The following is a 111,924-nucleotide window of genomic DNA, read 5'->3' on the forward strand; positions in this document are numbered from 1 at the left end:
ACAGGCTTGGGGTAGAGGTAGACTTTTTCGACTTTGCTGTCGGGGCGCATCATGCAGGGCTGGCTCCAGAAGGAAATCGGGAGCACAGCATCGGGCATCAGGTAAGCGCTTTGAATGTGGGGTTCATGGAGCACTTACTTAAAGATGATGACGAGGCTTTGCGCTTTTGGGATGAATTGGTTGCAACATTGGTGCGTATATGAATTGCACTCCCCCGCAGCCCTGGAACGCTACGAGTACCAGGGCCAGTACACCTGGCAGAAGCAAGAGCGCGGCGACTGGCTGAGCCGCGTGCAGATCGAACAGCGCGAATCCCAGGCCCCCCGCGTGCACGGTCAGGCCGGTGTGCGCCAGTTGCAGGCCGGGCGCTGGTTCGAGTTGACCCAGCACCCGCCGTACTAGTGCAAGCCCGCCGAAGGCCGGGAGCTTGGCAATCCTATTCAAATGGGTACGCCCCGCGCCAGACGATTCGCTGCTCGGCTCGAAACTGAGCGAACCCTCACGCAGCAATCACCCGTCCAAAAGTAGCAGCCCGATCATGAACAGCAGTTGGCCCCCCAACGTCCAACTGAGCCATCTTGGGCTGCGTCCAAAAAGCCATACTAGGGCGTTCAGTACCAAGGTGATCACGTTGGTGAGCCAAAGGAACGTCAAAGCCCACATGAGGGAGGAGCTGCCAATGAGCATGGGTGCGTGGCCACCTGAGTCGAGTGCCACATACAGGGAGAACAGCGCGCCGACAACGGCGATACTGATGGAAGCGAAACCGATACGACCAGCCAAGCGAGATTGCATAAGCGTCATGTGCAGCACTGCCATTGAAAGTGGGTACAGTCTACGTAGAAGCGCCCTTTCCACAAACAAGAGCACGTATGCCCTTGGCAATGGAAATCCTGTTAACTTGAGCTTTTGACGTCGCCAAGGACCACCCCATGCCACCCCGCCCCCCGACCCCGCCAGGCTTCATCCGCGTACGTGGCGCCCGTGAGCATAACCTCAAGAACATCGACGTCGACATCCCCCGGGACGCCTTGGTGGTTTTCACCGGCGTCTCTGGCTCCGGCAAGTCCTCGCTGGCCTTCTCCACCCTGTACGCCGAAGCCCAGCGCCGCTACTTCGAATCGGTCGCGCCCTATGCCCGGCGCCTGATCGACCAGGTCGGCGTGCCGGATGTCGACGCCATCGAGGGCCTGCCGCCAGCGGTGGCCCTGCAGCAGCAACGTGGCACCCCTAGCGCACGCTCGTCGGTGGGCAGCGTCACTACCCTTTCCAGCTCGATCCGCATGCTTTACTCGCGCGCTGGCAGCTACCCGGTGGGGCAGCCGATGCTGTATACAGAGGACTTTTCGCCCAATACGCCCCAGGGCGCCTGCCCCGAATGCCATGGCCTGGGCCGGGTCTATGAGGTGACCGAGGCGACCATGGTCCCCGACCCGTCGCTAACCATCCGTGAGCGGGCGGTGGCAGCCTGGCCGATGGCCTGGCAGGGGCAGAACCTACGCGACATCCTCGTGACCCTGGGCTACGACGTCGACATCCCCTGGCGTGAATTGCCCCAAGCGCAACGCGACTGGATCCTCTACACCGAAGAGACACCCACCGTCCCGGTGTATGCCGGCCTCACCCCGGCGCAGACCCGCGCCGCGCTCAAGCGCAAGCTCGAACCCAGCTACCAGGGCACCTTCAGCGGCGCCAGGCGCTACGTGATGCACACGTTCATGCATTCGCAGAGTGCGCAGATGCGCAAACGGGTCTCCCAGTTCATGCGCCCCAGCCCATGCCCGCTGTGCCAGGGCAAGCGCCTGAAGCGTGAGGCGCTGGCTGTAACCTTCGCCGGCCGTGACATCGGCGAGCTGTCGCGCCTGCCGCTGCAGGCACTGGCCGAGGTGTTGCGCGCAGTGGCAGCGCCCGGTTACCTGGAGCAGCATGACGACACCCTGACCCTGGAAAAACGCTTGGCGGCCCAACGCATCGCCCACGAGTTGCTGGAGCGCATCGCGCCGCTGATCGACCTGGGGCTCGGCTACCTGGCCCTGGAGCGCAGCACACCGACGCTGTCTTCTGGCGAATTGCAGCGCCTGCGCCTGGCCACCCAGCTCAACTCGCAGCTGTTTGGCGTCATCTATGTGCTCGACGAGCCGTCGGCCGGGCTGCATCCGGCCGACAGCGAGGCGCTGTTCGAGGCGCTGCAGCAGCTGAAGCAGGCGGGTAACTCGGTGTACGTGGTGGAGCACGACCTGGACACCATGCGCCGGGCCGACTGGCTGATAGATGTCGGGCCGGCGGCGGGTGAACACGGCGGCCAAGTGCTTTACAGCGGCCCGCCACCAGGCCTCGCACAGGTCGCGGCGTCGCGCACCGGAGCCTACCTGTTCGCCGGCCAACAGCCGACCCGCCGCACGCCGCGCCCGGCGCAGGCCTGGTTGCGGCTTGAAGGCATCACCCGCAACAACCTGCGTGAGCTCAGTGCGCAATTTCCCTTGGGCTGTTTCACGGCAGTCACTGGCGTCTCTGGGTCGGGCAAGTCGAGCCTGGTCAGCCAGGCCTTGCTGGAGCTGGTGAGTACACACCTGGGCCATGCCGAACAGCTGTCCGAACCCGAGGAGCAGAGCCTGGAGGACGAGCCTGAACTGCCCAGCAGCGGGCGCGTGAGTGCGGGGCTGGAGCGCATCAAGCGTCTGGTGCAGGTCGACCAGAAGCCCATCGGCCGCACGCCACGCTCCAACCTGGCCACCTACACCGGGCTGTTCGATCATGTGCGCAAGCTGTTCGCCGCAACCGAGCAGGCCAAGGCCCTTGGCTTCGATGCCGGGCGCTTCTCGTTCAACGTCGCCAAGGGCCGCTGCGCAACCTGCGAAGGCGAAGGCTTCGTCAGTGTCGAACTGCTGTTCATGCCCAGCGTCTATGCGCCCTGCCCGACCTGCCACGGCGCACGCTACAACCCGCAGACCCTGGCCGTGACATGGCAAGGCATGACCACCGCCCAGGTACTGCAATTGACGGTCGACCAGGCGCTTGAAGCCTTTGCCGAACAGCCCCCGGCCCGGCGCTGCCTGCAGGTGCTGCAGGACATCGGCCTGGGCTACCTGCGGCTGGGCCAGCCGGCCACCGAGCTGTCCGGCGGCGAGGCACAGCGGATCAAGCTGGCCACCGAACTGCAACGCACCGCCCGCGGCGCTACGCTGTATGTGCTGGATGAGCCCACCAACGGGCTGCACCCGCAGGACATCGATCGCCTGCTGGTGCAGCTGAACCGGCTGGTAGACGGCGGGCACAGTGTGGTGGTGGTCGAGCATGACATGCGCGTGGTCGCGCAGAGCGACTGGGTGATCGACATCGGGCCAGGGGCTGGGGATGCGGGCGGGACGGTGGTGGTGAGTGGTACGCCCGGGGATGTGGCGAGGTGTTCTGCAAGCCGCACAGCCGAGTTTCTGGCCAGAGCTCTTTAGTTCTTTAGACCTTTGGCTTTTTTGGCGCCTGCGCTGGCCCTATCGCCGGCAAGCCGGCTCCTACAGGGGTCGCGCCAGCTTTTAGAAGTTGAGCAAGACAGTTGCGCCCAAAGGTATAGGGGTTGCTCCTCAAAAATGGACAGGTTCAAGCTGCAGTATGAGCTCTGTGCTGCTCAGGGCTGAGCCAGCAGTGGCGCTGCCGGCGGCTTGCCGGACATAGGGCCTGTGGGTACAGTCTGCGCCATGGATAAATACACCCCTCACCAGTGGCTGCCGCACGAAAAGCCCAGCCTGCCCGGTTCCCCTTCCACGCCCCTGCATACACCGGCCAAACGCCTGGCCTTCGGCATGGTCGGGCTGCTGGTGGCGATCACCGGCGGCCTGGGCAGCGCGCTGGTCACCGCCAACCTGGTGTTTCTGCAAGGGGCCCTGGGCGCAACCACTGCGGAAATGGCCTGGTTACCCGCCGCCTATGTCATGACCAACGTGTCGATGAACCTGCTGCTGGTCAAGTTTCGCCAACAGTTCGGCCTGCGCGCCTTCACCGAAGTATTTCTGGTGCTTTACGCACTGGTCACTTTCGCCCACCTGTTCGTCAACGACCTCAACTCGGCCATCGCCGTGCGGGCCGCTCACGGCATGGTAGGGGCCGCGCTGAGTTCGCTGGGCCTGTACTACATGATTCAGGCGTTCCCCGCGCAGTGGCGGCTCAAGGCCATGGTGCTGGGCCTGGGCGCCTCGCAACTGGCCCTGCCGCTGGCGCGGATTTTCTCCGAAGACCTGCTGCAGATCGCTGAATGGCGCGGCCTGTACCTGTTCGAACTGGGCCTGGCACTGGCCGCGCTCGGTTGCGTACTGCTGCTCAAGCTGCCCCCCGGCGACCGCTTCAAAACCTTCGAGCCGCTGGACTTTCTGACCTTTACCCTGATGGCCAGCGGCACCGCCCTGCTCTGCGCCGCCCTGTCGCTGGGGCGCATCGACTGGTGGCTGGAAGCGCCGTGGATAGGGGTCGCCCTGGCCGCGTCGATCGCCTTGGTGTTCAGCGGCCTGGCCATCGAGCACAACCGCCAGAACCCGCTACTGATGACGCGCTGGCTGGGCAGCGGCGCGATCATCCGCCTGGGCCTGTGCGTGATCCTGATTCGCATGGTCACCTCCGAGCAGTCCACCGGCGCCGTGGGGTTTCTGCAGGTGCTGAACATGGGCAGCGAACAGATGCGCACGCTGTACTGGGTGATGCTGTTCGGCGCGGTGGCAGGCCTGGCCACCAGCGCCCTGACCATCAGCCCCAACCACCTGGTGATCCCGCTGTTCATCTCATTGCTGGCCATGGCCACCGGGGCGTTCATGGACAGCAGCTCGAGCAACCTCACCCGGCCGGCGCAGATGTACCTCAGCCAGTTCCTGCTGGCCTTTGGCAGTACCTTCTTCCTCGGCCCGTCCATGGCCCTGGGCATCAGCCACGTGCGCGCCAACCCGCGCAACCTGGTGAGTTTCTCGGTGCTGTTCGGCATCTGCAACAACCTCGGAGGCCTGATCGGCGCCGCGCTGCTGGGGACCTTCCAGACCTGGCGCGAAAAATTCCACTCCAGCCACTTGGTCGACCGCCTGAGCTACCTCGAACCGCTGGTCAACGCCCGCGTGCAAAGCGGTGGCAGTGGTTATGCCGGTATCCTCGCCGACCCGGCGCTGCGCAGCGAGGCCGGCCTGCGCGTATTGGCCAACGCGGCCACGCGTGAGGCCAACGTCATGGCCTACAACGATGTGTTCATGCTGATCGGCAGCATCGCCATCCTCACCATGATCTGGATTTGCATCCGCGGTTCCTGGCTGTGGTACACAGCCCGCCAGGCCGCTTCACCCGATTCCTCCAGCGGTACTACCAACCGATGACCGACCAAAGCCGCACTACCACCACCACTGCGCTTGCCGAGACCCCGGAAGGCGCCACACCGCCCAGCGAACCCACCAGCCCGGTGCGCACGCGACGGGTGCGTATCCTGTCTTCGATCATGTTTGCCTGCGTGGCCCTGGCCGGCATCCTGCTGGTGCTCTATGCCTGGCGCCTGCCGCCGTTCGGCAGTGCCATCGAAAGTACCGAAAACGCCATGGTACGCGGCCAGGTCACCATCATCGGGCCGCAACTGAGCGGTTATGTGGTCGCTGTGCCTGTACACGACTTCCAGTTCGTCAAGGCCGGTGATTTGCTGGTGCAACTGGACGACCGCATCTACAAACAACGCCTGGCCCAGGCCATCGCCCAATTGCAACAGGAGCAAGCGGCGCTGGCCAACAACCTGCAGCAACGCAACAGCGCCGAAGCCACCATCGCCCAACGTCAGGCCGCCATCGGCGATGCCAAGGCTCAGGCGGACAAGGCCCGCGCCGACCTCAGCCGCAACCAGGCGCTGGTCAGCGATGGCTCGGTGTCGCGCCGCGACCTGGACGTCACCCGCGCCAGCCAGGCCGCTGCCGTCGCCACCCTGGCCCAGGCCAAAGCCGCGCTGGCCATCGCCCGTCAGGACCGCGAGACGGTCATCGTCAACCGCGCCGCGCTGGAGGCCTCGGTGGAAAACGCCAAGGCAGCCGTGGAGCTGGAGCGCATCGATCTGGACAATACCCGGGTCACAGCCCCGCGCGATGGCCAACTGGGGCAGATCGGCACGCGCCTGGGTGCCTACGTCAACTCCGGCGCTCAACTGATGGCGCTGGTGCCCGATACCGTGTGGGTGATTGCCAACATGAAGGAAACCCAGATGGCCAATGTGCGTATCGGCCAGCCGGTGACCTTCACCGTCGACGCCCTCAACCACCTGAAGCTGCGGGGCCATGTGCAGCAGATTTCACCGGCCACAGGCTCCGAGTTCGCTTTACTGCAAGCCGACAATGCCACCGGCAACTTCGTCAAGATCGCCCAGCGAATACCCGTGCGCATTACCGTCGATGCCGACCAGCCAGCGGCCAGGCGTCTGAGCCCTGGAATGTCGGTGGTGGTCAGTATCGATACCCAGGATGAGAGATGACTGGACCGGCCCGCGGTGAATCTGAGAACCACGTCGAGATGCCGTCTTGCCACGATTGCGCCGCTCTAGCCCGTGGGTTCTAATTCTGACCCACCGGTTTTATCTTCGCCATCCAAGGACGCTTGATCATGTACAGGAAGCTCGTACCGCTGGCGCTGCTGGCCACTATGGCTGGCTGCTCGGACACCACGGACACCAGCGAAACCCATTTCCAGAACGCCGCGCAAGCCTACCTCGACACCCAGTACCCCCACTGCTTCGTTGTCACTTCTTTCCCCGCCAAGACCCAGGATTTCGACACCAGTGGCACCAACAAGGCGCTGCACGCGCTGGCGCAAGTCGGCGTGGTCAGCGAAAAGGAAATTTCCCGCACTGAAGTGCCAGAACGCCTGTGGCAGCCGGCACGCACCGACATCTATTACGCCTATGACCTTACCGATGAAGGCCGCAAGTACTACAAGGCTGACGCGCAGAAAACGCTCAACGGCAAAACCCGCGGCGGGTTGTGTTTCGGCAAGGCGCAGGTCACTGCGATCGAGCGCTTCACCGAACCGGGTGAGGTGATGGGCCAGACGATTTCCAATGTCACCTACGCCTACAAGATCACCGGCCTGCCGGCCTGGGCGGCGGACGACGAAGTGCAAGCGAACATTCCCACGCTGCATGAGGCCGTGGCCACCAACCAGGCGCCGGTCAAGGAAACAACAGCGATGGTGCTGACCGTCAAGGGCTGGGTGCACGAGCGCTTGTTCGATAAGTGAGGGTGCCTACCGGCCCCTTCGCGGGGCCGGTCCAGTCAAAGCCACCAGGCCAGCACCAGCGGCAACCAGGCAAACGACAACACGGTCGAGCACATCACCAGGTTGGCCACCTGCTCCGGCTCACGGTTGGCGCGCACTGCCATCAAGTAGTTGAACACCGCCACCGGCATGGCCGACTGCAGCATCAGCACCGCCCGCTCCATCTGCTCCAGCCCCAGCGCCATGCCCACTGCCCAACCCACACCCGCCCCCAGCACGATGCGCACGCCGCCCAGCACCAGGCCGCTGGCGATGTGCTGCGCGCGGATGCTCGCCAGCGACACGCCCAGGGTCAGCAGCATCAGCGGAATCGACATGCCACCGAGCAGGTCTGCCGTATTGGCCAGCCAGCGCGGCAGTTCGAAGTCCAGGAAGATGATCGGCATGGCCCCAGCCAGGCTGATGACGATGGGGTTGCGCAGCAGCGCCTTGAACGAGGCTGCCGTACCGGAGATAGCCATGCCAAGCGTGAACTGCACGATCGACAGGGTAAGGAAGAACGCTACCGCCAACGCCAGCCCATGCTCACCGAAGGCATACAGGCTGATGGGCAGGCCCATGTTGCCGGTGTTGGGGAACATGAACGCCGGCACCAGCACGCGCCAGTGATGGCCCGAGGCGCGGCACACCAGCCAGCCGCACACCGCCATCGCCAGGGTGCACAGCAGGCAGGCCATTGCCATGCTGGTGAAAGCTGCCGGGTCCAGTTCGGTACGGCTGAGGGTCGACAACACCAGAGAAGGCGTGCCCACGGTCATGACCATGCGCGCGACGAATGCGGTGGGGTAATCCAGGCCTTTGCGGGCCCAGGCGTAGCCGATGCCGGCGACGATGAAGACCGGGGCCAGAACGGCGAACAGTGAAGCGAGCATGGGGTAAGCCTTCCTTGGAAAGGGTGCAGGGCGACATTATGCAGCAGGCGTCAAGGCCCTGCGGCTGATTTGCTGCTCTCTTGAATACCGGGGAAGGGTCAAAACGGCCCCATTCCGACCTGCGGCGTCGCGTCGCAGCCCTTGGCCCCTTGGGTAAATCGTGCGCAGGCCGTAGAATCGCGCCTCCTTTTCGCCCGTCGCCTTGAACGGTGGCAACCGGCAGCAACGACAGAGTCCGTGCCTGACCACATGCCCGTCATGTGAAATAGGCTCAACCGACCCCGCCCGGCCCAGCGCTTCATGCTGCCAGCGGTTGAGTCTTGCCCAGGTCGCATCCAGCCCAGGCACACCCGTGCAACCTCGCGGCCCTCATTGGGCCTGTTTGGCGTGCGCGTTCGAAAAGGCGCTCTCTCACCGCCACTCCAACTTGAGGTTTGTATGTCTGCGCGTTTGCTGGCCATGGCGCTGGCGCCCCTGCTCGGGCTGTTCATCATTGCCCTGGGCAACGGTTTCATGTCTTCCCTGACTACCCTGCGCCTTGGCGCTGCCGGTGAATCGGCAACGATGATCGGTATCGTTTCGTCGAGCTACTTCCTGGGCTTGACCCTGGGCGCAATCTTCAACGACCGGCTGATCCTGCGCATCGGCCATATCCGCGCCTACTCCAGCTTCGCCGCGCTGATCGCCGCGACCATCCTGCTGCAGGGCCTTTTCTACGACACCACCTGGTGGTCGATCCTGCGCCTGATCAACGGCTGGGCTGCGGTGGGCGTTTTCCTGGTGATCGAGAGCTGGCTGCTGCTGGCGGGCGACGCGAAAATCCGCGGCCGGTTGCTGGCGCTGTACATGATTGCCTTCTACGGCGCCGGGGTGATTGCCCAGGCCGGTTTGGGCGAAATCACGCACCTGGGTGACAGCGCGCCGTTCATGCTGGCCGGCATGCTGGCCGCGTTGTCGGTGCTGCCGATCGTGATCCTGCCGCGGGTATCGCCGCTGCTGGACCAGGTCGAACCGTTGAAGCCACGCCAGTTGCTGGGTGTGGCGCCGTCCGGGCTGGTCGGTTGCTTCGGTTCGGGCGTGGCCATCGCCGGGATCTACGCCTTGCTGCCGCTGTACCTGCAGCGCATCGGCCTGGACGTGGGCGAAGTCGGCAACATGATGGCCTGGGTGATCCTGGGCGCCATGCTGTTGCAGTATCCGGTGGGGCGCTGGTCCGACCGCAAGGACCGCCAGGACGTGCTGATCGCCCTGGCAGCGCTGTGCGTGGTGCTGTCGTTGATCACCGTGTTCCTGCCCTCGCAGTCACCGCTACTGCCGGTGATGCTGTTCCTGCTCGGTGGTGGGGTGTTCGCGCTGTACCCGGTTGCGGTCAGCCATGCGGCCGACCGGGCCCCGTCCGATGCGCTGGTGCCGATGATCCAGGGCCTGCTGCTGATCAACTCGCTGGGGTCGGCCATGGCCCCGCTGGCGATTTCGCCAGCCATGACCGAGTTTGGCGAGGCGGGGCTGTTCTGGGCCTTTGCCGTGGTCAACCTGGGCATGGTGTGCTTTTTCCTCTGGCGCCGCGGCAAACGGCCAGCGGCGGAGCACCCGGCACCGTTCACCGCCTCGACCACGTTCTCGCCGACTGGCGCAGAGTTGCGCGTGACCGAAGACCTGAAGCAGGCGGCGCAGGAGCACCCGCCGCTGGAGCCAGCAGAGGCTCCGGCCCCAGGCGTCAACGCCCACTGAAGCCAGGGGGCTGCCGGGGCGGCCCCCAGGGTGACCGCCCGTCGCCCCAAGGGCACCCGGCCATCATTGGCCAGCCAAACGAATGACAGATCATCCGCACAGGAGATTCGCCATGATCCGCATTCGCCCCCTCCCCCTGCTTTTCACGCTCGCCCTGGGCCTTGGCTCGGCTACCAGTTTTGCTGCTTCCGATACCTCCAATACCAACACCGACGCCTATCCGAAAACCGACCAGCAAGGCGGCAAGACTGCCGGTGAAGGCAGCAGCGTCAACAGCCCCGGCAGCAGCCGGGACAACGACAGCGCCAACACTGGCGGCGATGCGGCCGATGGCGCCGCAGGCGGCTCCAACAGCACTGGCGAAGCGACGGGGTCTGGCGCTGGGCATACCGGCGGCACTGCCGAGGACCAGGACAGCCGCTGACGGCAGCCTGGGCTACACTGCGGCGAGTCGCCTTGCCAAGGAATCGCCATGAACCTCAAACCCTGGCTGCTCGCCGCGCTGCTGCCCTGCACCGCCCTGGCTGCGGGCAGCGACTCCGGTGCGCTGTCGATCAGCTCATCGTCGTTCACCGATGGGGGCGTCATCGCCCTGCAGCAGGTCGGGCCCGACCCGGCCTGCGGCGCGGGCGAGGAGCTTACGCCGCAGTTGAGTTGGACGAATTTGCCTGCCGGCACGCGCTCGCTGGCTTTGGTGATGTTCGACCCGGACGGCGGCAAAGGTATCGGGGTGGTGCATTGGGTCGCTTATAACATCGACCCTGAACTGGGTAGCCTCAAAGAAGGCAAGTACGCCTTGACCACCAAGGGTGTGACCGTGGGCCGTAATTCGCGCGGCACCCTCACCTACCGCGGGCCGTGCCCCCCAGCCGGGGACAACCCGCACCACTATGCCTTGACCCTGATAGCCACGGACATACCCATCGGCATCTTGCCCGAGGGGCTGGATCGCAATGGCCTGATGGAGTTGCTGCAAGGGCATGCATTAGGTGCGCAGAGCCTGGTTGGCAAGTATGGACATTGAGGTTGGACGTACCGGCGTTGTCGCAGGCAACCCCGGAGGCCACCATGCCCTCACCTGAAGCAGCCCTGCGCCTTAGCTGGCAGCAAAACGCCCAGCGCTGGATCGAAGCCGTGCGCAGCGGGGCTATCGAAAGCCGGCGGCAAGTCACCGATCAAGCCATGCTGTTCGCGATACTGGGCCGCCAGCCTGAGCGCGCTCTGGACCTGGGGTGTGGTGAGGGGTGGCTGCTGCGCGCCTTGGCCGACCGCGGCATCGATGCCACCGGGGTGGATGGCGATGCCGCGCTGGTTGAGGCAGCACGCAAAGCAGGCTCGCCGAAGGTGCACCTGGCCAGCTACCAGCAACTGTGCGATGGCGCGGTCCAGATCGGTACGGGTTACGACCTGATCTGCAGCAACTTCGCCTTGTTGCATCAGGACATCATCCCGCTGCTGGTGGCGATCAACGCGCTGTTGGCCCCTGGTGGCGCACTGGTGATCCAGACGCTACACCCCTGGAGTGAGGCGCAAGGGGATTACCAGGATGGCTGGCGTGAGGAGTCGTTTGCCGGGGTAGCCGGGAAGTGGCAACCCATGCCGTGGTATTTCCGCACCTTGGCCAGTTGGTTGAACGCGTTGGACATGGCAGGTTTCAAGGTGGTGAGCTTACAAGAGCCGCAACACCCACAAAGCACAGCGCCGCAGTCATTGTTACTGGTGGCTGATCGGGCGGGTTGACTCTGGACCAGGCAGGCACAGCGAAGCAGCCTGCCATTCAGCAATCAAATACTGCGCATTCCAACATTTAATTTGTGGATGTGCAGCGCTGGCCCCTATGCTGTCCATGCATCCCCTGCACGCACCGGCCGGTGTGGTCCAAGGCATGGGGAGAGAACAACAAGTCGAGATCGTTCATGTCGAATCACTCCTACTTCGCCCCCCACGGTGGGCACCCGGCTCAAACCGAGCTGTTGACTGACCGTGCCATGTTCACCGAAGCCTACGCCGTTATCCCTAAAGGTGTGATGCGTGACATCGTCACCAGCCACCTGCCGTTCTGGGACAAGATGCGCATGTGGGTCATCGCACGCCCACTCACCGGCTTCGCCGAAACCTTCGCCCAGTACATCGTCGAAGTGGCCCCCGAAGGCGGCAGCGAGCGCCCAGAGCTGGACCCTAACGCCGAAGCCGTGGTATTCGTCGTCGAAGGCGAAATCGACATCACCGTCGAAGGCAAGCATCACACTCTGGGCCAGGGCGGCTACGCGTTCCTTGCCCCGGGCGCCGAGTGGAGCCTGCGCAACAACAGCAAATCCAATGTCACCTTCCACTGGCTGCGCAAGCACTACCAGAAGGTCGAGGGCCTGGACATCCCTGAGTCGTTCGTCACCCACCGCGACAACGCCACTGTCATCGAAATGCCGGGTACCGAAGGCCGCTGGGTCACTACCCGCTTCGTCGACATGGCCGACATGCGCCACGACATGCACGTCAACATCGTCACCTTCCAGCCCGGCGGCGTGATTCCGTTCGCTGAAACCCACGTCATGGAACATGGCCTGTACGTGCTGGAAGGCAAGGCGGTGTACCGCTTGAACCAAGACTGGGTCGAAGTGGAAGCGGGCGACTTCATGTGGCTGCGTGCATTCTGCCCGCAAGCCTGCTACGCCGGCGGCCCAGGCAAGTTCAGCTACCTGCTGTACAAAGACGTCAACCGTCACGTGCACCTGACCCTGAACCCACAGCGTTAAGCCCTCGATGCTGTCGCAAAGCCCGCCACCTGGCGGGCTTTGTGTTTGCGGCACAATGGGTCAAGGCCTGCCGACGTCGCCCTGCACGCTTCAGGCAGCCTACTGAACCACCCCGCAAGCCACCCGCGCACCACCGCCACCGAGCTTCTCGGGGTGGTCACTGTGGTTGTCGCCCCCGGCATGTACCATCAGCGCGTGCCCTTTGAAGTCCGACGCCTTCAGGCGTGGGGCCAGTACCGGGTAGGTGGCCTTGCCATCTGCGCCCACATACAGCGCCGGCAGGTCACCGCGGTGGCCGCTGTCGTCGTAAGGACCCTTGTGTGCATTGGTCGAGTCCGGATCCCAGTGGCCGCCCGCTGCACCCGCAGGCACAGGCTTGCCATTTTCCTCGGCAGGTGCGCATGAAGGCTTCTGGTGCAGGTGGAAGCCGTGGATACCCGGTGGCAAGTCTTTGAGGTCTGGGGTGAGCACGGCGCCGTACTTGCTCTGTTCGATGCTGACGGTGCCAATCGTTTTGCCTGGGCCATCCGGGGTGGCCAGTTGCAGTTCCACGGTCTGCGCAGCCTGGGCCAGGCCGGCCGTGGCCAGCAAGGTACTGAATACCACTGCTTTCATGATGTATCTCCATGGTTTGAGGTGAACGGTTACCCACATAACAGGTGGGACTGCACAGGTTGGCAGGCATTCAATCCGGCCACAGAATGAAATACTTCCACCCAAACCCAACAGCGCATCCTTCAGAGCCGAAACAAGCGTTTCATCCAAACCGCCAGCCACGCTAACCTGTGGCCGTTACCCGGCCACGGATCCCGCCCATGCTCCACCTCCTGCTGACCACGCTGGTTCCCATCATCCTGCTGATCGCCCTGGGCACATTCCTGCGCGTACGCGGTTTTCTTGCCGAAACCTTCTGGCCTGGTGCCGAACGCCTGAGCTACTACGTGCTACTGCCATCGCTCTTCCTTCATGGCCTGGCGACCGCCAACCTTGAGGGTGTGCCGGTGCTGGGCATGGTCGGTGTACTGATGCTCTCCACCGTGCTCGGCGCCGCGCTGCTGGTGCTGTATCAAGGTGCGGTGAACCACGATGGCGCAGACTTCACCTCGGTGTTTCAGGGTGGTGTACGGTTCAACAACTATATTGGCGCTACCCTGGCCGCCGGGCTCTACGGCAGTGCGGGCATTGCCCTGGCAGCGGTGGCCAATGCCGCCATCGTGCCGTTGGTGAACCTGCTCTGCGTGCTGGTGTTCGCCCGCTTCAGCGCACGCCACAGCTCCCCGGCCACCGTGCTGCGGGCGATCTTCGCCAACCCGCTGATCGTTGGCTGTGCCGGCGGGCTGCTGCTGCGCGTCACGGGGTTGGGGCTACCCGCGGGCATCGAGCCAACGATCAAGGCGCTGGGCCAGGCCGCCCTGCCCCTGGGCCTTTTGTGTGTCGGCGCGGCACTGGGCGGCGCCAGCGTCGGCCAACAGGTGCGCCCGCTGCTGGCGGCGTCGACCTTCAAGTTCCTGGTCATGCCGCTGACCACCTGGGGCCTGTGCCGCCTGCTCGGCCTGAGTGGCCAGGCGGCGGTGGTGGCGGTGTTGTTCCAGGCATTGCCTACAGCATCGTCGTCCTATGTCATGGCGCGGCAAATGGGCGGCAACGCGCCGTTGATGGCGACCATCATCGCCTTGCAGACCGTAGCCGCCGCGGTAACCCTGCCTTTGGTGTTAATGCTTTCGCTCAATTGAATACGCTTGGCTAGACTGAGCATCAGCACACACCTCGGAACCTGCACCATGCGCCTATCGTGGATGGTAATCGGCTTCACCTCAGCCCTGCTCGCAGGCCCATTGAATGCTGCTGACACTGCCAAGGCCACCGTTGCCGAGGACAAAGCCGAGGTGCTTGAAGAGAAGGTGGTCGACGATGCGCCTGCACCGAAAAAAGCCGAAACCCTGACGCCCAGTGAAGTCAAGGCAGTCGACCCCGCAGGCCAGGCACCGCTGGACGACAGCATCACCTGCCTGGCACGCACGATCTACTGGGAAGCCAAAGGTGCCGATGAACAGGACATGAGCGCTGTGGCCAGCGTGGTGCTCAACCGCCTGGGCAAGGACGGTTTCCCCGACACCATCTGCGGTGTGGTCAAGCAAGGGGTGGAGAGCAAGTCCTGCCAGTTTTCCTGGTGGTGTGACGGGCGCGCCGACCAGGTCGAGGAGCCGCAACGCTACGACATCGCCAAAGAGATCGCGCGCAAGGCGCTCAACCAGCAGCTCAAGGACACCACCGGCGGCGCGCTGTACTTCCACGACCGCACCGTGCACCCCGACTGGGCCAAGGCCTACCGCAGGACCGCCCAGACAGGGCGCTTCTTGTTCTACAAACCCAACCAGGCGTTGGCCCGCTGAGCCGGGTGATCGTCGCGCCCTGACGCCAACGAACGTTTACCCACGCCGTGCAGTCAAACTCAAGCCCCGACAATGCGTGGCAACTCATCGCACTTTTACGGCGGCCCGCGGTCTACCACCTCTTTTGCCGCCTGCAAGCCATTGCTGGTGTTTTCATTGCTTTGCACGACACCGGGCCAAAAGCCTTGGGCTTGTGTAGGATGAGCAGCGCATACCAAGACGCTGCCAGCCACAGGGAGATCCACATGCGCGTCCTGTCATCCGTTGCCGCCTTGTCGTTAAGCCTGGCCGTTTCGACTTCGAGCCTGGCTGCCAACGGCGAAGAAGCGCAACTGATCGATTCGATCAATGCCTACCGCAGCCAGGCCCAACCCTGCGGCGATGAAGCATCGCTTGAGCTGCCGCCGTTGAACAGCGACACCCGCCTGGCGCTGTCGCCCGAAGGTACGCGCGACCTCCAGCAGGCCATGACCCGCGCGGCCTACCCCATGGTCAACGTTCAGGCCATCAGCCTGTCCGGCCCGCGCGATGCGCGCGCCGCCATGCATGCCATCCAGGAAAGCTTCTGCCAGGTGGTGCTCGACCCCCAGTTCGTCGACATCGGCGTCAGCCAGGAAGGCCGTGACTGGCGCATCGTACTGGCGCGCCCATTGCTCAGCGGGCGCCTGGGCGACTGGCAGGCTGAGGGGCAAAAAGTCCTGCAGGCGATCAACACTGCGCGCAAGGCACCACGGCAATGCGGCGGCCAACCTTTTGCCCCGGCACCCGCGCTTGGCTGGAGCAATGTGCTGGCGGGGGTGGCGGCCAACCATACCAGGGCCATGGCCAACCAGAATTTCTTCGACCACATCGACCGCGACGGCCGCACCCCAGGTGATCGCGCTGAACTGGCCGGCTACCTGTACCAGCAGATAGGTGAGAACATCGCAGCCGGGCGCGACTCGGCGCAGAAGGTGGTGGATGGCTGGTTGGCCAGCCCCGGGCATTGCGCAACATTGATGAACCCGGACTTCCGCGAAATGGGGGCCGCCTATGCCGTGGACCCAAAAAGCGATGCGGGCATCTATTGGACGGGGTTGTTCGGCACACCACAGTGAGCCCCGTTACGCAGCACCTACGCGTTGCGGCTGACGAACGGTCGCTGGACTGAACAGCTGAACACACTGATAAGAAAAAGGCGCACGACATGGCTCTTGATACCTGGCTCATTTACCTGCTAGCAAGCATCGGCCTGTCGCTGACCCCAGGGCCGAACAGCTTGCTGGCTCTGACCCATGGCGCGCTGTATGGCGCTCACCGCACCTTGTTCACCATCATTGGCGGCGTGTTCGGCTTCAGTGCGCTGATCGCCCTGGCCATGTTCGGGCTGACGGCCCTGCTGCAAACGTCGGCGGCGCTGCTGACGGTGTTGAAGTGGGTCGGTGGCGCCTACCTGGTGTGGTTGGGGATCGCGCTCTGGCGCAGCCCGGCCTTGCACCTTGAGATGGACGCGCGAGCCGCGCAGTTGAGCAATGCCGGCCTGTTCCGCCAAGGCCTGCTGTCGGCCATGGCCAACCCCAAGGTACTGCTGTTCTACGGCGCGTTCCTGCCGCAGTTCATCGACCCCCAGCGCGGCTTGCTCATGCAGTTCCTGATCATGGCCGCCACCTTCGCCAGCGTGGAATTCATGGTCGAATACCTGCTGGCGCGGTTGGCGTTTCGTATCAGGCCCTGGCTGGCCAGAGGTGGCAAGGGTTTCAATCGCTGCTGTGGGGGTATGTTCGCGTTGATCGGGGTGGCACTGCCGCTGGGCCGCTAGGGCTCAACGGGCAGGTTCGCGGCGTTCCACCAGAAGGAACACCAGCAACGCCAGGCCCGGTAACGCAGCTCCCAGCACTGCCACACCCTGCCAGCCATAATCGGCAAACACCGCGCTGGCCGCTGCCGAACCCAATGCACCGCCGAGGAAAATGCTCGTCATGTACAGCGCATTGAGCCGCCCACGGCTGGCCGGGTCCAGCGCGTAGACCTCGCGCTGGCCGATGACCATGTTCATCTGCACGGCAAAATCCAGCAGTACCCCGGTCGTTGCCAGGCCGATGACGCTATAGCCCGGTGCGGTCAACCCCAGCAGCAACGCCACAGGCGCCAACACCAAGGCCAGCAGTGAAGCGGCTCGGGCATGGCCGGCATCAGCCAGGCGCCCGGCCAGTGGCGCGGCAATGGCCCCGACTGCACCCACCAGCGCAAACAGCGCGATCTGGCTTTGCGAAAGGCCATGCTCTGCCACCAGGAACAGCGGAACCGCCGTCCAGTACAGGCTGAACGACGCGAACATCAACGCTTGGTACAGCGAGCGCTGGCGCAACACCGGGTACTGTCGCAGCAGTGGGCTCAACGAGCGCATCAGTGCCGCGTAGCTGGCCTTGTGGTCGGGTACCCGGCGCGGCAGGGTCAGCACCAATAGCAAGATGATCGCCAGCATCAGGCCCGCAGCACCGATGAACACCATGCGCCAGCCGAAATGGTCAGCCACCAGGCTCGACAGCGGCCGCGCCAGCAGGATGCCCAGCAACAGGCCGCCCATGATGTTGCCGACCACACGCCCGCGCTGCTGCTCCGGTGCCAGGTGCGCTGCCAACGGAATGAGCATCTGCACAGCGACCGAACTGAAACCGATCAGCAGCGCGTACCCCAGGAACAGCAGCCCCTGGCCAGCGCTGCTGGTCCCTGCCAACACCAGGCTTGCGCAAGCGAGCGCGGCGGTGAAGATCATCAGCCGGCGGTTTTCGACCAGATCGGCCAGCGGTACCAGCAACAGCAGGCCCAGCGCATAACCCAACTGGGTCAATGAGACGATCAGGCTGGCGCGCTCTGCCGACAGCCCAAGGTCCGGGGCAATCAAGCCGACAATCGGCTGGGCGTAATAGATATTGGCGACGATGGCACCGCAGCAGAACGCCAGCAGAGTGATCAGGGAACGACTCAGTACTGGAGTTGTAGCCTGCGCAGCGGCTAGGGAGGGATTCATGCGAGGTTCCTCGGCATCAGTTGGAATATGCAGGGCACCTTAGCGGTAGATCCCCGGCAGGAGAATCCGGCCTGGGCGCAACGGGGCTTTGCACCCTGCGCAACGCCAGTGCCTCAGGGCACCAGAAGCTCCTCGCAGAACCTGACGAAGGCCTGCACGCGGCGCGAACCGCGATGGTTGGGCAGGTACAAGGCATTGATGCTGGCGTTGGCGGTGCCTGGGCTGACCTGCCAGGTATCGAACAGGCGTTGCAAGCGCCCGGCCGCGACATCTTCGCGCACCAGCCAGTCAGCCAGCAGCGCGATGCCGCTGCCGGCCAGCGCAGCTTCACGCAGCAGATCCGCGTTGGCGCTGCGCAGGGGGCCCCTGACATCCAGCTCCAGCACCTCATCGCCCAGCCGCAAGCGCCAAGGCCGCACCACCTGCCCATAGCTGAAGCGCAGGCAGGCGTGGTCGAGCAACTCACCGGGGTGCTGCAAGGGCTGGCGACCGGCCAGATAGTCAGGGCTTGCCACCAGCCAGCGCTCGAAGCGGCCCAGTTGCCGGCACACCAGTTCATCGCTGGGCGCCGGGTCGCCAAGCCTGATGGACACGTCGTAACGGCCGCCCAGCAGGTCATCGACCCGGTCACTCATGTCGATGTCCAGCTCCAGCGCGCGATGGCGCCCCAGAAACTGCCCCAGGTGTGGGGCAATCACCCGGCGGCCGAACTCAACCGGCAGGCACAAGCGCAGCACGCCCACCGGTTCCTCGCCCCGGTCGGCGACACTGGCATCGGCTTCATCCAGCGCGTCGAAGATTTCACGTGCACGGGCGTAGTAACGGGCACCTGCTTCAGTCAGGGTGACCTGGCGCGTGGAGCGGTTGAGCAAGGTGGCCCCCAGCGCCGACTCCAGCGCATCGACCAGCCGGGTGACCGACGAAGTGGCAACGCCAAGCTGGCGCGCTGCCGCGGAAAAGCCCTGGGCGTCGACAGTGGCAGCGAACATCTTCATTGCCAGAAGCTTGTCCATATGAGTCCTTTGGCGTTTTGTCTCAGAAAAGTCTTACATTCGAGATAGGTGGTCAAGAAGCGCGCCGCATTTCGATCCAGTCCATAGTGCAACACCTCCCCTACAGCGAGATCTGCCATGTCACCTGCCAACGTCCTGACCCACCTCCCGCCGTGTGACCCTGGCGCACCGGAATGGGTCGATGATCTGCTGAAACGCCCGGGCCTGCGCATCGAACGTATCGTTTCCAGCGGCCAGTGCAGCCCACCCGGGTTCTGGTACGACCAGCCCGAAGGCGAATGGATCGTGCTATTGAGCGGCAGCGCCGGCCTGCGCCTCGAGCACGAAGCCTACACACGGTTACTGGCGCCGGGAGATTGCCTGGACATCCCGGCCCATTGCCGCCATCGGGTGGAATGGACCGCCCAAGGCACGCATACCGTGTGGCTGGCCGTGTTCCATAGCAGTGAAAAACCCTGGCCGGCCTGCTGAGCGCGTTAGAATGGCCACACACATCCCTCGACGTCACGACCATGATCCAGTCCGATCTCGACCTGTTCGGCCCCCAGCCACAACGCTTGGCCAGCCACACCGTGCTGCTGCCCGGCTTTGCCCTTGCGCACGTCGAGCAGTTGCTCGACGCCCTGCGCCCGGTGCTTCGCGCAGCCCCCTTCCGGCACATGCGTACGCCCGGCGGGCTGCACATGGCGGTGGCCTTGACCAACTGCGGCTCGCTGGGTTGGGTCAGCGACGCCCAGGGCTACCGATACAGCCCGACCGACCCCGTCAGCGGCGAGCCTTGGCCAGCCCTGCCTGAAGCGCTGCTTCAACTGGCCGGGCGCGCTGCGGCCGCGGCAGGCTTCGACGGGTTCGTGCCTGATGCCTGCCTGGTCAACCACTACCTGCCCGGCACCCGCCTGAGCCTGCACCAGGATCGCGATGAAGCGGACTTCGGCCAGCCAATCGTGTCGGTATCGCTGGGCTTGCCGGCAGTGTTCCTGCTGGGTGGTTTCCAGCGTTCGGACAAGACCAGCCGCATAGCGTTGAGCCATGGCGATGTGCTGGTCTGGGGCGGTGAGGATCGCTTGCGCTTCCATGGGGTATTGCCGATCAAGCCGGGCGTGCATCCGCGGATGGGCGAGCGGCGGATCAACCTGACGTTGCGCAAGGCGGGGTGATGCAGTCAAAAAGCCACCCGACATTTCTGCCAGTAGACGCGTGCCGTCCTGCTCCCGGTTAATTGTGCTGACGCCGCCACTCCCCGGGCGGCCTGGTTCAAGGGAGCGAACCCATGCGTGTGATGACAACCACCCTGCTACTGCTGACCCTCGTCGGGGCAACCCGCGTCATGGCGCTGGATCGCAATGAAGAGGCCTATGTCGATGCACCGCCCTCCACGTACCTGGTCTACTCCGTCACCTGGCAACCCACGTTCTGCATCATGCGGCCCTCGACAGCAGGGTGTGAACGGGCACCGCAACGCTTTCTCACCCACGGTATATGGCCCTACAGCGAAAGCATCGGCAAACTCACCAACCGTCACCCCCAATACTGCACCCAGTCCCCTGACTGCACCGACGGCGAGGCCTGTGCAATGAGCGCCGATGACATGAATGCAGTGCTTGCCAACAAAGCCCTGCGGGACATCGTTACCCGCGAGCCGATGGGCATGTTCGCGCATGAGTGGCGAAAACACGGTACCTGCTCAGGCAAGGGTATGCAGGCGTACTTTCAGGACTTCGTCGACTTGAGAAAAGTCGTGCGTTTTGACAATGAAGCCTTCAATGCGATGGTGGGGAACGCTACCGCGTTCTCGAAGATTCGCGACGCCTTCCCTGAGAACACGGCGTTCAGATGCTACCAGGATCCGCAGGGCAAACAGTACCTGCACGAGGTGTTCTACCTGGTCGACGACAACGGCACCCCATACACGGAAGAAAAAAACCTGCAGATCGGCGTTCAATGTAAAGCGAAGCAAACCTGGATCCCGGCGGGTGCCAAGCCTGCGTCCTGAAGCCAGGGGTCAGGTGGGCAAAGAAGCCAATCCCAAGGTACAGCGCGCTCGTGGCGCTGTACCTGTGAAGGTCGGGCCGGTGTGCATGGTCATTTCGCCTGCGACTGGCTCAGGTACTTGTCCACCTCAGCCTTGCCCTCCCCTGCATCCCCTGCCACCTGCCACAAGCGCCGCTCGATGCCTTGTGCCAGCAAATGCCCTACCGCCGACTCGATAGCTGACAGCACGCACAGCTGCGCCGGTTCGTTGGTGGTGTAGCCCACTTCTGCCTCGAGCAGTTTCTTGAACTCGATGAACTTGAACACCCCAGCGCTACGCCCCACCGAGTAGATGGTCTTGCTGGTCATCACGTTGGCCAGTACCTGCCCGGTGCGCACGTCCACCGCCCGCAGGTTGACCGTGACCTGATCGACCCGGTACTCGCGAGAGATATCGATGCCCAGGTAGCGCGCCCCTTCACCGCCGCTGCGCACATTGGTGTCATAAGCGATGATGCCGCCTTCGAGCATCAGATTGGCCGCTTGCAGCGGCGGCAGCTCAGTCTGGATGTTCTCCGGTACGTCGGCCTTTTTCTGCGAGGCGCGGATGATCTTGCGTTCGGTCAGCAGGTTCTGCAGGCCTTCACGCTCCAGCACCACGAACCAGCCACTGGCATTGAGGGCATCCATCAGCATGCTCGCCGCCCCTTGGGTGACGCTGGTGGAGAACGAGCTGGCCGGGGTCGGCTTGTATTGCCCCGTCTGGTCACGGAAGCCGTACACCACCGCCATCAGCCGGCCCTTGGGGCGTGGCATGTTGAGCAGGTCATAGTAGGTCGAAGCGCGCGGGGTCAGGGTCGGGCTCTCCGAGTCCTGTTCAGCCGACATCGGCTCGCGCAGGCTACAACCTTGGAGGCCTTGCAGGGCGGCGAGGATCAGCAAAATGCTCAGCAGACGTTTCATGGTGTTCTCTCCCCAGATAACAACCCTTCCCTCTCAGGGGTTCAGGCCGCTGACCTCAATGATCGAAATTTCTCCTGTGACGCGGTCAGTGACCTTGATGCTCAGGGCACCGGAGTCATCGATCACATCGATCAGGAAGGCATCGGTGGCCATGCTGCCGGTCTGGCCATTGCTGATGTTGTCCAGCAGCTGCGACAACATCCGCGACTCCAGCTGGTTGCTGAAGCGCTCCAGGGCCGAGGTGCCGCCAAAAGCGGAGGTGCGGTCCTTGAGGTCGGGGTCGTCATAGTCGTTCTGCGCCTGGGCGTTGTTCAGCAGCCAGGTGCCGTTGAGCGGGTTGCCGCCGAACGCCGGGTTGACCGGGGTATACACCAGTTCAGTGGCCTGGGCGGTAACGGCGCAGGCCACGAAACAAGCGGCGATGCAGTGGGGAATACGCATGTTCATAGCTCGTCCCTCTCCAGATCAGTGGTGTCCTGGAGCAGGCGTTGCAGCTTGCGCTGAATGACCTCCTGCTTGACCAGGTCGGCGGCCGCGACGGCCTCTTCTTTCAATTGGGTGACGTTGGGTGGCAGAAAGCGGCGGTACAGCACGTCGCGCTCGAACTCCACCGTGATCAGGCTGCCCCAGCGGGCATCCGGGCGTTCGCGCACCACCAGGTTGAAATCCAGGCGGCTGGTGGCGCGCAGGCGGTCGGCGAAGTAGTAGTAAAAGTCGTGCCCGATGTGCGAGATGGTGTTGTCGACGATGAAACCCTTCATCTCGTCTTCGGCATTGGCCCGCACCACATTGGGCACCCCGGCGGCCAACAGCAGGCCAAGGCTCAGGCAGAACACGTTCAGGCGTTTCATGGCGTGCCCCCCGGGCTGCTGTGGGTTTTTGCGTCAGTGGCGCTTTGGCTGAAGGCCTGCTCGGCGACGAACTGCCAGTCGCTGTAGCGCTCGAGGCCTTCGAAGCCCGACCACTGGGTGTCGAACCCACTGCGTTTGAACGCAGGGGCGTCGGAGCGGCTGTGCACACCCGTGATGCGCCCGTCGATCGAACGCAGCAGCCCCCATTCATCACTGCCGGTGACCGGGTCCGGGTACAGCCGGCGGATGTGCCGTTTCGGCTCGGGGAAGCGGTTGTCCTCCACCAGGTCGGCCAGCGCCTGCGGGTACTGCGCCAGGCCTGGCGAAGCGCGGTAGTAACTGCGCAGGGCCTGGGCATACTGGCCCCCCACCCACAGCAACTGGCGCTCCTTTTCGCGCTGCGCCGCGCTGGCCCACAGCGTGCCGCTGGACGCCAAGGCCACGCTGCTGGCTGCGATCAGCAGCAATACACCCAGGTAGGTGAAGCCTTCGCAGGCCTTACCATTCAGCGAAGTGGCTGCCATCACGCGCCCTCCCTGTTGCACCGCTCTTGATGTCGGCCACGCCACCGGCCACGCCTTCAGGCGGCGGCAGCAGTTGCCAGGCATCACCGCGTTCGGTGATCGGGTCGACCGGGGTGTTTCGCAGGTAGCGCTGCTCGACCAGTTGCTCCAGCGAGTCCGGGTAGCGACCGGTGTCACCGTAGTAGTGGTCCAACGCCTCGCGCAGTACCGCCAGGCTCTGGCGCAGGGCAGCTTCACGGGAGCTTTCCAGGCTGTTGAAGTAACGCGGCATGGCAATGGTCATCAGCGTGGCGATGATTGCCATCACCACCAGCAGTTCGATCAGCGTGAAACCTCGGCTGCGCTTCATGGCCGTCACCATTGCCCGTAGGGGATGTTGTTGAGGCCTTTGCCGCGGGCCTTGGAGTACACGTCGTAAACGTCTTCGCCTTCACGCGGGTCGTCCGGCCCGCTGTCATAGGCGCGCACGCCCCAGCCACCGCCGTCATCGTCTTTTGCCGCCACCAGCGGGTCGTGCGGGATGCGCCGCAGGAAGTAGAACTTGTTGCCCTTGGCGCTGCGCACATCGCGCACCCCGTCGACCAATACCTGCAGGTTTGGCGGGTAGCCACTGGCGTCCAGGCCTTTCTCGATGAAACCTGCGTCGAAGGCACGCTTGTAGGCATCGATGGCATCGCGGATCTGGTACAGCGCCTGACGCAATTGTTGCTCCTTGGTGCGGCGCACCACGGTTTCGGTCAGCGGTGCTGCCATGCTGGCGAGCAGCCCGAGCAATGCCAGGGTCAGCACCACCTCGATCAGGCTGAAGCCTTGCACGCGGCGTTTCATGGCCGTGGGCCCTTGCTGGCAGGCACCACCGCCATCTGGCTGTCGACAACCGGTGCATCGCCAGGCGCTTGGCCCGGCTCATCGGCCGGCAGCGCGCCGGCCGGCGACGGTTGGGCCAGCTGGCGCACCTGCATGCTCGATTCGGTACCGGTGGCGAACTCCATGTCCGAGGGGCTCTGGTAAGGCAGGTTGCGCACGATCCGCGGGGTGATCGCCAGTACCAGTTCGGACTTGCTCATGTCATCGCGGTTGCTGCCGAACAGCCGGCCCAGGCCAGGGATATCGCCCAGCCCGGGGATCTTGTTGCCGCTGGAGGTCTTGTCGTTGCGCACCAGCCCCGCCAGCACCTGGGTTTCGCCGTCGTGCAGGCGCAGGCTGGTCTGGGCATTGCGGGTGTCGACCTGGACCGGGATGGTGCCCTGGCGGGTAGGCTCCAGCGGGGTGGCGTTGCTGACCTCCAGCGCCACCTTGATCGCCACCTCGTTGTTCAGGTGCACGGTAGGCTGCACTTCTAGCTTCAGGCCGACATCCAGGTAGGTGACGCTTTCGGTTATCACCGGCCCTTGGGTGGAAGGGACCGAGGTGGCGCTGATGATCGGCACACGCTGGCCGATGTGGATGCGCGCCTGCTCGCGGTTGCTGACGCGGATCACCGGGCTGGCCAGCGTGTTGATGTCCTTGTCCTGGGCGTTGATCTTGGCCTGGGGCGCCGGCGAGATGCTGATACGCCCGGAGTTGATGCCGCGCAACTGGTCCAGCACGCTCACCGGGTTGCCCTCATCGCTGAGCACCCCGAAGGTATTGGGCCATTGCAGGCCAAGGTCGAGGATGCGCGAGCGGGCTACCTCCATCACCTCCACTTCCAGCACCACCTCAGGGTTGGACTGGTCCTGCGACTGCAGCAGTTTCTCGGCCATGCGCACGGCGTCGGGGGTGTCGCGCATGGTCAGGGTATTGAGGCGCTCGTCGACGAATACATCGCGGGTCTTGAGCATGGTCTTGACCATGTTCAGGGCGGTATTGGCATCGATGCTGGTCAGGTAGAAGGTGCGCATGACCAGTTCCTGGTAGTCCTTGGTCTTCTGCGGCGAGTCGGGGTAGACCAGCAAGGTGTTGTCGTTGACGATCTTCTGGCGCAGCTGGTTCTGCTCCAGCAACAGGGCGATGGCATCCTCGATGCGCACCTCGCGCACGAAAATGGTGGCCTTCATGTCCGGGCGCAGGTCCTTGTCGAAGATGAAGTTGATGCCGGCCACCTGGGACAGCACTTCGAAAATGATCTTCAGCTCGGCGTCACGAAACTCCAGGGTCACCGGGCGTTCCAGCTTGCTGCGCAGTTGCGGGAAGGGCTGCGCCGTACGCGCCTGGACGTTCTCGATATCGCTGCGCAGCATGATGCCCTTCTGGTTTTGCGGGTCCAGGCGCAGGACTTCACGCATGTAGCGCTCGGCGCCGAACAGGTCGCCCTGGCGCAGCGCAGCCTGGCCCAGCGCCACGCGGTCATCGAGGGTGCGCATCAGTTCCAGCTGGCGGATGCCCTCCTGGGCGCGGCGGTTGTTCGGTTCCAGGGTGAGCACGCGGCCGTAACCCAGGCGCGCACTCGCAAAATCGTGGCGCATGCGGTCGCTGTCGGCCTGGCTCAGCAGCGCCTCGACCGCTTGCTGGCGGCCTTGGGCCAAGGCAATGTTCAGTTCGGTGTCGCGCGGGTCGTCGCGCAGCGCCTCTTCCAGGCGAGCGATACCGGCCTCGTACTGGCCTTCTTTCATCAGCGCCTGGCTGTCCTTGCGTACCGCGCTCGACCCGCAGCCGGCAATGGCCACGCACAGCGCCAGCAGCATGAACGGAGCAGGCTTGCACAACTTCGATGGCTTCATGGTGCGCTCCCGACAGACAACGTCTGTGACTGGTGCAAAGGCAGGTAGACCAGGCCCAGCTCATTGGCCGAAACCCGATCGAGACGGTAGGTGTCGTCAATCACATCGCCCTGGCGCACGACGTAGAGTTTTTCGCCGCTGCGCAAGAAGATCTGCAGGTCGTCGCGATCACCCAGGCGGCCGACGAACTGGAACGGCAGCGCCGGCGCTGCTGGGGCAGCGGCGACCACCGCGGTGGCGACCACAGGTTTTTCGGTGACAGTGGTCACGGCCTTGGGTTTGCTCCACTGCTGGCGCGGGAACAGGTCACGGGTGGCCTGTTCTGGCTTGGTCGCTGGTACGCTCGCCCCCTCGGCAACCGTTTGTGTGGGCGCCTGCTTGCCAGCGTTCAGGGCCACCTCGCTGTCCTCGCCGAACCAGTGCCCCGGCGCCCAGGCCAAGGCACCGGCAAGCCCCAGAAACCCCACCCACACCACTGCACGCTGAGTGTTCATCACGACCTCGACAGGTAAAGGGTCATGCGCAAGCGGCCATTGAGCTCACTGTCGCCAATGCGCTTGCGCTGCAGCTCCATGTCTTCGAGCACCAGGGTCGGCAACTGGCCCAGCAGGCCGCGCACGAAACCGCGGATCTGCGGGTAGCTGCCGCGTACCGGCAGGACGATCTGGTAGCGCGCCAGCTGGGTCTTGGGGTCGATACCCAGGGCGTACTCACCACGGGCCAGGCTGATGCGTTCGGCGCTGGCCAGGCGGTACAGGCGCTCAATCAGTTCGCTGGCTTCAGGTTGCCCGGGCAGTCGCTGACGCAGGCTGTCCAGCGCCTGCTGCTCTGGCTTGACGGCGATTTTCAGCTCGCCGCGCCGCACCCGCTCGACCTGGGCGCTGGCATCGGCCTCGTTGGCGCGCAGCTCGCGCAGGGCCTGCCACTGCGGCAGCACCCCGGCCAGCGCCAGGGCGACTGCCAGCACGGCCACTGCGGCGCCGGCCAGGCCGACCGGGCCGATACGGCGCAGCTGCTCCTGCAGGATCAGGGGGCTTATCGAGTCAGGGGCGCGCATGGCCGGTCTCCCAGGTGGCAGTCAGGGTGAAGCGCACCGGGTGCTCGGGTTGGCCCGCCACCACCTCATGGTTGAGCAGCGAGACATCGCTGAGCTCGGTGCTCTGCTCCAGGCGGTGGTGGTATTGCAGCATCGCTTCCAGGTTACGGGCCTCGGCGGCAATGCGGACCTGGCCCTTGCGGGCATCAGGGGTCAGGCTGAGCAGGGCCACGTCCTCCTGGGGTTGCGCTTCAAGCATGGCGAACAGTTGCTGCCAGGGCCGTTGCAGTTGCTGGGAAACGCTACGCATCTGCGCCAGGCGTTCGGCCTGCTCGCGGCTGGCGGCGCTGCTCTGCGGGGCGGCCGTGGCCGAGCGTCGGCCCAGTTGCAGCTCCAGGCTGTGCAGCCGGGCCTCAAGGTGGACCTGCTCGGCTTGCAGGTGCTGTTGCAGCAGCACCAGCACGGCCACCACGGCGCCGCCCAGGGCCAGCAGTGACCAGGCCAGCGGGCTGCTGCGCCGGGGCTGAAATTCCAGGTCGAGGCGGCGCATGTCAGGCCACCGCCCGCCACATGGCGCACAGCGGGTCGGTTTCGCTGGCCGGCTGGCACAGCTGCACCGCCGCCAGTTGCGGCACGTCGCCCCGCCCAGGGGCATGCAGATAGACCTGCGGCATGTGCTCGCCATACAGCTCGCACGTCCGCTCGATCAGCGCCTGCAGGGCTTGGTCGCTGTCGGCGCAGCCTTGGGTCAGCACCTGCTGCCAGGCACCACCGGCGGCCAGCAGCAGCACGCTGCGCCGTGGCTCGGCGAGGACAAACAGGAAATCCCCTGCCTGCAATTGCGCTGAGCAGCGGTTGTAGGCAGCCATCAGGTACGGCTGCACCGAACGCAGGCGCAAGCGGTTGTCCTGGGCCAGTGCCTGCAGGCCCTGCAGCAATGCCTCGGGCAACGCCGTGGCGATACGCGCGGCACCGGCTGGCTCTGGCGAGAGGACGATGCGCCAGCCGTCTAGCGGCTGGGCGTAGAGGTTCTCGAAGCAGGCTTGGGCGTAGGCCTGCAGCTCGCGTGGATGGCTGATGGCAGCGCTCCATGGCACCAGGCAGAAGCGGCTGTAACGCGCCGACAGCAACACCTGGCATTGGCCTGCGCGCACGCCATGCTCGCCCAGCAGCGCAGCCAGGGCCGGCAGCGCCGCTGCCCAGGCCGGTTCGCCGGCGTCACTGGTGAAGGCGCGGCTGCCCAGCCACTGGTGCTGGTTGCCGTGCCAGCGGCCCACACCGACGCCTTCGGCGCCGAGCACGATGCAATAACGGGTAGAGGCATGATCACGCAATGAATGTGACACGGTTGATCTCCTCAAGCGTGGTACGGCCCTCGCGGACCAGGTCCAGGGCGGATGCGCGCAGCAGCCGCAGGCCGCGCTGGCAGGCCAGCGCCTTGATCTGCGCCAGTGGGCGACGTTCGACGATCATCTGCCGCAGGTCATCGTCCAGGTGCAGCAGTTCGGCGATGGCACTGCGGCCGCGGTAGCCACTGCCGCGGCACTGGCCACAGCCCGGGGCACGGACGAACGTCCAGCCCTGCACGGCGTCACGGGTAAGGCCAGAGGCGGCCAGGCTTTCGTCATCGGCCTCGCACGGCGTGCTGCAATGCGGGCAGGCCAGGCGGATCAGGCGTTGGGCCAGCACGGCGTTGAGGGCGGAGACGAAGCTGTAGGGGTCGACCTGCATCTGGCTGAAGCGGCCGATCACATCGAAGACGTTGTTGGCGTGGATGGTGGTGAACACCAGGTGGCCGGTGAGTGCCGACTGCACGGCGATCTGCGCGGTGTCGGGGTCGCGTATTTCGCCGACCAGGATCTTGTCCGGGTCGTGGCGCAGGATCGAACGCAGGCCACGGGCGAACGTCAGGCCTTTCTTCTCGTTGACCGGGATCTGCAGCACGCCGGGCAGTTGGTACTCGACCGGGTCTTCGATGGTGATGATCTTGTCCACCCCGTGGTTGATCTCGCTGATCATGGCGTACAGGGTGGTGGTCTTGCCGCTGCCGGTGGGGCCGGTGACCAGGATCATCCCGTAGGGCTCAGCGGCCAGGCGGCGCAGGGCGCGCAGGGTTTCATCGGCAAACCCCAGGGCCTGCAGTTGCACGCCGCTGACCCGGTCGGACAAATCCTGCTTGTCGAGCACCCGCAGCACGGCGTCTTCACCGAAGATGCTGGGCATGATCGACACGCGGAAGTCGATCTGGCGTTCGCCTACGGCAACCTTGAAGCGGCCATCCTGTGGCACGCGCTTCTCACCGATATCCAGCTCGGCCATGACCTTGATGCGCGAAATCACCTGGTCGGCGAAGGCGCTGCCACTGGCCTTGCCGGCCGCATTGAGCACGCCGTCGATGCGGTATTTGATGGTCAGGCCCTGGCCGGTCATGCCCAGGTGGATATCGCTGGCATGCTGCTTGAGGGCGTCGTAAAGGGTCGAGTTGACCAGCTTGACCACCTTGCTCTGGTCTTCGCTGATGCTGGTCAGCGACAGCCGTTGCAGCGGGTCGCTTTCGCTGCTGGCTTCGGCATCGTGATCCAGGGCATCGACGGCGTGAAAGCTTTCTTCGTGGCGGGCCAGGAACGTGGCCAGGTCGGCGGCGTGGGCCAGGTACAATGGCGCCCCTTGCAGCACATCGTCGATCCAGGCCAGGCGGGCGTGGTCGAAGGGGTCGGCGAACACACCCAGCAGTTCACCGCCCTGCTCTATCAGCACGAACTCGCGCTTCAGGCATTGGGCCAGGCTGATCTTGTCGAACCGGGGGCTGCTGGCCAACAGGCGCTGGCTGTCCAGCACCGGGTAATGCAATGTGCTGCCCAGGCGGCGGATGAAGGTATCGGGGGTGTCGCAGGCGAGGCGCTCGAGGCAGTTGAGCAAGCGCTCGTCGCCAGCTTGCAAGCGGGCCTGGGCCAGCAGATCGCGGGGGTATCCCGAGATTGGCAGAGGTTGTACTGCATCGGACATGGCCTGCGACTCCGCTCAGGGGGCGCGTCGCAGGCTCGGTGAGGGCTGCGGGCGCCGCTATTCCCCGGTGAGCAGTTGGTCGTCGTCGGGTCCAGGGGGCTTGGCGCCATTACGGCGGCGGTCGGCCAGTACCCAGCTACCATCGTACAACTGCAAGGGGAACGATTCGTTCCTGTTCTGGCGTCGTTCGACGAACCCTTCTGCCGGGTTGTCCGTGGCCCTGCGCCGGCGCTCGATGCCCATCAGGTCGAAGATCGGGCGCGCCAGTTCCGAGAGCGGGAACGGCTTGAACAGGACATGGGTCACGCCAAGTTCGGCGGCTCGCTCACGGACCTCGGCGGTCGGGTGGGCGGTGATGAGCACGAAGTGGCACTGCCTGTTCTTGCGCACGGTCTGCAGGACCTGAAAACCCTCCATATCGGGCAAGCGGTAATCCAACACAATCACATCCGGTGCCAGGCGTTCAGCCAGGCCGATACCACTGGCACCGTCGTGGGCAACATGGACTTCCAGGCCTTGCGCCTGCAGGTACGCTTGCAGGTTTTGCGCAAGGGTCTGTTCGTCATCGACTACCAATACTCTGTTCACCAAGGTCGACTCCCAAGAACTGCCCGGTTCCCCGGTCTGCGAAGTGCGGCCTTGGGAAGGCTTGAGCAGGCTTCGTGCCAGGCATGAATAGTCATGTTGCACCACGTCAAGTTGTTGATTTTCAAAGCACCTTTGCCAGCCCTACGAACAGGCCGAGGCCCGTGCCCCACATCCGGGGCAGCTGATGGCACTTTGCCAAGCCGTTATTCCCCAGCTTTGGGGAAACGCCATCGCAGGCTTCAGTCAGCGATTTCCACTTTAGCGGATTCGCGCAAACGTTGGCGCGCCGCTTGCCGTGCTTGCGCCTGCAATTGGCTGATGAGCGAAGCCCTGGCCAGCACCAGGCCCTGTTCGCGTATGACCGAAGAATTATCACTTTGGTTCTGCGCTCCTTGCAGCCTCTGTTGGTTGGCCTGATAAAACGCTTCCACCTCGGCCTGGGTGGGTTCGGCTACCGCGCTGAGCTGGGCATACACCTGTTGCGCTGCCAGCTCCCGGTGCAGGTAGTCAGCGTATGCTGCGCGGTCGAACCCTGCATCTGCAAGCCGTCGTTCAAACAGCGCCGGGTCACCGAATGCTGCTTCCACTTCACCTAGCTGCGCCGACACCTGCTCATCGCTGATGGCGATGCCGCGGCGCTGGGCTTCTTGCCAAAGCAATTCCTTGTCGATCAGTTCATCCAGCGCCTGGCTACGCAGACGTTTGTACAGCGTGGGGTTACGGATGCTGGTCACAGCCCGCCCCTGTGCCTGCAGATATTCACTGAAATAGCGCTCCAGGCGCATCAGCCCGATGTCCACACCATTGACCCGCGCCGCCGGGCTATCGGCCCAGCCCGCCTTGGCGATCAGCAGCAACAGGCACAGCATCACGATACGCATGGCAACCTCCATTCATGGGCTGACCGGTACAGGCCCATAGGGAGCGACAGCGGTAAAGCGCGGCCCAGGCAGCGCCACCGCCACCACATGGGCACCTGCCAGGCCCTGGCGCTGGCCTGGCCCGAAACCCAGCGGCGGGGTCAGGCCGGTATCGACGTCATGCAAGCCCTCCAGCGCCGCGACCAGGCGTTCGCGGCTGGCATCACGGCCGATCTGCTTGAGGGCTTCGCCAAGCAGGCGCAGTGCGCACAGGGTGTTCACCTGCAACGAGGCCTGGCGTGGGTCCAGGCCTTGGCGCTGCTGCAGGCCGGCCAAGGTCGCCATCCCTTGTTCGGTCCAGTCGCTTGGCACGAACGGATAGGCCAGGAACACCCGCTGCGACCACTGGAGCGGCAGCGAGGCGACGGCGCCGGCCACCTGGCTGGAGGTGGCGAACAGGTAGGGGTTACGGCCTGCCGCTTGCAACGCCGCAGCCAGCTCGGCAAAGGCCTGGGCGCGGCCGACGAACATAACGCCCTGCCCCTGCACCGCCTGGCCACTGAAGGCCTCGATCGGCCCCGGCGCCCACCCCTGCTGCTGCAGGCGCCCGCGCACCTGTTCGGCCAGCATTGCCTGGTCATCGCTGGCGTACACGACGCGCAAGCCATCTGGCGCCAGGCCCAGGGTTTCGCGGGCATGCACGGCCAGGCTCAGCAACTGCGTGGCAATGCCTGGCAAGGGGTCGAAGATGTGCGCGTTGCCGCCGCTACGCGGTGCACTGCCAACCAAGGGTACGCCGTGTTGTTCGAGCAGCAGGGCCAGGCGCGCATCGAGCATCGGTGCCAACGGGCTGATCAGCGCAAATACCCGCTGCTGCTCGAGCAACTGGTGCAGCGCATGCTCGGCACTTGCCGCGTCGCTGCCGGGGTCGACCACCACCAGCGCCAAGCGCCGGCCATGCACGCCGCCCTGTTGATTGAGTTGGGCCACCCCGTCTTCGAGCACCGCGCGCACCACGTGCCCGGCCTCGGCCAACGGCCCGCTGGCGGGCAACAGGGTCCCCAGGCGTAGCACCCCTTCTTCCACGCCGGGGTCGCGCTCGTCAGCCAGGCGCTTGAGGTAGGCGGTTAGGTTGCGCTGGTCAGCCAGGGTGAGCTCGAAGCGAGGCATGGCCGGGTCCAGGCGGTTGCCGGCGGGGTCCAGACCGTGCTGGATGGCGCGGGCCAGGCTGTTATCGGTGTAGGCCGGGTAGCTGCGGCCGTTGCTTTGGCGTGCACCTTGGCCCAGGGCCAGGCGCTGCCAGTCGAGGCTGGGCGGGCGCACTCCGCCTTCGGCGCGGCCACGGCCGTCATTGCCGTGGCAGCTGGCACAGGGCAATACGCTAGCGGGGACGCTGATGTCGCTGGCACCTACCCGGGCCATCAACTGTGCATCGCTGCTGGATACGCCTTCACGGTACAGGCGTTTACCGGCTTGCTCGTGGGCGGTGAGGTCCAGGGCAAGCGCCTGAACGCAGCAGGTCAGGCCTAGCGCCAAGCAAAGTGATCTCGCTGTGTTCATTCTGGCCTCATCGCCGGCAAGCCGGCTCCCACTTTGTTCTGCGCCGCTGCGCACAGGCTGTCAGTACATTCAGCGTCCGGCCAACGGCTGGGCCAGCAGCTTCATGCGCTGGGCGATCGCCGCTGGCGGTGCATCGGGGCGGATCTTGCTCCAGCGCTTGCCCGCCACGTCACCGGCTATCAGCTGGGTCGAGTGCTGCTCGGGGCTGGGCAGGAACTGGCCGATACGCCCCAGCACCACGTCGACGCTGGCTTTGTCGCCGGTCAGGAACAGCCAGTTGGCGCTGTCCACCCCTTGTTTTTCAGCAAAGGCCTTGAGCGCAGCTGGGGTGTCGTTGAGCGGGTCGCTGCTGATGGACACGAAGGTCACCTGGCTGGCCAGCTCAGGGCCCATGGCCTCGCGCACCTCACGCAGTTTGCGGGTGATCAGCGGGCAGGCATCGGTGCAGTGGGTAAAGATGACGTTGAGCATCACCACCTTGTCTTTGAGCACATCGCTGTAGAAGCGCAACGCGCGGCCGTTCTGGTCCTGGAGCACGGTGTCGGTGAACCAGGTCTGCGCGTCGCGGGTGCCTTCGCCACTGGCCATCGCCGGTGGCGAAGGCTGAGGGCTGGGCGCGCTCGGTGCGTGGCCTTCATGGGCCAGGGCCACCGACGCGAAGATCCACAGGCAACCGGCCAGGGCCAGCCAGTCGAAGCTGCGCATGCCGACACGACAGGACGCTTGGCTGCTCACGGTTGCACCTCCTGGTGTTCGGCGATGGCCGTGCTCTTGGCATGCACCCGACGGGCGCTGAGGCGGTTGATTTCGTCGATCAGCACGGCCGGGTCGGTGAAGCCGTAATAACGCGTCCAGTGCCCGCTGTGCCCGTCACCCACCAGAATCAGCGGCGGGTGCTGGCTGAGGTCGGCACTGAAGCTGCCCAGGCCTTTGAGGGTCTCGGTGATGGCATAGGGCGAGCCGGTCAGCCAGCTCCAGCCTGGGCCATGCTGGAAGGCCTTGGCGTAACTCTGCAAGCGTTTGGAGTCGTCACGTTGTGGGTCCACGCTGATCGACACCAGGCGCACTTCCTCGCCTACCCGCCCCCCCAGTTGCTGCTGAACCTTGCCCATGATCGAAGACACCACCGGGCACACCGTGGTGCAACTGGTGTAAATGAAGCCCATCACCACCAGATGATCGCCGACCAGGTCCTTTTCCAGGCGCACCGGCATGCCATCCTGGTCAAGCAGTGAAACATCGGCGAAACGCACGCTGGCTTTCTCCTGATGTGCCGCTGGCGGCTGCGCATGCCCACTGTGGTCATGGCCCGCGTGGGCCAGGGCGAGTTGGCTGGCCATGGCCATGGAAAGTACGAGCAGCTTGCAAGAATGTCTGGCGTTCATTGCACATTCCTCACTTCAGTCTGGGAGGCGGTAGACGCTGCGGCCGGCAGGACACGCAGGCTGGTGTAGTTCTCTTCGGCAAACTTGTGCCCCAGCGATGGCGACTGCACATGCAGGTACCACGCGCCGGCTTCAGGCAGCATCAGTGCAGCCTGGTAAACCCCCTCGCCCACCTCTTCCAGGCGCAGATTGCGCGGCATCGATGACGGCGCCAGGAAGTAGCGCAGGGTCAGGTCGTCCAGGCCCACCCGCGGGCGGCCGTCGTCACCGAAGATGCGCACTTTGGCGGTGATGGCGCGGTGCTGCGCCATGGGCTGGTCGAGGCCGATGAACTCGGCATGCGCGCCCTTGCGCTTGGCCGCATCCGGCACGGCGGCCACGTCGGTGCTGAAACAGTGGATGATCTGCGGCTGGTTGAGCAGGAACGCCACGTCGAACTTGCCCGACGCCGGCATCTTCACCGTCGAGCCATACACCCCCGGGGCCAATTCGCGCAGGCTGCGGTCGATGACGATGGCGGCGCGGGCCTGGTGGCCGCGGTTGTTGTAACCCGACATCGGTGCATTCATGCCTTCGGTATAGAAGTACGTGGTGTTGTCCACCGGGTTGACCACGAACACCGAATTGTCATCGCGTGACACCGACAACCCCTGGGCCAGCGGCAGGTCGCCGGCCTGGCGCGGCGCGGCGGGGCCGGCATCGAAACCCTGGACGATCGGCTGACGGCCTTCGCCCAGGCTGCTCAGGTTGATCATGCTGACCTTCGAAGACGCCAGGCCGCGCACGTAGGCATAAGCTTTGGTGAACGTCAGTTGGTACGGCTCGGCGGCCACCGGGATGCGGTGGATCAACCTGTCGGTACTGGCATCGATCACCAGGGCCTGGTTTTCCAAGGTGTTGAGGACGATGCCGTAACGGCCATCGCTGCTGAAGCGCATCGGCCCCAGGCCTTGCTCGGCCTGGACGGTATGGCGTAACTGATGGCTGCGGGCATCGTACACCCGCACCGTGCCCTCTGAACCATCGCTGACGTACACCGCCTGCGACAGCGCCGAGTAGGCCACAGCCAATGGATGCGGGCCGACTTCCAGGGTGTTCACCAAGCGCATCTCGGGGATGTCGATAATGCTCAGGGTGCCGCCGTCGCGGTTGCTGACGAAGGCGTAGCGCGAATCGGCGCTGAAGGCGATTTCGTGGTGCCCGGAGCCGGTGGCGAAGCTTTTCAGCATGCTGCGGCTGTGCACATCGATCACCGTCACCCCGCCCTTGGCCGGGTCATCACTGTTGTTGCCGACCCACAACCGGCGCTGGTCCGGCTGCAGGGCTACACGCAGCGGCATCTCGCCAGCCTCCAGGTTGGCCACACGGGTAAAGGTTTCGGTGTCGATCACCGCGACCTCGCCGCGCTCAGGTATCGACACGAATACCTGCTTGTCATCGGCGGTAGCTACCCAGTCCATGGGCCGCCCCGGCAGTTCGATGCGTGCCAGGGTGCTGGTGACACCGCCCACCGAGACGGTCGGGTCGATCACCGTCAGGCTGGCATCCTTGTTCAGCACCAGCAGGAAGTAACTGTTCAGGTCCAGCAGCGGCCTGGCACCGATGCTGCTCTTGAGAAACAGCGCCACCCGGGCCTTGCAGCTCTGGTCACGGCTGCTTTCCTGCGGTGCCGCTTGTGCCGGGTCGATCCACGCCCCTGGCGCCATCCCCGACAGCGGTTGGCCGCTGTTCTGGTCGGTGACCTTGAAGCGGATATTGGCGAAGGCGCCTTCGCGCAACTCGCTCCCGGCCAGCGGCCGGGCCTCGAACTCCACGGTCACCCCATCCCGGCTGAGCCGGTGCAGCGCCTGCGGGTCGGCAGGCTCCTGCAGCAGCTCGCGCGGGTCGCACCAAAGCTCCTCGTAGGCCACGCCCAGGCCGATCAACGCCGCGCCCAGCAATACCCCCAGCACGGCGGGGCGGGTTTTCTTGTTATGCATGTTCGTACGCCCCTTTTCTTATTGTGCCGGCGCCGTTGCCGGCGGTGCGTCGTCGGTAACCCGCAGAATCCCCCACAGCCCCGATGTATTGCCGTAGGCGGCGTAGTCACGGAACAGGTAGTCGCCCGGTACGGCGTTAGCGCCCCCGGCGCTGGGCAACATGAAGCTGAAGTGCGCGGCGGGCAGCACGCTCTCCTGGGCACCGATGTACATCGACATCGGGTTGTAGCCAAAGCGTACCGAGCCGATACCAGGCTGCTTCATTGGGTAGCCATCGAGGTCATTTTTCTCGGCCTGGAAGGCATGCAGCGGCCACAGGTGCCCATCGAGCTGGTAGGTGATGCCACGGCTGCCGCCACTGGGCATCACCACATGGCTGCGCACCGGTTGGCCGGGTTTGGCGTACAGCACCGGGGTTTGCGGGTCGCTACCCACCAGGGCATTGCTGTAGGCCATGTGCGCGTTGGGTACATCGCCGAAGCCAAAGCCATCGGCACGGCCGAACGGAGCGTCCGGTGCCAGGCCGAAGCGCAACCACAGCGGCTCGGTCTTGTAGTTGATGGCCATGTTGCCGTTGTCTTTCGGGTCACCCGGCACACCGTTGCCTTCGGTGGCGATACCCTCTACCGGGCGGCCGTCGGCCCAACGCATGTTCAGCGCCCGCTGCCAGACGGTGACGAAGTCACGGTAGTCTGGCTGGCCACTGACCTTGACCGTGGCTTGCGCCCGGCTGGCCGCGTCCTCGGTAAAGGTAGCGGTCTGCGGCAGGATGCTCATGGCACCGACCAGGCCTTTCTGCGGTTGCTTGATGACATCCGCCGGGGTCAGGTTGAGAGCGCCGAACTCGATTGCCGTGGTGCGGATGTTGTCCACCGTGCGGCCCAGTTGCAGCACCGGCTTGCCTTCGCGCTCCAGGTGCCCGGCATAGTACTGGTACACCCTGGTCGGGTAGGCACCGCTGTTACCGCTGCGCGGCGGTACGGTCTGCACCGGGTTGAGGCCGACGTTGACGCCATCTGACTTGGTGATGTCATAAGCCAGCAGTTGGGCGTGCAGGCCGACGTGGCTGGAGGGCCGCATCAGGTTGTTGTTGAAGGCGGTGGAGCCCTCGCTGTCGTTGCGGTCGCGCTTGACCACGTTCTGCATCACTGCCGTGCTGGGCAGGTCCGGCATCACCAGCGGCAGGCGGTTCTCCAGGGTGATGCTGATGCAGTCCCCGGCATTGGCGCGCAACACCAGAGGCTCGACCGGCACCCCAGCCTTGAGCTTGCCGGTGCTGGTATCCAGGTCGGCCTTGCGCACGTACAGCACGGCGGTCGGGTCGTGCAGGGGCGCGCTGTGGCCACCCACGGTGAAGGTAGTGCCATCCTCCTCGTCGGTCACCGTCACCTGCGGGATGCTGGTGGTACGGCTGTTGAATACCAGGGTGCCGCCATCGGCCTTCAGCGGGCCGCCGACGTGCTGGCCGATACCGGCCGGGTCGCTGATGCTCACACCATGGCGGTTTTGAAGGATATCGTTGGCCAGCGCGGCGACCACTTCGTAGTTGCGCTTGACCGTTGGCCGGCTGCCGACGCCGCTGGGGTTGGCCGTGGTTCTCGGGCAGATACCATCGAAGTTGACGGTGTTGCGCATGGCCACCGGTTGTGGGTTGTTCGGCAGCGCGAACAGGTCGGCCCGCTGCGCGGTGTAGTTGCGCATGACGCCCCAGATGCCGTTCCAGTAGCCTTCCAGCGCCGCGTCCAGCGAATACAGGTAGTCACCATTGGTGGCTGCCGAGCTGGAGATCATCGATACCGGCGCCAGGAAGCCCAGTTGCTCGGAAATGCCGATCATCTGCGATGACTTCCATCCCGAGTTGGAGCTACTGCCGTAGCCGGTGCCGTTCTGCAGCCATTTGACGCCGTGCATCGTGACGTTGTGCTCCTCCTCATAGCCGCCAGCGTGCATACGCAACCGCACGTTGTCGCCAGAGTAGGTGCGCAGCATCGGGGTGAACGGGTCGCCTGGCTCGCTGCCTGCTGTATTGATGTGCGGTGGGAACAAGGTAGTGCCACCCGTGGGGCCAACCGCCGAGTTGATCGCCGAGGGGGCCAGGTTCATGGCCGGGATGGCTCGGTCGGTACGGCTCTGCAGGGCATACCCCAGGTCGCCCCCGAGGCCGTCGGCCTGCATGCCGCGTTTGCCATCCGGCGCCACCTTGTTCGGGTCGAAGACGCGCAGGGCCAACGGCTCGTTGCGGTAGTTGACGACGAACATGCCCGGGTCATCCACCGAGATCGCCTGTGGGCATGGCCGGGTCGGGCAACCCGGGTTGAGGCCACCGCGTGATTCGACGATCGACTCCAGCAGGTTCGAGGCTTTCTGCCGCACGGGCGGGTTGATGGCGTAGCGGAAGCTGTCGGCCGAGGCTGGGTAGGCCTGGGCGTTGGGCACGCCATCGGGGCCGGCGCCCACATACACGCCTGCTTCATAGGCATGCTGGAAGTCGCTGTACTCGAGGAAGAACTCGCGGTAGCTGTCGTTCTTGCCATCGCCGTCATTGTCGCCGGTATTGATCACCGCCTGCCACGAGGTCGGGCCACCGTCCTGGCGCAGTGCCGGGTTGTACAGCTGCTCGCCGGTTTCGGCGTGGTGCCAGGTAGAGCCGGCAGGCTCGGCCAGCACAGTGGCGTACAGGCCCAACTGCTGGTGGGTCGATGGGCCGAAGTGGTCATGGGTGAAGATGGTGCCCAGGCCCCGGTCCACGTTGTGCACGTTGACCAGCGGGTCGGCGAACCAGCGCTGCATGGCCGTGCGCGCGCCCACCCAGTCGGCCCGGCCAAAGCGGCCGAAGTACGGGTGCGGCTTGGCCGTCGGGCAGGCTGCAGTGCCGTCGCGGCTGTCGCCCTCGGAACAGCCATTGAACGCACGGATGGCATGCACGCGCTCCACCACGCTGCCGGGCGAGAGGACACCGTCTTCGTAGTTCCAGCCGTTGGCCGAACCGTCGGCTGAGGTCAGGTCCCACTTGGGCAGGTGGATGTGCTGGCCGATCACATCGGTCGGTGTACGCACCTGGTAGTCGTCCATTTCATAGAACGCCGGGATCAGGTTGGTCTGCTGGTACATGGTGCAGTCGAAGGTGTTCATGCGCATCACCAGCGGCTCTGGCGGGCGCTGCTTGGTGATCACCGGCCAGGCGTCTTCCCACAGCGCAAGGATGCGCGTCTGCGGGAAGTGATAGCCGACCTTGTTGAACACCGCGTCGAACTGGATATTGGCCGCCTTGTAGATGCGAGGACGGTCGGCAGTGAACGTGGAGGCACCCCGGAAGCTGATGCTGCTCAGGGTTTCGCCGCTGTTGTATTCGCCCGTGGACGAGGCTTGGGTCAGACGTTTGCCGCGGTCATCCATGCAGGGTTCAAAGAAGGGGGCGCCGGCGGTTGGCAGAGCACCATTGGTGCGAAATGCCTTGGCCACCGGCTGGCTGCCAGGGATCAGGGCAAAGCTTGGGTGCTCGCCCTTGGCGTGGAACTGCATGGCGGCCTGCTCGACCTCGGTGCCCTCCTCGGGCAGGTAGATCGGTTTGGCCTTTTCTACCACCTTGGAGAAATCGAGCTTGGTGGTGGTGGTCACGGCTTCGCCCCCAGCGGAGACGCCATCGAGCGCATGTCGGCCCAGGCCGCCGTCCCATCCGTCGACCTGGTTGCCGTCGAGGTTGGCCCACAGCGCTGCGCCGCTGTCCTTGAGCTGGCGAGCCATGGCCGGGTCGAGCATGTCCAGCGGCGGGGTCGGCGGACGCTGGCCAACGCTGCTTTCCATACCGCCGATCCAGAAGGGGTAGCCTGGGTTTTTCAGGGTGCCATCAGCGTTGCGGTTGGTTTCACTGCGGTCGACCAGTGCCAGCGAGCCTATAGCCTTGGCCGCGCCCGGCGCACTGCTGTGATCGTCATCGCCATGCTCTGGGTCTTCGTGATCGTCGTCACCTTCGGCGACCAGCTCTTGCGCCAGCTTCGGCACGACCACCACCTTGCCCGGCATCGGCGCCATGGCTTTGCCTGGCAGTGGCACGATCGCCGGTATCGGCGTACCCGCGATGATTTCGCCGTCAGGCAGCGCACGTGCGCCGGCCGCCGGCTTGCCGCTGCGCAGGGCGAACGGCGTGTCATGGAAGCCATCCTGCCCCTGCCCGCTGACTTCTAGGCGGGTCCCCTCCTCGAACACATCGTGCACCCGCCACATGGCCCACATGCCTTGGGCGAAGTGCGGATAGAAGTGGCAATGGTAGATGGCATCGCCCGCCACACGGTTACGGTTGCCCGAGCCGCCGTTGGCTATCTCATAGGTGTACCCCACACCTGGGCCTATGCCCTGGGCATCGATGTAGTCGGAATTGTCGTCATTGGGGTTGAACAGCCACTGGTGGCCGTGCAGGTGGAAAATGTGCTGCTCATGGCCGTTGTGGGTGTTGCGGAACTTGGTGAAGTCGCCAATGTAGCTGTGGTGCACGTTGGACGGCTCGGATGGGTACAGCGCCATGCTGGCCTTGACGCCAGTGGCGCTGGCCGGTGGGGTATCGCCTGGGCGAATGTGTTCAAGGCCGACGTTGGCTGGCACGTCCACCAGGGTGCCGATATCACCCACAGTGTGGGCGCTGAGGAAGAACTCCTCGAAGGCGCAGGACAGGCAATCGTGCATCGGCCCGACACCCAAGCGGTTGGCAACGACTTCAGCACCCATGCCGCCCGAGCCGTAGTTGATCATGAAGGCGTCGCGCGCAGGCTCCAGCACGTGGCCCATGACAGGGTCAGCCCAGTAGGCGGGGAAGGCCTGGGTGGAGGCCACTTCATCGGCAAACTGCGAGGCGAAGTCGCGAAACGCTTCCAGCCGGTTGGGCAAGGCCGGGTTGCGCTTGTTGATGCTTTCCAGGGGGTAGGTGGAACGTGGGAAGCTACCGTCCGGGTTGGGCCCCATGACGATGGCATCGGTTTCACTGCTGAGGATTTCGTTGCCGTCGACCATGGCGATGATCGGCTTGCCCGCCTTGCCTTCGGCGATCCACGGCTCAACCTGAGGGTAGCGGGCCTCATAGTCGACCACGGGCTGGCCGGTGGCGGCACGGCCAGTACTGGCCAGGCGCATTTCCTCTTCGCTCAGGGTGTTGCGGTAGGTGCGCCCACCTTTGGGCACCACGACCACTTGGCCAAACAGGCCATTGGCTACGTTGCCAGCGTTACCCTGGCCGCCGAAGGTAGCGCCCTGGCTGGTGGCGGCGAAAGCACCTTCGCGTTCGGCATAAAGGGTGTAACTGCGGGTGGCGCCTGGGGCGATCAGGAAGTTGCCGTTGCGGCCGGTGTTGGCGGCAATGTCGCCGATGCTGTTGACCGCCTGCAGGCCATTGACCTGAAAGCCGACGTGGCGATCCGTGACCTGCTCGTCGACAACGAAGTTGTCGCCGCCCTCATTTTCCACCTCTGCGGCTTCTTCGCCTTCCTCGCCTTCTTCTTCCTCGACACCTTCGACCTCGTTTTCATCATGGTCGATACCGTGTTTATTGGGATTGGCCTGGTAAGCCAACAGGTTGGTCAGGTTGACCGTCAGGCAATCACCCGCGGCCACCCGCAGCACTATGGGGCGCGGGCGTTTGTCCGGGCGCAGGGTTACCTTGCCCGGCACTGCGGCGCCCCCCTTGCTCAGCGGTACCTGGTGCTCGTCCACCACATCCTGGCGCAGGGCGAACATCATGCCGTTGGCGTTTTGCGCACCAAGGCGGTTGAACATCAGCGGCTGGTCCAGGGCAATCACGTTGGCCACCAAGGTACGCTGGCATTGCACAGCCGCTTCGCTGGTTGCTGTAACGCTCAGCAGGGCCAATACAAGTGATGTGAGGACGGGGCCTTTATTGGGGGTCGACATGCTGCACCTCCGGGACACAGAAACTGTGCAAGAGGGTCAGCAAGGTGTATGCCAGAAGAAAATTTTCTTTTAGATCAACGCCTTGGATTGGCAATTGAACCAGATTGGGGAGGATTCCCCGCTGCGATCCCCACATCAGGGGATGGTATTGGTTGTCATTGCGGGGGTGGCTCACCAGGCCATGGGTATTCACTGATAGCTGGGGGGCCGGCGTGAATGTCCTGTCAACAACCTTAGAAAATAATTGAACGTCCGCGCTCACCCGCTTTCAAGATGATGATTGAGACCAACTCCCTGGAGCCCCGCAACGATGAAGATGCCCGGCCGCGCCCCGAACGCCAATGTGCAACTCGATTATGTGCGCGACACGCTGTTTGGCCCGGTCGCCCTGAGCGTTGAATGCCAGTGCCAGCTCGCCGCGCTTAATTTACAGGGCCGCCCTGCCCTGCGCTTGCACATCTGCCCGCCGCTTCCGGACAAAGTCGAGCGCGCGCACAGTGTGGCTTTCGTGTGGGATGGCCGCAGTTACCACGGCGTCGTTCGTGACAAGGGCAAATGCGGCGATGGCGGGCTTAATCTGCTGGTTGAATTGCAATGAAGCGGCGGTCAACCAACTTGAACTGGCATGGGACTGACCTATATGTGCCACGGCCAGCCTCGGCTGACCTTGGCACACCGTGTGGTCAGGCAGTGGCCCTTAGCGACGCTGGCTGACGATCGCGCAGCGCATGCAGCTGATCGACCAGTTTCACCACGTCACGGCAACTGTTCAGGTCCTGCAATGAGACCCCACTGAGCGTCACGCCCTGTTCCATGTTCTGCCCATGAGCCAAACGAATGGTCAGGCTGGTGCCGTCCAGGCAACTGACTTCACAGTGATCAGGCAGGCAGGCCTGTTCAATCATTTGCCTCATTTCCAGCATCGAAACGCCTATCAATGACATTGTCGCGACCCTCTCTTGAGTGGATGGCCTGTTTATTGGAATACGCCTTTGGCAGGCGCGGTGCCAATTGATAATGAGCATGCCAGGGCGGCCGTCCATGCGCCGCGGCAATAGTGATGCGGAGAATCATCTAGCACCTTAGTAAAAGAACGGGCACGCCCTGCTACCGTTCGATCCAATCATGGCACTTCACGACAGGCGGTCAGCGGTGCAAGGCCGGTCAGTGTGGCTCAGCCGCCATCTGGCCGAAGCGCCCGGCATGGAAATCATCGAAGGACTCGGCAATTTCCGCTTGGCTGTTCATCACGAATGGCCCGTAGCCCACGATCGGCTCGTCGATCGGCTCGCCGCTGAGCAGCAGCACACTTGCGCCTTCCAGCGCCTCGATGGCCACGTCTTCGCCCGCTCGCTCCAGCAATACCAGGCTGGCCGGCCCGGCGTCACGCTCACCATTGACCCGCACAGTGCCACGCAACACCACAAGTGCAGCATTGCGGCCAGCAGCGACAGGCAGTTGCAGCGCAGCACCTGCACCCAGGCGCATGTCCCAGACATCCATCGCGGTGAAGGTGCGCGCCGGGCCTGGGTGCCCTTGGTAGCTGCCGGCGATGACCCGCAGGCTGCCTGCCTGGCCCGGCAGCGGCACTTGCGGGATATCCGCTGCCAGTAGCGTCTGGTAACCGGCAGCGGCGCGTTTGTCCTGGGCAGGCAGGTTGACCCACAGCTGCACCATTTCCAGTGTGCCGCCACTGCGGGCGAACGCCGGGGAATGGAATTCCTCGTGGAGGATGCCGTTGGCGGCCGTCATCCATTGCACATCGCCAGGGCCAATCAGGCCGCCGGCGCCGGTCGAATCACGGTGCTCCAGTTCGCCCTGATAAACGATGGTCACCGTTTCGAAACCACGGTGAGGGTGCTGGCCTACGCCACGCCGGGCACTGGTGGGGGTGAAGGCATGCGGGCCGGCATAATCCAGCAGCAGGAACGGGCTGATCTGGCTGGCCAGGTTGTCGTAGGTGAACAGGCTGCGCACCGGGAAGCCATCCCCCACCCAGTGGGTGTGGGGGCTGCGGTGAATACCCAGGATCTTTTTCATGATAAGTCTCCTCTCTAAGGCTAAGTTAACCTTACCAATGAGACCAATCGGCCGGTAGCCCGCGCAAATGGCATGCATCGTCCCAGCGATGGAACAGTGATTCAGCCCTGCAGGTATTCCAGTACCTGCTGCGTTGCCATGCCGGGGTCTTCCTGCATAAAACAATGGCCTCCGGCGACCTGGCACGCTTCGACACTGGGGTTGATCGACGCCAGCCGCTGCACCGAACGTGGCACGAAGGGATAGGTCTGTTCGCCATACAGCACCCGGGTGGGCGTTTGGATGGCGGCAAGATGCGCCCACATGCGCGTGGGGAATGAACTGAAAATTTCCACTTCTCGGCTCGGCCGGCACTTGAGCACCACGCCTTCACCGCACTCACCGATGGCATGTTCGATGTAGGCCTGCAGCGCGGCATCGCTCCAGCCCTTGAAGATGCCCCGCCCCTGCAGCGAAGCCAGTGCCGCTTCGCGGTCGGGCCAATGGCTGCGGCGGTTGGCGGCCTTGCGTGCCAGGGCGTGCCGGCGGTGCAGCCCCATCAGCGCGGCAGCCCCCATGACCCCGATCATGCGCCGGCTGAATAATACCGGGTCGAGCAATATGGCGCGCTCGAACAACGCAGGCCTGCTGGCCAGGATGAGCCCCGTGAGCACGCCGCCAAAACTGTGCCCCAGTGCATAGCGAGGTACCTCGCCGTACTCGCCACGGCCTGCTTCGAAAGCCTCAACCGCCAACTCAGCCGTGCGGTTCCAACCGCGGAACACACCGCCATGGTCACTGTCGCCATGCCCCTGCACATCACTGAGCCACAGGTCGAAGTGCTCGCCCAGACGCGCCAGCATCGGCTGGTAGGCCAGGCAGCAAAAGCCATTGCCGTGCAAAAAGTGCAGCAGCGGCTTGCCGCTGGCCGGCGAGCGCCAGCCGCGCAAGGTGAAACCTTCGGAGCATTGGTGAGACCAGGGGATCAACTGCATGGGTGTGCCGTACTCGACGCGTTACGAAAACGCCGATTCTACAAACAGCAGCGGGTAAAGCGATATCACCAGCAGCAAGGCCATCAGGACATTGAACAGCATCAGCCAGCGCGGGTTTTGCAGCAGGTTACGCAGCGCACTGCCAAACATCACCCACACCCCGACGCTGGGCAGGTTGACCAAGGCGAACACAGCCGCGATGACGATCACGTTCATCACATAGCCCTGGGCCGGTGTGTAGGTGGTGATCGCCCCTACCGCCATGACCCACGCTTTGGGGTTGACCCACTGGAACGCTGCAGCCCCCCAGAAGCCAAGTGGCTTGCGGGCATTGGGCGAATTGGTGCTCAGCGGGCCGGAAGTGGCGATCTTCCACGCCAGGTAGAGCAAGTAGGCAGCGCCCACGTAACGCAGCACGGTGTACAACGCAGGCCAGGCCTTGAACACCTCGCCCAGGCCCAGGCCAACGGCCAGCACCAGGACCATGAAGCCGATGCTGATGCCCAGGGCGTGAGGGATGGAGCGCCGCACGCCAAAGTTCACCCCTGATGCCAACAGCATGGTGTTGTTGGGGCCCGGGGTGATGGAGGAAACGAAGGCAAACAGCACAAAGGCCATCAGCAGGTCGAAAGAGGCAAGCATGGCAGGCGTTCCAGAATCGTTATGAGTGCTGTCACACTACGGCAGTCACCTTCCGCGCGACCGGTACAGTTACATTAAATTACGCAGATACACATGACTGTATCGATGAAACACACTGCATTTCAAGGAAGCCCAGCATGAGCCTTACCATTCGCCCCGCAGTACGCACTGACGCCGCGCAGATTCTTGCTTTCATCACCGAACTGGCCGATTACGAGCGGGCACGCCACGAAGTCATCGCCACCCTTGCCGATATCGAGCACAGCCTGTTCGATGAAGGCAGCACGGTGCACAGCCTGATCTGCGAGCGCGATGGCCAGGCAGTGGGCTTCGCCGTGTATTTCTATAGCTATTCGACCTGGCTGGGGCGCAACGGTATTTACCTGGAAGACCTATACATCACGCCAGAACAGCGCGGCGGTGGCGCAGGCCGCGATTTGCTGCGGCACATTGCCCGCGAAGCCGTCGAGAACCGCTGCGGGCGGTTGGAGTGGAGTGTGCTGGACTGGAATGAGCCGGCGATCGGGTTCTACAAATCGCTGGGGGCCGAGCCGCAGGATGAGTGGGTGCGGTACCGGTTGGATGGGGACAAGCTGCTGCAGTTTGCCCGGGGTTGAGCGGTAGCCTGTATGGCCTTGCCGGTTGGTCGGTCGCTGGCAGTGCCGGCGACGGGGCCGGTATTGCCTACATCGATTTCCCGCCCGTCACGCGCTGCTGCGCACCCGCTGCATCACCATCCCCACCAACACCACATTGACCAGGGCCAACAGGCACAAGGTCACCAGCACCCCCATCGCGCCGAAGTGCTCGAACAGGTAGCCCCCCACCACGGGCGTCAACGCCTGCCCGATCAGCGAAGGCCGCGACATGCGCCCCATCAACAGCACGTATTGCGCAGGCGGCATCATCGCCAAGGGTAACAGCCCGCGCACGATCGCCCGCAAGCCATTACCGCAACCGAACACCAGCAGGCCCACGGCCGTGGCCGCCGGGACCAGCGTCACCAGCAGCAGACCGACCAGCACCAGGCTGACCCAGGCCAGCGCCGTCCAGATCGGATGGCGTTGGCCGGCCAGAATCTGCAACACCCTGGAGGCCACCTGGCTGGGGCCGAGCATCGCCGCCAGGCCGATGGCCACAGGCAGCGAATGCCCAAGGCCCTGGAGCACGGCCACCAGTTGCACCGCAATGGCGGTCATGATGATCGCGCCAATGGCGAACATACCGGTCAACAGCAGGTAAAGCTGGCGATCGACCCCAATCGCGGTGCCTTGGCCCTGCGCCCTGCGTACCTCCACCCGCCCTCCGGCCGGCAACACTCGCCAATACAGCGGCGCCACCACCAACAGCAGCACCAGCGCATAGCAACCGCACGTGGTGCGCCAGCCCAGGTGTTCGATGGCCAGGGCCACGGTGGGCCAGGACAGGGTCGAGGCGAAACCGGCGATCAGCGTTATCCCTGTGATGGCCTTGCCCGCACCCTCGCCATACAACCCGCCAAGGGTGGCGAACAGTGCCTCGTACAGCCCCATTGCCATACCCACCCCGATCACCACCCAAGCCAGCAAGAACAGCGCCAGGCTCTGGCTGGTGGCCATGATCAGCAAGCCCACCGCGACCACCGCGCCGCTGGCGGCCATCTGTGGACGGCCACCGAAGCGTGCGATCAGGCGGCTGGACAGCGGGGCGCACAGCGCCGAGACCATCAAGCTCAGCGATAGCGCACCGTACACCCACTGGCTGGGCCATCCCGTATCGTGGCTGATCGGCTCGGCCATCACCGCCATGAGGAAGAACGAACCGCCCCACACCAGGATTTGCAGGATGCCCAGGCAGACGATGCCAAGGGGCCCGGGGAGTTGGGGGGAGCTGTTCACGATCGGGCCTTGGGTCACATGCGGGGAGAGATCAGAACGGGCACCCTACCATGCTCGCCATCGATGAAATATCCCGACCTATCATTGCGCGTGATATTAACCTTCGCTGCGTTCGATTCGTGCGTCACGCGCAAGGCACTCACACTCCGCCCACTACTAATACTTTGGCGGAGTTCTCCATGGACCACTCACTCAAACCCCTGCGCTTTCCCCTCGCTGCCCTGGCAGTGGTGGTGCTCAGCGCTTGTGGCCGCACCCCAGATGCCGTGCAGGCTCCCGCCGCGCCCAAGGTCACCGTCGCCAAGGTGATCGAGCAGCCGATCAACGAATGGGACGAATTCACCGGCCGCCTCGAAGCCCCGGAAACCGTCGAAGTACGCCCGCGCGTCTCCGGCCAGATCGACCTGGTGGCCTTCACCGAAGGCGCCAAGGTCAAGAAAGGCGACCTGCTGTTCCAGATCGACCCCCGCCCGTTCCAGGCTGAAGTGCGCCGCCTCCAAGCCCAGTTGCAGCAGGCCAAGGCGACCGCGGTGCGCAGCGCCAACGAAGCCCGCCGCGGCGAGCGCCTGCGTGACAGCAACGCCATCTCCGCCGAACTTGCCGAATCGCGCAGCAGCGCAGCCGCTGAGGCCCGCGCCGGTGTCGATGCGATCCAGGCTCAGCTCGACCTGGCACGCCTGAACCTGAGTTTCACCCGCGTCACCGCGCCAATCAGTGGCCGTGTCAGCCGCGCCCAGTACACCGCCGGCAACATCGTCACCGCCGATGTCACGCCACTGACCAGCGTGGTCTCCACCGACAAGGTCTATGCCTACTTCGATGCCGACGAGCGCGTGTACCTCAAGTACACCCAGCTGGCGCGTGAAGGCCAGCGCGGCCAGGCCACGCCGGTCTACCTCGGCCTGACCAACGAAACCGGCAACCCGCACCTGGGCCAGATGAACTTCGTCGACAACCAGGTCAACCCGCGCACCGGTACCATCCGTGGCCGTGCCGTGTTCGACAACCGCGACGGCCAGTTCACCCCTGGCCTGTATGCCCGCCTGAAGCTGGTGGGCAGCGCCCAGTACGACGCTGTGCTGATCAACGATGAGGCGGTGGGCACCGACCTTGGCAAGAAGTTCGTGCTGGTCATGGACAAGGACAACAAGGCCAACTACCGCGCCGTTGAATTGGGGCCCAAGCTCGAAGGCCTGCGTATCGTGCGCAGCGGCCTGGACAAGGACGACCGCATCGTGGTCAGAGGCCTGCAGCGGGTGCGCCCCGGCTCGCCAGTCACCCCCCAGGAAACACCGATGGCCAGCGAACAGACCCTCGCTGCCCTCGCCCAGCAGCGCCAGGCGCTGGAGGCCAGCAACCCGGCGCCAAAGGTGGCCGGCACCAATGCAAAAGTCGCCGGCGCCCAAGCGCCGCGCGGTTAAGGGACAACACCGATGAACTTCTCGAAATTCTTCATTACCCGGCCAATCTTCGCCGCGGTGCTGTCGCTGGTACTGCTGATCGCGGGCTCTATCTCGCTGTTCCAGTTGCCGATCAGTGAATACCCGGAAGTGGTGCCGCCTACCGTGGTGGTGCGCGCCAACTTCCCGGGCGCCAACCCCAAAGTGATCGGCGAAACCGTCGCCGCACCGCTGGAGCAGGCCATCGCCGGTGTCGAGAACATGTTGTACATGTCCTCGCAATCCACCGCCGACGGCAAGCTCACCCTGACCATCACCTTCGCCCTGGGCACCGACCTGGACAACGCGCAGGTACAGGTACAGAACCGTGTCACGCGCACTCAGCCCAAGCTGCCGGAAGAAGTGACCCGCATCGGTATCACCGTCGACAAAGCCTCGCCCGACCTGACCATGGTGGTGCACCTGACCTCGCCGGACAACCGCTACGACATGCTCTACCTGTCCAACTACGCCATCCTCAACATCAAGGACGAACTGGCACGCCTGGGCGGCGTGGGTGATGTGCAACTGTTCGGCATGGGCGACTACTCGCTGCGGGTGTGGCTCGACCCGAACAAGACGGCTTCGCGCAACCTGACCGCCGGCGACGTGGTCGCCGCCATCCGCGAGCAGAACCGCCAGGTGGCGGCAGGCCAACTGGGCGCCCCGCCCGCCCCCGGCTCGACCAGCTTCCAGTTGTCGATCAACACCCAGGGCCGGCTGGTCAACGAGGAAGAGTTCGAGAACATCATCATCCGCGCCGGTGCCGATGGCGAAATCACCCGCTTGAAGGACATCGCCCGGGTCGAGCTCGGCTCCAGCCAGTACGCCCTGCGCTCGTTGCTGAACAACCAGCCCGCAGTGGCCCTTCCGATCTTCCAGCGCCCTGGCTCCAACGCCATCGAGATCTCCGACGAAGTGCGGGCCAAGATGGCCGAGCTGAAGAAAGACTTCCCCGAAGGCATGGACTACAGCATCGTCTATGACCCGACCATCTTCGTGCGCGGCTCCATCGAAGCGGTGGTGCACACCCTGTTCGAAGCGCTGGTGCTGGTGGTGCTGGTGGTGATCCTGTTCCTGCAGACCTGGCGCGCCTCGATCATCCCGCTGCTGGCTGTGCCGGTGTCGCTGATCGGTACCTTCGCCGTGATGCACCTGTTCGGCTTTTCGCTCAACGCCTTGTCGCTGTTCGGCCTGGTATTGGCCATCGGTATCGTGGTAGACGACGCCATCGTCGTGGTGGAGAACGTCGAACGCAACATCGGGCTGGGCCTCAAACCGCTGGAGGCCACGCAAAAGGCGATGGGTGAAGTGACCGGGCCGATCATCGCCACCGCCCTGGTACTGTGTGCAGTGTTCGTGCCCGCCGCATTCATCTCCGGCCTTACCGGGCAGTTCTACAAACAGTTCGCCCTGACCATTGCCATCTCGACCGTGATTTCGGCGTTCAACTCGCTGACCCTGTCACCGGCCCTGGCCGCAGTGCTGCTCAAAGAGCACCACGCACCCAAGGACCGTTTCTCGCGGTTGCTGGAAAAACTGCTGGGCAGCTGGCTGTTCTCCCCGTTCAACCGCTTCTTCGACCGCGCCAGCCACAGTTACGTCGGTGGCGTGCGCCGGGTCATCCGCTCCAGCGGCATCGCCCTGTTCGTCTATGCCGGCCTGATGGGCCTGACTTACCTCGGCTTCTCGTCCACCCCGACCGGCTTCGTACCGGCCCAGGACAAGCAGTACCTGGTAGCGTTCGCCCAGTTGCCTGATGCCGCCAGCCTCGACCGCACCGAGGCGGTGATCAAGCGCATGAGCGAAATCGCCTTGAAGCAACCTGGCGTGGCCGACTCGGTAGCCTTCCCGGGCTTGTCGATCAACGGCTTCACCAACAGCCCCAACAGCGGCATCGTGTTCACCCCGCTCAAGCCGTTCGATGAGCGCAAGGACCCGAGCCAGTCGGCCGCTGCCATCGCTGCAGCGCTGAACGCCCAGTTCGCCGACATCCAGGATGCCTACATCGCGATCTTCCCCCCACCGCCGGTACAAGGCCTGGGCACCATCGGCGGCTTCCGTCTGCAGATCGAAGACCGCGGCAACCTGGGCTACGAAGCGCTGTACAAGGAAACCCAGAACATCATCGCCAAGAGCCACAATGTGCCGGAGCTGGCAGGCCTGTTCACCAGTTACCAGGTCAACGTGCCCCAGGTCGATGCAGCCATCGACCGGGAAAAGGCCAAGACTCACGGTGTGGCGATTACCGACATCTTCGACACACTGCAGGTTTACCTGGGCTCGCTGTACACCAACGACTTCAACCGCTTTGGCCGCACCTACCAGGTCAACGTCCAGGCTGAGCAGCAGTTCCGCCTCGATGCCGAGCAGATCGGCCAGCTGAAGGTGCGCAACAACCTGGGCGAAATGATCCCGCTGGCGACCTTCCTGAAGGTCAGCGACACCTCCGGGCCAGATCGGGTGATGCACTACAACGGTTTCATCACCGCGGAAATCAACGGTGCGGCAGCCCCGGGCTACAGTTCCGGCCAGGCTGAAGCCGCGATCGAAAAACTGCTCAACGAGGAACTGCCCAACGGCATGACCTTCGAGTGGACCGACCTGACCTATCAGCAGATCCTCTCCGGCAACACCGCACTGTTGGTGTTCCCGTTGTGCGTGCTGCTGGCGTTCCTGGTGCTAGCGGCCCAGTACGAAAGCTGGAGCCTGCCACTGGCGGTGATCCTGATCGTGCCGATGACCCTGCTGTCAGCGATCACCGGGGTGATCGTGTCCGGTGGCGACAACAACATCTTCACCCAGATCGGCCTGATCGTACTGGTGGGCCTGGCCTGCAAGAACGCCATCCTGATCGTCGAGTTCGCCAAGGACGAGCAAGCCAAGGGGCTCAACCCACTGGCTGCGGTGCTGGAAGCCTGCCGCCTGCGCCTGCGGCCGATCCTGATGACCTCGATCGCATTCATCATGGGCGTGGTACCGCTGGTGTTCTCCTCCGGGGCCGGCTCGGAGATGCGCCATGCGATGGGTGTCGCGGTGTTCTCGGGGATGATCGGCGTGACGGTGTTCGGCCTGTTCCTGACCCCGGTGTTCTTCTTCCTGATTCGCCGTTTCGTCGAACGTCGCCAGGCGCGCAAGGCCGAACGCGTTCAATCGCTGGAGAACCACGCATGAAGCTGCTCAAACCCCTGACCCCGAGCCTGCTGGCCTTGGCCCTCGCGGCCTGCGCGGTAGGCCCGGACTACAAAGCGCCAGCCACTGAGCCTGCGCGTATGGCCAGCGACGTGCCGGCCAAGGCCTTCGACCGTAGCCGCTTCGAGAGCGTGTGGTGGAAGCAGTTCGATGACCCGGTACTGAACCAGTTGGTGCAGGCTTCGCTGGACGGCAACCGCGACCTGCGCGTGGCCTTTGCCCGGCTCAAGTCGGCACGGGCGATCCGCGATGACGCCGCGAACGACCCGTTGCCAGTGGTTACCAGCCGCGCCAGCAGTGAGATCGGCAAGGGCCAGGTGCCCGGCCAGACCGATCAGCGGGTCAACAGCGAGCGTTACGACCTGGGCCTGGATATGGCCTGGGAGCTCGACCTGTTCGGCCGTATTCAACGCCAGATCGAGGCCAGCGACGCGCAGGCCGCGGCCGCCGAGGCCGACCTGCAACAGTTGCAGGTCAGCCTGATCGCCGAACTGGTCGACGCCTATGGCCAGCTGCGCGGTGCACAACTGCGCGAGAAGATCGCCGTGGCCAACCTCAAGACCCAGCAGGAGTCGCGCAGCATCACCGTGACCCTGCGGGACGCCGGGGTCGGCAACGAGCTTGACGTGGTACGCGCCGACGCCCGCCTGGCCGGCGTCGAAGCCACCGTGCCACAACTGCAGGCCGAGCAGGCACGGGCGCGTCATCGCATTGCCACCCTGCTCGGCCAACGCCCCGACGCCCTGAGCGTGGACCTCTCGCCCAAGGCCTTGCCGGCCATCGCCAAGGCATTGCCGGTGGGCGATCCGGGTGAGCTGCTGCGCCGCCGCCCGGATATCCGCAGTGCCGAGCGCCAACTGGCCGCTGCCACTGCCAATGTGGGCATGGCCACTGCCGACCTGTTCCCGCGGGTGAGCCTGAGCGGCTTTTTGGGCTTTACCGCGGCGCGCGGTTCGCAGATCGGTTCGTCGGCCGCCAACGCTTGGGGGCTGGGGCCAAGCATCACGTGGGCGGCGTTCGATCTGGGCAGCGTACGGGCCCGCCTGCGCGGTGCCAAGGCCGATGCCGAAGGCGCCTTGGCCAACTATGAACAACAGGTACTGCTGGCCTTGGAAGAGTCGGCCAACGCCTTCAGCGACTATGACAAGACCCAACAGCGGCTGCTGTCGCTGATGCGCCAGAGCGAGGCCAGCCGCAAGGCGGCTGACCTGGCCTCAGTGCGCTACCGCGAAGGTACGGTGGATTATCTGGTGCTGCTCGATGCCGAGCGTGAGCGGCTGAGCGCCGAAGATGCACAGGCGCAGGGCGAGGTTGACCTGTATCGCGGCATTGTCTCGATCTACAAGGCGCTGGGTGGCGGCTGGCAACCGGAAACGGTGGCCAGCGCGCGCTGAGTCCTCTCTCTTCAACGACTCCTTTGGTTGGTTCCTCCCCCAACCGTTTGCCCCGCTGGCCTTGGCTTGCGGGGCTTTTTTTGCCAGGTTTGCAGGCCGCTTTCGGCGCGGCCAGGCGCATGCTCCGATTGCCGTGGCGCCCTTGCAGCCCAGGTCAATCTGCCCCAAGCTTCCACTTCCTCCGCCATGGCCCCATCCGATGCCCACACGCCGCCGCTACCTGATCGCTGTGTTTCTGCTGATTCTGGTATCAGTCGGCATCGCTTACCTGCGCCGGGAAACCCCGCCAGCACAACCGACTTTACCGCCGCACAGCTACGCCAAGGCCCTGCGCCAGGCGCATGATGGCCTACCGGGCGCCGCCCGCATGCTCTACCAGCAACTGCAACGCAACGACCTGGCGCCGATCCGGCGCGCCGCCCTGTATGCCGAGCTGCCCAATTACCCCTCGCCGCAAGCGCTGAAACTGGCCCGCATGGGCCTGGAAAACGATGAGCCCTTGGTTCGTCGTGCAGCGATCGCCAGCATCCGCCGCCTGCTGCCTGCCGCACAACGCAGCCTGGTGCTTGGCCCACTGCTCGATGATGCCGAGCAAAGCGTTCGCTTTGCCGCCGTCGATGCCTTGCTTGGCCTGGACCCTGACGCCATAGGCCTGTACTTCGGCCCACTGCAGGCGGCGCTGGAGCAGTACCAGCAAACGCTGGAACAGCAGCCCCAGGATGCTGCAGCCCAGGTCCACTTGGCACGCCTGTACCTGCACGAGAATGACTACACCGGGGCCGCGTCCGCCCTGCAACGCAGCCTGGCGTCCAACCCCGACAACCTCGAGGCCCTGGCGACCCAGGTCCGCTTGCTCGAACGTCAAGGCCAACATGACCAGTCCCGGCAGGTGCTGGCCCAGGCGCTGGCGCTGCGGCCGGATTCGGCCTTCCTGCAACACGAACTGGGCCGCTGGCTGATCCGCCATGGCCAGCGCGAGTTCGCCCTGCTCGCGTTGTCCCGCGCAGTCGAACTGGAGCCGGACAATGCCGACTATCGCTATAACCTGGCAGTGACCCTGCACGACCTGGAACAGTCCGACGCAGCGCAAAAGCAGCTTGAAACCCTGCTCAACCGGCAACCGGCCAATCGCCGGGCGCGGGTGTTGCTGATTCAATACTGGAAAGAAACAGGGCAGTTGCAGAACGTTCAGGTGCTGCTTGCCGAACTGGAGCGGCTAAACCCGGACGATCCATTTCTGCAACAAGGGCTCTAGATGCGTTGAACCCCAAGCGATTGCCTGTGGTCCAGTGGGTATCGGACCACTCACGGCTTGGCCAGACATGGCAGCCCCCAAGGAGAATCGCATTGGCCAGGTCGCTGTCGCTGGACGAACGTGCCTTGATTCTGGCACCCAGGCAACTTGCCACGCACGCCTCGACGTTTCTGACGAGCGCTGGCATCGAGTGCTTGTGTTCGCGTGACATGACCCACCTGCAAGATGGGCTGGGCAGTGGTGCGGGCTTGGTGGTCATCGACGAACACATGCTCAACGGCAGCCAAAGCGGCGTGTTGCAGGCTTTCATCGACCATCAACCGCCTTGGTCGGACCTGCCCATCGTAATGCTCACGCAAAGCCCGCAGAACTCAACCAGCCCTTGCACGCCCGCCGACCATCCACTGGGCAACCTGACCCTGCTGGCCGTTCCGTTCGAAAACGAACAGCTACTGGCGCTGATCCAGGTGGCGCTGCGTCACCGTCGCCGCCAGTATCTGGCGCGCGACCAGTTACTGGACCTGGAGCAACGCCTGGAAGCGCAAAGCGAGGCACTGCAGAGCGCCGAGCAAGCGCGGCACCAGACCCGCAAGATGGACGCCATCGGGCAATTGGCCGGCGGTGTGGCCCACGATTTCAATAACTTGCTGACCAGCATCGGGGGCAGTTTCGAACTGATCGACAGGCGGGTGAAACAGGGCAGCACCAAGGGGCTTGAAAGCCTGCTGCACAGGGGGCAGGAGGCCGTTTCGCGCGCAGCACGCCTCACGCATCGTCTGTTGGCGTTTTCCTCCCGGCAGTCGCTGCATAGCCGTCGCATCGACCTTCGGGCACTGCTGCAGCCGCAGCGGCTGGAGGCCGTGCTGCAGCCGGGGGTGAAACTGCAACTGACAGTACCGGACGACACCTGGCCGGTGGCCGGCGACGACACACAATTGCAAGAAGCGCTGGACAACCTGCTACACAACGCCTGCGAGGCGATGCCCAACGGCGGCACGGTATTTGTCGAAGCCAGCAATCGAAAGGTCACCGCGCAACCGTTCGCCGATGGCAGCCTGGCGGCGGGCGACTATACCTGCCTGAGCGTCACCGACGAAGGCCAAGGCATGTCGCAGAGCACACTCGAACATGCCTTCGAGCCGTTCTTCAGCACCAAGCCGGTGGGCCAAGGTATCGGCCTGGGCCTTTCGATGGTCTACGGGTTCAGCAAACAGTCCCATGGGCATGTGGTACTGCATAGCCATATCGGCCAGGGCTGCCGTGTGGACCTTTACCTGCCGCGCCACCTGGAGCAGGAACAAGCGCAGGCCCCCGCAGCGCCCCCTCCTTCACGGCGCAACGGCCGCACGGTACTGGTGGTCGAGGATGACCCGGATGTGCGCCAGCTTTTGTGTCAAACCCTTCAGGAACAGGGCTTCCCGTGCCGCAGTGCCGGCAATGCCAGTGAGGCCCTGCAAGTACTGCGCTCCTCCGAGGCGATCGACCTGCTGGTCAGTGACGTCGGCCTGCCAGGCATGAACGGCCGGCAATTGGCAGAAATCGCCCGTACCCTGCACCCGCATCTGCCCATATTGTTCATCACTGGCTACACCGAAACGGCAATGGCACGGGAGGGTTTTCTCGGCGCAGGCATGCAACTGATGTGCAAACCCTTCGAACTGGCACAATTGCATGCCCGAGTGAAACAGATTTTCGGTGAGGCCTGAGGGCCTCAGTCGTCCAGCAACAACAGCGCCTGGTTGGCCAAGGTCGACAATTCGAAGGGCTTGATCAACAGCGCCGTGCCTGGCACGTCCAGTATGTGCGGCTCCAGCGGCTGATCCACATAGCCGGTAATGAACAGGATCTTCTGGTCAGGGGTGGTGGCGCGCATGGCTCTGGCCATCTGGCGACCACTGAAGCCTTCAGGCAGCCCGATATCGGTGATGACCAGCTCGTACGGGCCCTTATGACGGAAACACTCCAGCGCGGAATTGGCGTCTGTCACATCACTGACGGCAAAACCCCGCTCGCGCAGATACTCGGCCATGACTGCACGCAGGCTGTGCTCGTCGTCGACCAACAACACCCGCTGCCCGCTTGCCCGTGACGCCTGCGGTACGGGCACAGCAGGGGCTTGCGGTATGGCTTCCAGGCATCGCGGGAACAGCATGCAGACCTTCGTACCTTGGTCGGGTGACGATTCGATCCACACATAACCGCCTGATTGCCCGACGAAGCCATGCACCATCGCCAGCCCCATCCCAGAGCCTCGCCCAATCGGTTTGCTGGTAAAGAACGGCTCAAAGGCCCTGGCCACATCCTCGGCCGGCATGCCGTGGCCATCGTCGATCACCTGCAGCCCCAGGTAGTCCCCCGGCGGGAGGCCTCCTTCTTCAGGAAACGCCGAGGCCAACCGTGTGTTGATCGTGCGAATCGCAACATTGCCCCGGCCCAGGCAGGCTTCGCGAGCATTGGCGCACAGATTGATCAGGGTGGTTTCCAGTTGGCCGGCATCCAGGCACACGGTCCATGGCTCGACATCCATTTGCCACGACAGAGACACCTCAGCCCCAAGCACATGGCGCAACATCGGCTCCAGGGTGGTCAGGTGGGCATTCACGTTCAAAGGTGCCGGGGCCAGGGGCTGATGGCGGGAGAACGCCAGCAGGCGGTGGGTAAGGCTCATGGCGCGCTGCACCGAATCGCGCGCCATCTCCACGTAGCCTTCGATGGCCTCCGTCCGGCCTTGGCTCAGACGCCGTTGCAACAATTCCAGGCTGCCGCCGATTCCTGACAACAGGTTGTTCATCTCGTGGGCCATGCCGCCAGCCACTTGACCGACAGCTTCCAGCCTTTGGGTGTTGCGCAACAGTATCTGAGACTGGCGCATGGCCTCTTCACGGTCGGCTGTAATGTCCCGCCCCACGGCAGTCAGCACCGAACCGTCGAAGCTGCCACTCCAGTGGAACCAGCGGTAATGCCCGTCGACATGGCGCACGCGTGTTTCAAGCTCTGCAGGCCCTGTGCCGTTGACGAAATCGATTGCAGCTGCCTCGACTTCTTCCCTGTCGGCCGGATGAACCAGGTCCAGGATCGACATGCCCTGTATCTGAAGCTCGCTCCAGCCCAGGGCGCGATGCCAGGCCGGGTTTGCCCCGATCATCATGAGGTCCAGGCTCACCGTGATCATGACATCACGTGACAGACGCCAGATGTAGTCGCGGTCAGCAATGTATCGCGCTATCTGCCGCTCGAATGACTGCGCCTGTTCGCGCCACCTGTCATGCACTGCAGCGCTGGCAGAGCTCGGGATCACCGTATGCAGCATGCCGACTACTTCATAGTGCTCGTCACGAATCGGCGCATAGCTGAACACGAACCACCCCTCGGCTCCCGTCTTTGCGCATGTGATCTGATGAGGCTGATCCTCGACAAAACTGGTTGTACCTTCCAGCGCCTTGAACACCCATGGGCCGATATCGCCCCAGACGCCCTTCCACAACGCATCGAAACGCATACCCAGCGCCTGGTCCCGGTCACCGATCAGCGCCACATAGGCATCGTTATGGACAACGTTCATGTTCGGCCCCCAGACCACGGCACTGGGAAATGACCATGTCAGCATCATGTCGATCGCAATGCGCAAAGAGGCATCCCAGTGCGGCAAAGGCCCCAGGTCCGTATCCCGCCAGTCGAACTCCACGATTTTCTCTCGCATGCCAGCCGTCGACTGTGGGGCAGACGATGCCACGCCACGGGCAGAGATATCGCAAGGTGTACTGTTATCGGCCAAAACGTGGGTTCCACTGTTGCTCAAGGTTCAAGGACGTGCTCCTGCATCATCGACTCCATGGTCAAGCGCTGCAATGGGCCGTATGCGGGTTGCAGGGATTTTGACAGCGATGCACCGCCAGTGTTTCCAACGCCAGCTATGCTTTATTGGCTTCCCGCGCCATGTGCTGGCTTCCCCGTTCGATTACAGGCAGGAGTGCCGTGATGAGCAAGAAAATTCTGGTGGTACTGACCAATACCGCCAAATATCCGACCCTGAATCGCGCAACCGGTTTATGGCTGGGTGAAGCTGTGCATTTTGTAGACGCGGTTGAGCAAGCAGGTCATCCAGTGGACTACGTTAGCCCTGGCGGCGGATACGTGCCAATCGATCCGCACAGCTTGCAGATGGCCCCCGAGCTGGATTGGCGCTACTACACCGACAAGGCATTCATGAACCGCCTGGGCGCCACGCTAAGCCCCGGCCAGGTCATGGCAGAGGAATACTGTGCCATGTATTACACCGGCGGCCATGGTGTGATGTGGGACTTCCCTGACGACCCGCAATTGCAGGCGCTGGCGCGCAGGATCTACGAGAACGACGGCGTGGTGGCCGCCGTGTGCCATGGCGTCGCAGGGCTGCTGAACATCAAGCTCAGTGACAACAAGTTGCTGCTCAAGGACCGACAGATCACGGGATTCTCCAATACCGAAGAAAAGCTTGCCGAGCTTGAGGAGGTGGTGCCTTTCCTCACCGAAAACGAACTGGTCGCACGAGGGGGCAGTTACAGCAAACATGATGACCCCTGGAAGCCCTTCGTGGTCTGTGATGGCCGCCTGATCACAGGGCAAAACCCCGCCTCGACGCATTCACTGGCAGAGAAAGTGCTTCAGGCGCTCAAGCCGTAACCATTCTTACGCGCCAACCGCGCGAATCCTCACTCAAACACGGTTGGGGATTACAGTGGCGACTACGCAGAAAACATAGGCTCTCCGGTCAATTGTCCATCTCGGACAATTCGAACCAGGAGGGCTGCAGTCCTATGTCGAAATTCAAGGTTCTCGGTCGCAGCATGATGGCGCTGCTGCTGACACTGGCGATCAGTTTGATACCCGTTGCGTCAGGCTTGATGGTGATGATCTACCAGCACGATTACAAGCTCAAAGAGACGGCTCGCGTATCGTTGAAGGAAGCCATTTTTTCCATTGATCTGTCCCTCAACCGCTTGCACGACGCGGCCTTGGCGGCAATGCCACTGGCGGGCAGTGCTTGCGAGACAGCCAGGACGCACTTGCTGAAACAAATTCAGGATGTTCGATACCTGCGAGCGCTGGCATTGGCTGTCGATGGCCGTACGTACTGTGACACGCTGGTTCCGCCGAGTGCACAAAACCGGTTTTCGCCTGACCTTGAGGCTCCGGTGCAACTGATCTTCGACTCGCCCGCAGCGCCCAATGAAGTGCTTGTGGCCTACCAGCTTCGTGATGAAAATCTGAGTGTGATCGCATCAACCTCCGGCTTGGAACTGCGCAACGAACTGCGCGCATTTCAAACCGGGCTGGTGTTGCTCCTGGAGTTCGGGGATTTTTACATCTGGGCCGATGGCGACAGCCGGGACCCTACCCGCCCCTCGCAGTCCGAGTTTTCAATGACCGGGACATCGGACAAGTACGGCTACACCGTGAAAGTCGGCTACCCCGACGGCTTTGCCGCTGATGAACGGCGCCATATGCTGATGCAGATGCTGCCATCGCTTACGTTGATCGGCATCATTACAGGGTCGATCGTCTACTGGGGGCTGTTCAGGCAGTGGCGTAAAGCGGAACGTACCGCCGCCCCAAAAAAGTGACGGCGGTACACTTCAGTTATTGAACGTCGAGCACGCCCCGGCGAACCTGGTCGCGCTCGATCGACTCGAACAGCGCCTTGAAGTTGCCTTCGCCAAACCCGTCATCACCTTTGCGCTGGATAAACTCGAAGAACACCGGCCCGAGCAGGGTTTCAGAGAAGATCTGCAGCAGCAGGCGCTTGTCGCCGGCCTCGGAGGCGCCGTCGAGCAGAATGCCGCGAGCCTGCAGTTGGTCAACCGGCTCACCGTGCCCTGGCAGGCGCTCCTCGAGCATTTCGTAATAGGTCTGCGGCGGTGCAGTCATGAAGCGCATGCCGTAGCCCTTGAGTGCATCCCAGGTCTTGAGCAGGTCATCGGTAAGGAAGGCGACATGCTGGATGCCCTCACCGTTGAACTGCATCAGGAACTCTTCGATCTGCCCCGCCCCTTTGGACGACTCCTCATTGAGCGGGATGCGGATCATGCCATCCGGAGCGGTCATGGCCTTGGAGGTCAGGCCGGTGTACTCGCCCTTGATGTCGAAGTAGCGGATTTCGCGGAAGTTGAAGAGCTTCTCGTAGAAGCCGGCCCAGTAAGCCATGCGGCCGCGATACACGTTATGAGTCAGGTGGTCGATGATCTTCAGGCCTGCGCCGGCCGGATTGCGGTCCACGCCTTCGATGAAGTTGAAGTCGATGTCATAGATCGAGCTGCCCTCTTCGAAGCGGTCGATCAGGTACAGGGGGGCGCCGCCGATGCCTTTGATCGCCGGCAGGCGCAGTTCCATCGGGCCGGTTTCGATCTCGACGGGCTGGGCGCCCAGTTCCAGGGCACGGGCGTAGGCTTCATGAGCGTTGCGCACGCGGAACGCCATGCCACACACTGACGGCCCATGCTCGGCTGCAAAGTAGGAGGCGATGCTTTTCGGCTCATTGTTGAGAATCAGGTTGATGCCACCTTGCCGATACAGGTGCACGTCCTTGGAGCGGTGTGTGGCGACCTTGGTGAAACCGAGCATCTGGAAGACGGGCTCAAGAACGCCTGGGGTTGGCGATGCCAGTTCAATGAATTCAAAGCCCATCAGGCCCATAGGGTTGTCGAAGATATCAGCCATGTTCGTGTCCTCATCTGCAGCGAAAATTATTGTGTGCCGGGGATGTGGTACGAAAATGGCGGCGAGCAGGGGATGCCGCGCACGCTTCTGGCGAGGAAGTCACCAATGATCAGCTTGAACCCTTGGTTTGTCATATATTCCCATTCTCGGTGGGGATGATCCTTCAGTGATGAAAGACCTTATTGTTGTAATCGTAAACCGATTCTACAGTGCGTAAATTTCTTTGTCGCGCATTTGTTCTCCGACTGCGCCGACAAACGGCTATCCTCAGTCATTTCAAGTCAAGATTACGCCAACATGCCCCTGCGCAGTAAAAGACCCGCCCGCTGGAGCTGGCGCACCCTCCTCCCTTGGGGCGTTGGCATCTTGCCCCTGGCGTTCGGCCTGATCGTGATGCACTGGCAAATCGAGCGCGAACTGCGCGCCAGCAGCCAGGCCACCACACGGCAAGTGGTCGAACAGGTCGAGCATATTCTCGACAGCCTTTCCGGTGCCGCTCAGACGCTGCTGCCATTGGCGGGCAGCCCGTGCGCGCAAGCCGAACTGGCCTTGCGCAAAGAGGTGACGCGCAACGCTTTCGTGCGCTCGACCAACTTGTTCCGGCAAGACACGCTGTACTGCACCTCGCTGTTCGGCGAATTCGACGAGCCGGTGGACCCCCGCGACTACAGCGATGGAAAGCTGTGGCTGATGGACGGCAACTCCGTGACACCGGGGCATCCATTGCTGGTGTATCGAGCCAGTGACGGCGACCGAGGCGCCATCACCACCGTCGATGGCGACCATTTGCTGACCGCGCTGCGCCTTATCGGCCCCAGCGAGGCACTGCACTTGCGTGTCGGCACGGCGTGGATGGGCAAGGATGGCGTGGTGCATCAAGGCCTGCCACCCTCTGCAGCCATTGGCGACGTGACACTCGGGTCGACGCACTACCCTTTCAGCGTCCACGGCGGTTACACCGCCGACAAACGCAGCGAATTACTGCGCAGCCGCTACCCGGCACTGCTCAGCTTGCTGCTGTTGCTCGGTGTTGCTGCCGGTTGCACCTGCCGCTGGCAAATCCGCCGCGCCAACTCCCCCCGCGCCGAACTGCGCCGTGCGCTGGAAGCTGACGAGCTCCTGCCGTTTTTCCAGCCGGTTGTGCGCAAAGGCGATTATCGCTGGGCAGGCGCCGAGGTGCTGATGCGCTGGGATCACCCGCACGAGGGCCTGGTGCGCCCCGACCTGTTCATTCCCTATGCCGAACACAGCGGTCAGATCGTCGACATGACCCGGGCATTGATGCAGCACACTGCGCAAAGCCTGGCGCCTTACGCAGCATTGCTGGAAGACGGCTTCCACATCGGCATCAACATCACGGCCGATCACTGCCGTGACCTGTCCCTGATAGACGACTGCCGCACGTTCCTCGGGCACTTCCCCCCCGGGCGGGTAGTGCTGACGCTGGAGTTGACTGAGCGCAAACTGATCGAGGCCAGCGCAGTGACCCTCGAACTGTTCGAACAGCTCCATGAGATGGGCGTGATGATCGCACTGGACGACTTCGGCACTGGCCAGTCCAGCCTCAATTACCTGCGCCAGTTCAAGGTCGACTACCTGAAGATCGACCAAAGCTTCGTGGCAATGATCGGCGGTGATGCGCTGTCACAGCATATCCTCGACAGCATCATCGAACTGTCGGGGAAGCTGGGCCTGGGCATCGTTGCCGAAGGCGTGGAAACCGAAGTGCAGCGCGATTATCTGGCCCAGTATGACGTGGACTTTCAGCAGGGCTATCTGTTCGCCAGGCCAATGCCGGCAGCGCAATTTCTCCAGGCGCTGGCCACGCGACCAGGCGTGCCGCGGTTGCCGCATGACGCGGCCCCTGAGATCATGCGCGGCTGATCCCACCGCCCACCCCGCTATTCGAGGCATTCGTGTCAAAAGGCATTCTCTGTTCGGTCATGGCCTCCTGCCTGTTCGCCGTGATGTACTTCTATACCTCCCTGCTCACTCCGCTCGATGGCGAAGAAATCTTTGGCTGGCGCACGCTGCTGACGCTGCCCTGCCTGACACTGTTCATGCTGGCCAGCAAAGACTGGAAACGGGTCGGTGACTTGCTCGCGCGCGTGCGCCAAACCCCAGCGCTGCTGCTGGGCATGGTGGGCACCTCATGGCTGATGGGCGTGCAACTGTGGCTGTTCCTCTGGGCGCCCCTGCACGGGCGTAGCCTTGAGGTGTCGATGGGCTACTTCCTGCTGCCGCTGGCGATGGTGCTGACGGGGCGCCTGGTGTACGGCGAACGCCTGTCACGCCTGCAAAAAGTGGCGGTGGCCTGCGCTGCGCTGGGCGTGGCGCACGAGCTTTACCAGCACGGCAGCTTCGCCTGGGAAACCATGCTGGTGATGATCGGCTACCCCGTCTACTTCGTGCTGCGCCGGCGCTGCCGCACCGACCACCTGGGCGGCTTGTGGTGCGACATGTGCCTGTTGCTGCCCTGGGCCCTGTACTTCGTCAGCCAAGGCCCGCTGTCCAGTGCTGACCTGGTCGCGCATCCTGGCCTGTACGGTTTGATTCCACTGCTCGGCGCGATCAGTGCCTCAGCCCTGATCGCCTATGTGCTGGCCAGCCGACTGCTGCCGTTCAGCCTGTTCGGCCTGCTCAGCTATGTCGAACCGGTGCTGCTGGTGGGCGTAGCGCTGCTGCTGGGCGAGACGATCGGCCCGGATCAGTGGCTGACTTACCTGCCGATCTGGGCCGCGGTCCTGGTGCTGGTGCTTGAGGGTTTCAGGCACCTGCTGCGCCAACGTCGCCGTTCGGTTTGAGGCGCACCTGGCGCACCCGACGTTCCTCCACCGCCACCACCGTCATGCTCCAGCCGTTCCAGGCCAGGTGGTCACCGACCACCGGCAGGCGGTCGAGCAGGCTCATCACCAGGCCGGCAAGGGTCTGGTAATCTTCGGTCGCACGCGCGCTGAAGCCGGTGCGTGCCTGCACCTGGCTGAGGTTCAGCGCGCCGCTGACGACGAAGCCATCAGCGTCCTCGACGATCGCCGGGCCTTCCACCTCGCTGGCATCCGGCAGCTCACCGGCGATCGACTCGAGAATGTCGGTCATGGTCAGCAGGCCGGTGAAGTCACCGAATTCGTTCACCACGAAGGCGATGTGCGTCGACTGGCTGCGCATCTGCTCCAGCGCGTTGAGGATGCTGAAGCTTTCCAGCAGGTTCAACGGTGCCCGGGCCATTCGCTCAAGGTCTGGCTGGTTGCCAGAGAGCAGCTCTTTGAGCAGTTCTTTCTTGTGCACAAAGCCCAGCGGCTCGTCGATGCGGCCGTCACGGATCAGCGGCAAGCGCGAGTAAGGTGAGTTGGCCAACGCTTCGGTAATCGTCGCCGCAGGCTGCGCCAGGTCGAGGACGTCGACTTCGGTACGGGCAGTCATCACCGTGCGGATCGGCCGCTCGGCCAGGTTCAGCACACCACTGATCATCACCCGTTCACGGCGGTCGAACAGCACATGTTCCTCACCGCCCGCGACCAGGTCAGCGATCTCCTCACCGACCTCGTCAGCCTCCACCCTGCGCCCGCCGAGCAGGCGCAGCACGGCGTGGGCGGTACGCTCACGCAGTGGCCGGTGCTGCTGCAGGCTACGCTTGCGGCGAGCACGGGCCAGCTGGTTGAACAGCTCGATCAGGATCGAGAAACCAATGGCCGCATACAGATAGCCTTTGGGGATATGGAAGCCCAGGCCTTCGGCGGTCAGGCTGAAGCCGATCATCATCAAGAAGCCCAGGCACAGCATGATGACCGTCGGGTGGGCGTTGACGAAGCGGGTCAGCGGCTTACTGGCGACGATCATGATGCCGATCGAGAAGATCACCGCGATCATCATCACCGACAGGTGTTCGACCATACCCACTGCAGTGATCACCGCGTCCAGCGAGAATACGGCGTCGAGCACCACGATCTGCGCCACGATGGGCCAGAACGCGGCATGGCGCACCGCGCCACTGGCTTGGGTGACATGGCCTTCGAGGCGTTCATGCAACTCCATGGTGGCCTTGAACAGCAGGAACACACCGCCGAACAGCATGATCAGGTCACGGCCGGAGAAGCTCTTGCCGAACACCTCGAACAACGGCGCGGTCAGGGTAACCATCCACGAGATACTGGCCAGCAGGCCCAGGCGCATGATCAGCGCCAGGCTCAGACCGATCACCCGCGCGCGATCGCGCTGATGCGGCGGCAGTTTGTCGGCCAGGATGGCGATGAACACCAGGTTGTCGATACCCAGCACCAGCTCGAGGACGATAAGCGTCAACAGCCCCAGCCAGGCCGTGGGGTCGGCTAGCCATTCCATTAGCGGGTACTCACGAAAGAAGCGTCACGAAGACGGGTGAAGGATGGCCAGGACGGCCGAAAACTGGGGGGTTCCGCGAAGGTGCTCATGGGGACCTGGATAGAATATAGGGAAAATAATCCTACAAGAGCGAAACATCATTCTGATAGCGCCAAACTATTACAAAACCTGTACGTGATTTGAGGGACTTTTCTTCAATATCCCGATTTCGCTTTTGCGCAGCATGGGAAGCTTCCCCTCCATATGGACATTTACGATGAGCCTGTACCTCTCAATGGCTGCGTTCGCGCTGGCAGCATCGATATCCCCCGGCCCTGTAAACATCGTCGCCCTTAGCAGCGGAGCATGTCACGGCCTGCGCGCCAGCCTCGCCCATGTGGCCGGGGCGACGTTGGGATTTTGCCTGCTGCTAGTACTGGTGGGCCTCGGTTTGCACGCCCTGTTGACGCGCTGGCCTTTGCTAGGCGTGGCGCTGCATTGGGGCGGCGTGGCGTTCCTGCTGTACCTGGCGTGGAAGCTGGCCAGTGATGACGGCCAGTTGGGAGGTGAGCGCCACCAACGCGCCCCTTCGGCCTGGGAGGGTGCAGCCATGCAGTGGCTGAACCCCAAGGCCTGGCTGGCGGCGGTGGCGGGCGTGGCAGCGTATACCGGTGGCGAGCAGCAGATGCTGTGGCTGTTCACCTGGATCTATGGACCAGTCTGTTTCGTTTCAGTGGCAAGTTGGGCTTGGGCAGGCAGTATGATTCAGCGTTACTTGCGCAAGCCGCACTACGTGCAGAGGTTCAATCGATGCTTGGCAATACTGCTGGTGTTCAGTGCGCTGTATCTACTCGTTTGACGCTCGCTGAGCCGGCCCTTTCTGCCTTGCGATAATGCCCGGGCGTCGCCGCCAGATGTTGCTTGAACGCCCGCTGTAGATGGGCCTGATCGGCAAACCCTGCCTCCAGAGCCACTTCGGCAATCGCCCGCCCGGTACGCAGTTGCGCACGGGCATACTGCACGCGCTGATCAAGCAGGTAGCCATGCGGGGTAAGGCCGAAACGCTCACCGAAGGCACGGATCAGATAAGAGCGGGACAAACGGCTGGCAGCACAGATGTCCTCCAGCGTCAGCGGGTCAGTGCGGTGGGCCCGGATGAACGCAGCCGCCGCCTCCAGCTGCGGGTGGTGGGCTTGCGTTCTGCTGGCAGCAGCCTGCAGGTGGTTTGGTAGCACATTGAAAAAACGCGCCAGCCGGGCCTCCCGGTCATCCAGGTTGCCGTCGAACAGGTCGGCAAACATTTGCAGCCCGGCACTGTACAGTGCCGGCGAGGTACTCCAGGTTTGCGCTGGCAACTTGAAACCGATGCCCTCCAGCCACGGCATGTCCACGAACAGCATAAGGTACGACCACCCCTGCCCTGCAATCGGATTGCACGCGTGCACCACGCCAGGGTTCATCAGCACTGTGGTGCCAGCGACCACTTCGACATGGCTGCCTCCACTCAGGAAGGTGCTACGCCCCCCGGTGATCAGGCCGATCGAAAAACTCTCATGGGAATGGGCGGCGTAGCACACTTGACGCCCATCCCCAACGCGCCTTGCTTCTACGAAGGGCAACGCCGAATCCCGCCAGAACCGCGACACCTCGATCATCGCCTCGCCCTCCTCTGCTGCTGTACCCGTTCCTGTGCGAGCCGCCAAAATCGGCGCGGCAAGAGCCACTTTTGTGCCCGGCTCGCCATGATACACATCTGTTCAAGGAGTGTTCAGCCGCTCCTTCAATGCACGTTCAGCTCAAGGCATCACCGGCGGCACATACTGCAAGGTCGTCCCCAACGCCCAGAGCAACACCAACACCAGCGGCACATGCACCAGCAGTTGCACGAACGAAAAGCCGATCAGGTCACGCGCTTTCAGGCCCAGGACCCCGAGCAGCGGCAGCATGTAAAACGGATTGATCAGGTTCGGCAGCGCCTCGGCGGCGTTGTAGATCTGCACTGCCCAGCCCAGGTGGTACTGCAGGTCATTGGCCACCAACATGACGTAGGGCGCTTCGATGATCCACTTGCCACCCCCCGAGGGGATGAAGAACCCCAGCACCGCTGAGTACACGCCCATGAGCACGGCATAGGTGTCATGGGTGGCGATCTGGGTGAAGAACAACGAGATGTGGTGGGCCAGGGTCTGCTCGTCGACACCCTTCACCTGGGTGAGGATGGCGGCGATCGAGCCGTACAGCGGGAACTGGATCAACACCCCGGTGGTGGTCGGCACCGCACGTGCCACCGCGTCCAGGAAGCTGCGTGGGCGCCAGTGCAGCAAGGCGCCGAGCATGATGAACAGCAGGTTGTAGGTATTGAGCCCGGAGATTGCGGTAATGGCAGGCTTGGTGGCGAACTCTTGGTACAGCCAGCCGCCAGCCAGCGCCACCATCAGCAGGATCAGGATCGGGCTGTATTCCAGCCATTCACCCGGGCGCGTGCGCTGGGGTGCGGGCGGTGCGGTGAAGCTGGGGTCGACGCCGCAGTCTTCGGCACTGCGCGCACTGTTCGGGCCAGGTGCGGTGGCGTAGGCGATCACCAACGAGACGATGACCAGCGCGGCCAGCAATACCCCGGACTGCCAGAGGAAGATGGTCTCGGTGAATGGGATCACGCCGGTTATCGACAAAATGGACGGCGGCAGGCTGGCCGGGTTGGCCTGCAACTGTGCCGCTGAAGACGACAGCCCCAGGGCCCAGACGGCCCCCAGGCCAAGGTACGCAGCAGCACCGGCGGCGCGGTAGTCCATCTTCAGGTCACTGCGCCGTGCCAGCGCGCGCACCAGCAGGCCACCGAACACCAGGGACAGGCCCCAGTTGAGCAAGGATGCCAGCATCGAGATCAGCGCCACCCAGCACACCGCCGAACGGCCGTTCTTCGGCACCCGCGCCAGGCGATCGATCAGCCGAGCGGCAGGGGGCGAGCTGGCCACCACATAGCCGCCGATGACCACGAAGGCCATTTGCATGGTGAACGGGATCAAGCTCCAGAAGCCATCGCCAAAGGCCTTGGCGGTATCGGTAGGTTTGGCGCCCATGGCCATGGCGCCAAGGCATACCAGCACCACTGCCAGGGCGGCGAACACCCAGGAATCGGGGAACCAGCGCTCGGCCCAGTTGGAGCACCGCAGGGCAAATCGGGCGGAGCGGCTGTCTTGGATTTCAGCGGCCACGGCAACTTCCTTTTATTGGTTTTATGGGGTGTAACGTTTCAGGCACAACGCACAAAACCCTGTGGCAGCAGCGCCAACGTCGAAAGCGTTGGTGCATTCACCAGCGCATTCGCCGTTGCCGCCACTGCCACAGGGCTGGGGAGGTGTATCAGAAGGACATTTCCTTCACATCGTCCGGCACGATCAGCTTGCCGGCGGTTTTCGCAACGATTTCTTCGACGCTCACCCCCGGTGCGGTTTCGCGCAGGATGAAGGCACCGTTTTCGATCTCCAGGTACGCCAGGTCAGTGAGCACCTTGCGGATGCAGCCGGCGCCGGTCAGCGGCAGGCTGCAGCGTGGCAGCAGCTTGGATTCGCCGTCTTTCGAGGCGTGAGTCATGGTGACGATGATGTTCTCGGCCCCGGCGACCAGGTCCATCGCGCCGCCCATACCCTTGACCAGCTTGCCCGGGATCATCCACGAGGCGATATTGCCCTGGACATCCACTTCGAAGGCGCCGAGCACAGTGAGGTCGACATGGCCGCCACGGATCATGGCGAACGATTGTGCCGAATCGAAGATCGAGGCGCCGCGACGGGCGGTGACGGTCTGCTTGCCGGCATTGATCATGTCGGCGTCGATCGTGCTCTCGGTAGGGAATTCGCCCATCCCCAACAGGCCATTTTCCGACTGAAGCATCACATCCATGTCAGCAGGGACGTAGTTGGCCACCAGGGTGGGGATGCCGATGCCGAGGTTGACGTAGAAGCCGTCCTGCAGTTCGCGTGCGACGCGTTGTGCCATCTGTTCGCGGGTCAGTGCCATGGTGAAAGTCTCTTTATTGTTCTGGAGGACGGCGCTCAGGCCTTGACGGTGCGCTTTTCGATGCGTTTTTCGAAGGTGCCGACGATGACCCGGTCGACGAAGATGCCAGGGGTATGGATCTCGCTGGGCAGCAGCACGCCTGGCTCGACGATTTCTTCGACTTCGACCACGGTGATCTTGCCGGCGGTGGCGGCCAGCGGGTTGAAGTTTTGCGCGGTGTTGCGGTAGACCACGTTGCCGTAGTGGTCGGCCTTCCAGCCCTTGACGATGGCGAAGTCACCGGTGATCGATTCTTCCAGGATGTAGTTGCGGCCTTTGAACTCGCGCACTTCCTTGCCCTCGGCAACTGGCGTGCCGTAGCCGGTTGCGGTGAAGAAGGCCGGGATGCCGGCGCCGCCAGCGCGCATTTTTTCGGCCAGGGTGCCTTGCGGGGTCAGTTCCACTTCCAGCTCGCCACTGAGCAACTGGCGCTCGAATTCGGCATTCTCGCCGACGTAGGAGGCAATCATCTTGCGGATCTGCCGCTCTTCCAGCAGTACGCCCAGGCCAAAGCCGTCGACGCCGCAGTTGTTGGAAACCACGGTGAGGCCCTTGACGCCACGGCGCTTGATTTCGGCAATGAGGTTTTCCGGGATGCCGCACAGGCCGAAGCCGCCGGCCAGTACCGTCATGTCGTCGGTCAGGCCTTCGAGGGCCTGTTCATAGGTTGCTACGCGCTTGTCCAGTCCGGCCATGCTGATCCGCCTTTTGTAGTTGTTGACCGACGAGGCTGTCGGTGAGCGTGTGCAGGCATCTTCACCGCTAGCGACTGATTTGTTAATTTTGTTTTCGTCATCGATTGATAACTTTTTCAAAACAGCCTGTGAGCCCGCCATGAACGTCAAGCAACTGCGCGCCTTCGTCGCCGTGGCCAAGTACCAGAGTTTTGCCCAGGCCGGCGAACACCTGCATGTCTCGCAACCGGCGCTGAGCCTTACCATCAAGGCACTGGAGGAGAACCTGGGTGGCGCCCTGCTCACCCGAACCACGCGCAGCGTCAGCCTGACCGCCGAAGGTGAGGTCCTGCTGCCACTGGCCCGGCGCCTGCTGGCCGACTGGGACGACACCGAGGAGATGCTGCGCCAGCGGTTCACCCTGCAATTGGGGCGGGTGTCGGTGGCGGCCATGCCGGCGTTTGCCGGCAACCTGCTGCCCCACTCACTCAAGGTGTTTCGCCAGCGTTACCCTAAGGTCAACGTCACGGTGCACGATGTGATCAACGAGCAGGTTCTGGAACTGGTGCGCCACCGCCGCGTCGAACTGGGCATCGGCTTCGAGCCGGAAAACACCGACGGCCTGCGCTTCCACCCGCTGTACCTGGACCGTTTCGTTGCCGTGGTGCCCACCGACTCCCCGTTGTCCGAGCTGGCCGAAGTCAGCTGGGCGCAGTTGCTGGGCGAAGATTTCATCGCCCTGCAGCGTCCTTCGGCGGTGCGCCTGCTGCTGGAGCAGAACGTGGCGGCACTGCACGGCAAGCTGGCGGTGGCGTTTGAAAGCCACCAGCTCTCGACCATTGGCCGCATGGTCGCCAGTGGGCTGGGCGTGAGCGCGGTGCCGGCGCTGTGCATCAACCAGATGCAGGAGCTCGGCGCGCGTTGCATTACCCTGGTAGAGCCCACTGTCGAACGGCGGATCGGCGTAATCGCCTTGAGCGACCATAAACTGTCCACTGCAGCGCAGGCGCTGCTTGAGGTACTGCTTTCCCATACCCAGATTCCGGAGGTGACATGCGTTACATGAAACTGGCAGGTTGCAACGTGCCGGCCATCGGCCAAGGCACCTGGTACATGGGCGAAGACCCGGCACGCAGGGCTGCTGAGGTTGCCGCCCTGCAACACGGCATCGAACTGGGTATGAACCTGATCGATACCGCCGAAATGTATGCCGAAGGTGGCGCCGAAGAAGTGGTCGGCCAGGCTATCGCCGGGCGACGCGATCAAGTCTTTTTGGTCAGCAAGGTGTACCCGCACAATGCCAGCCGGCGCGGCGTACCCGCTGCCTGTGAACGCAGCCTCGCTCGCTTGGGCACCGACGTCATCGACCTGTACCTGCTGCACTGGCGCGGCCAGTACCCGCTGGAAGAAACCGTCGAGGCGTTCGAACGCTTGCGCGAACAGGGCAAGATTCGCCGCTGGGGTGTTTCCAACTTCGATGTCGACGACCTGATCGAGCTGGACCGCCCTGACTGCGGCACCAACCAGGTGCTGTACAACCCCGTGCAGCGTGGCATCGAGTTCGACCTGCTGCCCTGGAGCCGGCAACACAGGCTACCGACCATGGCCTACTGCCCATTGGCCCAGGCCGGCAAGCTGCTGCAGCATCCGTTATTGCACGAGATTGCCGAGCGCCATGGGGCCACCCCGGCGCAGGTCTGCCTGGCCTGGGTGACGCGCGAGGACGGTGTCATCGCGATCCCCAAGGCGGTGTCGCCGGAGCACGTAAGGTTGAATGCGGCAGCCGCAGGCTTGACCTTGACCAGCGAGGACTTGCAAGCCATTGACCGGGCATTCCCGGCGCCAACACGCAAGCAGCACCTGGCAATGGTTTGACAGCTCGGCAACAACGGCGACTGGGGCTGCTGTGCAGCCCGTTCGCCGGTCGAATCAATGAAAGTCCCGGCTGCGCACGTCCAGCCCCTGCAGCAACACGCTGACATCCTCCAGCCGCCGTGCAATCAGGTGCCGCACCCCGTCCTGCTGTTCCAGGCGGCCATTCACCTTGAGCAATCGAGACCCCACCAGCGCACGCCGCTGCCGCTCGGCCAGCTCGCGCCAGACCACCACATTGACCATGCCGAATTCATCCTCAAGGGTCACGAAGGTCACCCCGCTGGCGGTCTGTGGCCGTTGCCGCCCCACTACCAGGCCGGTCACGGCGACTGCATCGCCATGCTCAACGCCCGCCAACTCATGCGAGCTGCGACAGCCCAGCGCCCGCAGACGCGGGCGCAGCAAGGTCAGCGGGTGAGGCCCCAGCGTGGTTCCCAAGGTGGCGTAGTCGGCCACCAGGTCTTCGCCCACGCTAGGCACAGGCAAGGCCACCGCGGCTTCGGGCGTTGCCTGCAGCTCGGCGAACAGGGGCAGTTGCGGCTGCACCGCCGCGACCTGCCAGCGCGCCTGGTAGCGGTCACGAGCCAAGGCGCGTAACGCACCGGCATCGGCCAACCGGGCGCGGGCTCTGCTGTCGAGGCCGGCACGCAAGCACAGGTCCTCGACATCCCGCCACGGCCTGAGCGCCCGCGCCGCTTCAAGCCGGCGCGCGTCGGCTTCGGCGAAACCGCGGATTTGCCGCAACCCCAGGCGGATGGCAAGGACACCCTCAGCAACCGCTTCCAGCGTGCAATCCCACTGGCTGTGGGCGACATCCACCGGCCGTACCTCGATCCCCTGGCGGCGTGCCTCCTGCAACAGTTGGTCGGGGCTGTAGAAGCCCATCGGCCAGCTATTGACCAGCGCACAGGTGAAAATCGCCGGTTCATGGCATTTGAGCCAACTGCTGGCATAGCACAGCAAGGCGAAACTGGCGGCGTGGGACTCTGGGAAGCCATAACTGCCAAAGCCCTTGATCTGCTCGAATATGCGCTCGGCAAACGCCAGGTCGTAGCCGTTGCGCAGCATGCCCTGCACCAGCCGTTCGCGGTGTGGTTCCAGACCGCCATGGCGCTTCCAGGCGGCCATGCTGCGGCGTAACTGGTCGGCCTCGCCCGGGCTGTAGTCTGCGGCCACCATGGCCAGCTCCATCACCTGCTCCTGAAACAGCGGCACGCCCAAGGTACGCTCGAAGACTTCCTTGAGCTTGGGCGATGGGTAGGTCACCGGCTCCTGCTTCAAACGCCTGCGCAAGTAGGGGTGCACCATGTCGCCCTGAATCGGCCCCGGGCGCACGATCGCGACTTCGATCACCAGGTCATAGAAGGTGCTGGGCTTGAGCCGTGGCAGCATGGCCATCTGAGCGCGTGATTCGATCTGGAACACGCCCATGGTCTCGGCGCGGCTGATCATCGCATAGGTGGCCGGGTCTTCGGGGGGGATCGTCGCCAGGGTCAGGTGCCGCCCCCGGTGCCGCTGCAGCAGGTCGAAACAGCGGCGCAAGGCACTGAGCATACCCAGGGCGAGCACATCGACCTTGAGCAGGCCGACCATGTCCAGATCGTCCTTGTCCCACTGGATGACCGTGCGCTCAGCCATGGCGGCGTTCTCGACCGGCACCAGGTGGTCCAGCGGTTGCTCGGAAATGACGAAACCGCCTGGGTGCTGAGACAGATGGCGGGGGAACCCTATCAGTTGCCCGGCCAGCACCAGAATGCGCCGCAGCGAGGGGCTGCCGGGTTCGAAGCCGGCCTCGGCCAGGCGTTGCTCGTCCGGGATGCGGTCGGTCCAGCGGCCACAGCACTTGGCCAGGGCATCGACCTGGTCGGCAGGCAACCCCAGCACACGGGCGACATCACGCACCGCGCCGGCAGCATGATAGGTGTTGACCACCGCAGTGAGCGCTGCGCGGTGCCGGCCATAACGGCGAAAAACGTACTGGATCACTTCTTCGCGACGGTCGTGCTCGAAGTCGACGTCGATGTCCGGTGGCTCGTTGCGCTCGCGTGACAGGAAACGCTCGAACAGCAGCCGGTGCTTCATTGGGTCGAGTTCGGTGATGCCCAGCACGAAACACACCACAGAGTTGGCCGCCGAACCGCGGCCCTGGCAAAGGATGTGCTGGCTGCGGGCAAAGGCCACGATATCGTGCACAGTCAAAAAGTAGCTTTCGTAGCCAAGCTCAGCGATCAGCGCCAGCTCCTTGGCCAGCACCTCGCGCACCTTGTCGCTCGCCCCCGCCGGCCAGCGCTGGGCCAGCCCACGCTCGCACAGCTGGCGCAACCAACTGGCCGCGGTCTGCCCCTCGGGCACCAGCTCACGCGGGTACTGGTAGCGCAATTGGCCCAGGTCGAACTGACAGCGTTCGGCAATGCAGAGCGTTTCGCTCAGCAGGTCGGCCGGATAGAGTTCGGCCAGTTGCTCCAGCGTGCGCAGGTGACGCTCGCCGTTGGCAAACAGATACTGCCCTGCCTGGGCGACGGTGCAACGCTGGCCGATAGCGGTCATGCAATCCTGCAAGGCCCGCCGGCCGCGGACATGCATGTGTACGTCACCACAGGCCACGGCGCGAATGCCCAGTTGCCCGGCTAGGCCACGCAGCTGGGCCAGGCGGCGCTCGTCATCACTGCCACGGTGCAGGTGCACACCCAGCCACAGGCGCTCGCCGAACACGCCCTGCAACCATTGACCGGTTGCCAGGTCGCTGGAGTCCTCGGCAAGCCATAACGCCAGCAACCCTTGATGCAGCTCGTGCAGGTCGTCATGCAACAACTGATAGTCGCCCTTCTCCGCTCGCCGACGCGCACGGGTGATCAAGGCGCACAGGTTCTGGTAACCACCCAGGTCCTGGACCAGCAACACCAGCTTCGGGCCATCCTGCACGCGCACTTCACTGCCGACTATCAAGCGGATCTGCTGCGCTTTGGCAGCCTGCCAGGCACGCACGATGCCGGCCAGGGTGCACTCATCGGTAATCGCCAGGGCCTGGTAACCCTGCTCCCGCGCTCGGCGCAGCAGTTCTTCGGCGCTGGATGCGCCGCGCTGGAAGCTGAAGTTGGACAGGCAATGCAGTTCGGCGTAACCCGGCGCGCTCATGCGAACCAGCCTTGCAGCCACAAGGCTCCGGGCTGGGCCAGGTCGCGGTAGGCCCAGCCGCGCAGGCCTTCACGCGTTTCGATGCGGTAATAGTCGCGGCGCACATCACCGCCATCCCACCAGCCCGACTCGATACGCTCAGCCTGCCCCAGCAACCTGTGAACGCTGGGGTCCAGTGCCAGTGGCTGGGGCAACAACCAGCCTGGGCGGCTCCCGGGCAAGGTGGGCAGGCTGCCCTGCCCGCCATACTCGGCGGCCTGCCAGGCACATTCGGGGCGGTGGTCGGCTTCAGCGCGCAGGCCCGTGACCGCGTCGTCGCCCAGCCGGGCACGCAAGCGCTCACGCAGTTGCTCCCAGGGTTGGGCCTGCTGGGCCCGTGGGTCGAACAACGCGTGGTGCTGGGGCACGAAAGCCGGCAAGTCATCGGCCACCAGGCGCAGATTACGCACCGGTGCCGGGATGCGCAGCGGTTCCAGGCGCCCGCGCGCCAGTTCGAAGAGCATTGCCGCATCACGTTCTGCCGCCAGCAGGCCGACCTGCAGTAGCGTGTCCGGCCCCTCGGCGTGCTCCAGGTACAGGCTGAACCGCTGTACACCGCAGTCCCGCCCGGCCAGGAAGGCGGCCAGGTCGTTGAGCATGCGCCGCAGCGGGAACAGCAACGCCTGGTGCGATTCCACGTCGAAGTTGAGCTCCAGCCGCGTTTCGAAGCGGTCCGGCGGCTGATAGAAGCTCAAGCCAAGCGTACGCAGCCCCAGCAGCTGGTCCAGGTGCAACTGGACCTGGGCACCGAAGCGTCTGGCCAGGGCATCACGCGGCAAGGCCAATACCTGGTCAAGCTGATGCAGCCCCATGCTGGCGAACGCTTCAGCGGCGTCCTGTGGCAACCCCACCCGCGCAATGGGCATGCGCGCCAGCGCTGCGCGGGTTGCTTGCGGGCAGCTCAACGCCAAGCCGTCATGACCATTGGCAAGCATGCGCGCCGCCACCGGGTTGGTGGCCAGGACAATCCGCTGACGCAGCCCGAGGGCTGCGAGCTCCTCGCGCAGACGCGCCTCGAACACGGGCCAGGGGCCAAACAGTTGCAGGCTGGAGCCCACTTCCAGCAACACGGCACGCGGGTAATGCAAGCTGACCTGGGCACTGAAGCGGTACGCCCAGGCCGCCAGCAATTGCTGCAGTTGCTCGATGCGCGCCGCGTCTGCTTCAACGCAGGTGAAACCGTCGGCCAAGGCGCGGGCGGCGGTGAGGGTTAGCCCAGCACGCAGACCGAGCGCTGCCGCAGCAGGGTTCACCGCTTGCAACACACGCCGTTGTACCGGCCCGCCGATCAGCACCAGGGGCGCATCGGCGTCATCACGTTCACGCAGGATCGAGTCCAGCGCCAATTGCGGCAGTAGGATGCAGGCCCAGAGCATGTTGCATCACCCCTGCCAGGCACAGGGGATGGCTGCAGCCGGCGGCAAGCCACCGCGGCACTTGAGCACACGCCATTGCGCGGGCCGCGCGTCGATGGCGATGCGCACCGCGGCCGGGGATGGATTGTGCGCAGCCTGCTGCGGCCGGCAGGCAAAAGCCAGCGCCTGCCCGGTTTCTGCCGCCACCTGCAGGCGGCGCAACGCACGGTCATCGGCTCGCTCCGGCCAGCACAGTACTGCGGCGCAACTGCCAGAGCGCAGGCACTGCTCGGCAGCCCAGAGGGCATCAGCCTGCTGGGCATCGACCTGGACCAGCCAGCGCAAGTCCACCCCGGCCGCTTGCCATGCCGGTGCGTAAGGGATAAAGGGAGGCGCCACCAGCACCACTCGGCCGCCATCGGCGGTCAGGCGGGCCAATGAGGGCCACAACAGTTGCAGTTCGCCACACCCAGGGCTGGCCAACAGCAACTCGCTCAGCGCAGCTGCGGGCCAGCCCCCCTCGGGCAGCCGTTGATCAAGCGCCGCATGGCCGGTGGGCTGCAACCCGGCCGGCCGTACCCGCGCCTGCCGGCCGCGCCAGACCTGGCGCTGGTCCAGCAAGCGGTCAAGGTCGACCACCGCGCCCATCAGTCGCGCCTCAACAGGCCGCAGAACACGCCTTCGATGAAGAATTCGCGCTCAGGCCCGACATCGATCGGCGCATAGGCAGGGTTGCGTGGCAGCAGCCGATAGCCGCCGGGTTGGCGTTGCAGGCGTTTGATGGTGACCTCGCCGTCGAGGCGGGCGACCACGATCTGGCCATCGCGGGCCTCACCTTGCTGGCGAATACCCACCAGGTCACCGTCGAAGATGCCGTCATCGATCATCGAGTCGCCGCGCACCTTGAGCAGGTAGTCCGGTGTACGCCGGAACAGGCTGGGGTCAATCAGCAACTGCTCGTGAATGCCCAGGTCGGGGCCGATCGGCGCGCCTGCAGCCACCTGGCCCAGCACGGGCACTTCGAGTATTTCAGGGCGGCGCAAGGGTGCGGCCAGGCGGATGCCACGGGCCTGATTGGGCGTGACGTCGATGTAGCCGGCCTGGCACAGGGCAGTGATGTGCTTGCGCGCAACACTGCGGGAGGCGAAGCCGAAACGCTGGGCGATGTCGGCAAGGCTCGGCGGCTGGCCATGATCGGTGATGCGTTCACGGATGAAGTCGAGGATTGCGCGGCGTTTGGGGGTAAGATTGTCCATGGAGCACATTTGTACTCTTTTCAGCGAAGACTGAACAGCCCCCTTCGTCGCTGGGTTTGGTTATGATGCCCCGACGTGTGTTTTCTACTGCCTGGATGCCTGATGCTGACTGCACTGCTGTTCGACCTCGACGGAACCCTCACCGACACCGACACCCTGCATTTGCAGGCTTTCCGTCAGTTGTTGCGCGACCATGATGGCCGTGAGCTGACCCAGGCCCAGTTCGATGCCCAGATCAGCGGCCGGGCCAATGGGCCCTTGTTCGCCGAGCTGTTCCCAAACGCCGGCGCGCAGGAATGCCTGGCGCTGGCTGATCGCAAGGAAGCGCTGTTCCGCGAGCTGGCCCCTGCCCTTGAACCCATGCCGGGGCTGCTGCGCCTGCTGGACTATGCCCGGGCACGCTGTATCGGCATGTGCGTGGTGACCAACGCACCAAGGCTCAATGCCGAGCACATGCTCACTGCCATGGGCCTTGGCGCACACTTCGAGCATGTGCTGGTGGCCGAGGAACTGGCACGGCCCAAGCCTGACCCGTTGCCGTACCTGACCGGCTTGCAGCGCCTGGAGGCAACGGCCGGGGAGGCGCTGGCGTTCGAGGATTCGTTGCCAGGTGTGAAAGCGGCGAGCGGCGCCGGGATCTTTACCGTGGGGGTTGCCACGACACAGACGGCAGAACGGCTGATGGCTGCGGGGGCCAGCCTTGTGGTGGATGATTTTGACGATCCGCGGTTGTGGGAGGTGATAAAAGCGATGCAGTGCAGCGCTTGAGCCTCATGCTGTGACTGGACTTGCCGGGCCCTGACCACTCGTCGCGAGCACAGGGCCTGCTGTCGATCTCCTCCCTGCCCGCTCGACCACACTTGAACCCCACGTGTGGAGTCATCCCCATGAACCCTCAAAAGCCCGACATCGTCTCGCGCAGCCAATGGTTGGCCGCCCGCCGTCAGCTATGGCTGCATGAAAAAGCCTTTACCCACCAGCGCGACGAACTGGCCGCCGCCCGCCGCGCCCTGCCCTGGGTCAAACTGGAACAGCCCTACCGTTTTCAAGGCCCGCACGGCGAGCTGAGTTTAGGCGACCTGTTCGCCGGGCGCAGTCAGTTGCTGGTCTACCACTTCATGTTCGCCGAAGGCTGGAGCGAAGGCTGCCCCGGCTGCTCGTTCCTCGCCGACCATTTCGACGGCGCCAACCTGCACCTGGCGCATCACGATGTTTCGCTGGTCGCCGTTTCGCGTGCGCCCCGCGCTGAGTTCCAGGCATTTGCCCAGCGCATGGGCTGGCGCTTTCCCTGGTACTCGTCAAACGGCAGCAGTTTCAATGAAGATTTCGGCGTCAGTGTCGCCACTGACGGCAACAGCCACTACAACTACGAACCCTACACCGGCAACGAAAGCGAGCTGCCTGGGTTGAGCGCCTTCTACCGGGACCAGGACGGCAGTGTCTTTCATACCTACTCAACCTATGCGCGCGGGCTCGATATCCTGGTCAGCACCTACAATTTCCTCGACATTGCGCCATTGGGGCGCAACGAGGAAGGCACCATGGACTGGGTGCGGCATCACGATCGCTACGAAAGCCAGCCCGGCAAACCGCATTGCTGCCATGACTGAACAGGCCACAGCGCCGCCTGCGCCATGGCTGAGCCAGCCGGGCGGCGCAATGGCAGCAGTTCGGCAGAATACGGCCATACTTGAGCCCGTCGCCCTCGCGTTACAGGCCCCCCATGCTCAAGCGCTTGCCCATGTTCCACCTACGCACCCTGGTCGTTGGCATTGTCGTGCTGGCGTGCCTGGCAACCCTGTGCAACACCCTCGCGGTCGCCTACCGGGTACAGCATCGCGCCTTGGTCGACCTTGAGCTGAAGGCCAACCAAGCCTATGCGAGCAAACTGGCATCGGATATCGACGAGTTCCTGCGCTCGGCACGCAACCACTTGTCCTACAGTGCCGGGCAACTGGGCGGCGGCCTGGACGACCTGGCCGCGCTGCAAAGTGAAGCCGAGCGACTGCAGGTGCAGGACAAGGACTTCAACTCCATCGTCATCGTCAACGCCCAAGGCCAGGTACTGGTGGCGCATCCGGACATAGAACAGGTCACCAGCCACCAGCAGCACTCCAGCGAAATCCGCCAAGCCGTGCAAGCCCGTCAGCCGTGGGTCAGTTCCGCCTACACCTCGCGCGGGGGCGATTTGGTGATCTTCGTTTCGCAACCGATCTTTGCCGCCGATGGCCGCTACCTGGGCATTGTCGGCGGTTCGGTGTTTCTCAAGAAAGAAAGCGCATTGCATACGTTGATCGGCCTGCACTACCAACAGGACGGCACCTTCGCCTTCGTCGCCGACGCCAACCTACGCCTGCTGCACCACCCCGAGCATGCGCGCATTGGCACCCAGGTCAGCGACAGCCCAACGATCAGCGCGGCGCTGCGTGGCCAGACAGGCACCCTCGAAGTGCCCAACTCTGCCGGCGCTCCCATGCTTGCGGGCTTTGCCCCGGTGCCTGAAGCGCACTGGGCAGTGGTGGTGCAGACACCGCGGGACCTGGCCTTGGCGCCCCTGGGCGAAATGACCCGCAAGGTGCTGCTCTATATCCTGCCGGTCAGCATCATCGGCTTGCTGTTGATGCTCTGGATGACCTACCGCCTGACCTTGCCGTTACGCCAACTGGCACACAGCGCCAGCCACCTGTCCGCCCCCCAGACCGGCGATCAGCTGCGCCGTATCGACGCGTGGTACGTGGAGGTCGCAGCCATCCGCCGCGCCTTGCTGACAGGCGAGCAATTGCTGCAGGAAAAATTCGGCAAGCTGCGCCAACAGGCTCAGAGTGATGCCCTGACCGGCCTTGCCAACCGGCGCGCCATGCAACTGACGCTGGACGCCTTGATGCAGAGCCCCAGAGCATTCGCCGTGCTGGCCCTGGACATCGACCATTTCAAACAGGTCAACGATACCTTTGGCCACGATGCGGGCGATGAGGTGCTCAAACACCTCGCCGAGCTGTTGCGCCATAATTCACGCCACGACGACCTGCCCTGCCGGGTCGGCGGTGAGGAATTCACCATGCTGCTGCCGGACACTGGCCTGGCCGATGCCCGGCGCATTGCCGAACGCATACGCGCCGCGGTCGAACAGGCCGATGCACCGCATGTGGGCAAACTCAGCGTGTCGATTGGCGTGGCCTGCCGCCGGCCCGATACGCATCAGACCGACAGCGTGCTCAAGCAAGCCGACGAGCAGTTGTACAAAGCCAAACACAACGGCCGCAACCGCGTCGAAGTGCTTGACCTCAGCCCCTCACCCCCAGCATCCCCCGCTCGACGATGAAGTCGATCACCGCCTGCAGGCCCTCGCCTTTCTTCAGGTTGCTGAACGTCCACGGGCGCTCCGGGCGCATACGCTGGGTATCACGCTCCATCACCTCCAGCGAGGCACCGACGTAAGGCGCGAGGTCGGTCTTGTTGATCACCAGAAAATCGGACTTGGTGATGCCAGGCCCGCCCTTGCGCGGGATTTTTTCGCCTTCGGCCACGTCGATCACGTAGATGGTCAGGTCGGCCAGCTCAGGGCTGAAGGTGGCGCTGAGGTTGTCGCCACCGCTTTCCACGAAGATGACTTCAAGGTTGCCGAACTTGCGCGCCAACGCTTCCACGGCAGCCAGGTTCATCGAGGCATCCTCGCGGATGGCGGTGTGCGGGCAGCCACCGGTTTCGACGCCGACGATGCGCTCGGGCTCCAGCGCGCCGGCCTCGGTAAGGATGCGCTGGTCTTCCTTGGTGTAGATATCGTTGGTGACCACGGCGATCTGGTAGTGGTCGCGCATGGCTTTGCACAAGCATTCGAGCAGCGCGGTCTTGCCAGAGCCGACCGGGCCGCCGACACCGACGCGCAGGGGTTGCTGATAGCTTTGCATTAAGGCAGTCCTCAGGAACGGAATAAACGGGTGTATTGGGTTTCGTGACGCGATGATGCAATGGCCAGCAGCGGCAAGCCGCCACCGAGCTGGTCGTCACCAAGCGCCAGGGCTTGGTCGATGATGCCGGGCAGTGTCTCACCCAGGTCGCGCAGCAGGGTCTGGGCCGCCTGCTGGCCGAACGGCACCAGTTTGACCCCAGCCATGACCGCGCCCTCCAACCAGGCTAAGGCATGCCCAAGGGCAAGCTGGCGCAACGGGATCGACCAGTGCACGGCCAGCCAGGCCATGCCGCCCAACTGGCTGAGTTCCAGGCTTGGGCGCCAGCCCGGGGCCTGGCCCAACTGCCAACCATCGAGCAAGCGCGCCAGCGCCGCGCCCCGTTGCTGCTCTTCAAGGCGCAGCTCGGCGGTTTCGCGGTTGGCCAGCAGAAAGCGGCTCCAGCGCGCAAACGCAGCAGCATCATCGGCCTGGCACGCGTGGTACAGGCGCGCCAGGACCGGCCAGTCCAGGTAAGCGAGGGTGTCGTGCATCTGCTCGCACTGCCAGGCGCTGAAGCTTTTGATGTCTCGCACCCACCCCGCCTCAACGGCCCACTCAAGGCCTTGCGAGTAGGTGAAGCCCCCCACCGGCAAGCCGGGGCTGGCCAGCTGCAGCAGGCGCAGCAATGCCAGGTCGCTGTTCATCAACCGGCCAGCACCACTGCGGCGCCGGCAAGCATGCCGCCACCAAAGGCTTTCTGCAGCGCGCTATGGCGGCGCAGCAGGCAACCGACAGCGAAGCCCACGACCAGCAGCAAGCCGCTGACGGTGACGAAACCGGCACTGAACAGCCAGAAGGCGCTGGGCGTGGCCTCAACGCCATGGGCCCAGCCATGGAACAGGGCAAACACAGGCATCGCCAGCGCCAGCAGCAACTGGCGGCTAGGCAGCAGTACGGCAACGCCTGCCACCAGCACCGACACGGCGATCATGGTCTCCATGCCCAGCACATCACCGAACAGATGGCCACACACGGCGCCAGCGAACATCGCCGCCAAGGTTGCCAGCGGCAAGGCCAGGTTGCGCCGGGTCAAGGCCGCTAGCACACCGGTACCCAACAGCATCAACAGGTGATCGAGGCCGGTCAGCGGATGCAACAGGCCATCGTGCAGCGGATTGCTGTCATGGCCCGGGTGGGCGAAGGCCGGCAGAGCAACCAGCAGCAGCGCAAGGGCAAGCGTTTTTTTCATTGTGAGCTCCAAGGTTCAGGAATGGGCTGGCAGGCGCACGAAGGGGTGATCGTGCGCATGGCTGTGGCTGTGGCTGTGGCTGTGCGGCGCGCTCTGGTAGGCCCCGGCTTCCGGCTCGAACGGTGCCTGCTCGGCCTCGACCGTCAGGCCCAGGCCGCGCAGCATGTCGTCAAGCACGTGGTCGTGCTGGTAACGCAGCAGGCCCGGCTCGATCTGCAGGGGGACGTGGCGGTTGCCCAGGTGGTACGCGGCACGCGCCAGCAGGTGCGGGTCGTTGCAACGCACGGTCGATACCGCCTCGGGCGCTGCGAGCACCTGCACCACCTGGCTGCCCGCAGCATCGGCCAGCAGCTCGCCACCGCGCAGCAGGTGGCCGCGCTCAAGCATCAGGCCCGCCTCCCGGCCATCGTCGAGGGCAACCCGCAAGCGGCTCTTGATACGGCTATCGACGTCCAGGGTAACGGTGCCGGTGATAGTGTCGGATGCATCGATCCGGCGGGTCAGGACAATCATCTTCGCTCCTTCAGAACAGGAAATAACGCTGGGCCAGCGGCAGTTCGCTGGCCGGCTCGCACACCAGCAGTTCGCCGTCGGCGCGTACCTGGTAGGTCTGCGAATCGACTTCGATCACCGGTTGCAACGTGTTGTGGACCATGTCGGCCTTGCGTACCTGGCGGCAGCCGTGGGCCACGCCGATCAGGCTCTGCAAGCCCAGTTCCTGGGCCAGGCCACGGTCCATGGCGGCCTGGGGCAGGAAGGTCATGCGCGTGGCATGGCGGGCAGCACCGAGCGCCCCGAACATGGGCCGGTAATGCACCGGCTGTGGGGTCGGAATCGAACCGTTGATGTCGCCCATGGGCGCGGTGACGATCATCCCGCCCTTGATGACCAGTGCCGGCTTGACCGCGAAGAAGGCCGGCGACCACAGCACCAGATCAGCCAGCTTGCCCACCTCCACCGACCCCACCTCATGGGCGATGCCATGGGTCAGCGCCGGGTTGAGGGTGTATTTGGCGATGTAGCGCTTGACCCGGAAGTTGTCGCTGTAGCTGCTGTCCGGTGCCAGAGGCCCGCGGCGCACCTTCATCTGGTGGGCGACCTGCCAGGTGCGCAGCACCACCTCACCGACGCGGCCCATGGCCTGGGAGTCGGACGAGGTCATGGCGAACGCGCCCATGTCATGCAGGATGTCTTCGGCGGCGATGGTTTCGCGGCGGATGCGTGACTCGGCGAACGCCACGTCCTCGGCGATGCTCGGGTCCAGGTGGTGGCAGACCATCAGCATGTCGAGGTGTTCATCGACGGTGTTGACCGTATAAGGCAGGGTCGGGTTGGTCGAGGATGGCAGCACGTTGGCCTGCCCCGCCGCACGGATGATGTCGGGTGCGTGACCGCCGCCGGCCCCTTCGGTGTGGAAGGTATGGATGGTGCGGTCACCGATGGCGGCCAGGGTGTCTTCGATGCAGCCGGACTCGTTGAGGGTGTCGGTGTGAATCGCCACCTGGATGTCCATTTCCTCGGCAACGCCCAGGCAGCAGTCGATGGCGGCCGGGGTAGAGCCCCAGTCCTCGTGCAACTTCAGGCCCACCGCACCCGCAGCGATCTGCTCGCGCAGCGCGTCAGGACGCGAGGCATTGCCCTTGCCCAGCAGGCCGATGTTGATCGGCAGGCTGTCGGCCGCCTGGAGCATGCGCGCCAGGTACCAGGGCCCCGGGGTGCAGGTGGTGGCATTGGTACCGGTGGCCGGCCCGGTGCCACCGCCGATGAACGTGGTGACGCCACTGGTCAGCGCTTCTTCCACCTGCTGAGGGCAGATGAAGTGAATGTGCGAATCGATGCCCCCGGCGGTGACGATCTTGCCTTCGGCCGCGATCACTTCGGTGCCTGGGCCCACTGGCACGGTCACGCCCGGCTGCACGTCAGGGTTGCCGGCCTTGCCGATGGCAACGATACGCCCGTGCTTGACGCCGATATCGGCCTTGACGATACCCCAATGATCGATGATCAAGGCGTTGGTCAACACCAGGTCCATGGCCTGGGCAGCAAGCATCTGGCCCTGGCCCATGCCGTCGCGGATGACCTTGCCACCCCCGAACTTGACCTCTTCGCCGTAAACCGTGAAGTCCTTCTCCACCTCCACCCACAGCGCAGTGTCGGCCAGCCGTACACGGTCGCCGACAGTAGGGCCGAACATGTCGGCATAGGCCCGACGTGAAATACGGCTCATGCCTGGCCCTCCAGTGCGCCCATCACTTTGCCCTGAAAGCCATACACCTCGCGCTTGCCGGCGTAGGCAACCAGTTGCACGGTACGCGCCTGGCCCGGTTCGAAGCGCACGGCAGTGCCGGCCGGAATGTCGAGACGAAAGCCGCGACTAGGCTCGCGGTCGAACACCAGGGCATCGTTGACCTCGTAAAAGTGGTAATGCGAGCCCACCTGCACCGGCCGGTCGCCATGATTGGCCACGTTGACACTGACCGTTTCGCGGCCGGCGTTGAGTTCGATGTCGCCGGCGGCGACCTGAATTTCACCTGGGATCATGCTGGGCTCCTCGGCCAGGTCAGACGATGGGGTCATGCACGGTCACCAGCTTGGTGCCGTCAGGGAAGGTGGCTTCGACCTGCACGTCATGGAGCATCTCGGGCACACCGTCCATGACGTGCTCGCGGCCGATCACTTCCCGGCCCAGGCTCATCAGCTCGGCTACCGTACGCCCATCACGGGCGCCTTCGAGCACTGCGGCGCTGATCAGCGCCACCGCCTCGGGGTAGTTGAGCTTCAGGCCACGGGCCAGGCGCCGTTCTGCCAACAGCGCGGCAGTGAACAGCAGCAGTTTGTCTTTCTCTCTCGGGGTCAGCTCCATGGCGCTCTCTCAAGTGGCCCAGATGCGCGGCGGGCACGCCGGCAGGCCGAGGACGGCCGGCCGCAGGACGTGCCAGAGGCGCTGCAGGGTGTGTTGCAGATGTTGGTTGTCGTGGTCCAGCAGGCGAATCACCAGCAGCGAACCGAGCAAAGTGGCGCCGCCTGGCGTTTTCAGTTCATCGAGCAGAGGCCGCACCTTTTCCAGCAAGGTTGGATCTGCCGGGTAGGCACAGAAAGTGGCGAGCAAGGGGTGCCCGCCGAGCTTGTCGAGTTGGCCCCCGGTGATGCGCAGGCGCTCGCTCAAGCCAGGGTCGTCGGGCACCTCGATGCTAAGACGGCTGTCCAGCGCGCCCTGAGCGAAACGCTCGCCCATCACCGGTCGGCCCAGGCAGAGCGTCTCCCAGGCCAGCAGGCGAGCACCGGGCTCGAGGGTGAAGCGGCTGTCGAGGCTGGCCCGTGCGCCGGAAAAGAAAATGCTGTCCTGGGGCAGCCACTCCAGGGTGCTGCCCGCTTGCAGATGAAAACGTTGGGTCAGCCATGCGGTGGGGCCGATACTTCGATAAAACTTGCTGGCGCCGGGCATGGTCAGCAATGCATGGCTGCCAGGCTCTAGCTGAAGATCCAGTTCCAGGCGATCACCGGCAACGATGCCCCCTGGCGGATGCAGCACATAGACGTGGCACGGCGCACCTTCCGGGTAGAACGGCCGCTGCACCAAAAGCGGGCCAAAATGACGACGCGCACCAAGGCGGGTCACGCCAGCACGCTCGACAAAGCGCAACTGCAGGTAGGCGCTCCATCCTGCATCATGTTCAGATTTTTCGACGCGCTCGGCCAGCAACATCCTATAGCCCCTGATTTTCACGGCCTCATGGCCGTTGCGAGCACCAGCGCCGCGCACTGACGTGCTGCAGGCCTGACCACTCGATCAAATTCGATTGGCTGGGATATAGCAGTTTGCGGGCCAACTACGCAGGTGAAGCCACATGAAACATAATGCGCAAGGCTCTGGCGTGGGGCATGCTCGCTCATGGCGCACGACACCAGGGCACGCATCAGCCCTGTTTCGGTGCTCGAATCAGCCAGGGTGGTTCCCCGCGAACAGGACAGCCCGCCGCCACAATCGGTAGACTGGCAACCCAGTCACATACCGTCCACGGCCAAGGAACCGCCATGCCTCTCGCCCCTGCCATCCCCATCCTGCGTATTTTCTCGGTCGAAAAGGCCAAGGAGTTCTACCTCGACTTCCTCGGCTTCACCCTGGACTGGGAGCACCGCTTCAGCCCGGACCTGCCTTTGTATGCGCAAATTCATCGCGACGGCCTGATCCTGCACCTGAGCGAGCACCACGGCGACGCGTGCCCAGGCTCGACGGTGTTTGCCCGCACCGACGAACTGCTGGCACTGCAACGTGAACTGCAGGACAAGCAGTACGGCTATGCCCGCCCACAGGCCGAGCGCGTCGATTGGGGCCTGCAGATGCAGATACGCGACCCGTTCGGCAACCTGCTGCGTTTCTGCCAACAGATCGATCACGAGGCCGCGCCATGAAAGCATTGGGCAAACGCGAACTGGCGCGCCTTGAGCGTGAACTGGTGGCATGCCTGACCGACGCATGCGAAACGGCCAAGGCACAGATCGTCGGGTTCAGTTGGCTCACCCACCGCCTGGACCCTGATCAGTTCCCTGCCAGCCTGCGCATCACCTGGGTCTTCGAGCGCGAGGTCGACAAGGCCGCAGCGCTGGCGGGGGATGCCAAGGCACGCATGCTCAAGCTGACGGCCCAGGCGCTGGACAAAGCAGGTGTAACGCTGGATCACCCGGCATGGCATGTGCGCTTTGACAGCGAAGAGGCGTGTGAGCGAAGCCATGGCGGGGATTGGAACAGGCGCCTCGGTGCTGCGCGCTAGCGCTGGAGGCAGTCACATGGCGCAATGCTGGCCCTGATCGGCCCCAAGGACACCGCGAATCCATCGCCAGCCCCGCGCCCCCAATTCGTGACTGGGCGTTCCCGATCCGCGGCGGATGTATTATCGTGGCGAGGTGCGCATATAACAGCAGCCCGAGCGATCGGGCACTTGCAAGACAATCGAGGGTGTCATGAGTAACGAAAGCATTAACTGGGACAAGCTGGGTTTCGACTACATCAAGACCGACAAGCGCTACCTGTCCGTATGGCGCAACGGTGAGTGGGACAAAGGCACCCTGACCGAAGACAATGTGCTGCACATCAGTGAAGGCTCCACTGCCCTGCACTATGGCCAGCAGTGCTTCGAAGGCCTGAAGGCCTACCGCTGCAAAGACGGCTCGATCAACCTGTTCCGCCCTGACCAGAACGCCGCCCGCATGCAGCGCAGCTGCGCTCGCCTGCTGATGCCGCAGGTGCCGACCGATGTGTTCATCGAGGCCTGCAAGCAAGTGGTCAAGGCCAACGAGAAATTCGTCCCGCCACACGGCAAGGGTGCCCTGTACCTGCGCCCGTTCGTGATCGGCACCGGCGATAACATCGGCGTGCGCACCGCCCCCGAGTTCATCTTCTCGATATTCGCCATCCCGGTTGGCTCGTACTTCAAAGGCGGCATGAAGCCGCACAACTTCCAGATTTCCAGCTTCGACCGCGCCGCGCCACAGGGCACCGGCGCCGCCAAGGTCGGCGGCAACTATGCAGCCAGCCTGCAGCCAGGTGCTGAAGCCAAGAAAGCCAACTTCGCCGACGCCATCTACCTCGATCCGCTGACCCACACCAAGATCGAGGAAGTCGGCTCGGCCAACTTCTTCGGCATCACCGCCAACAATGAATTCATCACCCCGAAATCGGCCTCGGTACTGCCAGGTATCACCCGCCTGTCGCTGATGGAACTGGCGTCCTCGCGCCTGGGCCTGACCGTGATCGAAGGCGATGTCGAAATCAACAAGCTCGACCGCTTCATCGAAGCGGGTGCCTGCGGTACCGCCGCGGTGATCACCCCGATCGGTGGCATCGAGTACAACGGCAAGCTGCACGTGTTCCACGACCTGGAAAAAGTCGGCCCGGTCACCCAGAAGCTCTATAACGAGCTGACCGGCATTCAGAGTGGCGACGTCGAAGCACCGGCTGGCTGGATCGTCAAGGTCGCCTGAGCCTTCGCGCCACGCTGAACCGCAGGGCATGCCAGACGCTGGCATGCCCTTTTTTCTGCCTGACAGGTCCGGCCTCATCGCTGGCAGGCCACCTCCCCCGCAATTGCGTCAACTTGTGCCAATCTGCAGCCAGATGAATTTTTCTTAAATTCCCGGCAGTCTATTCTTTGGCACAATCAAGCCTCCACTAGACGCCCAGGAACCAGCATGCCACGCGTACTGACCATCGAAGACGACGCCGTCACCGGCCAGGAAATCGTCGCCGAACTCACCAGCCACGGTCTGGAAGTGGATTGGGCAGACAATGGCCGTGAAGGCCTGGCCAAAGCCATCGGCGGCGGCTATGACCTGATCACCCTGGACCGCATGCTGCCTGAGGTCGATGGCCTGACCATCGTCACCACCCTGCGCAACCTTAAAATCGCAACGCCAATCCTGATGATCAGCGCACTGTCCGACGTCGATGAGCGTGTGCGAGGCTTGCGTGCCGGTGGCGACGACTACCTGACCAAGCCGTTCGCCTCCGACGAGATGGCTGCACGGGTGGAAGTGCTGCTGCGGCGCAACAGCGTGCCGATGACCCAGACCCGACTGCAGGTCGCCGATCTGCAACTGGACCTGATCAGCCATGAGGCCCGCCGCGGCGACCAGACGCTCAACCTGTTGCCCACCGAGTACAAACTGCTGGAGTACCTGATGCGCCACAGCGGCCAGGTGATCACGCGGATGATGATCTTCGAGGAAGTCTGGGGCTACCACTTCGACCCTGGCACCAACCTGATCGATGTGCATATCGGCCGCCTGCGCAAGAAGATCGATTCCCCCGGGCAAGCGCCGCTGATCCGTACCGTACGGGGCTCCGGCTATGCCATTGCTGAACCCAACTAAGGGCTGGAGCTCCTCGACCAGCCGCCTGCTGGCGTTGTACAGCTTCCTCTTCGTGGCCTGGAGCAGCATCCTCATGGGGGTGCTGTATTTCGAGGTGTCCAGCTACCTGAACAAGCTTACCCGCCACTCCATGCTGCAGCGCCAGCACCTGTTCGCACACATGAGCGGCAAGCAGCTGGACGACGCCCTGATCGCAAGCCAGGCATTCGAGGAGCGCGCCTTCGATGCCTACGGCCTGTTCGACGCCCAGCTCAACCCGATCGGCGGGCGCATCCGTGCTATCCCGCCGGAACTGGGCCTGGACGGCAAGGTGCATGAACTCGAGCGCTGCCTGGACGCCGATGACCCGCACATGCCGCGTGACAGCTGCGACGCGGTGGCAATCAAGGTTCAGGACGGCCGCTGGCTGGTACTGCTGCGCGACAACGGCTCGTTGTTCGTGGTGACACGCATCATCCTGCACGCCTTGCTATGGGGCATATCGCTGACACTCATCCCTGGCTTCGCTGGCTGGTACATGCTGCGGCGCAGGCCTTTGAAACGCATTCGCGCGATACAGGCGCAGGCAGAGCTGATCGTCGCCGGCGACCTCACCCACCGCCTGCCACTGTCGGCCCGGCGCGACGAACTGGACATGCTGGCAGCCATCGTCAACGCCATGCTTGACCGGATCGAACGGCTGATGCACGAGGTCAAGGGCGTGTGCGACAACATTGCCCACGACCTGCGCACACCGCTCACCCGCCTGCGAGCGCAGCTGTACCGCATCCGCCAGCAGAGCGGTTTGGACTCAGCGCAAGCCGAAGCACTGGACCAGGCCATCGGCGAAACCGATACCCTGATGGCACGTTTTCGTGGCCTGTTGCGCATCAGTGAGCTGGAGGATCGCCAGCGCCGCGCCGGCTTCATCGAGCTGAACCCGCGTGAGTTGCTGGTGGAGTTGCACGATTTCTACCTGCCCCTGGCTGAAGATGGCGGTATCCGCCTGCAGCTGCAGCAGCCTGAGCACCTGGCGGCGCTGCATGGGGACCGTGAGTTGCTGTTCGAAGCGCTGGCCAACCTGGTGGGCAATGCCATCAAATTCACGCCAGAAGGTGGCCGGGTAGCCATTACCGCGACGCAGGACGAGGCAGGCGTGCATATCGCTATCGAGGACAGCGGACCTGGGATTCCGGAACAAGAGCGCACTGCAGTGCTGAAGCGGTTCTATCGCAGCGATGAAGGCCACCGCCACCCGGGGTTCGGGCTCGGTTTGTCGATCGTTGCGGCGATCGTCGACTTGCACGGGTTTGGGCTGGAGGTGGGTGACAGTGAGCTGGGCGGGGCCAAGCTGGTCTTGCATTGCCCGTTGCCGGGGTTGCCGAGGTAAAAGCGGGGACTGCTGTGCAGCCCATCGCCGGCAAGCCCACCACAACAGCACAACCGTCAAGCCCTGCACAATACCTGTGGGCTTGTTCAGCTCTCACCAACACCACGCAACCTTCAAGCCCTACGCAATACCTGTGGGAGCCGGCTTGCCGGCGATGGGGCCGCTAAGCGGCCCCCTTTACATCATCAGTCAGCCAGACGCCAGGTAGTGCCACCCTTGCCGTCTTCCAGCACCACGCCCATGGCGGTCAGCTGGTCACGGATCCGGTCGGACTCTGCCCAGTTCTTGTCGGCACGCGCCTGCAGACGCGCCTGGATCAGCGCCTCCACTTCAGCCGCATCGACCTTGCCCTCAGCCCCTGCACGCAGGAAGTCATCGGCCTCCAGCTGCAGCACACCCAGCACATCACCCAGCTCGCGCAGGCGACCGGCCAGGCCAGCAGCCGCATCCGCGTCGCTGTCGCGCAGGCGGTTGATTTCGCGCACCAGGTCGAACAGCACGGCACAGGCTTCGGGGGTGTTGAAGTCGTCGTTCATCGCCACGCTGAAGCGCTCGACGAATTCCTCACCACCCTTGGCTGCCACACGCGGCAAACCACGCAGTGCGTGATAGAAGCGCTCCAAGGCACCTTTGGCATCACGCAGGCTGTCTTCGGAGTAGTTGATGGCACTGCGGTAGTGACTGGCCACCAGCAGGTAGCGCACCACCTCCGGGTGGTATACGTCGAGCACGTCACGGATGGTGAAGAAGTTGTTCAATGACTTGGACATCTTCTCGCCATTGATGCGGATCATGCCGCAATGCATCCAGGCGTTGGCGTACTGCTTGCCGGTCGCCGCTTCGCTCTGGGCGATTTCGTTCTCGTGGTGCGGGAACTCCAGGTCGCTGCCGCCACCGTGGATGTCGAAGCTCTCGCCCAGGCAGCAGGTGGACATCACCGAGCACTCGATGTGCCAGCCCGGACGGCCCGGCCCCCACGGCGAATCCCAGTACGGCTCGCCCGGCTTGACGCCCTTCCACAGGACGAAGTCGAGCGGGTCCTGCTTGGCCTCGTCGACCTCGATGCGGGCACCGATGCGCAGGTCCTCGATCTTCTTGCGCGACAGCTTGCCGTAGCCAACGAACTTGCCGACCCGGTAGTACACGTCGCCATTGCCGGGCGCGTAGGCGTAGCCCTTGTCGATCAAGGTCTGGATCATCGCGTGCATGCCGGCGATATGGTCGGTGGCACGCGGTTCCTGGTCCGGTTTGAGGATGTTCAGGCGCCGTTCGTCCTCGTGCATCGCATCGATCATGCGGGCCGTGAGCGCGTCGAAGGTTTCGCCGTTCTCGTTGGCCCGGTTGATGATCTTGTCATCGATGTCGGTGATGTTGCGCACATAGGTCAGCTCATAGCCGCTCTTGCGCAGCCAACGGGTGACCAGGTCGAAGGCCACCATGCTGCGGCCATGGCCCAGGTGGCAGTAGTCGTACACGGTCATGCCGCACACGTACATACGCACCTTGTTGCCATCGAGCGGCTTGAAGACTTCCTTGGTTTTGCTCAGCGTGTTGTAGATGGTAAGCACGGCGGTTCCTTAGCTGCCCCAGGAGTCACGCAGGGTGACGGTGCGGTTGAACACCGGGCGGCCCGGCTGGCTGTCCTTGAGGTCGGCGCAGAAGTAGCCTTCGCGCTCGAACTGGAAGCGGTCTTCAGGCTGCGCCTGGCCCAGCGACGGCTCGGCACGGCAGCCGGTCAGCACTTGCAGCGAGCCCGGGTTGATGTTGTCGAGGAAGCTGGCGCCCTCCTCGGCCTTCTCTGGGTTCGGCGAGCGGAACAGGCGGTCGTACAGGCGCACTTCGCATTCGACACTGGCGTCTGCCGGCACCCAGTGGATCACGCCCTTGACCTTGCGGCCCTCGGGGTTCTTGCCCAGGGTATCCGGGTCGTAGGAGCAGCGCAGCTCGACGATGTTGCCATCGGCGTCCTTGACCGCTTCGTCGGCGCGGATCACGTAGCTGCCGCGCAGGCGCACTTCACCGGCCGGCTCCAGGCGCTTGTAACCCTTTGGCGGCTCTTCCATGAAATCGTCGCGGTCGATGTACAGCTCGCGAGCGAAGGGCAGCACGCGCACGCCCATGTCTTCCTTGGGGTGGCGCGGCAGTTCGAGCTGCTCGACCTGGCCTTCAGGGTAGTTGGTGATGACCACTTTGAGCGGGCGCAGCACGCACATGGCGCGTGGCGCGGTGCGGTCGAGGTCGTCACGGATGCTGAACTCGAGCATCGACATGTCGACGACGCCGTCGGAGCGGTTGGTACCGACCATCTCGCAGAAGTTGCGGATCGAGGCCGGGGTGTAACCGCGACGGCGGAAGCCCGACAGGGTGGACATGCGCGGGTCGTCCCAGCCGCTGACATGTTTCTCGTCGACCAACTGCTTGAGCTTGCGCTTGGAGGTGATGGTGTAGTTCAGGTTCAGGCGGCTGAACTCGTACTGACGCGGGTGCGCCGGTACCGGCAGGTTGTCGAGGAACCAGTCGTACAGCGGCCGATGGCCTTCGAACTCCAGGGTGCAGATCGAGTGGGTGATGCCTTCGATGGCATCGGACTGACCATGGGTGAAGTCATAGTTGGGGTAGATGCACCACTTGTCACCGGTCTGGTGGTGGTGGGCATGACGGATGCGGTACAGGATCGGGTCGCGCAGGTTCATGTTCGGCGAGGCCATGTCGATCTTGGCCCGCAGCACGCGCTCGCCATCCTTGAACTCGCCAGCCTTCATGCGGGCGAACAGGTCGAGGTTCTCTTCGACGCTGCGCTCACGGAACGGGCTGTTCTGGCCAGGCTCGGTCAGGCTGCCACGGTAGGCCTTGGCCTGATCAGGGGTCAGGTCGCAGACATAGGCCTTGCCACGCTTGATCAGTTCAACCGCCCAATCGTGCAGTTGGTCGAAGTAGTTCGAGGCATAACGCACCTCGCCGGCCCAGTCGAAGCCCAGCCATTTGACGTCGCGCTGGATGGCATCGATGTACTCCTGGTCTTCCTTGGCCGGGTTGGTGTCGTCGAAGCGCAGGTGACAGGCGCCGCCGAACTCCTTGGCCAGGCCGAAGTTGACGCAGATCGACTTGGCATGGCCAATGTGCAGGTAGCCATTGGGCTCCGGCGGAAAACGAGTGACGATGCTGCTGTGCTTGCCCGAGTCCAGGTCGGCCTGGATGATCGGCCGCAGGAAGTTCGCAGGGACGGCGGGGGCGCCTTTGGCAGCGGCGTTGGGCGCGTTGTCGGCAGTGGGCTTGCTCATAGGATCCTTGAATGCACGTGTCCGGCCTGGGTAGGCCGATTGAATCAAAGGGCCTATCATAGCCGAAGCAGTCAAGCTGCTGACAGCCAGGCTCGGACAAACTGCCGTGATTTATCGCAGCTTTTTGTCGCGGCCTGGCAAAATGGCCAGTGCGCGCCATGTGTCGCGGTCGCCCGATCCTGCGTCAGGTGACTACAGGCGCACTGCGCACCCTAATTCCCGAATGCCTTGAAAGAGCGAATTCCAGCATGTCCAAAGTCAAACTGACCACCAACCACGGCGTTATCGTCCTGCAACTGGACGCCGAAAAGGCGCCGCTCACCACGGCAAACTTCGTTCAGTACGTCAAGGACGGTCACTACGACGGCACCGTGTTCCACCGTGTGATCAAGGGTTTCATGATCCAGGGCGGCGGCTTCGAGCCAGGCATGAGCCAGAAGAAGACCCGCGCCAGCATCCAGAACGAAGCTGACAACGGCCTGAAGAACACCAAGTACAGCATCGCCATGGCCCGCACCATGGACCCGCACTCGGCCTCGGCCCAGTTCTTCATCAACGCCTCCGACAACGACTTCCTCAACCACAGCGGCAAGAACACCCAGGGCTGGGGCTACGCGGTGTTCGGCGAAGTGACCGAAGGCCGTGAAATCGTCGACGCCATCGAAAAGGTCGCCACCGGCTCCAACGCTGGCCACCAGGACGTACCTAAAGACGACGTGATCATCGAGAAAGCCGAGATCGTTGAGTGATACTGCTGATCTCTGATCTGCATCTGCAAGAAGAACGCCCGGACATCACCCGGGCGTTTCTTGATCTGCTCGACGGCCGCGCACGCCACGCCGATGCGCTGTACATCCTCGGCGACTTCTTCGAAGCCTGGATCGGCGACGATGCCATGACGCCCTTTCAGCAGTCGATCTGCCAGGCCCTGCGCCGGCTGAGCGACAGCGGCACGGCCGTCTACCTGATGCACGGCAACCGCGACTTTTTGATTGGCGAGGGCTTCTGCCAAGCGGCCGGCTGCACCTTGCTGGCCGACCCCAGCGTGATCAGCCTTGGCGGCGAGCAGGTTTTGCTGATGCATGGCGACACCCTGTGCACCCGCGACATCGGCTACATGAAAATGCGCCGCTATCTGCGCAACCCGTTGAGCCTGTGGGTTCTACGGCACTTGCCGCTTGCCACCCGGCAGAAGCTGGCGCGCAAGCTGCGTAGCGAAAGCCGTGCCCAGACGCGCATGAAAGCCACCGACATTGTCGATGTCACAGCCGAAGAAGTGCCAGCGGTGATGGCGGCGCACGGTGTGAAAACGCTGGTGCATGGCCACACACACCGGCCGGCGATCCACAAGCTGGTGGTGAACGGGGAACCGGCCCGGCGCATCGTGCTGGGCGATTGGGACCGTCGCGGCTGGACCCTGCAGGTCGATGCGCAGGGCTTTCAGTTGGAACCCTTCGAGTTTTCCTGAAACGGATGGCTTGGCCATACCGGCCTGATCGCCGGCAAGCCGGCGCTACAAATACGCTGTGGCGAACCTGTAGATGCCGGCTTGCGGGCGATCAGGCCGGTACTGGTTTGCGACTCAAGGCCGGCTCGCCACCGCCGCCTTGTCACCCTCGCTGATCACATACTGCCGATACTCAGGGTCAGCCTTGATTTGCGCCTCGGTGAACGGAATGGGCGCCAACTGCTTGGCCGAGAAGGCCTTGGTCTGGTCGCTCGAATGGGCCGAAGCGGCTTCGCTGGACTGCGAGAAGGCCAACAGCCCCCGCGCCTGCGGCCCATCCTCGGTGAAACTGACCAGTTGCAGGTAACTGGTGCCACTGACCACCAAGCGCTTGCCCCGCCCATGCGGGATGCTGTAGATCGCGTTGTACACCCCCATCGCCTGCGCGCCGCCCGGTACCGGCGTGCCATCGGCCGCCTGCTGGATCTGCCCCCAACGGCTGCCTTCAGCAACCCCGGCTTTGGCGACCTGCTGCAGGGAGGCCAGCGCCGCTTCGCGCAGCAACGTGCGCACCGCGGCCTGCTCCACTGCCAACCCGCGGGGGGTGTGTTGCGGGTCTGCCGGATCAAACGCCACCCGCCAGCTTTGCGGATGCCTGGCCATGTTTTCGACGATGTTCTGGAAATGCACCAGGCCAATCCCACTGTCAAGGTCAGCCTTGCCGTCCCAGCTTGCCAGGCTCGAACATAACGCCTGCAAATCGGCCTCAGCGCCTTTGCACCATTGCAGCAAGTCTGGGAGCACCAGGCTGGCCAGGTAGACCTCGTCATCCATCACCATACGCTGCAGGTCCTCCACGCCCAGCTTGGCCTTGCCTTGCAGGCGCTCGAGCGCAAAGCGCCCGCGCATACCCAAGGGCTGGTCGCTGCGGCTGATCAGCGGTGAGTAACCGGTCAACGGCTGGGCGGGGTTGGTCATCCACGCCGGGTCGTTGGAGCTCTGCACGAAATCGTTGCGCGCAAGGCTGGGCAACAGACGTGGCGGGAAGATGCCAGGCTGCGCCGCCTGGGCATCGACCTTCCACTGGCAGGCGCTGCGTGAGCCATCGAGCACTACCAGCGGGCCTTGCGCCGCCGGGTTGCTGCACTGGCTGAGCAACTGCTGGTCCACGTAGGGCACCACCGACTGGTTAAGGTAGAGCGCCTTACCGCCCGAATCGACAGCCAAGGTGTTGACCCAGGGTATGCCTTGCAACTGCTCGATCGAGCCCTGCAGTGCCGCCAGGCTATCGGCACGGTTGATGCGATACCACTGCTGCAGCACACGGGTATTGTCCAGATTGGCGTCACGCAGGCTGTAGGCCGTTTTGCTGTCCCAGTCCAGGCGGCCTGGCCACTGCACCACGGGCCCGAATTTCGAGCTGTAGACCTGGCGCTCCACCTGGCTCAGTGTGCCATCTTCAGCCTTGACCGTGACACTCACAGCCTGCTGGGTCAGGGGCAAGGACTTGCCATCGAACAGGTAGCGCGTCGGGTCTTGCGGGTCCAGTTGCAGTTTATAGAGCGTGAAGTGTTTGGAAGTATCGACCGTATGAGTCCAGGCCAGATGACGGTTGAAACCAATGTTCACTACCGGCAAACCAGGCAGTGCGGCCCCCATCACGTCCAGCTGGCCAGGGATGGACAGCTGCATCTGGTAGAAGCGCATCCCGCCCATCCAGGGGAAATGCGGGTTGGCCAACAACAGGCCGCGGCCGTTGGCCGAACGCTCTGCGCCCACGGCAACGGCATTGCTGCCCCGTTCCGAAGCGAAACGCTGTTGCTGGGCCAGTGCCTCGCCGAACGTGTGCGCTGCCTGCTGGCTGGTCAACTGTGGCGGTTGAGCACCCGCCAACGCTTCGGCGAATTGCCCCAACCCGCCCTCCGCCAGCAGACGGCGGGTCAGCTTGATCAGGTCCAGACTGGTGATCGGCCGCAACCACTGGCCATCCCCGCATTCTGCCGGCAGCCCTTGGCTACGGCGCTCGGCCAGGGCGCGGTTGAAACCACTGGCATAGCCTTCCAGCAAATCGCGCACCTCAGAGGGTTGGGCCTGGAGGAAGCTGTTGACCGAGGTCGGCGTATTGAGCCAGGTGAAGAACAGGTCGCTGGCCAGGTTATCGCGCTGCTCGAGGGTTTTGCCCTGCGCGCCAAAAAAGCGCGAGCGTTCACCGTTGACCGTCAGCACTTCATTGGCCAGCAGGCATAGGTTGTCTTGGCCATAGGCATAACCGATGCCGTAACCCAGACCGCGCTCATCCTTGGCCACGATATGCGGCACGCCGAAACTGGTGCGCCGGATTTGCGCAGTGGCATCGCTACTGGCCGCTTGCGCCTGCGCGGCGAGGCTTGAGGCAACCAACGCGGCCGCAAGGCCAACGCAGGTCATGGGTCTTGAAATTGAGAGCACGGGCACTCCTGGGCTTCTGGGATCATTCCCAATCAGACGAACACCCAGATGAAAATTTTACGCAGCAGGCGTGTCAGATTCGTCTTCATGACACAGGCAGCGATTTTTTTTGCGCAAAAGCTGCAGTTTCTCCGCGCTCATTCGTCCTAGTAAGTGAGGCACCCATATTTCGGGACAGTCCACGAAAAGGAGCATTCACATGTACAACCCGCAACCTTCACTTCAGCCCGGGCGAACCCCGGCCGAGGCGGCCAATGGACAGGACGCCTGCGGGGAAGAGCGTGTCGGCAACGAACAGATCCGCGAGTTGCTGCGCACCTATGGGCTGCGTACCAGCCTGATCCGCCTCAAAGTGATCGATGCCCTGCACAGTGCCGGCCGCGCCGGGCGCAGCATTGGCGTGCGCGGGGTGCACGCGCACCTGGAACAACTGGATATTCCGCTGTCGTTTCTCAGTGTGCGGGAGGTGCTCAAGCGACTGTGCGCAGAGGGCGTGATCCACTTGGGCAACGACAAGTGCTACAGCCTCAACCCGCAAGCGCGCGCCGTGCTCGAGCAGCCCTCTTCGCGCTGAGCGCAAGGCCGGCCATCGCTGGCCGGCCGGCAAGGGTCAGGGCTTGACCTTGCGCCGCAGAATCCCGTTGATCACGACCACCACGACTGCAATGGCGATGGCCAGCATCTGGAAGGTCTGTTCACTGATGGTGCCCTGTTTCTGCAGGTGCGACAGGCCCAGCATGAGGCCCAGCACCACCAGGATGATCAGAATCGAATATTTGAGGCGCTGCACGTGTGTCATCGATAGTTCCTTGCAACATCGGGGGCAAATGGCTCGCAACGAGCCGGCGCCATGATACAACGCCCGTGGCTTTTGGCGCTGCATTTCCTGCTTAGCGCGGCCCCTCAAGCCTGAAAGCATTGGCCTCCCTACCCCCAAGTTGGAGGCTCCATGCTCAAGCCCGCCCTGCTCATTCTGTTGTTACTCCCCGCTCTGCCCACCCACGCGCTGGATGTCCGCCAGATACCGCCTGAACGATTGCTTGAACTGGGCCGCGAACTGGCGGCCCACGCCGGCAGCAGTCAATGGCAGCAGTTATGGCAGCGAACGAGGGCGGCCGGGCACCTGATCGCCGAGCCTGGCCACGCCCATTTCACCCTCGAGCAGCCGCAGCTGCCCAAGCTCGCCTACGAAACCTTGGCCAACGCCGGGCAGGTCGAAGCCGTAGGCAAGACCCTGGCGCTCTACCGCAGGTCCTTCCCCGATAAGGTACTGGGCCGGCACGACAAACAATCGCTCAGTGCACTCTGCCTCGTGGTGGATTGGCGCAGCCTGCCTCAAACCATGGCCAGTCGGCCCCACGCCTACCTCGCCAACGTGAGCTTGATGCATGTTTACCCCTGCGTTGAGGGTACTGGCACCCAGTTGCCTCACGGAAAAGCGCCCCCCTGAGTATCAACGCCTGTAGGGCAACGCCAGAGCGATGTCCTACAACCCGCGAAATCGTTGCCTTCAAATCCTGCACCTTGAGGCTACAACAGCTGGACCACTTGGCGCCTAGCGACAGTCTTCGTCACTCACTGACAATCCGCTCATGCCAGCGACAGAGCGCCGATGCTAATCGCCGACACGTCATTGCGGCATATCCAAGCATCGCGCCCCATCAACCGCGAGGGAGCCACATATGGAATTGCAAGATCTCACAGCCATAGACATCAGCCAGCTACCGCATTCGCTGCAGTCCCTGATCGAGTGTATCGGCATCGAAAACGCCTACCAGCTCACCTGTGCCTTTGGCGGCAGACCCAAGTACATCCCCAAGCACCGCGAGCGAACCAAGCTCGCCGAGATACTCCCGCGTGAGGCCCTCGACGCCCTGATCAAGCGCTTTGCCGGTGTGGCGCTGGAAATTCCCAAGCCAGACCACTTCCTGCGGCAATTGCGCAACCTGCAAATCCAGAAAGAAAGCGCCGAGGGCCTGTCACGCAGCCTGTTGGCCGACAAGTACGGCCTGAGCCTGCGCCAGATCGGCAATATCCGTCGCCAGGAGCCTTGCACGCGCTGACGACACCCACCCGGCCGCACTGACGGCCGTCTTTGCAGCACCCATTAAAAAGAGAATCGAGCTATGTCCATCGACAACAGCCTAATCGGATCGGTCATCAATGCCTTGCCCATGGACCGGATGATCGCCGGGCCACTACAAGCCATGGTTCAGGCGCAGGTCACTGCGAGCAAGTCCTATGCGGACTTCCTCATGCAGGTCTGCGTACAGGATGGCAAAGCGGTTGCCATCCAGTTCGACTATGACGAGACCATCGTCAACGAACAGGGCGAATACAAAGGTGTCGTCAACAAGTCCATGAAGGTGCCGCTGCTGGCGGCCATCACCCACCCCAACATTGTCATTGAAGAAGGAACGGTCGACTTTGAACTGACCATCAGCCAAGCGGCTGAGGATTTCAGTGAGTCCAGCAAAAGTGGCGAAGTGGCTGGGTCACTCGGCTGGGGCCCTTTCAAGCTGGACATGAAGGGCAGCATCAGCCACAAGTCCACGCAGACCCGCAAGACCGATACCCGCGCCCGCTACGCGTTCAATACCACCTTACGCCGCCAGGACCCGCCAGAGGCCGTGATGAGAGTCATCGATTTTCTCACCGATGCCGCCACCAAACCAACGGTGGTACCTAACTCGACCCTGCAGAGCACCGATACGATTTCCGATGCCGACGTACTGAAGGGCGATACAGCGAACACCCCCTCCCCAAGTCCCAGCACGCCCTGACGCTTAGCCCTGTCTCAAAATGTCCGCCTCGCTGAGCACAGCGGGGCTCCCGTGTACCAAGGAGACAAGTGAGTGGACAATCACCCTGCCCCCATGACCGCGATCGACCTGCGGGATATCACCCGTGGCCTGCAGGAGGCCGCAGCGGCCACCAATAGCCTGATTGCCCAGCAGTACATCAATCTGTTCGACCACTTCTTCGACATCGACCCCCAGGCGCTCGGGGCACCTATGAAGGCCAAGATGGTCGAGGTCGCCATGGACGACCAGCATGTGATACGCGTGCCGTTGTTCGCCCTGGTATCACCCAAGGGGCTGGCCCTGGAGCGCATGCAAGTCGACCTCTCGGTGCGCGTCAACGGCACGGAGGCGCTGCGCGCGATGCAGGCCAACGCTGAGGCCGGCGGTGCAGCGGCATTCAAGGTCACGATCGGCGCCCAGGGCCGCCAGGGCGAAACGCGAGACCCGGACGAGGTGCAGATCCGCATGCAGTTTCAGGCCAGCGACCCCCCCGAAGCGCTGAACCGCCTGATCGAGGAATACACCAAACTGATCAACCCCACCCGCAAGCCACCTGCTGCGCCCGGCCCTGATACCAACGAGTTCATCGAGGCCGCCACCGTGCGTTGATGGCGCCCTTCAGAAGTCGCGCTTATAGAAAATATCCAGCGAACTGGCCAGGCCGCTCGCCGCCTCGAGATAAACCCTCTTGCTCAGTTTGTAGCGCAACGCAATGGTATTGGCCGGCTCGAACACCCCTACCCCATATCGCAGGCTCAGCTTCTCGGTCAGGTTGCCGCTGGCCACCACACTGGTGGTATTGCCCGAGCCCTCGGTGTCCAGCTGGAAGTCGTCAATCCCCAGGCTGGACGCGATGCTGCCGGTAACCCCTGCGCTGCCCGCCAGGCCCAGGCCCAGGGCCGCCTCGGCCAACATGTTGTTGTCCTCGCCCGAAGTGCCCAGCGGGCGGCCCAGCACCAGGTAGGACAGCGCCTGTTCCTGGCTCATCGCCGGTTCCGAGAACACTTGGGTAGTAGGCTGCTCGGCACTCCCGCTCAGGCGGATACCGGCGATCACGTCATCAACTTGGCGGATGGCCTCGATGTCCAGGTAGGGCTGGTCGATGGGCCCGGCGAACAGCAAGCGCGCTCGGCGGATGGTCAGGCGCTGACCATAGGCGCGGTAACGTCCGTCAGCCAGGCCCAACTCACCACGGGTGTCCATGTTATCGCCGATGTGTACATGGCCGAGCAAGTTGGCGGTAAGCCCAAACCCGCTGAACGACAGTTTGTCCTGCCCCACTTCGACATCTATGTCCATGGCCATCGCCATCGGCGTTTTGCCTTCCTCGGTCTGGTGGCCGACGATGACCGTGTCGTCGGATACCTTCACGGTCGATGGCGGCAGCTCGCGCACCGTGATCTTGCCCTTGGGCACCTGCACCTTGCCGGACACCGCCAGTTTGTCGTCGATCAGGCGCAGGTTCAGGTCAGGCGCGACTTCAAGCGTTGCATAGGGTTCTACGGTCACCGGCAACTGCTGGCCCTGCAGGCGCAGGTTCATGCCCAGGGCCTGGCCCCAGGTCAGGTCGCCGCTCAGCCGGCCACGGCCCGCCTCGCCACTGCGCCAGCCACCGTTCAGCTGAACCTGCTCGCCAGCGATCAAGGCTTGCAGCGACAGGTCCTGCATGCTGACGGGCAACTCAGCACCACTGACCTCGCCACCACTGAGCATCAGGTTGCCGTTGACTTTGGGCGCCAGCAAGGTGCCGGACAACTGGCCACTGCCATTCAATTGGCCTGCCAGCCGCTCGACCATCGGTACGAAAGGCCGGGCAACCGACAGGTCCAGGCCGGCGAGGCGGAAGTCACCCGACAATGGCTTGTCCTTGCCCAGCGGGTCGAGACGGGCGTTCAGGCGCAACTCGCCAAGGCGCTCGCCACGGAAATTCAGCTGCGTATCGATGCGCCGAGGAGCCAGGGTGCTGTCCAGGCGCAGCGCCTGGTAAGGGAAGTCGATCCAGCGCCCATTGTCCCGCACCCTCAGCGTGCCGCCGCTGGCATCGACGCGCACGGTCCCCTTGGGGCCGCTGGCCGGGATGTCCAGATTGACGTCAGCGTTGAGCAGCCCCTGCCAGGCGAAATCCTTCGGCAACCATTGAGCCAGGCTGTCCAGCGGGAACTGTTTGAGGTGATAACGCAGGCGCGGCTCCGGTGCCAGGCGTTGGTCCTCGCCACACAGGCTGGCCTGACCGGAGCGCCAGCAGTGGGCGCCGAAGTCCAGTTGGCCGCTGGCCAGGCGCTGCAGGCGAGCCGGCGCCTGCAATTGCCAGTCCTGGCCACCGGCCTGGACTCTGCCGCTGGCCAGCCGCCCACGCCAGTCGTCCTTGCTCAACTGGCCGTCGAGCCCCAGGTCAAGCTTCAGCAGCGGGCCATCGAGCCCCAGGGTCAGGGCTTGCTGGCGGATATCGCCCTTGCCGTTGGCCTGCAAGGTGCCCAGCACCGTATCGCCCAGGCGGATGCCACTGGCCTTCAGGTCGACCAACCCACGCTGGGCGTTGTCCAGGCGTGCGTTGAGGTCAAGACGCTGGATCCGGTTCTGCTCCTGCGCCACCTGCTGCCCTTGCAGGGTCAGGGTACCTTGGGGAGCGCTGAGCGTGCCGCTGGCATCCAGCCGCCCTTTTACCTGGCCTTGCAGCCCGGGCCACAGTTGCCCGAGCCGGGGCAGGTCGAGGTCGACACGCCCGGCCAGGCGCTGTTGCAGGCTGCCACTGCCGTTGATGCGGTTGTCGCCCAACTGCACGGCCAGCGTACCGAGGGTCCAGCGCTGGCCGGCGCCTTCGGCCTGTACCTTGAGCATTGCCGGCTGGCCGCGCAGGCGCCCCTTCAGGTCAAGCTGGGCATCGAGGTTGAGCTGCTCACCCTTCATTTCACCTTTGCTGCGCAACGGGCCAGCCAAGGTGCCGGGCAGTTCGGCGAGCCAGTAGGCAGGGTCGAGTGCCGACAGCTGCAGGTCAACGTCCCAGGCCAAGGTATCGGCAAAGCGCACCGCGACACTGCCGGCAGCCTTGCCTTGCCCGGCCGTCAGGGCCAACTGCGGCAAGCGCACCTGGCCAAGGTCACCCTCGAAGGGGCTGGCCAGGGTAAAGGCCCCAGCCGGGCCGTCGAGGTCGCCATTGAACGTCCCCTGGTAACTGCCATCGCGGTATTGCACCTGCGCGGTCAAGCGCTTGAGCGTGACCTCTGGCGGCGTGTCCAATGGGTACAAACGCAGCCAAGGGAAATCCTGCCAATCGAGCTGGGCATTGGCCGCCAGGCCTTGCTGCCAGTCGGCGCTGGCCTGCAGCTTCAGGTGCTGGGTGTCGCTTGCAGCAAGGTCCAACGCCTGGATGTCCGCCCCTTTGGCATCTACCTTGCCGTTGAGCAGCAAGGCGATCGGTGCCTGTTCGGCCGGCAGGCTGGCGCTACCAGACACCTGATACCCCTTGAGCAGATCGCCCTCGGCGTCGAGCTTGAGCTGGTTGAGCTGCAGCGTATCCGGTAGCGTCTGCGCGGGCTTGAAGGCATCGGAGCGCAGTTGCAACCTGGCTGGCAAGTGCTCGGCCAGTGCCTGCAACTCACCGGTCAGACGCGCGTTGAGATAGCCGCTGCTGGTCGCATCCAGTTCGAGGGTTTTCTGCAACTCGCCCTTGGCGGTAAGTGCAAGTTGCCAGGCCTGCCCTTGCACGGCTGGCAGTTGCACCTGCCCCTGCAGTTGCACCGGCCAGTCACCCTCGGGCTGCAGATCGCCCTGCACATTCACGTGCAGGTCGTCGCGCTGCAGTTGCAGGCTGTCGATCTTCAGCCCTGTGGCAGTCCAGTGCGCCGCCAGGTGCAGATCGCCGAGCAGGTCGCTGCCATCGAGGCGCACCTGGCCAACCTTGACATCCCCCAGCTCGATGGCCACCGGCAGCCGCAAAACCGGTAACTGCAGCGGCCCGCTGTCGGCAGGTTGATCGCTCGGCGCGAATGCCATGTCGATCCGCTGGGCATGCAGTTGATCGATGCACAGCGTTGCCCGCAACAAACAGCCAGGCGTCCAGTTCAGCAGCGGAGCTTGCACGTCGACGCGGTTGCCGCCGTCAGCCCAGGTCAACTGGCTCGCCTGCCAGCGGCCCGCAAGGCGCCCTTGGAAATCACTGACCTGCAAACCTGGCACGCGCCCGAGTACCCAACGGCTGCCACCTTCGGTGGCCAGTAATGCCCCCAGCGCCAGAACAACCAGCAACACGCTGCCGAGCAGGCCCAGCAGAATGAATTTGAACACACGCATCACAGCTCTGGCCCCATGGAGAAATGCAGGCGGATACCACCGTCGTCATCGAGGGCCTTGGCCAGGTCGAGGCGCAATGGCCCGACCGGCGAAACCCAGCGCACGCCGAAACCGACCCCGGTCTTGAGGCTCGGCAGCTCCAGCGAGTTGAACGAATTGCCCTGGTCGACGAACGTCGCCACACGCCACTTCTCGGTCAGCGAATACTGGTATTCGACGCTGCCTGCGACCAGATAACGGCCACCGATACGGTCGCCGTCGCTATTCTTAGGCGACAGCGTCTGATAGTCGTAGCCGCGCACGCTCTGATCGCCACCGGCGAAGAAGCGCAGCGAGGGCGGGATATTGTTCTTGTAACCGTTGGTGGCGCTGCCTCCGAACTGCAACCTGCCGAGCAAGCGGTGGTTGTGCCCGAGCGTGGTCAGGCCCTTGAGCAGTACGTTGCCATGCAACAGGTTGGTGTCGGACACCAGCCCTTCCTTGGCCACCTGGGTATCGAATTGCAGGCGGTAGCCGTTGTGCGGGTCAATGCGGTTGTCGCTGCGCAAGTAAGAGAAACTTACGCCCGGCATGAGCAGGTTGCTCAGGCCTGAATCGTCGCCAAGGCGATACTCTTCACGCTGGTATTTGAGCGAGATCACGCGCTGCCAGCCACTGGGCAGCTTGCTGTGCCATTCGGGCCCCACGGTCAGCAGCTTGCTGAGCGTGTCTGTGCCGGCGATCTCTTCATTCTGATAGCCGCCAGCGAAACGCAACTTGTCGGTCAGGGGTGGGTCAAGAGGCACGTCGTACCACAGCCCGACGTTTTGCCGGGGGGCAGAAAGCTCTGTCTCCCAGCCGTAGCTATGGCCTTGGGCGTTGACCCAGTGGCGCGTCCAATTGGCTTTGCCGCGCGGCCCGACATCCGTCGAGAAGCCCAGACCAAGGCCCATGGTCCGCGGCTTGCGGGTATCGAGGCGTACGTCCACAGGAATTTGCTCGGCCACTGCGGCAGTGGGCGCGGCATCGACCCTTACACCTTCGAAGTAACCGCTGGACTGCAGATCATTGTTCAGTTCTGCGATCAACTCGGAGTCGTAGGGCGTGCCCGGTTTGAACGAAACCATCCGCTGCAGCAGGTCTTCGTCCAGCGGGGTATCGCCACTGAACCTGACCGCCCCCAAGCGATAGCGTGGGCCGCTCTGATACACCAGTTCGATATCGGCCACCCCGGCCTGCGGGTCGACGGCCAGGCGCTGGCGGGTGAAATGCCCGCTGAAGAAACCGTAGCGTGAGGCCTGGTTCTGGATCAGCCGCTTGGCATCCTCGTAAAGCCCATGGTTGAGTTGCTCACCAGCGCGCAGGGCTTTGCTGTCAGGTACGCGAAACGCCTTCATCTCGCTGGCAGGCCCCTCGATGCGCACGGTCACGTTGCGCAGGCGCACAGGCTCGCCCGGTTCGATATGAAGGATCAGCTTCGCAGGTTCGTCGGCCCTGGCAGAAGGCCTGACCTCGCTATCGATCTGAGCCTGGTAGTAACCCAGCGCTTGCGCCGCTTTTCGCGCCTGCTCCTGAGCCCCGCGACTGAAGCGCAACAGCGCCTCTTCATCGCGGTCCCCAAGGGTACCTACATAGCCTTCGACATTGGCTTTGAGCGCCTTGTTGGCAGGCTTTACCTGCACCAGCAATTCGCTCTGCCCCCATGCTGTGAAACTGGCAACCCAGAAAACCAGGCCCCAAGTCAGTCTTCCTGAATACGTCATGCGGCGCATGCTACCAGAGCCAGGCGCTCAAGGGAGCCGCCTGGCGAGCTTTCAAGTAGTCGGGGAAACTGAAGATACCGGACAGGGATGAAAAAACACCCGTTCACGGATTGGCCCTACAGCCACCTCGCCAATCTCCTGATACCCCTGGCGCTCATAGAACGGGAGGTAATGCTCGTTACCCGAATCCAGCACCACGCCTTGAGTGTTGGGGTCTTCTGCACACCAGTCGTGCACGGCTTGTAACAATTGTTCGCCGTAGTGCTGACCGCGAAACGCCGGATGCACACCCAGAAGCGGCAACATGTGAACCTGCGGTGTTGGCAGGCAGCCGACCAGCGCTGCCTGGTACTCCATGTAACGTCGCGTGCAGCGTTGCCCGGTGCCCAGCAGCATGCGCAGGCGCCAGGCCCAGCTGTCGGCCACGCCCAGGCGGCGCTGCGGCGGCACGATCAGTGCCAATGCGATCAGGCGGTCATCCAGCAACAGGCCAATGGCCGGCAACTGCAGGTAGAAATGCTGACGAACCCACTCGCGTACCATCACGCGCAACCGTCGTTCGTAGCCAGGGCGCTGGGCCTCGAAGATGTAGGCGAAGGTGGGCTCGTTCAGATAAGCGTTGTACAGAAGTGAGCGGGCCTCACGGCTGTAGCCATCATCGAGTGTGCAGACGCGAGCCTGGGCGGCGGTGGCTTCGGGCATTGCGGGCAGACCTCCTGGAGTGGGCATACAGTGCCTTGGAGGAGCCCGGCGGCGCATCGTTCCCCCCGTGAGTGCACGTTAGCAGCGCCTCGGCGAAGCCGCCACGCTGGTGATCAGGGGCGATGTCGGCTAGCATCCGGCCTTTTACCGGGATTGTCTTTCCATGAAGATCGTCTGTTTCAACATCAACGGCCTGCGGGCCCGCCCGCACCAGCTGGCGGCCCTGATCGAAAAGCACCAGCCGGACGTGATCGGCCTGCAGGAAACCAAAGTCAGCGACGATCAGTTCCCCTTGGCCGACGTTCAGGCCTTGGGCTATCACGTGCACTACCACGGGCAAAAAGGCCACTACGGCGTTGCCCTGCTTTCGCGCCAGGCGCCGCTTCGCCTGTTCAAAGGCTTTGCCACGGACGAAGAAGACGCGCAGCGCCGTTTCATCTGGGGTACGTTCGCTGATGCCAATGGCACACCGATCACCATCATGAATGGTTACTTCCCGCAGGGCGAAAGCCGCGACCACCCCACCAAATTCCCGGCCAAGCAGCGTTTCTACAGCGACCTGCAGGCGTTGCTGGAGGGGCAGTTCCAGCACGACCAGCCCGTGCTGGTGATGGGCGACATGAACATCTCGCCCCAGGACTGCGACATCGGTATTGGCCCTGACAACGCCAAGCGCTGGTTGAAAACAGGCAAGTGCAGCTTCCTCCCCGAGGAGCGCGAGTGGATGGAGCGCCTCAAGGGCTGGGGGCTGGTGGACAGTTTCCGCCACCTGCATCCTGAGGTAACGGACCGCTTCAGTTGGTTCGACTACCGTAGCCGCGGCTTCGAGGACGACCCCAAGCGTGGCCTGCGCATCGACCTGATCATGGCTTCGCAGCACCTGGTGCCGCGGATCAAGGCAGCGGGTGTGGACTATGAGCTGCGCGCGATGGAAAAACCCTCCGACCATGCGCCGATCTGGCTGGAGTTGAGCTGACCGGCTAGGGGCGATGCAGGCACTGTGGTGAATGGCACCGGCTTCGCCGGTGATCGCCGGCAAGCCGGCTCCCACAAGGATCGCGCCAGCTTTTAGACGTTGAGCAAGACGATTCCTCTCACAGGGGGGACTGTCGTACCCAATTGCTAAAAGTTGACGCGATTCTTTTAGTGGGAGCCGGCTTGCCGGCGATGAGGCTCGCCCTGCCAGCGACCGACTAACCGGCAAGACCACCGAGTTTCCGGGCCAACCGCTCTCACAGAAGTTGCGTCAACTTCCAGAAATTGGGTAAGGCTGTTACTCCAGCGCACACGTTGCTCAATGGCCCGTGACCGGGCTTACCCAACCCTAAAGGCCCGAACGCAAGGCCTCCCCCACCCCGGCCCCGCGCACATCATCCGCCGCACTGACCAAGGCAAAGTTGTAGGCCCCATGCGACCAGTACCTCGCCTCCAGTTGGCCATCGACACGCTGCCCTTGCGGCATGCGTTCGAAACGCTCACCAGGTGAGCGCAGGAACAGGCTGATGCGCTGCCCTTGGCGGTCCTGGAACACCAGCAACGCCGCAGGCCCCTGCTCATTGCTCAACAATCGTGCCCCCACAGGCTGGAACCCGTAACCGGTCAAGTCAGGCAATTGCCCCACCCTGCTGAAATGCCTGCCCAGCCAGTCGCGCAACTGCGTGGGGTCACTGGCCTGGATATCCAGCGCCTCACTGCCGGCGAACAAACGATGTGCCTGGACCGCATCGGCCATGGGCAACGCGCTCCCTGCCAACGTGACCTGCCGCGCCTGCCAACCACCCACCCCGCCCACGCCCAGTGCCAGCAGCAGCACTGCAGCCGACGCCAGGCGCCGCTGGCGCCGTTGACGCACACGCCGTTGCAACTGGCCGAGATCCAACTGCGCCGCCCCGGGTTGATCACCGAAACCGGCCAGGGCCGTGCGCAAGCGCCGAGCATCGTTGCGCCAGGCTTCGATACGTGCAGCTTGCTGAGGGTTGGCCGCCAGCCAGGCCTGCACCTCGGCACGCCGCGTCGGCTCGAGTCGGTCATCAACGTAGGCATGCAACTCGTCTTCGCTGGGTATCAGGCGCGTCATTTCAGTCTCCGCAGAGCCGGGGGCTGGGGGTTGCCCTCGGTCAGTTCACGCAGGGCGGCACGGGCACGTGACAGGCGCGACATCACCGTGCCGATGGGGATGCCGAGTGTCTGGGCCGCCTCTTTGTAGCTCAGCCCTTCGACACTCACCAACAGCAGCAAGGCACGCTGCTCGGTCGATAGCCGGGCGAAGGCTTGCAGGTCGGCCTGGGCCAGAACGATGCTTTCGATGTTGCCGCCGAGTGCTTCGCTTTCCTGTTCCGCCCGGCCGAACCACGATAACCAGCGGTTGTGCAGGCGCTCACGGCGTTTACCGTCAAGAAACAGCCGGTAAAGAATGGTGAACAACCAGGCACGCAGCGCATCGGCATCACGTTGCTGGGTGCTGCGGCTAAGGGCTCGCTCCACCGTGGCCTGCACCAGGTCGTCGGCGCTGCCCGGTTCGCGGCTCAGCCACAAGGCAAAGCGGCGCAGGCGCTGCAGCAACTCGCGCCACTGCTGTTCGTCCAGGTCGTGCATGGCAAGGTACCGGCTCGGGGGTGGTCAGTGTATGGGGCAGACGCGCGGCCACAAAATATATTCCCACCCATGGAATAAATATTTCCCAGCCCCGTCGTACCGGCATCTTCACTGAACCGGATGAACACCATGAACTCACCCTTGCACGGCCCGGACAAGGCCCTGCGCCTGGCCGGCATTGGCGCCGTGATGCTGGCCTTGGGCGCAGGCTTTGCCTACGCCGCAGGCTGGATCGGCGGGCCAGAGCTGACCCCGCAACGCATCATCGACACCTTCGAAGCCCAGGCCGGCCACTATCCCGGCTATCGCAAGAACCACGCCAAGGGCCTGTGCGTGAGCGGCTATTTCCAGCCCAGCGGCCAGGCCGCCGCGCTATCGACAGCACGCGCGTTCACCCAGGATCGCGTATCGGTCATCGGCCGTTTCGCCATCGGTGGCGCCAACCCCTTCGCCCCCGATACCGGCGTCCCGGTGCGCAGCCTGGCCATTGAGCTGAGCACCGACGACGGCCAAGTCTGGCGCACCGGGATGAACAATCCGCCCGTGCTGGCGATCAGCACGCCACAAGGGTTTTACGACCAGGTGCTGGCCAACGCGCCCGACCCTGCTACCGGCAAGCCGGACCCGGCAAAGCAGCAGGCCTTCTTTGCC

General features: G+C 63.8%; 106 protein-coding genes and 1 pseudogene (1 of these 107 only partly in view). 49 read left to right on the plus strand and 58 right to left on the minus strand.

All coding sequences use genetic code 11. The features are described from left to right. Both ACIPZH_RS00005 and ACIPZH_RS00010 read left to right on the plus strand, forming a co-directional pair. Nucleotides 1-203 (plus strand): hypothetical protein (locus tag ACIPZH_RS00005; RefSeq protein ID WP_400634432.1); only part of this gene is annotated, 203 nt, incomplete at its 5' end. 7 nt (nt 204-210) lie between these two features. Then, nucleotides 211-399, plus strand: a pseudogene (locus tag ACIPZH_RS00010) (contractile injection system protein, VgrG/Pvc8 family); the annotation flags it as partial. 111 nt (nt 400-510) lie between these two features. Here the strand turns inward: ACIPZH_RS00010 and ACIPZH_RS00015 are convergent. Next, on the minus strand, nt 511-804 hold the full coding sequence (locus tag ACIPZH_RS00015; RefSeq protein WP_400634434.1) for a hypothetical protein: 294 nt from the start codon (nt 802-804) through the stop codon (nt 511-513). Between the two features lie 128 nt (nt 805-932). Between ACIPZH_RS00015 and uvrA the strand changes: the two genes are divergently transcribed. The 4 genes from uvrA to ACIPZH_RS00035 all read left to right on the plus strand — a co-directional run bounded on the left by uvrA (nt 933) and on the right by ACIPZH_RS00035 (nt 7,233). Then, nucleotides 933-3,449 carry an excinuclease ABC subunit UvrA gene (gene uvrA / locus ACIPZH_RS00020; protein ID WP_400634436.1) on the plus strand — a complete coding sequence of 839 codons (2,517 nt, stop codon included), beginning with the start codon at nt 933-935 and terminating at the stop codon, nt 3,447-3,449. Nucleotides 3,450-3,692: 243 nt separating this feature from the next. Beyond that, complete coding sequence (locus tag ACIPZH_RS00025; protein ID WP_241805707.1) at nt 3,693-5,342, plus strand: MFS transporter; 1,650 nt, start codon at nt 3,693-3,695, stop codon at nt 5,340-5,342. Then, nucleotides 5,339-6,472, plus strand: coding sequence for an HlyD family secretion protein (locus tag ACIPZH_RS00030; RefSeq protein ID WP_400634438.1), 1,134 nt, complete (start codon nt 5,339-5,341; stop codon nt 6,470-6,472). The genes ACIPZH_RS00025 and ACIPZH_RS00030 overlap by 4 nt, the downstream gene beginning before the upstream one ends. 128 nt (nt 6,473-6,600) lie before the next feature. Continuing rightward, nucleotides 6,601-7,233 carry a hypothetical protein gene (locus ACIPZH_RS00035; RefSeq protein WP_400634440.1) on the plus strand — a complete coding sequence of 211 codons (633 nt, stop codon included), beginning with the start codon at nt 6,601-6,603 and terminating at the stop codon, nt 7,231-7,233. A gap of 35 nt (nt 7,234-7,268) precedes the next feature. On the opposite strand, the gene ACIPZH_RS00040 is transcribed toward ACIPZH_RS00035, so the two are convergent. Continuing rightward, a complete protein-coding gene (locus ACIPZH_RS00040) occupies nt 7,269-8,144 on the minus strand; it encodes an AEC family transporter (RefSeq protein WP_400634442.1) in 876 nt (291 codons plus the stop codon). Between the two features lie 438 nt (nt 8,145-8,582). Between ACIPZH_RS00040 and ACIPZH_RS00045 the strand changes: the two genes are divergently transcribed. The 5 genes from ACIPZH_RS00045 to ACIPZH_RS00065 all read left to right on the plus strand — a co-directional run bounded on the left by ACIPZH_RS00045 (nt 8,583) and on the right by ACIPZH_RS00065 (nt 12,628). Continuing rightward, on the plus strand, nt 8,583-9,875 hold the full coding sequence (locus tag ACIPZH_RS00045) for an MFS transporter (RefSeq protein ID WP_241805711.1): 1,293 nt from the start codon (nt 8,583-8,585) through the stop codon (nt 9,873-9,875). A gap of 112 nt (nt 9,876-9,987) precedes the next feature. After that, a complete protein-coding gene (locus tag ACIPZH_RS00050) occupies nt 9,988-10,299 on the plus strand; it encodes a hypothetical protein (RefSeq protein ID WP_267823509.1) in 312 nt (103 codons plus the stop codon). 48 nt (nt 10,300-10,347) lie between these two features. Then, nucleotides 10,348-10,899, plus strand: a complete 552-nt coding sequence (locus ACIPZH_RS00055; RefSeq protein ID WP_400634443.1) for a YbhB/YbcL family Raf kinase inhibitor-like protein — start codon at nt 10,348-10,350, stop codon at nt 10,897-10,899. Between the two features lie 44 nt (nt 10,900-10,943). Continuing rightward, the gene (locus ACIPZH_RS00060) at nt 10,944-11,615 is read left to right on the plus strand and encodes a class I SAM-dependent methyltransferase (RefSeq protein ID WP_400634445.1); all 672 of its coding nucleotides are present in this window, start codon (nt 10,944-10,946) and stop codon (nt 11,613-11,615) included. Between the two features lie 176 nt (nt 11,616-11,791). Further along, nucleotides 11,792-12,628, plus strand: a complete 837-nt coding sequence (locus tag ACIPZH_RS00065; protein ID WP_012314347.1) for a bifunctional allantoicase/(S)-ureidoglycine aminohydrolase — start codon at nt 11,792-11,794, stop codon at nt 12,626-12,628. Nucleotides 12,629-12,727: 99 nt separating this feature from the next. On the opposite strand, the gene sodC is transcribed toward ACIPZH_RS00065, so the two are convergent. Further along, a complete protein-coding gene (sodC, locus tag ACIPZH_RS00070) occupies nt 12,728-13,243 on the minus strand; it encodes a superoxide dismutase [Cu-Zn] SodC (RefSeq protein WP_400634447.1) in 516 nt (171 codons plus the stop codon). 200 nt (nt 13,244-13,443) lie between these two features. Between sodC and ACIPZH_RS00075 the strand changes: the two genes are divergently transcribed. From ACIPZH_RS00075 to ACIPZH_RS00090, 4 genes are all read left to right on the plus strand, one after another. Continuing rightward, a complete protein-coding gene (locus tag ACIPZH_RS00075; protein WP_400624858.1) occupies nt 13,444-14,361 on the plus strand; it encodes an AEC family transporter in 918 nt (305 codons plus the stop codon). 48 nt (nt 14,362-14,409) lie between these two features. Beyond that, nucleotides 14,410-15,021, plus strand: coding sequence for a cell wall hydrolase (locus ACIPZH_RS00080; RefSeq protein ID WP_241805718.1), 612 nt, complete (start codon nt 14,410-14,412; stop codon nt 15,019-15,021). A gap of 245 nt (nt 15,022-15,266) precedes the next feature. Further along, complete coding sequence (locus ACIPZH_RS00085) at nt 15,267-16,118, plus strand: CAP domain-containing protein (protein ID WP_400634449.1); 852 nt, start codon at nt 15,267-15,269, stop codon at nt 16,116-16,118. Between the two features lie 89 nt (nt 16,119-16,207). Next, nucleotides 16,208-16,819, plus strand: a complete 612-nt coding sequence (locus tag ACIPZH_RS00090) for a LysE family translocator (RefSeq protein ID WP_400634451.1) — start codon at nt 16,208-16,210, stop codon at nt 16,817-16,819. A gap of 3 nt (nt 16,820-16,822) precedes the next feature. Here ACIPZH_RS00090 and ACIPZH_RS00095 read toward each other — a convergent pair whose 3' ends face one another. Both ACIPZH_RS00095 and ACIPZH_RS00100 read right to left on the minus strand, forming a co-directional pair. After that, on the minus strand, nt 16,823-18,031 hold the full coding sequence (locus tag ACIPZH_RS00095) for an MFS transporter (protein ID WP_400634453.1): 1,209 nt from the start codon (nt 18,029-18,031) through the stop codon (nt 16,823-16,825). Between the two features lie 113 nt (nt 18,032-18,144). Further along, the gene (locus ACIPZH_RS00100; protein WP_400634455.1) at nt 18,145-19,044 is read right to left on the minus strand and encodes a LysR family transcriptional regulator; all 900 of its coding nucleotides are present in this window, start codon (nt 19,042-19,044) and stop codon (nt 18,145-18,147) included. A gap of 117 nt (nt 19,045-19,161) precedes the next feature. On the opposite strand from ACIPZH_RS00100, the gene ACIPZH_RS00105 reads away from it, so the two are divergent. From ACIPZH_RS00105 to ACIPZH_RS00115, 3 genes are all read left to right on the plus strand, one after another. Continuing rightward, complete coding sequence (locus ACIPZH_RS00105) at nt 19,162-19,515, plus strand: cupin (RefSeq protein WP_400634457.1); 354 nt, start codon at nt 19,162-19,164, stop codon at nt 19,513-19,515. Between the two features lie 41 nt (nt 19,516-19,556). Continuing rightward, nucleotides 19,557-20,201: a DNA oxidative demethylase AlkB gene (alkB, locus tag ACIPZH_RS00110; RefSeq protein ID WP_400624865.1), complete on the plus strand. Its 645-nt coding sequence runs from the start codon at nt 19,557-19,559 to the stop codon at nt 20,199-20,201. Nucleotides 20,202-20,314: 113 nt separating this feature from the next. After that, nucleotides 20,315-21,037 (plus strand): hypothetical protein, encoded by a 723-nt coding sequence (locus ACIPZH_RS00115; protein WP_400634459.1) that lies wholly within the window; start codon nt 20,315-20,317, stop codon nt 21,035-21,037. 89 nt (nt 21,038-21,126) lie between these two features. Here ACIPZH_RS00115 and ACIPZH_RS00120 read toward each other — a convergent pair whose 3' ends face one another. The 19 genes from ACIPZH_RS00120 to mnxG form a co-directional block, all read right to left on the minus strand. Beyond that, a complete protein-coding gene (locus tag ACIPZH_RS00120; RefSeq protein WP_400634461.1) occupies nt 21,127-21,978 on the minus strand; it encodes a CsgG/HfaB family protein in 852 nt (283 codons plus the stop codon). A 33-nt stretch (nt 21,979-22,011) separates the two neighbouring features. Then, a complete protein-coding gene (locus ACIPZH_RS00125; RefSeq protein ID WP_400634463.1) occupies nt 22,012-22,425 on the minus strand; it encodes a curli assembly protein CsgF in 414 nt (137 codons plus the stop codon). Next, the gene (gene csgE, locus ACIPZH_RS00130; protein WP_241805728.1) at nt 22,422-22,829 is read right to left on the minus strand and encodes a curli production assembly/transport protein CsgE; all 408 of its coding nucleotides are present in this window, start codon (nt 22,827-22,829) and stop codon (nt 22,422-22,424) included. The genes ACIPZH_RS00125 and csgE overlap by 4 nt, the downstream gene beginning before the upstream one ends. Further along, on the minus strand, nt 22,826-23,353 hold the full coding sequence (locus ACIPZH_RS00135) for a type II secretion system protein (protein WP_400634465.1): 528 nt from the start codon (nt 23,351-23,353) through the stop codon (nt 22,826-22,828). The genes csgE and ACIPZH_RS00135 overlap by 4 nt, the downstream gene beginning before the upstream one ends. Then, nucleotides 23,328-23,702: a type II secretion system protein gene (locus ACIPZH_RS00140; protein WP_241805730.1), complete on the minus strand. Its 375-nt coding sequence runs from the start codon at nt 23,700-23,702 to the stop codon at nt 23,328-23,330. The genes ACIPZH_RS00135 and ACIPZH_RS00140 overlap by 26 nt, the downstream gene beginning before the upstream one ends. Nucleotides 23,703-23,707: 5 nt before the next feature. Further along, complete coding sequence (locus ACIPZH_RS00145; RefSeq protein ID WP_241805731.1) at nt 23,708-24,181, minus strand: type II secretion system protein; 474 nt, start codon at nt 24,179-24,181, stop codon at nt 23,708-23,710. Next, on the minus strand, nt 24,178-26,055 hold the full coding sequence (locus ACIPZH_RS00150) for a secretin N-terminal domain-containing protein (protein WP_400634467.1): 1,878 nt from the start codon (nt 26,053-26,055) through the stop codon (nt 24,178-24,180). Before ACIPZH_RS00150 ends, ACIPZH_RS00145 begins: the two co-directional genes overlap by 4 nt. Then, nucleotides 26,052-26,549: a hypothetical protein gene (locus ACIPZH_RS00155; protein WP_400634469.1), complete on the minus strand. Its 498-nt coding sequence runs from the start codon at nt 26,547-26,549 to the stop codon at nt 26,052-26,054. Before ACIPZH_RS00155 ends, ACIPZH_RS00150 begins: the two co-directional genes overlap by 4 nt. Beyond that, nucleotides 26,549-27,112, minus strand: a complete 564-nt coding sequence (pilO, locus tag ACIPZH_RS00160; protein WP_400634471.1) for a type 4a pilus biogenesis protein PilO — start codon at nt 27,110-27,112, stop codon at nt 26,549-26,551. The genes ACIPZH_RS00155 and pilO overlap by 1 nt, the downstream gene beginning before the upstream one ends. Then, complete coding sequence (locus ACIPZH_RS00165; protein ID WP_400624874.1) at nt 27,099-27,641, minus strand: PilN domain-containing protein; 543 nt, start codon at nt 27,639-27,641, stop codon at nt 27,099-27,101. Before ACIPZH_RS00165 ends, pilO begins: the two co-directional genes overlap by 14 nt. A 1-nt stretch (nt 27,642) precedes the next feature. Beyond that, nucleotides 27,643-28,437, minus strand: coding sequence for a hypothetical protein (locus tag ACIPZH_RS00170; RefSeq protein WP_400634473.1), 795 nt, complete (start codon nt 28,435-28,437; stop codon nt 27,643-27,645). Continuing rightward, nucleotides 28,418-30,097, minus strand: coding sequence for a GspE/PulE family protein (locus tag ACIPZH_RS00175; RefSeq protein WP_400634475.1), 1,680 nt, complete (start codon nt 30,095-30,097; stop codon nt 28,418-28,420). Before ACIPZH_RS00175 ends, ACIPZH_RS00170 begins: the two co-directional genes overlap by 20 nt. Nucleotides 30,098-30,154: 57 nt before the next feature. Further along, complete coding sequence (locus ACIPZH_RS00180; protein ID WP_241805738.1) at nt 30,155-30,688, minus strand: response regulator; 534 nt, start codon at nt 30,686-30,688, stop codon at nt 30,155-30,157. 236 nt (nt 30,689-30,924) lie between these two features. Then, entirely contained in the window at nt 30,925-31,566 is a 642-nt protein-coding gene (locus ACIPZH_RS00185) for a SurA N-terminal domain-containing protein (RefSeq protein ID WP_241805739.1), read from the minus strand. Between the two features lie 12 nt (nt 31,567-31,578). Next, complete coding sequence (locus tag ACIPZH_RS00190) at nt 31,579-33,105, minus strand: ABC transporter substrate-binding protein (RefSeq protein ID WP_400634477.1); 1,527 nt, start codon at nt 33,103-33,105, stop codon at nt 31,579-31,581. Between the two features lie 69 nt (nt 33,106-33,174). Then, nucleotides 33,175-33,810 (minus strand): SCO family protein, encoded by a 636-nt coding sequence (locus ACIPZH_RS00195; protein ID WP_277818191.1) that lies wholly within the window; start codon nt 33,808-33,810, stop codon nt 33,175-33,177. Between the two features lie 26 nt (nt 33,811-33,836). Continuing rightward, complete coding sequence (locus ACIPZH_RS00200; RefSeq protein WP_241805742.1) at nt 33,837-34,490, minus strand: SCO family protein; 654 nt, start codon at nt 34,488-34,490, stop codon at nt 33,837-33,839. Further along, nucleotides 34,487-36,469, minus strand: a complete 1,983-nt coding sequence (locus tag ACIPZH_RS00205) for a cytochrome D1 domain-containing protein (RefSeq protein WP_400634479.1) — start codon at nt 36,467-36,469, stop codon at nt 34,487-34,489. Before ACIPZH_RS00205 ends, ACIPZH_RS00200 begins: the two co-directional genes overlap by 4 nt. 18 nt (nt 36,470-36,487) lie before the next feature. Continuing rightward, on the minus strand, nt 36,488-42,367 hold the full coding sequence (mnxG, locus tag ACIPZH_RS00210) for a manganese-oxidizing multicopper oxidase MnxG (protein WP_400634480.1): 5,880 nt from the start codon (nt 42,365-42,367) through the stop codon (nt 36,488-36,490). 310 nt (nt 42,368-42,677) lie between these two features. On the opposite strand from mnxG, the gene ACIPZH_RS00215 reads away from it, so the two are divergent. Then, nucleotides 42,678-42,965 carry a hypothetical protein gene (locus ACIPZH_RS00215; protein ID WP_012314315.1) on the plus strand — a complete coding sequence of 96 codons (288 nt, stop codon included), beginning with the start codon at nt 42,678-42,680 and terminating at the stop codon, nt 42,963-42,965. An 85-nt stretch (nt 42,966-43,050) separates the two neighbouring features. Here ACIPZH_RS00215 and ACIPZH_RS00220 read toward each other — a convergent pair whose 3' ends face one another. From ACIPZH_RS00220 to ACIPZH_RS00240, 5 genes are all read right to left on the minus strand, one after another. Next, a complete protein-coding gene (locus tag ACIPZH_RS00220; RefSeq protein ID WP_241805745.1) occupies nt 43,051-43,311 on the minus strand; it encodes a DUF1652 domain-containing protein in 261 nt (86 codons plus the stop codon). Then, nucleotides 43,265-43,441, minus strand: coding sequence for a hypothetical protein (locus ACIPZH_RS00225; protein WP_241805930.1), 177 nt, complete (start codon nt 43,439-43,441; stop codon nt 43,265-43,267). Before ACIPZH_RS00225 ends, ACIPZH_RS00220 begins: the two co-directional genes overlap by 47 nt. A gap of 90 nt (nt 43,442-43,531) precedes the next feature. Beyond that, on the minus strand, nt 43,532-44,407 hold the full coding sequence (locus ACIPZH_RS00230; protein WP_400634482.1) for a pirin family protein: 876 nt from the start codon (nt 44,405-44,407) through the stop codon (nt 43,532-43,534). Nucleotides 44,408-44,508: 101 nt separating this feature from the next. Continuing rightward, complete coding sequence (locus ACIPZH_RS00235; RefSeq protein WP_400634484.1) at nt 44,509-45,381, minus strand: alpha/beta fold hydrolase; 873 nt, start codon at nt 45,379-45,381, stop codon at nt 44,509-44,511. Between the two features lie 21 nt (nt 45,382-45,402). Beyond that, nucleotides 45,403-46,023 (minus strand): LysE family translocator, encoded by a 621-nt coding sequence (locus tag ACIPZH_RS00240; protein ID WP_241805748.1) that lies wholly within the window; start codon nt 46,021-46,023, stop codon nt 45,403-45,405. A 137-nt stretch (nt 46,024-46,160) separates the two neighbouring features. Between ACIPZH_RS00240 and ACIPZH_RS00245 the strand changes: the two genes are divergently transcribed. Further along, nucleotides 46,161-46,640, plus strand: coding sequence for a GNAT family N-acetyltransferase (locus tag ACIPZH_RS00245; RefSeq protein WP_241805749.1), 480 nt, complete (start codon nt 46,161-46,163; stop codon nt 46,638-46,640). A gap of 87 nt (nt 46,641-46,727) precedes the next feature. Here ACIPZH_RS00245 and ACIPZH_RS00250 read toward each other — a convergent pair whose 3' ends face one another. Next, complete coding sequence (locus ACIPZH_RS00250) at nt 46,728-47,849, minus strand: MFS transporter (RefSeq protein ID WP_400634993.1); 1,122 nt, start codon at nt 47,847-47,849, stop codon at nt 46,728-46,730. A gap of 230 nt (nt 47,850-48,079) precedes the next feature. On the opposite strand from ACIPZH_RS00250, the gene mexE reads away from it, so the two are divergent. From mexE to ACIPZH_RS00275, 5 genes are all read left to right on the plus strand, one after another. Further along, nucleotides 48,080-49,321, plus strand: coding sequence for a multidrug efflux RND transporter periplasmic adaptor subunit MexE (mexE, locus tag ACIPZH_RS00255; protein WP_400634486.1), 1,242 nt, complete (start codon nt 48,080-48,082; stop codon nt 49,319-49,321). A 12-nt stretch (nt 49,322-49,333) separates the two neighbouring features. Next, nucleotides 49,334-52,513 (plus strand): efflux RND transporter permease subunit, encoded by a 3,180-nt coding sequence (locus ACIPZH_RS00260; protein WP_400634488.1) that lies wholly within the window; start codon nt 49,334-49,336, stop codon nt 52,511-52,513. Then, on the plus strand, nt 52,510-53,925 hold the full coding sequence (locus ACIPZH_RS00265; RefSeq protein ID WP_400634490.1) for an efflux transporter outer membrane subunit: 1,416 nt from the start codon (nt 52,510-52,512) through the stop codon (nt 53,923-53,925). Before ACIPZH_RS00260 ends, ACIPZH_RS00265 begins: the two co-directional genes overlap by 4 nt. A 199-nt stretch (nt 53,926-54,124) precedes the next feature. Then, nucleotides 54,125-55,180, plus strand: coding sequence for a tetratricopeptide repeat protein (locus tag ACIPZH_RS00270; protein ID WP_400634491.1), 1,056 nt, complete (start codon nt 54,125-54,127; stop codon nt 55,178-55,180). 92 nt (nt 55,181-55,272) lie between these two features. After that, nucleotides 55,273-56,886, plus strand: coding sequence for a response regulator (locus tag ACIPZH_RS00275; RefSeq protein ID WP_400634493.1), 1,614 nt, complete (start codon nt 55,273-55,275; stop codon nt 56,884-56,886). A 5-nt stretch (nt 56,887-56,891) separates the two neighbouring features. Here ACIPZH_RS00275 and ACIPZH_RS00280 read toward each other — a convergent pair whose 3' ends face one another. After that, the gene (locus ACIPZH_RS00280; RefSeq protein ID WP_400634495.1) at nt 56,892-58,880 is read right to left on the minus strand and encodes an ATP-binding protein; all 1,989 of its coding nucleotides are present in this window, start codon (nt 58,878-58,880) and stop codon (nt 56,892-56,894) included. 278 nt (nt 58,881-59,158) lie between these two features. Here ACIPZH_RS00280 and ACIPZH_RS00285 point away from each other — a divergent pair, with 278 nt between their 5' ends. Beyond that, nucleotides 59,159-59,842 carry a type 1 glutamine amidotransferase domain-containing protein gene (locus tag ACIPZH_RS00285; RefSeq protein ID WP_400634497.1) on the plus strand — a complete coding sequence of 228 codons (684 nt, stop codon included), beginning with the start codon at nt 59,159-59,161 and terminating at the stop codon, nt 59,840-59,842. A gap of 134 nt (nt 59,843-59,976) precedes the next feature. After that, a complete protein-coding gene (locus ACIPZH_RS00290) occupies nt 59,977-60,783 on the plus strand; it encodes a CSS-motif domain-containing protein (RefSeq protein WP_400634498.1) in 807 nt (268 codons plus the stop codon). Between the two features lie 16 nt (nt 60,784-60,799). Here the strand turns inward: ACIPZH_RS00290 and hppD are convergent, their stop codons facing one another. Further along, on the minus strand, nt 60,800-61,876 hold the full coding sequence (gene hppD / locus ACIPZH_RS00295; protein ID WP_241805758.1) for a 4-hydroxyphenylpyruvate dioxygenase: 1,077 nt from the start codon (nt 61,874-61,876) through the stop codon (nt 60,800-60,802). 297 nt (nt 61,877-62,173) lie between these two features. Here hppD and ACIPZH_RS00300 point away from each other — a divergent pair, with 297 nt between their 5' ends. Both ACIPZH_RS00300 and rarD read left to right on the plus strand, forming a co-directional pair. Then, nucleotides 62,174-63,760 carry an EAL domain-containing protein gene (locus ACIPZH_RS00300; RefSeq protein WP_400634500.1) on the plus strand — a complete coding sequence of 529 codons (1,587 nt, stop codon included), beginning with the start codon at nt 62,174-62,176 and terminating at the stop codon, nt 63,758-63,760. A 32-nt stretch (nt 63,761-63,792) separates the two neighbouring features. Next, nucleotides 63,793-64,680: an EamA family transporter RarD gene (gene rarD, locus ACIPZH_RS00305; RefSeq protein ID WP_400634501.1), complete on the plus strand. Its 888-nt coding sequence runs from the start codon at nt 63,793-63,795 to the stop codon at nt 64,678-64,680. On the opposite strand, the gene ACIPZH_RS00310 is transcribed toward rarD, so the two are convergent. Then, complete coding sequence (locus ACIPZH_RS00310; RefSeq protein ID WP_241805761.1) at nt 64,643-66,214, minus strand: TerC family protein; 1,572 nt, start codon at nt 66,212-66,214, stop codon at nt 64,643-64,645. The genes rarD and ACIPZH_RS00310 overlap by 38 nt on opposite strands. Before the next feature lie 256 nt (nt 66,215-66,470). Between ACIPZH_RS00310 and ACIPZH_RS00315 the strand changes: the two genes are divergently transcribed. Further along, a complete protein-coding gene (locus tag ACIPZH_RS00315; protein ID WP_400634503.1) occupies nt 66,471-67,052 on the plus strand; it encodes a LysE family translocator in 582 nt (193 codons plus the stop codon). Here the strand turns inward: ACIPZH_RS00315 and ACIPZH_RS00320 are convergent. The 4 genes from ACIPZH_RS00320 to ACIPZH_RS00335 form a co-directional block, all read right to left on the minus strand. Continuing rightward, a complete protein-coding gene (locus tag ACIPZH_RS00320) occupies nt 67,027-67,848 on the minus strand; it encodes a helix-turn-helix domain-containing protein (RefSeq protein ID WP_400634505.1) in 822 nt (273 codons plus the stop codon). The genes ACIPZH_RS00315 and ACIPZH_RS00320 overlap by 26 nt on opposite strands. Before the next feature lie 141 nt (nt 67,849-67,989). Next, complete coding sequence (locus ACIPZH_RS00325) at nt 67,990-69,408, minus strand: TIGR00366 family protein (RefSeq protein WP_241805762.1); 1,419 nt, start codon at nt 69,406-69,408, stop codon at nt 67,990-67,992. A gap of 148 nt (nt 69,409-69,556) precedes the next feature. Beyond that, nucleotides 69,557-70,213, minus strand: a complete 657-nt coding sequence (locus ACIPZH_RS00330; RefSeq protein ID WP_400634507.1) for a CoA transferase subunit B — start codon at nt 70,211-70,213, stop codon at nt 69,557-69,559. Between the two features lie 35 nt (nt 70,214-70,248). Beyond that, nucleotides 70,249-70,947 (minus strand): CoA transferase subunit A, encoded by a 699-nt coding sequence (locus ACIPZH_RS00335; RefSeq protein ID WP_241805764.1) that lies wholly within the window; start codon nt 70,945-70,947, stop codon nt 70,249-70,251. A gap of 139 nt (nt 70,948-71,086) precedes the next feature. On the opposite strand from ACIPZH_RS00335, the gene ACIPZH_RS00340 reads away from it, so the two are divergent. Together ACIPZH_RS00340 and ACIPZH_RS00345 are read left to right on the plus strand one after the other, a co-directional pair. Then, the gene (locus ACIPZH_RS00340) at nt 71,087-71,992 is read left to right on the plus strand and encodes a LysR family transcriptional regulator (RefSeq protein WP_349974229.1); all 906 of its coding nucleotides are present in this window, start codon (nt 71,087-71,089) and stop codon (nt 71,990-71,992) included. After that, the gene (locus tag ACIPZH_RS00345) at nt 71,980-72,801 is read left to right on the plus strand and encodes an aldo/keto reductase (RefSeq protein WP_400634509.1); all 822 of its coding nucleotides are present in this window, start codon (nt 71,980-71,982) and stop codon (nt 72,799-72,801) included. The genes ACIPZH_RS00340 and ACIPZH_RS00345 overlap by 13 nt, the downstream gene beginning before the upstream one ends. A 54-nt stretch (nt 72,802-72,855) precedes the next feature. Here the strand turns inward: ACIPZH_RS00345 and ACIPZH_RS00350 are convergent, their stop codons facing one another. Genes ACIPZH_RS00350 through lexA form a run of 4 tightly spaced genes read right to left on the minus strand, consistent with a single transcriptional unit; the run spans nt 72,856 to nt 78,595 of the window. Continuing rightward, nucleotides 72,856-75,936, minus strand: a complete 3,081-nt coding sequence (locus tag ACIPZH_RS00350) for an error-prone DNA polymerase (RefSeq protein WP_400634511.1) — start codon at nt 75,934-75,936, stop codon at nt 72,856-72,858. Further along, complete coding sequence (locus tag ACIPZH_RS00355) at nt 75,933-77,351, minus strand: Y-family DNA polymerase (protein WP_400634512.1); 1,419 nt, start codon at nt 77,349-77,351, stop codon at nt 75,933-75,935. Before ACIPZH_RS00355 ends, ACIPZH_RS00350 begins: the two co-directional genes overlap by 4 nt. Nucleotides 77,352-77,357: 6 nt before the next feature. Beyond that, nucleotides 77,358-77,978, minus strand: coding sequence for a translesion DNA synthesis-associated protein ImuA (gene imuA / locus ACIPZH_RS00360; protein ID WP_267823417.1), 621 nt, complete (start codon nt 77,976-77,978; stop codon nt 77,358-77,360). After that, nucleotides 77,978-78,595, minus strand: a complete 618-nt coding sequence (gene lexA / locus ACIPZH_RS00365) for a transcriptional repressor LexA (protein WP_241805770.1) — start codon at nt 78,593-78,595, stop codon at nt 77,978-77,980. Before lexA ends, imuA begins: the two co-directional genes overlap by 1 nt. 93 nt (nt 78,596-78,688) lie before the next feature. Here lexA and ACIPZH_RS00370 point away from each other — a divergent pair, with 93 nt between their 5' ends. The 3 genes from ACIPZH_RS00370 to ACIPZH_RS00380 all read left to right on the plus strand — a co-directional run bounded on the left by ACIPZH_RS00370 (nt 78,689) and on the right by ACIPZH_RS00380 (nt 81,908). After that, nucleotides 78,689-79,354, plus strand: coding sequence for an HAD family hydrolase (locus ACIPZH_RS00370; RefSeq protein WP_400634515.1), 666 nt, complete (start codon nt 78,689-78,691; stop codon nt 79,352-79,354). A 119-nt stretch (nt 79,355-79,473) separates the two neighbouring features. Then, a complete protein-coding gene (locus tag ACIPZH_RS00375; RefSeq protein ID WP_400634517.1) occupies nt 79,474-80,196 on the plus strand; it encodes a DUF899 domain-containing protein in 723 nt (240 codons plus the stop codon). A 131-nt stretch (nt 80,197-80,327) separates the two neighbouring features. After that, nucleotides 80,328-81,908 (plus strand): diguanylate cyclase, encoded by a 1,581-nt coding sequence (locus ACIPZH_RS00380; protein ID WP_400634519.1) that lies wholly within the window; start codon nt 80,328-80,330, stop codon nt 81,906-81,908. On the opposite strand, the gene ureG is transcribed toward ACIPZH_RS00380, so the two are convergent. The 8 genes from ureG to ACIPZH_RS00420 are packed head-to-tail and all read right to left on the minus strand — an operon-like array spanning nt 81,871 to nt 87,431. Then, nucleotides 81,871-82,494: an urease accessory protein UreG gene (gene ureG / locus ACIPZH_RS00385; protein ID WP_119688944.1), complete on the minus strand. Its 624-nt coding sequence runs from the start codon at nt 82,492-82,494 to the stop codon at nt 81,871-81,873. The genes ACIPZH_RS00380 and ureG overlap by 38 nt on opposite strands. Before the next feature lie 11 nt (nt 82,495-82,505). After that, nucleotides 82,506-83,180 carry an urease accessory protein UreF gene (locus ACIPZH_RS00390; RefSeq protein WP_400634521.1) on the minus strand — a complete coding sequence of 225 codons (675 nt, stop codon included), beginning with the start codon at nt 83,178-83,180 and terminating at the stop codon, nt 82,506-82,508. Beyond that, nucleotides 83,180-83,725 carry a HupE/UreJ family protein gene (locus tag ACIPZH_RS00395; protein WP_400634523.1) on the minus strand — a complete coding sequence of 182 codons (546 nt, stop codon included), beginning with the start codon at nt 83,723-83,725 and terminating at the stop codon, nt 83,180-83,182. The genes ACIPZH_RS00390 and ACIPZH_RS00395 overlap by 1 nt, the downstream gene beginning before the upstream one ends. A gap of 15 nt (nt 83,726-83,740) precedes the next feature. Continuing rightward, nucleotides 83,741-84,238 (minus strand): urease accessory protein UreE, encoded by a 498-nt coding sequence (ureE, locus tag ACIPZH_RS00400; RefSeq protein ID WP_400634524.1) that lies wholly within the window; start codon nt 84,236-84,238, stop codon nt 83,741-83,743. Nucleotides 84,239-84,248: 10 nt separating this feature from the next. After that, nucleotides 84,249-85,952 carry an urease subunit alpha gene (ureC, locus tag ACIPZH_RS00405; RefSeq protein ID WP_241805778.1) on the minus strand — a complete coding sequence of 568 codons (1,704 nt, stop codon included), beginning with the start codon at nt 85,950-85,952 and terminating at the stop codon, nt 84,249-84,251. Then, nucleotides 85,949-86,266 (minus strand): urease subunit beta, encoded by a 318-nt coding sequence (locus ACIPZH_RS00410; protein ID WP_267823945.1) that lies wholly within the window; start codon nt 86,264-86,266, stop codon nt 85,949-85,951. The genes ureC and ACIPZH_RS00410 overlap by 4 nt, the downstream gene beginning before the upstream one ends. A gap of 19 nt (nt 86,267-86,285) precedes the next feature. Then, nucleotides 86,286-86,588, minus strand: coding sequence for an urease subunit gamma (locus tag ACIPZH_RS00415; protein WP_241805779.1), 303 nt, complete (start codon nt 86,586-86,588; stop codon nt 86,286-86,288). A 9-nt stretch (nt 86,589-86,597) separates the two neighbouring features. Continuing rightward, nucleotides 86,598-87,431: an urease accessory protein UreD gene (locus ACIPZH_RS00420; protein ID WP_400634525.1), complete on the minus strand. Its 834-nt coding sequence runs from the start codon at nt 87,429-87,431 to the stop codon at nt 86,598-86,600. 329 nt (nt 87,432-87,760) lie between these two features. On the opposite strand from ACIPZH_RS00420, the gene ACIPZH_RS00425 reads away from it, so the two are divergent. The 5 genes from ACIPZH_RS00425 (at nt 87,761) to ACIPZH_RS00445 (ending at nt 91,964) form a co-directional block, all read left to right on the plus strand. After that, entirely contained in the window at nt 87,761-88,138 is a 378-nt protein-coding gene (locus ACIPZH_RS00425) for a glyoxalase superfamily protein (protein WP_400634527.1), read from the plus strand. Then, nucleotides 88,135-88,497: a hypothetical protein gene (locus tag ACIPZH_RS00430; protein ID WP_400634529.1), complete on the plus strand. Its 363-nt coding sequence runs from the start codon at nt 88,135-88,137 to the stop codon at nt 88,495-88,497. The genes ACIPZH_RS00425 and ACIPZH_RS00430 overlap by 4 nt, the downstream gene beginning before the upstream one ends. Before the next feature lie 190 nt (nt 88,498-88,687). Next, the gene (locus tag ACIPZH_RS00435; RefSeq protein WP_400634531.1) at nt 88,688-89,707 is read left to right on the plus strand and encodes a branched-chain amino acid aminotransferase; all 1,020 of its coding nucleotides are present in this window, start codon (nt 88,688-88,690) and stop codon (nt 89,705-89,707) included. 207 nt (nt 89,708-89,914) lie between these two features. After that, nucleotides 89,915-90,595, plus strand: a complete 681-nt coding sequence (locus ACIPZH_RS00440) for a response regulator transcription factor (RefSeq protein ID WP_241805783.1) — start codon at nt 89,915-89,917, stop codon at nt 90,593-90,595. Continuing rightward, nucleotides 90,573-91,964, plus strand: a complete 1,392-nt coding sequence (locus ACIPZH_RS00445; protein ID WP_400634534.1) for a sensor histidine kinase — start codon at nt 90,573-90,575, stop codon at nt 91,962-91,964. The genes ACIPZH_RS00440 and ACIPZH_RS00445 overlap by 23 nt, the downstream gene beginning before the upstream one ends. Nucleotides 91,965-92,149: 185 nt before the next feature. Here ACIPZH_RS00445 and cysS read toward each other — a convergent pair whose 3' ends face one another. Next, nucleotides 92,150-93,532, minus strand: coding sequence for a cysteine--tRNA ligase (gene cysS / locus ACIPZH_RS00450; RefSeq protein ID WP_400634536.1), 1,383 nt, complete (start codon nt 93,530-93,532; stop codon nt 92,150-92,152). 9 nt (nt 93,533-93,541) lie between these two features. Continuing rightward, entirely contained in the window at nt 93,542-95,245 is a 1,704-nt protein-coding gene (locus ACIPZH_RS00455; protein ID WP_400634538.1) for a glutamine--tRNA ligase/YqeY domain fusion protein, read from the minus strand. A 248-nt stretch (nt 95,246-95,493) separates the two neighbouring features. Between ACIPZH_RS00455 and ACIPZH_RS00460 the strand changes: the two genes are divergently transcribed. Beyond that, on the plus strand, nt 95,494-95,994 hold the full coding sequence (locus ACIPZH_RS00460; protein WP_241805787.1) for a peptidylprolyl isomerase: 501 nt from the start codon (nt 95,494-95,496) through the stop codon (nt 95,992-95,994). Beyond that, nucleotides 95,991-96,713 carry a UDP-2,3-diacylglucosamine diphosphatase gene (locus ACIPZH_RS00465; RefSeq protein ID WP_241805788.1) on the plus strand — a complete coding sequence of 241 codons (723 nt, stop codon included), beginning with the start codon at nt 95,991-95,993 and terminating at the stop codon, nt 96,711-96,713. The genes ACIPZH_RS00460 and ACIPZH_RS00465 overlap by 4 nt, the downstream gene beginning before the upstream one ends. Before the next feature lie 114 nt (nt 96,714-96,827). On the opposite strand, the gene ACIPZH_RS00470 is transcribed toward ACIPZH_RS00465, so the two are convergent. Continuing rightward, entirely contained in the window at nt 96,828-99,119 is a 2,292-nt protein-coding gene (locus tag ACIPZH_RS00470) for an acylase (RefSeq protein WP_400634995.1), read from the minus strand. 220 nt (nt 99,120-99,339) lie between these two features. Here ACIPZH_RS00470 and ACIPZH_RS00475 point away from each other — a divergent pair, with 220 nt between their 5' ends. Continuing rightward, nucleotides 99,340-99,714: a fe2+ zn2+ uptake regulation protein gene (locus ACIPZH_RS00475; protein WP_241805789.1), complete on the plus strand. Its 375-nt coding sequence runs from the start codon at nt 99,340-99,342 to the stop codon at nt 99,712-99,714. 36 nt (nt 99,715-99,750) lie between these two features. Here the strand turns inward: ACIPZH_RS00475 and ACIPZH_RS00480 are convergent, their stop codons facing one another. Next, nucleotides 99,751-99,939: a hypothetical protein gene (locus tag ACIPZH_RS00480; protein WP_016394938.1), complete on the minus strand. Its 189-nt coding sequence runs from the start codon at nt 99,937-99,939 to the stop codon at nt 99,751-99,753. A gap of 150 nt (nt 99,940-100,089) precedes the next feature. Between ACIPZH_RS00480 and ACIPZH_RS00485 the strand changes: the two genes are divergently transcribed. From ACIPZH_RS00485 to ACIPZH_RS00500, 4 genes are all read left to right on the plus strand, one after another. Next, complete coding sequence (locus ACIPZH_RS00485; protein ID WP_400634541.1) at nt 100,090-100,590, plus strand: hypothetical protein; 501 nt, start codon at nt 100,090-100,092, stop codon at nt 100,588-100,590. 232 nt (nt 100,591-100,822) lie between these two features. Next, nucleotides 100,823-101,203 (plus strand): Mor transcription activator family protein, encoded by a 381-nt coding sequence (locus tag ACIPZH_RS00490; RefSeq protein ID WP_400634543.1) that lies wholly within the window; start codon nt 100,823-100,825, stop codon nt 101,201-101,203. Between the two features lie 63 nt (nt 101,204-101,266). Further along, a complete protein-coding gene (locus ACIPZH_RS00495; RefSeq protein ID WP_400624955.1) occupies nt 101,267-101,923 on the plus strand; it encodes a DUF2589 domain-containing protein in 657 nt (218 codons plus the stop codon). Between the two features lie 72 nt (nt 101,924-101,995). Further along, nucleotides 101,996-102,553, plus strand: coding sequence for a DUF2589 domain-containing protein (locus ACIPZH_RS00500; protein ID WP_241805793.1), 558 nt, complete (start codon nt 101,996-101,998; stop codon nt 102,551-102,553). 9 nt (nt 102,554-102,562) lie between these two features. On the opposite strand, the gene ACIPZH_RS00505 is transcribed toward ACIPZH_RS00500, so the two are convergent. The 3 genes from ACIPZH_RS00505 to ACIPZH_RS00515 are packed head-to-tail and all read right to left on the minus strand — an operon-like array spanning nt 102,563 to nt 108,678. Beyond that, nucleotides 102,563-106,237, minus strand: a complete 3,675-nt coding sequence (locus tag ACIPZH_RS00505; RefSeq protein ID WP_400634545.1) for a translocation/assembly module TamB domain-containing protein — start codon at nt 106,235-106,237, stop codon at nt 102,563-102,565. Then, on the minus strand, nt 106,234-107,976 hold the full coding sequence (locus tag ACIPZH_RS00510) for an autotransporter assembly complex family protein (protein WP_400634547.1): 1,743 nt from the start codon (nt 107,974-107,976) through the stop codon (nt 106,234-106,236). Before ACIPZH_RS00510 ends, ACIPZH_RS00505 begins: the two co-directional genes overlap by 4 nt. Before the next feature lie 51 nt (nt 107,977-108,027). Next, entirely contained in the window at nt 108,028-108,678 is a 651-nt protein-coding gene (locus tag ACIPZH_RS00515; RefSeq protein ID WP_400634549.1) for a GNAT family N-acetyltransferase, read from the minus strand. Between the two features lie 163 nt (nt 108,679-108,841). Between ACIPZH_RS00515 and xthA the strand changes: the two genes are divergently transcribed. Continuing rightward, entirely contained in the window at nt 108,842-109,654 is an 813-nt protein-coding gene (gene xthA / locus ACIPZH_RS00520) for an exodeoxyribonuclease III (protein WP_400634551.1), read from the plus strand. A gap of 348 nt (nt 109,655-110,002) precedes the next feature. Here xthA and ACIPZH_RS00525 read toward each other — a convergent pair whose 3' ends face one another. After that, complete coding sequence (locus tag ACIPZH_RS00525; RefSeq protein WP_400634553.1) at nt 110,003-110,755, minus strand: anti-sigma factor family protein; 753 nt, start codon at nt 110,753-110,755, stop codon at nt 110,003-110,005. Continuing rightward, complete coding sequence (locus tag ACIPZH_RS00530; protein WP_241805798.1) at nt 110,752-111,273, minus strand: sigma-70 family RNA polymerase sigma factor; 522 nt, start codon at nt 111,271-111,273, stop codon at nt 110,752-110,754. The genes ACIPZH_RS00525 and ACIPZH_RS00530 overlap by 4 nt, the downstream gene beginning before the upstream one ends. Before the next feature lie 129 nt (nt 111,274-111,402). Between ACIPZH_RS00530 and ACIPZH_RS00535 the strand changes: the two genes are divergently transcribed. Continuing rightward, nucleotides 111,403-111,924: the beginning of a catalase family peroxidase gene (locus ACIPZH_RS00535; protein WP_400634555.1), read on the plus strand. Its footprint extends 525 nt past the window's final position; the window shows 522 of its 1,047 coding nt (coding positions 1-522); it begins with the start codon at nt 111,403-111,405; its stop codon lies beyond the right edge, outside the window.

Source organism: Pseudomonas sp. NPDC089758 (assembly GCF_044748705.1).
In the GTDB taxonomy this organism is placed as follows: Bacteria; Pseudomonadota; Gammaproteobacteria; order Pseudomonadales; family Pseudomonadaceae; genus Aquipseudomonas; species Aquipseudomonas putida_X.

Excerpts from the sequence above, each read along its gene's own strand:
- ACIPZH_RS00015 (WP_400634434.1), bottom strand. The coding sequence starts at position 804 with ATGACGCTTATGCAATCTCGCTTGGCTGGTCGTATCGGTTTCGCTTCC.
- uvrA (WP_400634436.1), top strand. The coding sequence starts at position 933 with ATGCCACCCCGCCCCCCGACCCCGCCAGGCTTCATCCGCGTACGTGGC.
- ACIPZH_RS00025 (WP_241805707.1), top strand. The coding sequence starts at position 3,693 with ATGGATAAATACACCCCTCACCAGTGGCTGCCGCACGAAAAGCCCAGC.
- ACIPZH_RS00030 (WP_400634438.1), top strand. The coding sequence starts at position 5,339 with ATGACCGACCAAAGCCGCACTACCACCACCACTGCGCTTGCCGAGACC.
- ACIPZH_RS00035 (WP_400634440.1), top strand. The coding sequence starts at position 6,601 with ATGTACAGGAAGCTCGTACCGCTGGCGCTGCTGGCCACTATGGCTGGC.
- ACIPZH_RS00040 (WP_400634442.1), bottom strand. The coding sequence starts at position 8,144 with ATGCTCGCTTCACTGTTCGCCGTTCTGGCCCCGGTCTTCATCGTCGCC.
- ACIPZH_RS00045 (WP_241805711.1), top strand. The coding sequence starts at position 8,583 with ATGTCTGCGCGTTTGCTGGCCATGGCGCTGGCGCCCCTGCTCGGGCTG.
- ACIPZH_RS00050 (WP_267823509.1), top strand. The coding sequence starts at position 9,988 with ATGATCCGCATTCGCCCCCTCCCCCTGCTTTTCACGCTCGCCCTGGGC.
- ACIPZH_RS00055 (WP_400634443.1), top strand. The coding sequence starts at position 10,348 with ATGAACCTCAAACCCTGGCTGCTCGCCGCGCTGCTGCCCTGCACCGCC.
- ACIPZH_RS00060 (WP_400634445.1), top strand. The coding sequence starts at position 10,944 with ATGCCCTCACCTGAAGCAGCCCTGCGCCTTAGCTGGCAGCAAAACGCC.
- ACIPZH_RS00065 (WP_012314347.1), top strand. The coding sequence starts at position 11,792 with ATGTCGAATCACTCCTACTTCGCCCCCCACGGTGGGCACCCGGCTCAA.
- sodC (WP_400634447.1), bottom strand. The coding sequence starts at position 13,243 with ATGAAAGCAGTGGTATTCAGTACCTTGCTGGCCACGGCCGGCCTGGCC.
- ACIPZH_RS00075 (WP_400624858.1), top strand. The coding sequence starts at position 13,444 with ATGCTCCACCTCCTGCTGACCACGCTGGTTCCCATCATCCTGCTGATC.
- ACIPZH_RS00080 (WP_241805718.1), top strand. The coding sequence starts at position 14,410 with ATGCGCCTATCGTGGATGGTAATCGGCTTCACCTCAGCCCTGCTCGCA.
- ACIPZH_RS00085 (WP_400634449.1), top strand. The coding sequence starts at position 15,267 with ATGCGCGTCCTGTCATCCGTTGCCGCCTTGTCGTTAAGCCTGGCCGTT.
- ACIPZH_RS00090 (WP_400634451.1), top strand. The coding sequence starts at position 16,208 with ATGGCTCTTGATACCTGGCTCATTTACCTGCTAGCAAGCATCGGCCTG.
- ACIPZH_RS00095 (WP_400634453.1), bottom strand. The coding sequence starts at position 18,031 with ATGAATCCCTCCCTAGCCGCTGCGCAGGCTACAACTCCAGTACTGAGT.
- ACIPZH_RS00100 (WP_400634455.1), bottom strand. The coding sequence starts at position 19,044 with ATGGACAAGCTTCTGGCAATGAAGATGTTCGCTGCCACTGTCGACGCC.
- ACIPZH_RS00105 (WP_400634457.1), top strand. The coding sequence starts at position 19,162 with ATGTCACCTGCCAACGTCCTGACCCACCTCCCGCCGTGTGACCCTGGC.
- alkB (WP_400624865.1), top strand. The coding sequence starts at position 19,557 with ATGATCCAGTCCGATCTCGACCTGTTCGGCCCCCAGCCACAACGCTTG.
- ACIPZH_RS00115 (WP_400634459.1), top strand. The coding sequence starts at position 20,315 with ATGCGTGTGATGACAACCACCCTGCTACTGCTGACCCTCGTCGGGGCA.
- ACIPZH_RS00120 (WP_400634461.1), bottom strand. The coding sequence starts at position 21,978 with ATGAAACGTCTGCTGAGCATTTTGCTGATCCTCGCCGCCCTGCAAGGC.
- ACIPZH_RS00125 (WP_400634463.1), bottom strand. The coding sequence starts at position 22,425 with ATGAACATGCGTATTCCCCACTGCATCGCCGCTTGTTTCGTGGCCTGC.
- csgE (WP_241805728.1), bottom strand. The coding sequence starts at position 22,829 with ATGAAACGCCTGAACGTGTTCTGCCTGAGCCTTGGCCTGCTGTTGGCC.
- ACIPZH_RS00135 (WP_400634465.1), bottom strand. The coding sequence starts at position 23,353 with ATGGCAGCCACTTCGCTGAATGGTAAGGCCTGCGAAGGCTTCACCTAC.
- ACIPZH_RS00140 (WP_241805730.1), bottom strand. The coding sequence starts at position 23,702 with ATGAAGCGCAGCCGAGGTTTCACGCTGATCGAACTGCTGGTGGTGATG.
- ACIPZH_RS00145 (WP_241805731.1), bottom strand. The coding sequence starts at position 24,181 with ATGAAACGCCGCGTGCAAGGCTTCAGCCTGATCGAGGTGGTGCTGACC.
- ACIPZH_RS00150 (WP_400634467.1), bottom strand. The coding sequence starts at position 26,055 with ATGAAGCCATCGAAGTTGTGCAAGCCTGCTCCGTTCATGCTGCTGGCG.
- ACIPZH_RS00155 (WP_400634469.1), bottom strand. The coding sequence starts at position 26,549 with ATGAACACTCAGCGTGCAGTGGTGTGGGTGGGGTTTCTGGGGCTTGCC.
- pilO (WP_400634471.1), bottom strand. The coding sequence starts at position 27,112 with ATGCGCGCCCCTGACTCGATAAGCCCCCTGATCCTGCAGGAGCAGCTG.
- ACIPZH_RS00165 (WP_400624874.1), bottom strand. The coding sequence starts at position 27,641 with ATGCGCCGCCTCGACCTGGAATTTCAGCCCCGGCGCAGCAGCCCGCTG.
- ACIPZH_RS00175 (WP_400634475.1), bottom strand. The coding sequence starts at position 30,097 with ATGTCCGATGCAGTACAACCTCTGCCAATCTCGGGATACCCCCGCGAT.
- ACIPZH_RS00185 (WP_241805739.1), bottom strand. The coding sequence starts at position 31,566 with ATGCGTATCGTGATGCTGTGCCTGTTGCTGCTGATCGCCAAGGCGGGC.
- ACIPZH_RS00190 (WP_400634477.1), bottom strand. The coding sequence starts at position 33,105 with ATGAACACAGCGAGATCACTTTGCTTGGCGCTAGGCCTGACCTGCTGC.
- ACIPZH_RS00195 (WP_277818191.1), bottom strand. The coding sequence starts at position 33,810 with ATGCGCAGCTTCGACTGGCTGGCCCTGGCCGGTTGCCTGTGGATCTTC.
- ACIPZH_RS00200 (WP_241805742.1), bottom strand. The coding sequence starts at position 34,490 with ATGAACGCCAGACATTCTTGCAAGCTGCTCGTACTTTCCATGGCCATG.
- ACIPZH_RS00205 (WP_400634479.1), bottom strand. The coding sequence starts at position 36,469 with ATGCATAACAAGAAAACCCGCCCCGCCGTGCTGGGGGTATTGCTGGGC.
- mnxG (WP_400634480.1), bottom strand. The coding sequence starts at position 42,367 with ATGTCGACCCCCAATAAAGGCCCCGTCCTCACATCACTTGTATTGGCC.
- ACIPZH_RS00215 (WP_012314315.1), top strand. The coding sequence starts at position 42,678 with ATGAAGATGCCCGGCCGCGCCCCGAACGCCAATGTGCAACTCGATTAT.
- ACIPZH_RS00220 (WP_241805745.1), bottom strand. The coding sequence starts at position 43,311 with ATGTCATTGATAGGCGTTTCGATGCTGGAAATGAGGCAAATGATTGAA.
- ACIPZH_RS00225 (WP_241805930.1), bottom strand. The coding sequence starts at position 43,441 with ATGATTCTCCGCATCACTATTGCCGCGGCGCATGGACGGCCGCCCTGG.
- ACIPZH_RS00230 (WP_400634482.1), bottom strand. The coding sequence starts at position 44,407 with ATGAAAAAGATCCTGGGTATTCACCGCAGCCCCCACACCCACTGGGTG.
- ACIPZH_RS00235 (WP_400634484.1), bottom strand. The coding sequence starts at position 45,381 with ATGCAGTTGATCCCCTGGTCTCACCAATGCTCCGAAGGTTTCACCTTG.
- ACIPZH_RS00240 (WP_241805748.1), bottom strand. The coding sequence starts at position 46,023 with ATGCTTGCCTCTTTCGACCTGCTGATGGCCTTTGTGCTGTTTGCCTTC.
- ACIPZH_RS00245 (WP_241805749.1), top strand. The coding sequence starts at position 46,161 with ATGAGCCTTACCATTCGCCCCGCAGTACGCACTGACGCCGCGCAGATT.
- mexE (WP_400634486.1), top strand. The coding sequence starts at position 48,080 with ATGGACCACTCACTCAAACCCCTGCGCTTTCCCCTCGCTGCCCTGGCA.
- ACIPZH_RS00260 (WP_400634488.1), top strand. The coding sequence starts at position 49,334 with ATGAACTTCTCGAAATTCTTCATTACCCGGCCAATCTTCGCCGCGGTG.
- ACIPZH_RS00265 (WP_400634490.1), top strand. The coding sequence starts at position 52,510 with ATGAAGCTGCTCAAACCCCTGACCCCGAGCCTGCTGGCCTTGGCCCTC.
- ACIPZH_RS00270 (WP_400634491.1), top strand. The coding sequence starts at position 54,125 with ATGCCCACACGCCGCCGCTACCTGATCGCTGTGTTTCTGCTGATTCTG.
- ACIPZH_RS00280 (WP_400634495.1), bottom strand. The coding sequence starts at position 58,880 with ATGCGAGAGAAAATCGTGGAGTTCGACTGGCGGGATACGGACCTGGGG.
- ACIPZH_RS00285 (WP_400634497.1), top strand. The coding sequence starts at position 59,159 with ATGAGCAAGAAAATTCTGGTGGTACTGACCAATACCGCCAAATATCCG.
- ACIPZH_RS00290 (WP_400634498.1), top strand. The coding sequence starts at position 59,977 with ATGTCGAAATTCAAGGTTCTCGGTCGCAGCATGATGGCGCTGCTGCTG.
- hppD (WP_241805758.1), bottom strand. The coding sequence starts at position 61,876 with ATGGCTGATATCTTCGACAACCCTATGGGCCTGATGGGCTTTGAATTC.
- ACIPZH_RS00300 (WP_400634500.1), top strand. The coding sequence starts at position 62,174 with ATGCCCCTGCGCAGTAAAAGACCCGCCCGCTGGAGCTGGCGCACCCTC.
- ACIPZH_RS00310 (WP_241805761.1), bottom strand. The coding sequence starts at position 66,214 with ATGGAATGGCTAGCCGACCCCACGGCCTGGCTGGGGCTGTTGACGCTT.
- ACIPZH_RS00315 (WP_400634503.1), top strand. The coding sequence starts at position 66,471 with ATGAGCCTGTACCTCTCAATGGCTGCGTTCGCGCTGGCAGCATCGATA.
- ACIPZH_RS00320 (WP_400634505.1), bottom strand. The coding sequence starts at position 67,848 with ATGATCGAGGTGTCGCGGTTCTGGCGGGATTCGGCGTTGCCCTTCGTA.
- ACIPZH_RS00330 (WP_400634507.1), bottom strand. The coding sequence starts at position 70,213 with ATGGCACTGACCCGCGAACAGATGGCACAACGCGTCGCACGCGAACTG.
- ACIPZH_RS00335 (WP_241805764.1), bottom strand. The coding sequence starts at position 70,947 with ATGGCCGGACTGGACAAGCGCGTAGCAACCTATGAACAGGCCCTCGAA.
- ACIPZH_RS00340 (WP_349974229.1), top strand. The coding sequence starts at position 71,087 with ATGAACGTCAAGCAACTGCGCGCCTTCGTCGCCGTGGCCAAGTACCAG.
- ACIPZH_RS00345 (WP_400634509.1), top strand. The coding sequence starts at position 71,980 with ATGCGTTACATGAAACTGGCAGGTTGCAACGTGCCGGCCATCGGCCAA.
- ACIPZH_RS00350 (WP_400634511.1), bottom strand. The coding sequence starts at position 75,936 with ATGAGCGCGCCGGGTTACGCCGAACTGCATTGCCTGTCCAACTTCAGC.
- ACIPZH_RS00355 (WP_400634512.1), bottom strand. The coding sequence starts at position 77,351 with ATGCTCTGGGCCTGCATCCTACTGCCGCAATTGGCGCTGGACTCGATC.
- imuA (WP_267823417.1), bottom strand. The coding sequence starts at position 77,978 with ATGGGCGCGGTGGTCGACCTTGACCGCTTGCTGGACCAGCGCCAGGTC.
- lexA (WP_241805770.1), bottom strand. The coding sequence starts at position 78,595 with ATGTGCTCCATGGACAATCTTACCCCCAAACGCCGCGCAATCCTCGAC.
- ACIPZH_RS00370 (WP_400634515.1), top strand. The coding sequence starts at position 78,689 with ATGCTGACTGCACTGCTGTTCGACCTCGACGGAACCCTCACCGACACC.
- ACIPZH_RS00375 (WP_400634517.1), top strand. The coding sequence starts at position 79,474 with ATGAACCCTCAAAAGCCCGACATCGTCTCGCGCAGCCAATGGTTGGCC.
- ACIPZH_RS00380 (WP_400634519.1), top strand. The coding sequence starts at position 80,328 with ATGTTCCACCTACGCACCCTGGTCGTTGGCATTGTCGTGCTGGCGTGC.
- ureG (WP_119688944.1), bottom strand. The coding sequence starts at position 82,494 with ATGCAAAGCTATCAGCAACCCCTGCGCGTCGGTGTCGGCGGCCCGGTC.
- ACIPZH_RS00390 (WP_400634521.1), bottom strand. The coding sequence starts at position 83,180 with ATGAACAGCGACCTGGCATTGCTGCGCCTGCTGCAGCTGGCCAGCCCC.
- ACIPZH_RS00395 (WP_400634523.1), bottom strand. The coding sequence starts at position 83,725 with ATGAAAAAAACGCTTGCCCTTGCGCTGCTGCTGGTTGCTCTGCCGGCC.
- ureE (WP_400634524.1), bottom strand. The coding sequence starts at position 84,238 with ATGATTGTCCTGACCCGCCGGATCGATGCATCCGACACTATCACCGGC.
- ureC (WP_241805778.1), bottom strand. The coding sequence starts at position 85,952 with ATGAGCCGTATTTCACGTCGGGCCTATGCCGACATGTTCGGCCCTACT.
- ACIPZH_RS00410 (WP_267823945.1), bottom strand. The coding sequence starts at position 86,266 with ATGATCCCAGGTGAAATTCAGGTCGCCGCCGGCGACATCGAACTCAAC.
- ACIPZH_RS00415 (WP_241805779.1), bottom strand. The coding sequence starts at position 86,588 with ATGGAGCTGACCCCGAGAGAGAAAGACAAACTGCTGCTGTTCACTGCC.
- ACIPZH_RS00420 (WP_400634525.1), bottom strand. The coding sequence starts at position 87,431 with ATGTTGCTGGCCGAGCGCGTCGAAAAATCTGAACATGATGCAGGATGG.
- ACIPZH_RS00425 (WP_400634527.1), top strand. The coding sequence starts at position 87,761 with ATGCCTCTCGCCCCTGCCATCCCCATCCTGCGTATTTTCTCGGTCGAA.
- ACIPZH_RS00430 (WP_400634529.1), top strand. The coding sequence starts at position 88,135 with ATGAAAGCATTGGGCAAACGCGAACTGGCGCGCCTTGAGCGTGAACTG.
- ACIPZH_RS00435 (WP_400634531.1), top strand. The coding sequence starts at position 88,688 with ATGAGTAACGAAAGCATTAACTGGGACAAGCTGGGTTTCGACTACATC.
- ACIPZH_RS00440 (WP_241805783.1), top strand. The coding sequence starts at position 89,915 with ATGCCACGCGTACTGACCATCGAAGACGACGCCGTCACCGGCCAGGAA.
- ACIPZH_RS00445 (WP_400634534.1), top strand. The coding sequence starts at position 90,573 with ATGCCATTGCTGAACCCAACTAAGGGCTGGAGCTCCTCGACCAGCCGC.
- ACIPZH_RS00455 (WP_400634538.1), bottom strand. The coding sequence starts at position 95,245 with ATGAGCAAGCCCACTGCCGACAACGCGCCCAACGCCGCTGCCAAAGGC.
- ACIPZH_RS00460 (WP_241805787.1), top strand. The coding sequence starts at position 95,494 with ATGTCCAAAGTCAAACTGACCACCAACCACGGCGTTATCGTCCTGCAA.
- ACIPZH_RS00470 (WP_400634995.1), bottom strand. The coding sequence starts at position 99,119 with ATGACCTGCGTTGGCCTTGCGGCCGCGTTGGTTGCCTCAAGCCTCGCC.
- ACIPZH_RS00475 (WP_241805789.1), top strand. The coding sequence starts at position 99,340 with ATGTACAACCCGCAACCTTCACTTCAGCCCGGGCGAACCCCGGCCGAG.
- ACIPZH_RS00480 (WP_016394938.1), bottom strand. The coding sequence starts at position 99,939 with ATGACACACGTGCAGCGCCTCAAATATTCGATTCTGATCATCCTGGTG.
- ACIPZH_RS00485 (WP_400634541.1), top strand. The coding sequence starts at position 100,090 with ATGCTCAAGCCCGCCCTGCTCATTCTGTTGTTACTCCCCGCTCTGCCC.
- ACIPZH_RS00490 (WP_400634543.1), top strand. The coding sequence starts at position 100,823 with ATGGAATTGCAAGATCTCACAGCCATAGACATCAGCCAGCTACCGCAT.
- ACIPZH_RS00495 (WP_400624955.1), top strand. The coding sequence starts at position 101,267 with ATGTCCATCGACAACAGCCTAATCGGATCGGTCATCAATGCCTTGCCC.
- ACIPZH_RS00510 (WP_400634547.1), bottom strand. The coding sequence starts at position 107,976 with ATGACGTATTCAGGAAGACTGACTTGGGGCCTGGTTTTCTGGGTTGCC.
- ACIPZH_RS00515 (WP_400634549.1), bottom strand. The coding sequence starts at position 108,678 with ATGCCCGAAGCCACCGCCGCCCAGGCTCGCGTCTGCACACTCGATGAT.
- xthA (WP_400634551.1), top strand. The coding sequence starts at position 108,842 with ATGAAGATCGTCTGTTTCAACATCAACGGCCTGCGGGCCCGCCCGCAC.
- ACIPZH_RS00525 (WP_400634553.1), bottom strand. The coding sequence starts at position 110,755 with ATGACGCGCCTGATACCCAGCGAAGACGAGTTGCATGCCTACGTTGAT.
- ACIPZH_RS00530 (WP_241805798.1), bottom strand. The coding sequence starts at position 111,273 with ATGCACGACCTGGACGAACAGCAGTGGCGCGAGTTGCTGCAGCGCCTG.